The 98,024-nt window shown below is 75.3% G+C and carries 79 protein-coding genes and 3 pseudogenes (1 of these 82 running past the window's edge); 35 read left to right on the top strand and 47 right to left on the bottom strand.

Annotated features, from left to right (window positions below):
* On the top strand, positions 1-496 hold the 3' portion of the coding sequence (locus ACIGZJ_RS18040; protein ID WP_396458111.1) for a TetR/AcrR family transcriptional regulator. It extends 83 nt beyond the left edge of the window; only the last 496 of its 579 coding nucleotides appear in the window; the start codon falls outside the window, past its left edge; the stop codon is at positions 494-496.
* 93 nt (positions 497-589) lie between these two features.
* Here the strand turns inward: ACIGZJ_RS18040 and helR are convergent, their stop codons facing one another.
* Positions 590-2,737: an RNA polymerase recycling motor ATPase HelR gene (gene helR, locus ACIGZJ_RS18045; protein ID WP_396458112.1), complete on the bottom strand. Its 2,148-nt coding sequence runs from the start codon at positions 2,735-2,737 to the stop codon at positions 590-592.
* Positions 2,738-3,294: 557 nt separating this feature from the next.
* On the opposite strand from helR, the gene ACIGZJ_RS18050 reads away from it, so the two are divergent.
* Genes ACIGZJ_RS18050 through ACIGZJ_RS18060 form a run of 3 tightly spaced genes read left to right on the top strand, consistent with a single transcriptional unit; the run spans position 3,295 to position 9,540 of the window.
* The gene (locus ACIGZJ_RS18050; RefSeq protein WP_396458113.1) at positions 3,295-6,330 is read left to right on the top strand and encodes a LodA/GoxA family CTQ-dependent oxidase; all 3,036 of its coding nucleotides are present in this window, start codon (positions 3,295-3,297) and stop codon (positions 6,328-6,330) included.
* Positions 6,327-7,553 carry an NAD(P)/FAD-dependent oxidoreductase gene (locus ACIGZJ_RS18055; RefSeq protein WP_396458114.1) on the top strand — a complete coding sequence of 409 codons (1,227 nt, stop codon included), beginning with the start codon at positions 6,327-6,329 and terminating at the stop codon, positions 7,551-7,553. The genes ACIGZJ_RS18050 and ACIGZJ_RS18055 overlap by 4 nt, the downstream gene beginning before the upstream one ends.
* Positions 7,554-7,590: 37 nt before the next feature.
* Entirely contained in the window at positions 7,591-9,540 is a 1,950-nt protein-coding gene (locus tag ACIGZJ_RS18060; protein ID WP_396458115.1) for a hypothetical protein, read from the top strand.
* A 91-nt stretch (positions 9,541-9,631) separates the two neighbouring features.
* Here ACIGZJ_RS18060 and ACIGZJ_RS18065 read toward each other — a convergent pair whose 3' ends face one another.
* A complete protein-coding gene (locus tag ACIGZJ_RS18065; protein ID WP_396458116.1) occupies positions 9,632-10,507 on the bottom strand; it encodes a hypothetical protein in 876 nt (291 codons plus the stop codon).
* Positions 10,508-10,869: 362 nt separating this feature from the next.
* Here ACIGZJ_RS18065 and ACIGZJ_RS18070 point away from each other — a divergent pair, with 362 nt between their 5' ends.
* Positions 10,870-11,271, top strand: a complete 402-nt coding sequence (locus ACIGZJ_RS18070; protein ID WP_396458117.1) for a recombinase family protein — start codon at positions 10,870-10,872, stop codon at positions 11,269-11,271.
* 81 nt (positions 11,272-11,352) lie between these two features.
* Here the strand turns inward: ACIGZJ_RS18070 and ACIGZJ_RS18075 are convergent, their stop codons facing one another.
* Positions 11,353-11,958 carry an SGNH/GDSL hydrolase family protein gene (locus tag ACIGZJ_RS18075; protein ID WP_396458118.1) on the bottom strand — a complete coding sequence of 202 codons (606 nt, stop codon included), beginning with the start codon at positions 11,956-11,958 and terminating at the stop codon, positions 11,353-11,355.
* Positions 11,959-12,232: 274 nt separating this feature from the next.
* On the opposite strand from ACIGZJ_RS18075, the gene ACIGZJ_RS18080 reads away from it, so the two are divergent.
* Positions 12,233-12,862, top strand: coding sequence for an HAD family acid phosphatase (locus ACIGZJ_RS18080; RefSeq protein WP_396458119.1), 630 nt, complete (start codon positions 12,233-12,235; stop codon positions 12,860-12,862).
* Between the two features lie 195 nt (positions 12,863-13,057).
* On the top strand, positions 13,058-13,939 hold the full coding sequence (locus tag ACIGZJ_RS18085) for an MBL fold metallo-hydrolase (RefSeq protein WP_396458120.1): 882 nt from the start codon (positions 13,058-13,060) through the stop codon (positions 13,937-13,939).
* Between the two features lie 59 nt (positions 13,940-13,998).
* Here the strand turns inward: ACIGZJ_RS18085 and ACIGZJ_RS18090 are convergent, their stop codons facing one another.
* Positions 13,999-15,111, bottom strand: coding sequence for an FAD-dependent monooxygenase (locus tag ACIGZJ_RS18090; protein ID WP_396458121.1), 1,113 nt, complete (start codon positions 15,109-15,111; stop codon positions 13,999-14,001).
* A 191-nt stretch (positions 15,112-15,302) separates the two neighbouring features.
* Here ACIGZJ_RS18090 and ACIGZJ_RS18095 point away from each other — a divergent pair, with 191 nt between their 5' ends.
* Complete coding sequence (locus ACIGZJ_RS18095; protein WP_396458122.1) at positions 15,303-16,274, top strand: TetR/AcrR family transcriptional regulator C-terminal domain-containing protein; 972 nt, start codon at positions 15,303-15,305, stop codon at positions 16,272-16,274.
* A gap of 125 nt (positions 16,275-16,399) precedes the next feature.
* On the opposite strand, the gene ACIGZJ_RS18100 is transcribed toward ACIGZJ_RS18095, so the two are convergent.
* Complete coding sequence (locus tag ACIGZJ_RS18100) at positions 16,400-16,882, bottom strand: peptidylprolyl isomerase (protein WP_392935183.1); 483 nt, start codon at positions 16,880-16,882, stop codon at positions 16,400-16,402.
* A gap of 247 nt (positions 16,883-17,129) precedes the next feature.
* Between ACIGZJ_RS18100 and ACIGZJ_RS18105 the strand changes: the two genes are divergently transcribed.
* A complete protein-coding gene (locus ACIGZJ_RS18105; RefSeq protein WP_396458123.1) occupies positions 17,130-17,873 on the top strand; it encodes a DUF3592 domain-containing protein in 744 nt (247 codons plus the stop codon).
* Positions 17,874-17,922: 49 nt separating this feature from the next.
* Here ACIGZJ_RS18105 and ACIGZJ_RS18110 read toward each other — a convergent pair whose 3' ends face one another.
* From ACIGZJ_RS18110 to ACIGZJ_RS18120, 3 genes are all read right to left on the bottom strand, one after another.
* The gene (locus tag ACIGZJ_RS18110) at positions 17,923-18,651 is read right to left on the bottom strand and encodes an AIM24 family protein (protein WP_396458124.1); all 729 of its coding nucleotides are present in this window, start codon (positions 18,649-18,651) and stop codon (positions 17,923-17,925) included.
* Between the two features lie 32 nt (positions 18,652-18,683).
* On the bottom strand, positions 18,684-19,376 hold the full coding sequence (locus tag ACIGZJ_RS18115) for an AIM24 family protein (protein WP_392935178.1): 693 nt from the start codon (positions 19,374-19,376) through the stop codon (positions 18,684-18,686).
* 92 nt (positions 19,377-19,468) lie between these two features.
* Entirely contained in the window at positions 19,469-20,845 is a 1,377-nt protein-coding gene (locus tag ACIGZJ_RS18120; protein ID WP_396458125.1) for a TerD family protein, read from the bottom strand.
* 213 nt (positions 20,846-21,058) lie between these two features.
* Here ACIGZJ_RS18120 and ACIGZJ_RS18125 point away from each other — a divergent pair, with 213 nt between their 5' ends.
* Together ACIGZJ_RS18125 and ACIGZJ_RS18130 are read left to right on the top strand one after the other, a co-directional pair.
* Positions 21,059-21,505 (top strand): SRPBCC domain-containing protein, encoded by a 447-nt coding sequence (locus ACIGZJ_RS18125; RefSeq protein ID WP_396458126.1) that lies wholly within the window; start codon positions 21,059-21,061, stop codon positions 21,503-21,505.
* Positions 21,502-21,855 (top strand): ArsR/SmtB family transcription factor, encoded by a 354-nt coding sequence (locus ACIGZJ_RS18130; protein WP_396458127.1) that lies wholly within the window; start codon positions 21,502-21,504, stop codon positions 21,853-21,855. Before ACIGZJ_RS18125 ends, ACIGZJ_RS18130 begins: the two co-directional genes overlap by 4 nt.
* A gap of 49 nt (positions 21,856-21,904) precedes the next feature.
* On the opposite strand, the gene ACIGZJ_RS18135 is transcribed toward ACIGZJ_RS18130, so the two are convergent.
* The 3 genes from ACIGZJ_RS18135 to ACIGZJ_RS18145 all read right to left on the bottom strand — a co-directional run bounded on the left by ACIGZJ_RS18135 (position 21,905) and on the right by ACIGZJ_RS18145 (position 24,187).
* On the bottom strand, positions 21,905-22,888 hold the full coding sequence (locus tag ACIGZJ_RS18135; RefSeq protein ID WP_396458128.1) for an aldo/keto reductase: 984 nt from the start codon (positions 22,886-22,888) through the stop codon (positions 21,905-21,907).
* Between the two features lie 266 nt (positions 22,889-23,154).
* A complete protein-coding gene (locus ACIGZJ_RS18140) occupies positions 23,155-23,358 on the bottom strand; it encodes a DUF397 domain-containing protein (RefSeq protein ID WP_392935164.1) in 204 nt (67 codons plus the stop codon).
* Positions 23,351-24,187: a Scr1 family TA system antitoxin-like transcriptional regulator gene (locus ACIGZJ_RS18145; protein ID WP_396458129.1), complete on the bottom strand. Its 837-nt coding sequence runs from the start codon at positions 24,185-24,187 to the stop codon at positions 23,351-23,353. The genes ACIGZJ_RS18140 and ACIGZJ_RS18145 overlap by 8 nt, the downstream gene beginning before the upstream one ends.
* 234 nt (positions 24,188-24,421) lie before the next feature.
* On the opposite strand from ACIGZJ_RS18145, the gene tgmA reads away from it, so the two are divergent.
* From tgmA to ACIGZJ_RS18165, 4 genes are all read left to right on the top strand, one after another.
* Positions 24,422-24,688 (top strand): putative ATP-grasp-modified RiPP, encoded by a 267-nt coding sequence (tgmA, locus tag ACIGZJ_RS18150; RefSeq protein ID WP_396458130.1) that lies wholly within the window; start codon positions 24,422-24,424, stop codon positions 24,686-24,688.
* Positions 24,688-25,653, top strand: a complete 966-nt coding sequence (gene tgmB / locus ACIGZJ_RS18155) for an ATP-grasp ribosomal peptide maturase (RefSeq protein WP_396458131.1) — start codon at positions 24,688-24,690, stop codon at positions 25,651-25,653. The genes tgmA and tgmB overlap by 1 nt, the downstream gene beginning before the upstream one ends.
* A complete protein-coding gene (gene tgmC, locus ACIGZJ_RS18160) occupies positions 25,650-26,792 on the top strand; it encodes an ATP-grasp peptide maturase system methyltransferase (RefSeq protein WP_396458132.1) in 1,143 nt (380 codons plus the stop codon). Before tgmB ends, tgmC begins: the two co-directional genes overlap by 4 nt.
* A 216-nt stretch (positions 26,793-27,008) precedes the next feature.
* A complete protein-coding gene (locus tag ACIGZJ_RS18165) occupies positions 27,009-27,500 on the top strand; it encodes a hypothetical protein (RefSeq protein WP_396458133.1) in 492 nt (163 codons plus the stop codon).
* Between the two features lie 18 nt (positions 27,501-27,518).
* Here the strand turns inward: ACIGZJ_RS18165 and ACIGZJ_RS18170 are convergent, their stop codons facing one another.
* From ACIGZJ_RS18170 to ACIGZJ_RS18185, 4 genes are all read right to left on the bottom strand, one after another.
* On the bottom strand, positions 27,519-28,157 hold the full coding sequence (locus ACIGZJ_RS18170; RefSeq protein WP_396458134.1) for an FMN-dependent NADH-azoreductase: 639 nt from the start codon (positions 28,155-28,157) through the stop codon (positions 27,519-27,521).
* A 149-nt stretch (positions 28,158-28,306) separates the two neighbouring features.
* Complete coding sequence (locus tag ACIGZJ_RS18175) at positions 28,307-29,227, bottom strand: glutaminase (protein ID WP_396458135.1); 921 nt, start codon at positions 29,225-29,227, stop codon at positions 28,307-28,309.
* A 125-nt stretch (positions 29,228-29,352) separates the two neighbouring features.
* Positions 29,353-30,621: an ATP-binding protein gene (locus ACIGZJ_RS18180; protein ID WP_396458136.1), complete on the bottom strand. Its 1,269-nt coding sequence runs from the start codon at positions 30,619-30,621 to the stop codon at positions 29,353-29,355.
* 134 nt (positions 30,622-30,755) lie between these two features.
* Positions 30,756-32,714, bottom strand: a complete 1,959-nt coding sequence (locus ACIGZJ_RS18185; RefSeq protein ID WP_396458137.1) for a glycoside hydrolase family 5 protein — start codon at positions 32,712-32,714, stop codon at positions 30,756-30,758.
* A gap of 385 nt (positions 32,715-33,099) precedes the next feature.
* On the opposite strand from ACIGZJ_RS18185, the gene ACIGZJ_RS18190 reads away from it, so the two are divergent.
* Positions 33,100-36,282 carry a hypothetical protein gene (locus tag ACIGZJ_RS18190; RefSeq protein ID WP_396458138.1) on the top strand — a complete coding sequence of 1,061 codons (3,183 nt, stop codon included), beginning with the start codon at positions 33,100-33,102 and terminating at the stop codon, positions 36,280-36,282.
* 434 nt (positions 36,283-36,716) lie between these two features.
* Here the strand turns inward: ACIGZJ_RS18190 and ACIGZJ_RS18195 are convergent, their stop codons facing one another.
* Together ACIGZJ_RS18195 and ACIGZJ_RS18200 are read right to left on the bottom strand one after the other, a co-directional pair.
* Positions 36,717-37,424, bottom strand: coding sequence for a hypothetical protein (locus ACIGZJ_RS18195; protein ID WP_396458139.1), 708 nt, complete (start codon positions 37,422-37,424; stop codon positions 36,717-36,719).
* Between the two features lie 83 nt (positions 37,425-37,507).
* Positions 37,508-38,443: an NADP-dependent oxidoreductase gene (locus tag ACIGZJ_RS18200; RefSeq protein ID WP_396458184.1), complete on the bottom strand. Its 936-nt coding sequence runs from the start codon at positions 38,441-38,443 to the stop codon at positions 37,508-37,510.
* Between the two features lie 79 nt (positions 38,444-38,522).
* Here ACIGZJ_RS18200 and ACIGZJ_RS18205 point away from each other — a divergent pair, with 79 nt between their 5' ends.
* Entirely contained in the window at positions 38,523-39,479 is a 957-nt protein-coding gene (locus ACIGZJ_RS18205) for a GlxA family transcriptional regulator (RefSeq protein WP_396458140.1), read from the top strand.
* 37 nt (positions 39,480-39,516) lie between these two features.
* On the opposite strand, the gene ACIGZJ_RS18210 is transcribed toward ACIGZJ_RS18205, so the two are convergent.
* The 3 genes from ACIGZJ_RS18210 to ACIGZJ_RS18220 all read right to left on the bottom strand — a co-directional run bounded on the left by ACIGZJ_RS18210 (position 39,517) and on the right by ACIGZJ_RS18220 (position 41,496).
* Entirely contained in the window at positions 39,517-40,020 is a 504-nt protein-coding gene (locus tag ACIGZJ_RS18210) for a hypothetical protein (RefSeq protein ID WP_396458141.1), read from the bottom strand.
* A 135-nt stretch (positions 40,021-40,155) separates the two neighbouring features.
* The gene (locus ACIGZJ_RS18215; protein ID WP_392935134.1) at positions 40,156-40,764 is read right to left on the bottom strand and encodes a GNAT family N-acetyltransferase; all 609 of its coding nucleotides are present in this window, start codon (positions 40,762-40,764) and stop codon (positions 40,156-40,158) included.
* Positions 40,765-40,863: 99 nt separating this feature from the next.
* On the bottom strand, positions 40,864-41,496 hold the full coding sequence (locus ACIGZJ_RS18220; RefSeq protein WP_396458142.1) for a sigma-70 family RNA polymerase sigma factor: 633 nt from the start codon (positions 41,494-41,496) through the stop codon (positions 40,864-40,866).
* Positions 41,497-41,572: 76 nt separating this feature from the next.
* On the opposite strand from ACIGZJ_RS18220, the gene ACIGZJ_RS18225 reads away from it, so the two are divergent.
* The 3 genes from ACIGZJ_RS18225 to ACIGZJ_RS18235 all read left to right on the top strand — a co-directional run bounded on the left by ACIGZJ_RS18225 (position 41,573) and on the right by ACIGZJ_RS18235 (position 43,233).
* Complete coding sequence (locus ACIGZJ_RS18225) at positions 41,573-42,412, top strand: alpha/beta fold hydrolase (protein WP_396458143.1); 840 nt, start codon at positions 41,573-41,575, stop codon at positions 42,410-42,412.
* A 113-nt stretch (positions 42,413-42,525) separates the two neighbouring features.
* Complete coding sequence (locus tag ACIGZJ_RS18230) at positions 42,526-42,762, top strand: hypothetical protein (protein WP_396458144.1); 237 nt, start codon at positions 42,526-42,528, stop codon at positions 42,760-42,762.
* A gap of 210 nt (positions 42,763-42,972) precedes the next feature.
* On the top strand, positions 42,973-43,233 hold the full coding sequence (locus tag ACIGZJ_RS18235; protein WP_396458145.1) for a ribosomal protein L7/L12: 261 nt from the start codon (positions 42,973-42,975) through the stop codon (positions 43,231-43,233).
* Between the two features lie 40 nt (positions 43,234-43,273).
* Here ACIGZJ_RS18235 and ACIGZJ_RS18240 read toward each other — a convergent pair whose 3' ends face one another.
* The 3 genes from ACIGZJ_RS18240 to ACIGZJ_RS18250 all read right to left on the bottom strand — a co-directional run bounded on the left by ACIGZJ_RS18240 (position 43,274) and on the right by ACIGZJ_RS18250 (position 45,758).
* Positions 43,274-44,437 carry an FAD-dependent oxidoreductase gene (locus tag ACIGZJ_RS18240; protein WP_396458146.1) on the bottom strand — a complete coding sequence of 388 codons (1,164 nt, stop codon included), beginning with the start codon at positions 44,435-44,437 and terminating at the stop codon, positions 43,274-43,276.
* 316 nt (positions 44,438-44,753) lie between these two features.
* The gene (locus ACIGZJ_RS18245) at positions 44,754-45,278 is read right to left on the bottom strand and encodes an AAA family ATPase (protein ID WP_396458147.1); all 525 of its coding nucleotides are present in this window, start codon (positions 45,276-45,278) and stop codon (positions 44,754-44,756) included.
* A gap of 12 nt (positions 45,279-45,290) precedes the next feature.
* Positions 45,291-45,758 (bottom strand): hypothetical protein, encoded by a 468-nt coding sequence (locus ACIGZJ_RS18250; RefSeq protein WP_396458190.1) that lies wholly within the window; start codon positions 45,756-45,758, stop codon positions 45,291-45,293.
* Here ACIGZJ_RS18250 and ACIGZJ_RS18255 point away from each other — a divergent pair.
* Positions 45,712-46,215, top strand: coding sequence for a TetR-like C-terminal domain-containing protein (locus ACIGZJ_RS18255; protein ID WP_396458185.1), 504 nt, complete (start codon positions 45,712-45,714; stop codon positions 46,213-46,215). The genes ACIGZJ_RS18250 and ACIGZJ_RS18255 overlap by 47 nt on opposite strands.
* Before the next feature lie 36 nt (positions 46,216-46,251).
* Here ACIGZJ_RS18255 and ACIGZJ_RS18260 read toward each other — a convergent pair whose 3' ends face one another.
* Complete coding sequence (locus ACIGZJ_RS18260) at positions 46,252-47,565, bottom strand: DUF3533 domain-containing protein (protein WP_396458148.1); 1,314 nt, start codon at positions 47,563-47,565, stop codon at positions 46,252-46,254.
* A gap of 335 nt (positions 47,566-47,900) precedes the next feature.
* On the opposite strand from ACIGZJ_RS18260, the gene ACIGZJ_RS18265 reads away from it, so the two are divergent.
* Positions 47,901-48,506: a histone deacetylase gene (locus tag ACIGZJ_RS18265; RefSeq protein ID WP_396458186.1), complete on the top strand. Its 606-nt coding sequence runs from the start codon at positions 47,901-47,903 to the stop codon at positions 48,504-48,506.
* Between the two features lie 88 nt (positions 48,507-48,594).
* On the opposite strand, the gene ACIGZJ_RS18270 is transcribed toward ACIGZJ_RS18265, so the two are convergent.
* A complete protein-coding gene (locus ACIGZJ_RS18270; RefSeq protein WP_396458149.1) occupies positions 48,595-51,648 on the bottom strand; it encodes a protease pro-enzyme activation domain-containing protein in 3,054 nt (1,017 codons plus the stop codon).
* A 337-nt stretch (positions 51,649-51,985) separates the two neighbouring features.
* Entirely contained in the window at positions 51,986-52,615 is a 630-nt protein-coding gene (locus ACIGZJ_RS18275; protein WP_396458150.1) for a dihydrofolate reductase family protein, read from the bottom strand.
* Positions 52,616-52,885: 270 nt separating this feature from the next.
* Between ACIGZJ_RS18275 and ACIGZJ_RS18280 the strand changes: the two genes are divergently transcribed.
* From ACIGZJ_RS18280 to ACIGZJ_RS18290, 3 genes are all read left to right on the top strand, one after another.
* Positions 52,886-53,257, top strand: a complete 372-nt coding sequence (locus ACIGZJ_RS18280; RefSeq protein WP_396458151.1) for a hypothetical protein — start codon at positions 52,886-52,888, stop codon at positions 53,255-53,257.
* Between the two features lie 448 nt (positions 53,258-53,705).
* Entirely contained in the window at positions 53,706-54,131 is a 426-nt protein-coding gene (locus ACIGZJ_RS18285) for an SRPBCC family protein (RefSeq protein ID WP_396458152.1), read from the top strand.
* A gap of 71 nt (positions 54,132-54,202) precedes the next feature.
* Positions 54,203-55,207 carry a YihY/virulence factor BrkB family protein gene (locus tag ACIGZJ_RS18290; RefSeq protein ID WP_396458153.1) on the top strand — a complete coding sequence of 335 codons (1,005 nt, stop codon included), beginning with the start codon at positions 54,203-54,205 and terminating at the stop codon, positions 55,205-55,207.
* Here ACIGZJ_RS18290 and ACIGZJ_RS18295 read toward each other — a convergent pair.
* The gene (locus tag ACIGZJ_RS18295) at positions 55,204-56,361 is read right to left on the bottom strand and encodes a mechanosensitive ion channel family protein (protein ID WP_396458154.1); all 1,158 of its coding nucleotides are present in this window, start codon (positions 56,359-56,361) and stop codon (positions 55,204-55,206) included. The genes ACIGZJ_RS18290 and ACIGZJ_RS18295 overlap by 4 nt on opposite strands.
* Before the next feature lie 297 nt (positions 56,362-56,658).
* On the opposite strand from ACIGZJ_RS18295, the gene ACIGZJ_RS18300 reads away from it, so the two are divergent.
* A complete protein-coding gene (locus ACIGZJ_RS18300) occupies positions 56,659-57,600 on the top strand; it encodes a phosphatidylinositol-specific phospholipase C (protein ID WP_396458155.1) in 942 nt (313 codons plus the stop codon).
* A gap of 19 nt (positions 57,601-57,619) precedes the next feature.
* On the opposite strand, the gene ACIGZJ_RS18305 is transcribed toward ACIGZJ_RS18300, so the two are convergent.
* A complete protein-coding gene (locus ACIGZJ_RS18305) occupies positions 57,620-58,480 on the bottom strand; it encodes an ATP-binding protein (RefSeq protein ID WP_392935098.1) in 861 nt (286 codons plus the stop codon).
* A gap of 551 nt (positions 58,481-59,031) precedes the next feature.
* Here ACIGZJ_RS18305 and ACIGZJ_RS18310 point away from each other — a divergent pair.
* Together ACIGZJ_RS18310 and ACIGZJ_RS18315 are read left to right on the top strand one after the other, a co-directional pair.
* Positions 59,032-60,006 (top strand): hypothetical protein, encoded by a 975-nt coding sequence (locus ACIGZJ_RS18310; protein ID WP_396458156.1) that lies wholly within the window; start codon positions 59,032-59,034, stop codon positions 60,004-60,006.
* Positions 60,003-60,554: a GNAT family N-acetyltransferase gene (locus ACIGZJ_RS18315; protein WP_396458157.1), complete on the top strand. Its 552-nt coding sequence runs from the start codon at positions 60,003-60,005 to the stop codon at positions 60,552-60,554. Before ACIGZJ_RS18310 ends, ACIGZJ_RS18315 begins: the two co-directional genes overlap by 4 nt.
* A 71-nt stretch (positions 60,555-60,625) precedes the next feature.
* Here the strand turns inward: ACIGZJ_RS18315 and ACIGZJ_RS18320 are convergent, their stop codons facing one another.
* The 3 genes from ACIGZJ_RS18320 to ACIGZJ_RS18330 all read right to left on the bottom strand — a co-directional run bounded on the left by ACIGZJ_RS18320 (position 60,626) and on the right by ACIGZJ_RS18330 (position 62,382).
* Positions 60,626-60,889, bottom strand: a complete 264-nt coding sequence (locus ACIGZJ_RS18320) for a hypothetical protein (RefSeq protein WP_396458158.1) — start codon at positions 60,887-60,889, stop codon at positions 60,626-60,628.
* Complete coding sequence (locus ACIGZJ_RS18325) at positions 60,886-61,509, bottom strand: serine/threonine-protein kinase (RefSeq protein WP_396458159.1); 624 nt, start codon at positions 61,507-61,509, stop codon at positions 60,886-60,888. Before ACIGZJ_RS18325 ends, ACIGZJ_RS18320 begins: the two co-directional genes overlap by 4 nt.
* A gap of 132 nt (positions 61,510-61,641) precedes the next feature.
* Positions 61,642-62,382: a hypothetical protein gene (locus ACIGZJ_RS18330; RefSeq protein WP_396458160.1), complete on the bottom strand. Its 741-nt coding sequence runs from the start codon at positions 62,380-62,382 to the stop codon at positions 61,642-61,644.
* Positions 62,383-62,662: 280 nt separating this feature from the next.
* Here ACIGZJ_RS18330 and ACIGZJ_RS18335 point away from each other — a divergent pair, with 280 nt between their 5' ends.
* Positions 62,663-63,073, top strand: a complete 411-nt coding sequence (locus ACIGZJ_RS18335) for a hypothetical protein (protein WP_396458161.1) — start codon at positions 62,663-62,665, stop codon at positions 63,071-63,073.
* Between the two features lie 74 nt (positions 63,074-63,147).
* Positions 63,148-65,628, top strand: a complete 2,481-nt coding sequence (locus tag ACIGZJ_RS18340) for a tetratricopeptide repeat protein (protein ID WP_396458162.1) — start codon at positions 63,148-63,150, stop codon at positions 65,626-65,628.
* Between the two features lie 43 nt (positions 65,629-65,671).
* Here the strand turns inward: ACIGZJ_RS18340 and ACIGZJ_RS18345 are convergent, their stop codons facing one another.
* The 10 genes and pseudogenes from ACIGZJ_RS18345 to ACIGZJ_RS18390 form a co-directional block, all read right to left on the bottom strand.
* The gene (locus ACIGZJ_RS18345; protein WP_396458163.1) at positions 65,672-66,433 is read right to left on the bottom strand and encodes a hypothetical protein; all 762 of its coding nucleotides are present in this window, start codon (positions 66,431-66,433) and stop codon (positions 65,672-65,674) included.
* A 251-nt stretch (positions 66,434-66,684) separates the two neighbouring features.
* A complete protein-coding gene (locus ACIGZJ_RS18350; RefSeq protein ID WP_396458164.1) occupies positions 66,685-66,891 on the bottom strand; it encodes a hypothetical protein in 207 nt (68 codons plus the stop codon).
* Between the two features lie 275 nt (positions 66,892-67,166).
* On the bottom strand, positions 67,167-67,997 hold the full coding sequence (locus ACIGZJ_RS18355) for a hypothetical protein (protein ID WP_396458165.1): 831 nt from the start codon (positions 67,995-67,997) through the stop codon (positions 67,167-67,169).
* Between the two features lie 208 nt (positions 67,998-68,205).
* Entirely contained in the window at positions 68,206-68,400 is a 195-nt protein-coding gene (locus ACIGZJ_RS18360) for a hypothetical protein (RefSeq protein ID WP_396458166.1), read from the bottom strand.
* Positions 68,401-68,521: 121 nt separating this feature from the next.
* A complete protein-coding gene (locus tag ACIGZJ_RS18365; RefSeq protein ID WP_396458167.1) occupies positions 68,522-69,466 on the bottom strand; it encodes a S8 family serine peptidase in 945 nt (314 codons plus the stop codon).
* A 279-nt stretch (positions 69,467-69,745) separates the two neighbouring features.
* A pseudogene (locus ACIGZJ_RS18370) lies at positions 69,746-70,465 on the bottom strand (putative Ig domain-containing protein); the annotation flags it as partial.
* A gap of 210 nt (positions 70,466-70,675) precedes the next feature.
* A pseudogene (locus ACIGZJ_RS18375) lies at positions 70,676-71,368 on the bottom strand (trypsin-like peptidase domain-containing protein); the annotation flags it as partial.
* Positions 71,369-71,650: 282 nt separating this feature from the next.
* Positions 71,651-72,304 (bottom strand): fasciclin domain-containing protein, encoded by a 654-nt coding sequence (locus tag ACIGZJ_RS18380; protein ID WP_396458168.1) that lies wholly within the window; start codon positions 72,302-72,304, stop codon positions 71,651-71,653.
* Between the two features lie 106 nt (positions 72,305-72,410).
* Positions 72,411-74,066 carry a molybdopterin-dependent oxidoreductase gene (locus ACIGZJ_RS18385; protein ID WP_396458169.1) on the bottom strand — a complete coding sequence of 552 codons (1,656 nt, stop codon included), beginning with the start codon at positions 74,064-74,066 and terminating at the stop codon, positions 72,411-72,413.
* 147 nt (positions 74,067-74,213) lie between these two features.
* Positions 74,214-75,197: a hypothetical protein gene (locus ACIGZJ_RS18390; RefSeq protein ID WP_396458170.1), complete on the bottom strand. Its 984-nt coding sequence runs from the start codon at positions 75,195-75,197 to the stop codon at positions 74,214-74,216.
* Positions 75,198-75,414: 217 nt separating this feature from the next.
* Here ACIGZJ_RS18390 and ACIGZJ_RS18395 point away from each other — a divergent pair, with 217 nt between their 5' ends.
* Positions 75,415-76,422, top strand: a complete 1,008-nt coding sequence (locus ACIGZJ_RS18395) for an NADP-dependent oxidoreductase (protein ID WP_396458187.1) — start codon at positions 75,415-75,417, stop codon at positions 76,420-76,422.
* A 37-nt stretch (positions 76,423-76,459) separates the two neighbouring features.
* Here the strand turns inward: ACIGZJ_RS18395 and ACIGZJ_RS18400 are convergent, their stop codons facing one another.
* The 4 genes from ACIGZJ_RS18400 to ACIGZJ_RS18415 all read right to left on the bottom strand — a co-directional run bounded on the left by ACIGZJ_RS18400 (position 76,460) and on the right by ACIGZJ_RS18415 (position 80,301).
* On the bottom strand, positions 76,460-77,977 hold the full coding sequence (locus ACIGZJ_RS18400; RefSeq protein ID WP_396458171.1) for a glutamate synthase subunit beta: 1,518 nt from the start codon (positions 77,975-77,977) through the stop codon (positions 76,460-76,462).
* A gap of 203 nt (positions 77,978-78,180) precedes the next feature.
* A complete protein-coding gene (locus ACIGZJ_RS18405) occupies positions 78,181-78,552 on the bottom strand; it encodes a hypothetical protein (RefSeq protein ID WP_387944012.1) in 372 nt (123 codons plus the stop codon).
* A gap of 398 nt (positions 78,553-78,950) precedes the next feature.
* Positions 78,951-79,154, bottom strand: coding sequence for a cold-shock protein (locus tag ACIGZJ_RS18410; RefSeq protein ID WP_042388274.1), 204 nt, complete (start codon positions 79,152-79,154; stop codon positions 78,951-78,953).
* Between the two features lie 298 nt (positions 79,155-79,452).
* Entirely contained in the window at positions 79,453-80,301 is an 849-nt protein-coding gene (locus tag ACIGZJ_RS18415; RefSeq protein WP_396458172.1) for a hypothetical protein, read from the bottom strand.
* A 237-nt stretch (positions 80,302-80,538) separates the two neighbouring features.
* Here ACIGZJ_RS18415 and ACIGZJ_RS18420 point away from each other — a divergent pair, with 237 nt between their 5' ends.
* The 3 genes from ACIGZJ_RS18420 (at position 80,539) to ACIGZJ_RS18430 (ending at position 96,761) form a co-directional block, all read left to right on the top strand.
* Entirely contained in the window at positions 80,539-81,828 is a 1,290-nt protein-coding gene (locus ACIGZJ_RS18420; protein ID WP_396458173.1) for an MFS transporter, read from the top strand.
* A 207-nt stretch (positions 81,829-82,035) separates the two neighbouring features.
* Complete coding sequence (locus tag ACIGZJ_RS18425) at positions 82,036-95,310, top strand: MupA/Atu3671 family FMN-dependent luciferase-like monooxygenase (protein ID WP_396458174.1); 13,275 nt, start codon at positions 82,036-82,038, stop codon at positions 95,308-95,310.
* On the top strand, positions 95,307-96,761 hold the full coding sequence (locus ACIGZJ_RS18430; protein ID WP_396458175.1) for a condensation domain-containing protein: 1,455 nt from the start codon (positions 95,307-95,309) through the stop codon (positions 96,759-96,761). Before ACIGZJ_RS18425 ends, ACIGZJ_RS18430 begins: the two co-directional genes overlap by 4 nt.
* Before the next feature lie 72 nt (positions 96,762-96,833).
* Here the strand turns inward: ACIGZJ_RS18430 and ACIGZJ_RS18435 are convergent.
* Positions 96,834-96,953, bottom strand: a pseudogene (locus tag ACIGZJ_RS18435) (hydrolase); the annotation flags it as partial.
* A gap of 89 nt (positions 96,954-97,042) precedes the next feature.
* On the opposite strand from ACIGZJ_RS18435, the gene ACIGZJ_RS18440 reads away from it, so the two are divergent.
* The gene (locus tag ACIGZJ_RS18440; protein WP_392935052.1) at positions 97,043-97,366 is read left to right on the top strand and encodes a hypothetical protein; all 324 of its coding nucleotides are present in this window, start codon (positions 97,043-97,045) and stop codon (positions 97,364-97,366) included.
* Between the two features lie 76 nt (positions 97,367-97,442).
* On the opposite strand, the gene ACIGZJ_RS18445 is transcribed toward ACIGZJ_RS18440, so the two are convergent.
* Positions 97,443-98,024 (bottom strand): tyrosine-protein phosphatase (locus ACIGZJ_RS18445; protein ID WP_396458176.1); only part of this gene is annotated, 582 nt, incomplete at its 5' end.

Genomic DNA, 98,024 nt, shown 5'->3' on the forward strand with positions numbered 1-98,024 from the left:
CGACCCCCGTGCCGTCGTCACCGTCGAGGCCATCGCCCGGCAGGCGGAGGTCAGTGCGGCCACCGTGGTCCGCACCTTCGGCGGCAAGGAGGCGCTCATCGACGCGGCCGCCTCCGACCTGCTGGAGCCGCTCGTCCGGCGGGCGCGGGAGCTGCTCGGCGGGCTGCCCCCCGAGGAGGCGCTGCGGACCTTCCTCGGCGAGATGCTGGTGTTCCAGGCCGCGCACCACACCATGAACGCCCAGATCGAGGCGCTGAACCTGCCGGCCACGCAGGCGCAGGAGGCCGCGCTGGAACAGGCCCTCCTGGACCTGGTCGTCCGGGCGCGCGAGGCCGGCGTGATCCGCGCCGACCTCGACCCGGCCGTCGCCACCATCCTGATCGGCGAGTGCACGTACGCGATCGCCAGGTCGCGGGCGCACGGGCCCGGCCTCTCGGCGGACTACCTCACGGTGCTGATGGACGGCCTGCGCCCGCAGCCGCCCGCCGACCGGTAGGCGCCCGCCGACCCGCCGCGCCCGCCGGACGGGCCGGGGGCGGGTCGGCGGGCGCGGCGGGCGCGGCGGGTCGGTGTCAGGGGCCGGCCGGTGTCAGGGGCTGGTGAGGACGACGAGTTGACGGGTCGCCCGGGTCATCGCGACGTAGCGGTCGACCGCCCCCTCGACCCCCGTGCCGAACGCCTGCGGGTCGACGAGGACGACCAGGTCGAACTCCAGACCCTTCGACAGCTCCGGGGTCAGCGACCGCACGCGGGCCGTCGCCCGGAACCCCGGGTCGCCGATCACGCAGGCGATCCCCTCGTCGTTCTCGGCGAGCCAGCCGTCGAGGACCGCGTCCAGGTCCGCGACGGACCCGTGGACGACGGGGATGCCGCTGCTGCGCACGGAGGTCGGCACGTTGGCGTCCGGGAGCGCGGCCCGGATGGCCGGCTCGGCGTGCGCCATGACCTCCTCCGGCGTCCGGTAGTTGATGCTCAGGGAGGCCACGTCGATCCGGTCGAACCCGACCCGCTCCAGCCGCTCCCGCCACGACTCGGTGAACCCGTGCCTGGCCTGGGCGCGGTCCCCGACGATGGTGAAGCTGCGGGACGGGCAGCGCAGCAGCAGCATCTGCCACTCGGCGTCGGTCAGTTCCTGGGCCTCGTCGACCACGATGTGCGCGAACGGTCCGGCCAGGGGCTCCGGGTCGGCGGCGGGCGGTGCGCCGCCGTCGACCAGGGTGTCGCGCAGGTCCTGTCCGCGCAGCATCGTCAGCGCGCCCTCGCCGTCGTCGTCGGCCTCGATCAGGCGGTCGATGACGTTGGACATCTGCGCGCGTTCGGCGGCGACGGAGGCCTCGTGGCGGCGCTTGCGCAGCGACGCCTGCGCGTCGCCGAGCCGCTGGCGGGCCGCGTCCAGCAGCGGCAGGTCGGACACCGTCCAGGCCTGGGCGTCCTTGCGCTGCAGCCTGCGCACGTCCTCGACGGCGAGGCCGGGGGCGCACTTGCGCAGGTAGGCGGGTACCGTCCACAGGTCCCCGACCAGGTCGGTCGCCTCCAGCATCGGCCACGCGCGGTTGAGGGCCCGGTTCAGCTCCCGGTTCTGCAGGAGCGACCTGCGCAGCTGCTCGGGCGGGGCGTCGCCGGGGTGCTTGTCCATCAGGATCGTCAGCAGCTCCTCGCGGATCTGCTCGCGCGCCTCGTTGTGCGGGGTGCCCGGCTCCGGCGCCTCGAACGCGGCGGCCCAGTCGTCGGGGCCCAGCCAGATGTCGGACCAGTGGGTCTCGACCGTCATCCCCTCGGTGGGCGGCTCCTCGTAGATGCCGACGGCCGGCTCGATCGCCCTCACCAGGTCGGCGGACGCCTTCAGGAGCGCCACCTGCGGGTCGGCCTCGACCCCTGCCGCGGCGCCCTCGGCGACGAGGTCGCGCAGGGTGCAGGTCTGCACGCCCTCCTCCCCGAGGCTGGGCAGGACGTCGGCGACGTAGGCCAGGTAGGGCTGGTGCGGGCCGACGAACAGCACGCCGCCGCGCCGGTGGCCCAGGCGGGGGTCGGAGTAGAGGAGGTAGGCGGAGCGGTGCAGGGCGACGACGGTCTTGCCCGTGCCCGGGCCGCCGTCGACGACCAGGGCGCCGCGGGACCCGGCCCGGATGACGGCGTCCTGGTCGGACTGGATGGTGGCGAGGACGTCGCGCATCCGGGCCGAGCGGTTGCCGCCCAGGCTGGCGATGAAGGCGGACTGGTCGTCGAGCGCGGCGTGCCCTTCGAGCGCGTCGGCGGTGAACACCTCGTCCCAGTAGTCGCCGATCCGGCCGCGGGTCCAGCGGTACCTGCGGCGGCTGGCCAGGCCCGCCGGGTTGGCGTGGGTGGCCGCGAAGAACGGCTCGGCGGCGGGGGCGCGCCAGTCGAGCAGCAGCCGGCGGCCCTCGCTGTCGGTGAGGCCGAGCCGCCCGATGTACACGGGCTCGGGGCTGTCCGCGGCGACGATGCGCCCCAGGCACAGGTCCAGGCCGAAGCGGCGCAGGGTGCGCAGGCGGGCGGTCAGCCGGTGGATCTCGATGTCCCGGTCCATCGCCTCCCGCCCGATGCCGCCGGGCGCCCGGCGCTCGGCGTCGAGGCGGTCGGACAGCTCGGCGATCGCCTGCTCGAGGCTCTCCGTGATCGCCGCGAAGTGCCGCTCGTCCTCGGCGATCAGCACCGGGTCGGCCTTGGGGGAAAGACGGTCGGGGAGGTCGAACGCACTGGTGGTCAGGGGGCTCATGTCAGCGGCTCCGATCCTGGGTCGCGCCCGCGAGGTCCGGCCGCGCGCCCGCCCGCCCCCCGGCGACGGGGGTGCGCAACCGCGCCGCGGACCCCGCCACCGGCTCGGTGGCACCGCACGACCTGTGGACCGACAACAGCACACGCACTTGGTGGATCTCCCGTTTCTGCAGGTTACGGCCTTAGTCAGGGATTCTGCGGCATCACCGGGGCCTTGCCGCAAGCCCCCTGGTGCGCTATAGATTCAGAGTGGCAAGGAGTGGGTTTTCCTCCTGCCCTCACCGTCCGCCGCAGCCGGACCACCCCTCCCCAGAGCCGACCCGGGCGTCGTCGGGTGCACCGCCGTGTCAGCGTCCGGTCGGTGGCCATGCGTCAGCCCCGGCAGGGCGGAGGTGGCGTCCGGATGGAGTGCGGAGTGCGCTCGAAAAGACCTGTCGGGTGACTTGCATGGCGGTACCGGGCGCGCTTTTCGGGGGCGGCCTTTGCAGGCTGGAGCCAGAGCGGGCGGGCGCGGCGGTGTCCGCCGTGTGACCGGAGCGCCGCACCTAGGGAGCACACATGATCGGGACCCCTGAACCCGCCGACGGGCCCGCCGGGCCGGCGGGGCTGCCCGGCTGCGCCGACGACGCGGCGGGCGCGCTGCAGCAGATGTTCGTGGACATGACCCAGGGCGCGCGGATGGCCCGCGGGCAGGAGCCCGTGCAGCGGCCGGTGTTCCTCAAGCCGCACGGGGTGGCCCGCGGCGTGCTCACCGTCGCCCCCGACCTCCCGGCCGAGCTGCGGGTCGGCTTCCTGCGGAGCGCCTTCGAGCAGAGCGGGGGGCTGCCCGCCTGGGTGCGCTTCTCCAGCGACACCGTGCCCTCCCGGCCGGACCTGCGCACCACCCTGGGCGTGGGCGTCAAGCTGTTCGGGGTGACCGGCCCGAAGCTGCTGGAGGACGAGCGGGAGGCGGCCACCCAGGACCTGCTGCTGCAGAACCACGACGTCTTCTTCGTCGACACCGCCCAGGACATGTGCGAGTTCACCCGGGCCGGCGTCGTCGACGGCGACTACGAGTCGTACCTGCGCGCGCACCCGCGCACCCGGGAGATCCTGGACGCGATGGCCAAGGCCGAGGACAGCGTCCTGACGACCGTCTACTGGGGCGTCCTGCCCTACGCCTTCGGGCCCGAGCGCTTCGTCAAGTACAAGCTGGTACCGGCCGGCTGCACGGGCGGCGACCCGTCCGCGGTGCCGCCCGACGAGGACCCCGCCTACCTGGGCGCCGACCTGCGCCACCGGCTCGCCGCGGGAACGGCGGCCTTCGACCTGATGCTCCAGTTCCGGACCGACCCGCAGCGCATGCCGCTCGACCAGGCCACCGTGCGCTGGGAGGAGGACGACAGCGCCCCCGTGCGGGTGGCCCGGCTGACCCTCCACCAGCAGGACGTCGACGCCCGGGGCCAGGCCGCCTACGGCGAGAACCTCGCCTACAACCCGTGGCACGGCCTCGCCGAGCACCGCCCGGTGGGCAGCATCGCCGAGGTCCGCCGGAGCGTCTACCAGGCCTCGGCCCGCCGGCGCCGCGACGTGAACGGCATCCCCGCCACCGAACCCGGCCCGGCCCGCCCCCAGCTCACCTCCCCGCCCGGGCGCGACACCCGGATCGTGCGGGCCGCGGTGCACCCCGCGATCGGGGTGGCCCGGGTCGGCGACAGCGCCGACGGGTTCTTCCTCGCCCCCGAGACCGAGGACCAGCCCGCCCTGCCCGCCGGCGGCTACAAGGACGCCACCGGCGCCCTCAAGCGCCAGGCCGTGCGCTTTCGCGTCTACGGCTACAACGCCGCCGGCGAACCGGTCGCCGAACTCACCGCCGACAACGCGGACCTGCGCTGGACCGTGCACGTCGCCAACTCCAAGGCCGCCTGGTACCAGTTCCAACTGGCCCTGGACATCCCGGAGTCCGAGCACACCGACGACAGCCTGCTGCGCAACGCCAAAGTCCCCGCCGCCCAGCGCCACCGCCTGGTCATCGACCCCGGCCCCCGGTCCGTCCGCGGGCGGGACCGCTCCGGCGGGGCCGAGCACCGCTTCGACACCGGCACCTTCCTGGACAAGCCCGTCTACCTCGGCGAGCTGCGCACCGACGACAGCGGCCGGCTGCTCTTCCTCGGCGGGCGGGGCGTCTCCGCCTCCGCCACCGACACCCCCGCCGACACCTTCGCCAACAACGACGGCTGGCACGACGACGTCAGCGACGGCCCGGTCACCGCCGAGGTCCGCATCGACGGGCGGGCGATCCCGGTCGACCCGGGCTGGGTGGTGACCACCCCGCCCAACTACGCGCCCGAACTCACCTCGGTGCGCACCATGTACGACCTGGTGCGCGACGCCTTCGTCACCGCCGGCCTGCTCCCCGCCCCGCCGCAGGTCTCCTTCACCCGCGACGTGCTGCCCGTCCTGCGCCGGCTGTGCGACCTGCAGTGGGTCAACCGCGGCCTGGCCGCCCAGTTCGGGTACGGCGGGCGCGCCTACTTCCTCGACCCGCAGCAGCTCGCCGCGCTGGCCGACCCCGCCCCCGTCCACAAGGAGCTGCGCCGCCAGGTCTGGGCCACCATGCGCAACCACGAGCGCGACGGCATCTCACCCGTCCCGTGGCCGGCGATCTACGGCGACGCGATGAGCCTGCCGCCCGAGTCCCCGCTCCAGCACATGGCGCTCTCCCCGCTCCAGTACCGCCTGCTCGACCGCTGGGCCGACGGCGACTTCACCCCCGACTACGACCCGCAGGCCCCGCCGCCCGCCGCCCTCGACCAGCTCCCGCTCTCCCAGCGGCCCCGCGCCCTGGACCGGGCGGCCCTGTCGTTCTGCCTCGCCGACGCCTTCCACCCCGGCTGCGAGCTCACCTGGCCGATGCGCCACACCACCCTGTACAGCACGCCCTTCCGGATCCGCCACCGCGACCCGCTCGCCCCTCCCCCGCCCTCCTACGGCCCGAAGCTCACCGCGCAGATCGCGCTCTCCTTCGACGGCCCGCTCTACGCCCAGGGGCCGGGCGACCTGACCCGGTGGATGGCCGTGCCCTGGCAGACCGACACCGCGAGCTGCCTGTCCGGCTACGGCTACGGCTCGCCGGGCTTCGGCCCCAAGTACGACCCGTACCTGCCCACCTTCTGGCCGGCCCGGGTGCCCAACCACGTCCTCGCCCAGGAGGACTACGACGTCGCCGTGGACACCTCCCGCCCCGTCGAGGAGCGGCTGGCGGCGTTCGGCAGGCGCCGGCCCTGGCTGCGGTGGCTGCCCTCCGGCTACCTCAACACCATCAACGCGATGGTGAAGGACTTCGGCCGGCTCGGCCTCGTCGAGCGCCGCCCCGGGGCCGTCGACGACCCGCGCCTCCCCTCCGAGATGCTGGTCGAGTCCGAGGTGGGCTTCCCGCCCGAGCCCGCGCCCCCGGCCGGACGCAACCTGGTCACCCTGCACGTGCCGCTGGGCGCCGACCCCGTCCTCGGCGAGGCCGCGATGGCCACCGCGGTGAGCATGGCGGAGCAGCCCGACGAGGAGGTGTCGGCGGGCTACATCGACAAGGTCGTCCGCTTCCGGCACCGCCGGTGAGCGCCCGCACGCGCCCGCCCCGGCCGCTGGACGCCGCCGTGGCGGGCGGGGGCCCGGCGGGCGCCGTGGCGGCGCTGGTCCTGGCGGGCGCGGGCCACCGTGTCCTGCTCGTCGACGACCGCGCCTGGGACGACGGCGCCGGGGAGGACGATGCTCGGGGCGACCGCGGCGGGGGCGACGGTGCCGAGGGCGACCGGGCCGGGGGCGGCCCCGGGGCGGTCAAGATCGGGGAGTTCCTGCCGCCCGCCGCCCGCCCGCTGCTGCGCGACCTCGGGCTGCTGGACGGGTTCCTCGCCGCCGCGCACCCCGCCTCCACCGGCACCTCCAGCGCCTGGGGCTCGGCGGCGCTGCACGAGCGCAGCCACCTGTTCGACCCGTACGGCCACGGCTGGCACCTCGACCGGCGCCGCTTCGACGCCCTCCTGCGGGACGCGGCGCGGGCGGCCGGCGCCGAACCGCTGCGGGCCACCGTGCTGGAGCGGCTCGGCGAGCGCCTGCTGGTACGCGAGCGCGGCGGCGCGGTGCGGGAGCTGCACTGCCGCTGGAGCGTCGACGCCACCGGCCGCCGCTGCACCATCGGCCGCCGGCACGGCCGGCGCCGGCGCCAGGACCGCCTCGTCGCCGCGTACGCCGTGTTCGCCGACCGCCGCCCCGGGGGGCCGCCGGACCGCGAGGCGCGCACCCTCGTCGAGGCGGCCCCGCACGGCTGGTGGTACACCACCCTGATCCCGGCCGGGCGCCTGGTCGCCCACCTGACCGACCCCGACCTCGCGGACCCCCGCCTGCGCACCCCCGAGGGCTTCTGGCACGGCATCACCCGCACCGGCCACCTGCGCCGGCGCCTGGACGGCTACGACCCCGCCGCGACCCCCGCCCCGCGCTGGACGGCCGCCCACGGCCTGCGGCTGACCCCCGCCGCCGGACCGGGCTGGATCGCGGCGGGGGACGCCGCCCTCGCCTTCGACCCGCTCTCCTCGCAGGGCATCCTCACCGCCCTGCACACCGGCGCCCGCGCCGGGCGGGCCGTGGCCGCGTGCCTGGCCGACCCGGACCGCACGGCCGCCGTCCTCGCCGACTACCGCGGGTTCCTGGACGGCATCGAGACCGCCTACCGCGGGAACCACGCCCAGGCCTACCAGCAGGAACGGCGCTGGCCGCAGCACCCCTTCTGGGAGCGCCGCCACCCGGGACAGGGCCTGTCCGGCGGGCATGGGCGGGCATAGTCTGAAAGGACGAACCACTTGTCCTAGGGAGCCGGTCATGGCCTCTCAGACACAGGTCTTACTGGATGCCACCGAGGTCACCCAGTCGGTGCAGGACCTCCACCACAGCGTCACCCTGATCGCCGGCAAGGTCACCGTGGTCCGCCTGTACGTACGCTGCTCCGACGGCCCCGCCGTCAGCGTACGCGGCGCGATCACGCTGCTCCGCTCGCCCGCCGATCCCCCCGTCACCCTCTCCTCGGTCAACACCGTCGCCCTCGACCCGGCCGACCCGCGCGACCTCGCCGCCCGGCGGGCCGACGCGACCCTGAGCCTCAACTTCCTCCTGCCGGCCGCGCTGACCGCCCAAGGGGCGCTCAGTGTGAGCACGGTGACCGTCACCGACCTGCTGACCGGCGCCGCCCTCCCCCTCGGCGGGGCGCCGAACGGCCCGACCGTCTGGTTCCACCCCGGCGCGCCGCTGCGCGTGCGCATCCTCGGGCTGCGCTACCGCCAGGGGATCCCCCCGGTCACCTTCACCCCCCGGGAGCTGGACTTCACCGCCCTGGTCAGCTGGCTCAAGCGCGCCTACCCGGTGGCCGAGGTCATCAGCTCGCACACCGTCATCGACGCGGCCGCCGCCCCGCCCTTCCTGTGCGACGACGCCAACGCCCAGCTCGCCGCCATCCGCGCCCTGGACGTCAGCTCCGGCGGGGACCGGCGCACCCACTACCTCGCCCAGGTGGCCGACGGCGGCTTCTTCCTGCGGGGCTGCGCCGCGGGCATCCCCGCGCTGCCCGACCCCTCCACCGTCGCGGCCGCGCCCGCCGGGGCCGACAGCTGGGGCTGGGACTTCGACGGCGTCTACAGCGACTGGTACGGGGCCCACGAGCTGGGCCACACCTACGGCCGCAAGCACCCCGGGTTCTGCCAGCAGACCGAGGACGACCTGCAGAACTACCCCTTCGACAACGGGCAGCTCGCCGACACCGCGGACACCTTCGTCGGATTCGACGTGGGCGACACCGCGCTGAACCTGCCCATGCGGGCCCTGCCGGGAGTGCAGTGGCACGACGTGATGACCTACTGCCCCCGCCAGTGGCTGAGCAGCTACACCTACGAGGGCATCCGCCGGCGCCTGCTCGCCGAGCAGACGGCCACCGACGGCGCCCCGCCGCCCCCGGGCGTCCCGCGGGCCGCCCCCACCCCCGTCGCCGCTACGCCCGTCGCGATCCACGCGGTGGCCGGCCCGGGCGGCGGGCCCCCCGACCGGCGGACCCCGCAGGTCTCCGTCCAGCGGGTGGCCCCCCAGCCGGCGTCCGCCGCGAACGGGGCCGGCGGCGCGGACCCGTCGGCCGGGCAGCTCGTCAGCGTCGTCGGCACCGTCAACCTCACCCGCCGCGAGGGCGGCATCCGCTTCGTCAACCCGGTGTCCCCGCTGGCCGCCCGGGCCGCACCGCCCGACGCGGAGGGCTCCAACGCCGCCAACGGTGCGAACGGCGCGTACGGCCCGGACGGCGGGACCCCGGTCGTCCTGCGCATCCGGCAGGCGAACGGCGCACCCCCGCGCGAGATCCCGGTCGCGGTCAAGCTGGCCTCCGAGCTGGCCCCGGGGGACGACCGCAGGGGCCTGGTCGACGCCGTCGTCCCGATCGGGCCCGACACGGAGGCCGTCGACCTGGTCGTCGCAGGGCAGGTCGTGGACACCTTCCGGGCCGCGGGCCCGCCCCCGGCGCTGCGCGCCGCCCGCCACGCGGGCGCCGGCGACGGGTCGTTCGGCCTGGCGCTGGAGTTCGACCCCGGCGCGCCGGACTCCGCCTACACCTACTCCGCCCAGGTCAGCACCGACGACGGCAACACCTGGCAGACGATCGGCGTGGGCCTGAAGGACCCCCTGGTCCAGATCGACCACAGCCGGTTCCGCCCCGGGGAGCAGGTCCGGCTGAGGATCACCACCACCAACGGGTTCAGCAGCACCACGGCCGAGACCGCGGCGATCCAGGTCTGACCCCCGCGCACGCCCGGCAGCCCCTCCCGGACTGCCGGGCCGTCGGCTGCCCGGCTGTCCCGGTGGGCCGGGTGCCGGGGTGCCGGTGCGGTCAGTTGGCGAGGACGGTGTCCGGGGTCCGGCCGGACTGGGCCTGCTCGATGCGCTTGGCCAGCATGACGGCGAGGCGCTGGGTCATCGCGGCGTCCACCGGGCCGTCCTCGGTGGTCACGCTGGCGACGACGGTGCCCGCGCGCATGACGATGCCGACGCCGTCGCGGCCGCCGGGCCGGCCCTGCCAGGCGCGGCTCTCGGTGCCGACGACCTGCAGTTCCACCGGGGTGTAGCGGGCGTCGCCGAACGCCGCGTACGCCTCCTTGAGCTTGTCCTGGGCGGCCGCCTTGCCGGGCAGGGTGTCGACGAGGAAGCGCGCGGTGACGTCGCCGGAGGTGAACCGGGCCTCGCCGCTGAGCGGCCTGCCGTTGCAGGACTCGGTGTTCTGGCAGGTCGAGGAGTGGTCGGTGGGGTCGACCCGCCGCTTCTCCTGCTCCCAGCCGGGCATCGCGGACTGGTCGGGCATCAGCTGCAGGACGAGCTTGTAGTCGAGCAGGGGCGTCGGGGCGTCGCTCCAGGTGGGGGCCGGGCCGGCCGCCGGAGCGGAGCCGGCGGGCGCGGCGGTGGCGCCCGGGGGCACGGCGCCGGGCGCGGGGGGCGCGCCGGTGGCCGCGCCCGCCGCGGCGCCGGTGGCGGCCCCGCCTGCCGCGCCCCCGGCCGCCGCGGTGGCGGCGCCCGGGCCGGTGGCCGGGGCGGTCGGGGCCGCGGCGGCGCCGCTCGCGGCCGCCGAGGCGGCGGTGGCCGCCGACGCGCCCTGGCCGGCCGCGGCGCCGTGGCCGCCGGACCCGCTGGACCCGCTGGACCCGCAGGCCGTGAGGGTGCCCAGCAGCAGCCCTGCCACGGCAGCCGTCATCGTGCGACCGACCGACTTCATAGCGCTCTCCTCTTACCCGGGTGTCCGTGAACCGCCAAGAACCACAGCCATGATCGCCCCCCGCCCCGGCCCGCCCTCCCCCGGCCCCCCTCGGCGGCCCGGCGGGAGGGGCCCGCCCGGCTCCGGCCGGCCCACCATGTGGAAGGCCTGGACATTCGCGGATGGTCTAGGCCAAGCTGGGACACTGTACGAAGGGCCGCCTCCAGGCGGCCCGCGCCGTACGGCAGGTCGAGCGCCGGCCCAGCAGCCCCCGCCGGACCCGCACAGCCCGCTCGGGCTCACCGTCGGTCCCCCGGCCTCCGGGAGCGGCGCCAGGCGGATGAACCCAGGTGCCGCGCGCACCACGCTCAACGAGGAGCGCCATGCCCCCCGACCCACGCCCCGCTCCCGCGGTCGCCGTCTACCTGCGCTGTTACCCCTACGACAGCTGGCAGATGGGCCCGCACCTGCGGGCCCTGGAGGAGCACGCCGCCGCGCTCGACCGCACCGTCGCGCACGTGTTCCTGGACAACGGGGTCTCCTCGCGCGCCTTCAGGCCCCAGCTGCAGCGGCTGCTCGCCTGGGCGGCCCGGGGCCGGATCGACACCGTGCTGGTCCCGGGACTGTGGGTGTTCTCGCTCGACACCACCACCGCACACTGCGTGACCGGCTTCCTGCACGCGGCCGGCGCCGACGTCCTGGAGCTGCCCGAGCGCCGCGGCGGCGGGACCCGGCCGGTCCCGGGCCTGGTCCGCCAGCGCGAGCGGGTGCCCGGCGCGGCCTGAGCCCTCCCCGGGCAGGACCGGCAGGCCCGACAGGACCGGCGGGACCGGCAGGGCGACGGGGGCCGGCGGGATCGGCAGGGATCAGAGGCCGGTCAGCTCGCCCAGCCCCAGGGCGCGCAGGGTGTGGTTGGCCATCTGCAGGTGCCCGGCGGCGTTGGGGTGGGCGGGGTCGTCGAGCCAGGGGATCGGGTCGGTGTCGGGGAAGCGGGCCAGCCAGTGGGCCTCGTGGTCCACCAGCAGGGCTCCCGTGTCGCGGGCGATCTCCCGGACGGCCTGGCAGTAGGCGGGCAGCTCGGGGCGGGCCGTGCGGCCGCTGACGCTGGTCAGGACGGGGGTGTGGAGCACGATCTGCGCACCGGCGGCCCGGGCGATGATCGCCCGCAGGTCGGAGTGGAACGCGTCGAGCCCGGCCAGGCCGGCGCGGGCGTCGTTGGTGCCCAGCGAGATCGACAGCACGTCCGGGGAGAACCGGCCGATCAGGTGGTCGTAGGAGCCGAGGACGTCGCCGGCGCGCCAGGCGGAGACGCCGGAGTTGACGACGATGTCGGTCAGCCGGTCCAGCTGCCAGCGGATCCGCTCGTGGACGTGCTCGACCCAGCCCCGCGACCCGTGGGTGTGCAGGACGGCCTGGGTGATGCTGTCCCCGGCCGCCACCCAGGTCATCGGCTCCGCCGACAGTTCGATCATGTGGCTGTTCCCCCTGCTCGTCGTGGTGCGCCCGGACCCCCGCGCGCCGACCCCATTCGATCATGGCACGCCCTGCGCCCTGCGCTCTGTGTCCTGCCCCCTGCCCCCTGCCCCCTGGCGCCCTGCGCCGTCCACGCTCACGGGACGCACAGAAGATCGTTACCCGTTGGTAAGCATTACTCCCGCCGCCCGACTTGACGGTGTGGGAGATTGCTCGGGCCGCGGTGTGAACACATGTGCGGCGAGCTCCCCGACACCGTGACAGGAAGGTCCGATGACAGGTATGAGGTTCGTTGGCAGAGTCGCCGCCCCCGCGGTGCTGACCGGCATGCTCCTCTCGGGCCTGGCCGTGCCCGCGACGGCCGCGCCGGCTCCGGTGGCGGCCGCGGCCCCCGCCGCGGCGGCCGCGCAGGCCGTGACCGAGGGCCAGTGGCTGGCCGACGTGCAGGCGGCGGTGGCCCCCGCGCGCTCGTACATCGAGCAGCGCACCGCCGCGGCCGGGGCGGGTGAGCGGCTCGCGATCGTGTTCGACATCGACAACACGACGCTGCAGACGCACTTCCACCCGTTCACCCAGCCGGCGATCGCGTCCTCGCTGGCGCTGGCGGACTACGCGCGCTCGCGCGGCGTCGCGGTCGTCTTCATCACCGCCCGGCCGGACTTCATCGAGTCGGTGACCCGCTACAGCCTCCAGCACGCCGGGTACCCGGTGGACGGGCTGCACGGGCGCGACCTCGGCGACCTCTTCCGCCCGGTGCAGGCCTTCAAGACCGCCGAGCGCGCCGCCGTCGAGCAGCAGGGCTACACGATCATCGCCAACGTCGGCAACAACACCACCGACCTGGCCGGCGGCCACGCCGAGCGGACCTTCAAGCTGCCCGACTACAACGGGCTGCTGTCCTGAGCCGTCCCCCACGGTAGCCCGGCCTCGGCCCGGTCCGCGCAACGCAGTTCGGGGCCCTCGGGGCCGGGCGCGGCAGCGGGCGGGCCCGTCGCGGGGCACCTGGTAGGTTCGCGGCGGCGGCCCACGGTGGGGCCGCCGCCGGACCGGGGGCGGACGCCGCACCCGGCCGGCGGACACGACGCGGTGGGGAGAGGGATGGCCTCCGGACGGGACCCGATCGACTTCACGCACACGGACGTCGCGGGGCGCTCCCTGGACGTGCGCTGGATCCACGGCTCGGAGTCGGCGCGGCACAACACCGATCCCGAGATCCAGGTCCACCACTACGACGAGCACACCGTCCTGCTGCGGCAGAACATGGCCGTCAACTACGAGGCGCCGTTCCTGTTCCTGCTCTTCGGCGACGAGCGGGCGGTGCTGCTCGACACCGGCGCCACCGCCTCCCCCGACTTCTTCCCGCTGCGCCGCGTCGTGGACGGGCTGGTCGCGCGGTGGCTGGAGCGCCACCCGCGCACCGGCTACCGGCTGCTCGTGCTGCACAGCCACGGGCACGGCGACCACGTCGCCGGGGACGCCCAGTTCGCCGGGCGCCCCGACACGGTGGTGGTGGACGCGGGGCTCGACACCGTGCGGGAGTTCCTCGGCCTGGACGGCGACCTCGACCGGCCGGCCCTGCTGGACCTCGGCGGCCGGGTGCTGAGCTGTCTGGCGGGCCCGGGCCACCACGAGGCCGCGATCACCTACTACGACCCGTTCACCGGGTTCCTGCTGACCGGCGACACCGTCTACCCGGGCCGGCTGTACGTCGCCGACTGGGACGCCTACGTCGCCACGATCGACCGGCTGATCGCCTTCGCGGCCGCCCACCCGGTCAGCCATGTGCTCGGCTGCCACATCGAGATGACCGACCGGCCCGGCGTGGACTACCCGATCCGCTACACCTACCAGCCCGACGAGCCGCCGCTGCAGATGACGGTCGGCCGGCTCCACGACATCCGCCGCGCGCTCGACGAGGTGGCCGCCCGGCCCGGGCGGCACGCCTTCGACGACTTCGTGATCTGCTACGACACGCACTGACCGGTACCGGCCCCCGGGAGCCGGGGTGCGGCGGGGCCCGTCGGCCGGGGTGCGGCGGTTCAGAGGGCGAGCTCGATGGCGTTCTTGGCCCGCTCGACGGACTCCTCGGCGGGCGGGCCGCCGGGGTTCTCGGTGGCCAGCGCCTGGTTGAGGGCGACGAAGGGGCGCAGCCGCTGCTCGTAGCGCTCGAAGGCCGCGCGGTGGCCCTCGGCGCCGTCCCGGGCCCGGCCCAGCTCCTCGGCGAGCACGTGGGCGCCGACCAGCGCGAGGCTGGTGCCCTGGCCGGACAGCGGCGAGGGGCAGTAGCCGGCGTCGCCGAGCAGCACCGCCCGGCCGGCGGACCACTGGTCCAGGTGCACCTGGGCCATCGTGTCGGCGTAGAAGTCGGGGGTGCGGTGCAGTGCCTCCAGCAGCCGGGGCGTCTCCCAGCCCAGCTTCGACATCCGCTCGGCGACCAGCCGCCTGCTCTGCTCGGCGTCCCGGACGGCGGGCTCGGTGCCGGCGTACCCGAAGGTGACCCGCAGTTCGCTGTTGCCGCGCACCGGGTAGATGCCGTAGCCGGCGTCGCCGTCGCGCATCCAGACCTGCCAGTCCTCCAGGCCGAGGAAGTTGTCGGCGCTGAAGATGGCGAGGTGGCTGCCCAGTTGGCGCAGGAACCGCTCCTCCGGGCCGAAGACCAGCTTGCGGACCCGCGAGTGCAGGCCGTCCGCGCCGACCACCAGGTCGAAGGTGCGGGGCCGGCCGTGTGCGAAGGTCGCGTGCACGCCGTCCTCGTCCTCCCGGAGTTCGGTGATGGCGTCCCCGTGGATGAACTCGACGCCGTCGCCTGCGCGTTCGCGCAGCATCGCGACCAGGTCCGAGCGCAGCAGCTCGACGTCCTCGCTGTCGAGGCGGCCGGCGCTGTAGGTCGCCTCGGTGGAGCGGTGGACCTCGTTGCCGTCGCCGTCGAGCACGGACATGCCGAGCATCCGGGTGCGCACGGCCCGGATCCGCTCGGTCAGGCCCATCTGCTCGACCACCGCGAGGGCGGCGCCGCGGATGTCGACGGCCTGGCCGCCGCTGCGGGGGGCGGGGGCGAGTTCGACCACGGTCGGGGCGAAGCCGCGGCGGTGCAGCAGGTGGGCGAGCGCCGGTCCGGCCACGCCGCCGCCGGAGATCAGAACGGTCTTCACGAGGGACTCCCCTGTTCATCGTTGGTACGCTGTAAGCAATGTGAATGTACGACGTAAATCCAGGGCCTTGCAAGCCACTTGAGAGTCGCTCTGACCTAGTACAGAAGGGTTCCGGCAGCGGTCTTCGCTGCTGGGGCCTGAGCTAGTACAGGACCGGATGCGGCGAAAAATTTCTCCAAGGAGTCGACCCCATGGCACCCGGCACGCCCCCGCCCTTCCAGCGCATCGCCGCCGAGCTGCGCCGACGCATCGTCACCGGCGAACTCGCCCCCGGTGAGCGGGTGCCCTCGACCCGCCGCCTCGCCCAGGACTGGGGCGTCGCCCTGGCCACCGCCACCAAGGCCCTGACCGAGCTGCGCCTGGAGGGCCTGGTCGAGGCCCGGGCCCGGGTCGGCACCGTGGTCGCCGCACCCGCCACACCTGCCGGGCCCGCCACCGCGGGTGCCGCCGCACCGGCCGCGCAGCGCCGGCCGGCCCCGCCGGAGGGCGAGTTGAGCCGCGAGCGGATCATCCGGGCGTCCCTGGAGCTGGCCGACGCCGAGGGGCTGGCGGCGCTCTCGATGCGCGCGGTCGCCGCCCGGCTCGGGGTCTCCCCGATGTCCCCCTACCGCTACGTCACCGGCAAGGAGGACCTCGTCCTGCTGACCGCCGACGCGGCCTTCGGCGAGGCGTCCTACCCGGACGTGCCCCCCGTCGGCTGGCGCCCCCGCCTGGAGCTGGGCGCCCGCACGCTCTGGTCGCTGTTCCGCCGCCACCCCTGGCTGGCGCACCTCAGCCCGGTCACCCGGCCCAAGCTGCTGCCCAACCTGATGACGCACGCCGAGTGGGCGCTGGCCGCGCTGGACGGGCACGGCCTGGACGCCCCGGCCATGCTCGACATCCATGTGCTGTTCTACAGCTACATCGAGGGCATCGCCGTCAACCTGGAGCGCGAGACCCAGGCACAGGCCGCCACCGGCGTCACCGAGGACCAGTGGATGGAGCACCAGGCCCCCGCCCTGGGCGCGCTCGCCGACTCGGGCCGCTTCCCGGTGTTCAGCCGACTGGTCGCGGGCCTGGAGAACGGCTACGACCTGGACCTGGACGGCCTGTTCGAGTTCGGCCTCGCCACCCTGCTGGACGGGCTGGCCCCGCGCATCGAGGCGGCCGGGCGCAGCGCGTAGCGCCCGTTCCCGCACCCGCACCCGGGCACCGACACGGATACGGGACGGGCACGGGCACGGGCACGGGCACGGGCGGGGGCCCGGACGGATCTCCGTCCGGGCCCCCGCTCAGCCGCCGGGAGCGGTCACTCCACCACGGTGGCCGACTCGATGGCGACCTGCTCGACCGGCACGTCCTGGCCGCCCGTCTTGACCTTGCCGATCGCGTCGACGACGTCCTGGCCGGCGACCACCTTGCCGAACACCGCGTAGCCCCAGCCGTCCTGGCCGGGGTAGTCGAGGAAGGTGTTGTTCTTGGTGTTGATGAAGAACTGCGCCGAGGCCGAGTGGGGGTCGGAGGTGCGGGCCATGGCCACGCTGTAGTGGACGTTCTTCAGCCCGTTCTTCGCCTCGTTCTGGACCCTGTCGGGGGCCGGCTTCTCCCGCATGTTCCGGTCGATGCCGCCGCCCTGGATCATGAAGCCGTCGATCACCCGGTGGAAGATCGTGCCGTCGTAGTGGCCCCTCCCCACGTATGCCAGGAAGTTCGCCACCGTCTTGGGCGCCTTCTCGGCATCGAGTTCGAGCTCGATGTCGCCCTTGGTGGTCTTCAGCAGGACCTTGGTCATGTCTCTCCAAATCAGCGCAGCACGTCCGGCCCGGCAGGCCGCCCCTGGTGGGGCTCGTGCCCCCACCGGGCCGGACACGGACAGCCGCAGCCTACCGACGCGGCGTCACCCGGCCCCGCAATCGCCGCCGCGCGCCTCCGGGACGGCCCCCGGGCCGGCGCGGGCGCAGCGCGCCACGGAGCAGTTGTTCACCCGGCGGACACGTCGTGGTCCAGACCACTGGGCGGGATGCCGGTAGCATCCGCGGGTGACCATGGAACCCGCCGCGGAAGCCCGCGAAAGACCCCAACGCCCCACCCTGGGAAGGCTGTTGGCGCTGATCGTCTGCGCGGTGCTGCTGGCCGCGGACGGCTGGGCCACCGGGCGGGGCTACGCGGCACTGGGCAGGGCCGGCGACTGCGGCAACACCGGCCAGCGGGTCTGCGGGAGCATCGACCTCTGGCACGGCCTGGCCGCCGTCGGCGGCGTCATCCTGGGGCTGGTCCTGCTGGCGGGCACGGCCGTCGTGCTGGCCGCCGACGGCACGGCCTCCGCCTCCTCCGACCTGCCGATCGGCGCCGGCACCCTGGTCGGCGTGCTCTGCCTGCTGCTCGGCGCCGCCCGCGGCGCCGACACCACCAGCGGCTGGCTGCTCGGCCCGGCCGCCGCGGTCGCGCTGCTCGCCCTGTGGTCGGCGCGTGCGGAGGCGCGCAGGCGCCGGCGCGTCCTCGCCGAGGAGCAGCGCCGGGCCGAGCGCGAGCTGCGCCTGGAACGGCACGGGGTGAGCGTGCCCGCCACCGTCCTGGGCCTCCGGGGCACCGGCGTCCACCTCAACGACCGCCCCGAACTGGTCGTCACCCTCCGCTACACCACCGCCGACGGCCGGGAGCACACCGAGTCGGTCACCGAGACCTTCCCCGCCTACGACGCGCCCCGCCGCGGCGAGGTTCTGACCGTGCGCTACGACCCCCGCGACCCGCACCTGCCGCAGCTGGCCGCCGGCACCGGCTGACGGCGCCGGGCGGGCACAGACGGGCGGGCACAGACGGGCGGGCGTCGGGTCAGCGCAGCGGGACACGCTGGGGTGCGAGGAGTTCGCTGGGCTGGACGATCACGAAGCCGTCGCCGGTGAAGGACAGCTCCCAGCCCTCGGTGGCGGTGCCGCGTCGGCGCCACGCCTCGGTGTTGGTGCTCTGCGCCTGCAGCTGCACGTCCAGGGCCGAGGACCAGCCGACCACCGCGTCGGCGTCCGCGTAGACGTACTCTCCCTGCCGTACCGGCATCACCAGCGGGCGCCCGGAGGTCATCACCACCAGCGTGCCGCTGCCGGACAGTTCCAGGCTGTGGCGCCCGACGCCGGAGATCCGCTCGCCGCCCTCGACGTCGACCGCCTGCCAGTCGATGCCGGTGTCCAGCGCCAGGACGTAGCTGCTGGTGATCGTCAGCCGCTCGCGGCTGAGCTCCAGGATGTGCAGGTGCTGGGCGAGGTTGGCGAGATAGACGGTGCCGGTGCCGGCGCAGCGCATCAGGTCCAGCGCGGGGGCGGGCCGGCGGCCGGGCGGCTGCTGCTGCGGGTTCTGCTGGTGCTGCTGGTTCTGGCGGTTGCGGCGCCGGCCGCCGGGCGGGGTCCAGTCGGTGAACTGGACCCGGCCGGTGTGGGCGACCATCGCGCCGCTGCGGGCCAGGACCTCGGCCCGCCCGTCCAGCGCGACCCGCAGCAGCTGCGGGTTCTGCAGGGCGAAGCGCTCCTCGCCGGTCAGGGCGGTGTGGTCCAGAAGGGGACTGTGCACGGTGCTCGCTACTCCTTGGGGCCGCGGGCTGTTCAGCCGCGGATCTTGAGCCGGTCGGAGGTGTCCTCGCTGGGCTGGACGACGACGAATCCCGAGCCCCTGAAGCCCAGTTGGACCGCCTCGCCGCTGCCCCGGCCGATCAGCGAGCCGACCTTGAGGCTGCGCCGGACCTTGATCTCCAGGCCCGTCGTCCAGGCGACCAGGGCGTCCGGGTCGACGTAGGTCTCGGCCTCGGCGCAGTCCAGCACCACCGGGACCCCGCGGGAGGTGACCGACACCCAGCCGCTGCCGCTGACCGTCACGTTGTACAGCCCGGTGCCGGCCATCAGCACCGGCCCCTTGACCTTCTCGACGGCGCAGCCCAGCGAGGCGTCCAGGGCCAGCAGGTGCGAGCCGTTGACGGACAGCGACTCGTCGTCGAGCTGGAGGTTGAGCACGTCCGCGCCGAAGTCGGCCAGGTAGAGCGTGCCGTCCCCGAACCAGCGCAGCAGCGGGCTGCGCTCGCCCGACGCCCACTCGCCGAGCGTGCGGCGCAGCGACTGCGAGACCGGTTCGTACTGGAGGAAGCCGTCGTAGGCCACCATCGCGCCCGCCTTGGCGAGCACGTCCTGTCCGCCGGTCACGGCGACCTTGCACATCGCGCCGCCGTGATGGCTCATCCGCGCCGTGGCCGGGGAGGCCGTGCAGCCCTCCAGGTACGTGCCCGAGAGCACCCGCCGCTCCATCTCCCGACCTCCTTGACTGGTTGACTGGGTTGCCGGCCCGACCGCCGGCGGGGACTGCCGGCCGGGGCCACCCCGGCCGGGACTTCGCCCGCTCAGACCTCGAACGGCTGGACCACGATGAAGTTGCCCGGTCCGCCCCTGAACTGGAGGCTGTACGACTCCGCGGCGTGTCCCGCGTACGCCGAGCGCCGGATCCGCACCGGGGCGGTGGTGATCACCTGTGCGCCGCGCGACCAGGCGACCAGGGCGTGGATGTCGGCGTACGTCTCCGGCGCCGGGGTGACCGGCAGCACCACGGGGATGCCGTTGGTCTTCACCACCACCGTGCCGTGGCCGCTGAACTGGAGCGTGTAGAAGCCCCCGTTCGGCAGGCCCTCGCCCTCGATGCGGCGGACCTCGTGCTCCAGCCCGGCGTCGAAGGCCAGGATCCGGTCGGAGCTGACGCAGATCGCGTCGCCCTCCAGCCGCACGACGTGGAGGTGGCTGGCCTCGTCGGCGAGGAAGACCTGGCCCTCGCCGGAGACGCGCATCAGTTTCAGCGTCTGGCCGGTGAGGTTGCCGGTCAGGCGGCGCAGCACGCCGGAGCCCTCGTGGGCGAAGTCGGCGCGGCCCTGGTAGGCCACCATGCTGCCGTGCAGGGCGAGGACGTCCTGGCCCTTGGTGAGGGTGTAGCGCACGAGGTGGTCGTTCTGTTGCGCCCAGCCGCTCTGCTCGGGGACCTCGGCGTACTTGACCAGGCTGACCCGGACGCCGGGTGGGGCGGGGGGCGGCGGTTGGCGGTCCCAGGCGGGCGGCTGCGGCTGGGGTGCGGGCTGCTGCTGGGCCGGGGCCTGGAGGGTGGGCGCCGGCGCGGGCGGCCCGCCGCGGGCGTCCGGCGCCTGCCGGGCGTCCTGGGCGTCCTGGGCGTCCGACTCATCCGGCCCGTCCTGGGCGTCGTCCTCGATCGCCTCGCCGCCGAAGTTCTCCAGCAGCGCGCGCAGGCCGCCGTCGAAGCCCTGGCCGACCGGGGTGAAGCGCCACTCCCCGTCGCGCCGGTAGAAGTCCGCCAGCATCACCGCGCGCTCGGTGCTGAACTCGGCGCCGGTGAAGGAGTAGCGGCCGACCTCGGTGCCGTCCGCGACGATCCGCACGTACCCGGAGGCGACCTGCGACATCCGGCCGTCGCCGTCGATGGTCGCGGTCAGGCTCAGCCGGTGGATGGCCTGCGGGACGTCCGGCAGCACGATCCGGAACGCCTCGGTGTCGCCGGACTGCGCGCCCAGCAGGCGTATCGAGCCCTCGGGGCTGGCGGGCTGGTTGAAGAAGACGAAGTAGCGGTCGTCGCTCAGCCGCTCCTCGGCGTCCAGGCCGAAGCAGCTGATGTCGAACGACAGGTCCGGCGCGGTCAGCCGTACCCCGAGGTAGAGCTCGGGACCCGGCGTCAGATCGGCTATCCGCACGCGCGATGCCTTGACGATTTCCCTGGTCATGGCGCTGAGCCGACCCTCCCCCTGGGCGTGACGGGCATGGTCCCGCGACCCTACCCCACCCCGTTCGGACGAGGCATCAGCCCGTGCGGTTGCCGCCGCGCCGAGATGGTGCAACTCTCCGGTTGCACCTGGAGGCCCGACGTGCAACCCTGGAGTTGCAGTCAGTGGGTCGCAACGGCCGCAACGGCCGTCCTGGAGACGAAGGAGCCCCTCATGAGCGAGGACCGGATCGAGCGCGAGACCCTGATCGAGGCGTCCCTGGAGCGGGTGTGGTCGCTGGTGGCCGAACCCGGTTTCTGGGTGGGCGACCCGGAGAGCCTGGCCGGCACGGTGGCCAGGGAGGGCGAGTCGATGGTGGCCAGGAACGCCGAGTACGGCGACTTCCCGGTGCGCGTGGAGAAGGTCGAGCCGCCGACGTACCTGGCGTACCGGTGGGCCAGCGCCTTCCCCGGGCAGGAGCTGGGCGAGGACAACAGCACCCTGGTGGAGTTCACCCTGACCCCGGAGGACGGCGGGATCCGGCTGCGCGTCGTCGAGAGCGGGTTCGCGGCGCTGGCCGGCTCCCCCGAGCTGCGCGGCAAGGCGCTGAAGGACAACACCGACGGCTGGCCGCAGGTGCTCGAGGCGTTCAGGAAGCGCGTCGAGCAGCAGGGCGCGTGACGCAGGAGGGCCGCGGCGCGGGCGGGGCCGTCGACGACGTCCTGGCCGCGCTGGCCGACCCGACGCGGCGCCGGCTGCTCGACCTGCTCGCCGCGCAGGGCGAGGCCACCGCGACCACGCTCGCCGGGCGGCTGCCCGTCTCGCGGCAGGCGGTGGTCAAGCACCTCGCGGTGCTGGACGCCGCCGGGCTGGTCGCCGGCAGCCGGGTCGGGCGCGAGGTGCGGTACGCGGTGCGGCCCGCGGCACTGGACGCGACGGCGCGCTGGATGGCCGCGCTCGCCGCCGACTGGGACCGGCGGCTGGCGGGCATCAAGCGCGCCGCCGAGGCGGCGGAGCGGGACTCCCGCTAGGGTCCGTGTCCGGACCCCGGCCCCGCTCCGCGCCCTGCGCGCGGCGGTGTCACCAGCGGTCGTGCACCTGCGGGCGGATCCGGCGGTCGTAGAGTTCGCGCACCGCGGCGAGGGTGTCCCCGGGCAGCGGCGCGAGGGCGGCGGCGGCCGCGTTGGCGCGGGCCTGCTCGGGGTTGCGGGCGCCGGGGATCACCGTCGTGACGCCCGGCTGCTGGACGATCCAGCGCAACGCGGTCTGGGCCGGGCTCGCTCCCTCGGGGGCGAGCCCGGCGAACTCCGCCGCCGCCTCGACCCCGGTCGCGAAGTCGACGCCGGAGAACGTCTCGCCCTGGTCGAAGGCCTCGCCGTGCCGGTTGAAGGTGCGGTGGTCGTCCGCCGCGAACGAGGTGCTCGCGGTGTAGCGGCCGGAGAGCAGCCCGGAGGCGAGCGGGACCCTGGCCAGGACGCCCACTCCGGCCGCCGCCGCGGCGGGCAGGACCTGCTCCAGCGGCTTGAGGCGGAACGCGTTCAGGATGATCTGCACGCTGGCCACGCCCGGGCGGGCGATCGCGGTCAGCGCCTCGGCGCAGGTCTCGACGCTGACGCCGTACGCGGCGATCCGCTCCTCGGCCACCAGGGTGTCCAGGGCGTCGAACACCTCGTCGCTGCCGTACACCGGGGTCGGCGGGCAGTGCAGCTGCACCAGGTCGAGGCGCTCCACGCCCAGGTTGGCCCGCGAACGGTCCGACCAGGCCCGGAAGTTCGCCAGGGTGTAGTGCTCCGGGCGCTGCTCGACCCGGCGGCCGAACTTGGTGGCGACGAGGACGTCCGCGTCCGGACGGCCCTTCAGGTAGCGGCCGATCAACTGCTCGCTGCGGCCGTCGCCGTAGACGTCGGCGGTGTCGAAGAGGGTCACGCCGGCCTCGACGGAGGCGTCCAGGACGCCGAGGGCGTCCTCCTCGCGGACGTCGCCCCAGCCCGCGCCGAGCTGCCAGGTGCCCAGTCCCACGACGGAGACGGGCCGGCCGGTACGGCCGAGTACACGCTGTTCCATCCCTCGACCCTCTCACGGCCGCCGGCGCACGGGCGGCAGGGCGGACCGGACGCCTCGACGGGGTCAGGCGGTTCACCTGCCGCACGGAGCCCGTCCGGCCGAACGGCGAGGCACCACGCCGCGGTCGTTCCGGTCCGGATCCGCGGGAGCGGGCACCCGGAGCCCTGTATCGGGAGTTCCTCAGAACTCCCGATACAGGGGATGCCGGAACCGGCGCCAGGGGGGCGCCGCGCGTCGGCGACGAGAGGGCAGCCCGCGCGGGGGCTCTACACGTCGCCGAACTCGCCGGCTCGGACCGCGGTGACGAACGCTGCGAATGCGACGGCGGGGAAGAACAGCGCAGGCCCCCCGGGGTCCTTGCTGTCCCGTACGGGGACCAGGTCGGACAGTCCCTCCGCCACCTCCACGCACTGCCCTTCCTGGGCGCTGTGCGAACTCCTGCGCCAGCGCGCACCGGACAGATCAACCATGGTCTTCGAACCCCTTTCGTGCCTCTCGGATGAAGCTCAGAGACGCCGCTCGGGGCAGCGCTTCGACCTGTAGTTGATCGTACTCACCTGCCCACTCGGCCAGCGTCTCCGGATCTCGCTCGAGGAACCCCCGCCGCTGCGTCTCGCTGTAGCCCACCATGGCCCGGTCAGGCATGGTCAGCAGCGTGACCGGGTGGGCGAAGGGCCTGTCCTCGCCGAGCGCGAAGGGTGCGACCTGGAGGATGACCCCCGGCCTCTGTGCCAGTGCCTCCAGGTGCCGCAGCTGCTCGATCATGACCACCCGCTGTCCTATCGACCGGCGGAGGCATCCTTCATCCATCACCGCATGGATCCGGGGCGCCGGCTGCCGGTCGAGGCGTTGCTGGCGACTCAGCAGCATCGACAGGCGTTCGTCGGCCTGTTGTTGACTCGTGCGACCCCGGCGGACTCGCGCCCCCTGGTACGCCTCCGCATAGGCAGGGACCTGAAAGAGGCTGGGGACGATGTTGATCTCGAACAGCCGTATTGCCACGGCGTCAGCCTCGCTGCGCAGATACTCGGCGAAGCCCTCGAACAGGACGCCGCGCCCCGCCTTGCGCCACTCGCGTTCGAGGTGGCCCGAGATCTCGAACGCACGATCAAGTCTTCTGGCAAATCGCTGAGTCGGAGGCTTTCGACCTGTTTCGACGGCAGACACATGGACGGCCGAGTACTCGGTGGCCGCCGCCAGGTGGTCCTGAGTCCAGCCCCGCGCCTCTCGCAACGTGCGAACCTGCGCACCAAACGCGGCAGCGGGCGAGGAGTTCGGGTCAAGTTCCTTGCGGTTCATGATCGTTAGCTTCTCTTCCTTCCTGGTTGAAAGGTTGAAGACATCGGGGACTCTAGGCCACAGTGAACCGCCTCGGTAGCGGCTCGACTACGCAAGGGAGCGATGGTGACTGCCCGGACGGCTTGGCCGGCGAAAAGGATCTACCGCTCCGAGGCGGGCGAACCGGCCCGAGGACGGTGGCGTCGAATGGTCGACGCCGCCGCGTGGGATCGGACCATGGGAGGCGCAGAACAGATGACGCAGACACCCGCACCTTGGGGTACGACCCGGATGGGGCCGTTCGCGGCCACCGTCCCGGTCCCGCAGTACACGCCCGTGATCGACCCGGACACCCAGATGGCCGTCCTCATCGACGACCGGGGCCGAACGGTCGAGCTGGCCGGGCACGGCACCAGCACCAGCGGTGTCACCCAGACGCAGACGACCCCTGACGGAAACTCGACGGGGGCGTCCGACACCGACGTCACCGAGTCCTACGACCAGGACCAGAGCGGCGGCTGATGTCCGACCAGCGCAGGTCGGTGCTGGTGCTGACCAGTCCCTACGATGCGACCGCGGATCTGGTCCTGCGGGTGCTCGCCGAGCACCGGGTGCCCGTGGTCCGCCTCGACCCCGGCGCCGACCTGCCCGCGGGTGCCTCGCTGACCGCCACGTTTCGTACGGGCGTTCAGCGGGGCACCCTCCGCACGTCAAGCAGGGAACTCGACATCACCCGGGTACGGTCGGTCTGGGTACGTCGGCCCTCGCCCTACACGGGACCGCCGGACCAGGACGACCAGAACCGCCGCTTCGCCGCGGAACAGTCGTTCTGGGGTGCCGGTGGCATCCTCGCGACGCTCCCCGGAGCGCACTATGTCAATCACCCGTGGAACAACCGCGCCGCCGAGTACAAGCCTGCACAGCTCGCCACCGCCCAGCGCTGCGGATTCCTGCTGCCGAACACGCTGATCACCAACGATCCGGTAGAGGCTCGGGAGTTCGCCACCTCCCAACACGGCAGGGTGGTCTACAAGCCGCTGTGGAACTCGCCCTACCGGGTGGACGGCCGGCCGCACAGTGTGTGGGTTCGGGAGGTGAGCGGGTCCGAGATCACCGACGCCGTGTCCCTGTGTCCCCATCTGTTCCAGGCCAAGGTGGACAAGGCGTACGACGTGCGGGTGACCGCCGTCGGTGAGCGCCTGTTCGGAGTTCGGATCGACAGCCCCGACATCGACTGGCGCGTACGGCAGGACCTGATGACGTGTACCCCGATCGAGGTGCCCGAGCGGGTCGCCCGTGTGGTCGCTGCCTATCTCGGCGAACTCCGGTTGACCTTCGGCGCGTTCGACTTCGCCGTGACGCCGTCCGGTGACTGGTGCTTCCTTGAGTGCAACCCCAATGGCCAATGGGCGTGGAAGCCGGCGGACATCGCCGAAGCAATCGCCTGTGCCCTTGCCGACCAGCTACGGAAAGGCCTCGACAGATGAGCACATCGGCCCAGCTCCGCGCCGCCCTGGTGGACAGACTCACCGAGGACGGCACACTCACCGGGCCCGAGTGGCGCAGCGCTGCCGCCGCGGTTCCCCGGGAGCTCTTCGCCGGGTCCTACTTCGCGCCGGTCGCCGGGAGCGTCCCGACCGGTTTCCGCGCCGTGCGTGAGGGTGAACCCGGATGGCTGGAGGGCATCTACACGGACCGGACACTCGTCACCCAACTCGACGGGGCCACCAGGCCCGACGACGTGGCGGACGGGAGCGTGAGCGGTTCCCCTTCGTCGTCGTCCACGCTTCCGTCACTGGTGCTCGGCATGTGGCAGCGGCTCGACACCGGCGCCGGGCAGCGGGTGTTGGAAATCGGCACCGGAACCGGCTACTCGACCGCTCTCGGCGCGCACCGCCTCGGGGACGCCAATCTCACCAGCATCGAGTACGACCCGGTGGTGGGCGGAGCGGCTGCCGCGGCACTCAAGGCGGCCGGGTTCGCCCCCCGGCTGATCATCGGCGACGGGCTGCGCGGCGACCCCGGCGGGGGCTGGTACGACCGGCTCATTGCCACATGCGCGGTCCGGTACGTCCCGCCCCCGTGGCTTCACCAGGTCAAGCCCGGCGGTCGGATCCTGGTCACCCTGTCCGGGTGGAGCTATGCGAACGCCCTCGTCCTGCTCGACGTGACCGGTCCGGGGGAGGCCACCGGCCGGTTCCTGCCCGGCTTCACCAGCTTCATGATCGCCCGTCCGCACGACCGCCCCCCGCTCCCGGCGCTGGACCTGCTGCCGGGTGAGGAGCGCCCGAGCCGGGTCGACCCGGCAGCGCTCGACAACTGGACGGGCGGATGGGTGGCCCAGCTCGCCGCGCCCTCGGCCGTTCGCATGGGGGTGGGCACACAACAGGTCCTCTGGGATGTGTCCACCGGATCGCAGGCCCGAACGGCACCCGCCCCTGACGGCGGGTGGACCGTCGTACAGCGCGGTCCCGTACGCCTGTGGGACCAGGTCGAACGCTCGGTACAGCGCTGGCAGGCCGCCGGCGAGCCGCACCAGGAGGGCTTCGGCATCACGGTCACGGGGGCCGGCCAGCGAGTGTGGCTCGGCACCGAGGACGGTCCGGGCTGGGACCTGCCGATCTGAGGCGGACAACCATCACAGACACCCGGAGGCGCCGGGTTCCGTCGGCGCGCGGCCGGCGGACCGGGGGCGCGGTTCGCCGGGTCGGGGCAGTCGGCGGTCCCCGTACGGGTGGCCCCGGCCGTGTCCCGGCCCGGCGGGAGGGGCCGCGCCTCGATCCTGGGCACGGCAGGGCCGACCGGACCTGCCGGCGCAGCGAGGACGAGGTGGGTGAGGGCGATGTCCCGGCAGGTGTTCCAGAAGTCGTTCCGGAAGTCGGTCCGCAGGGCCGTGCAGGTGGCGGGCGCGGTGGTGGTGCTCGCGGCCGGGCCGGCCACGGCGGCGGCGCCCTGCGGCGCCGATCTCGCGGTGACGGCCGCGAACCCGGCCCCGGCGCCCGGGGGCGGCACGACGACGGTGCACCCGGTGGTGATCAACACCGGCGACTCGGCCACCACCGCGCCGTTCACCCTGGTGGTCCAGCTGCCGCCGGGGGTCGTCGGTGTCGGGCAGGCCCCGAGCGTGTGCTCCACCGGCCCGTTCGGCCACACGGTGACCTGTACGTTCCCGGCGGGCCTGGCGCCCGGCGGCACGGTCGCCGCCGACGTCCTGCTCTCCATCGCCTCCGGGATGGACCCCGGGGTGCTCGACGGGTCCGTGACGGTCGACCTGCCCGGGGACCCGACCCCGGCGGACGACAGCGCCCGCTTCGACATCGTCGTGGTGCCGTAGGGGAGGGCGGCGGGCCCCTCAGCGGGCCAGCCGGTCCACGGCCTCGTACGCCACCGCCAGGGACTTCTCGGCCAGCGGCCTGAGGGCGGCCATCGCGGGCACCGTCCGTGCCGTCGTCAGCTCGGCGTGGACGAAGGCCAGGTCGCCCGCGAGGCCGATCGAGCCGAGGACCGCCCGCAGGTACGGCTCCTGGTGGTCCCAGCCCTCGCGGGGGGTGCCGGGGGCGTACGAGCCGCCCCGGGCGGTGACCACCACGACGGACGCGCCGCCGAGCGGGCCGGGGCCGGCGCCGGGCGCCACCATGTGGGCCGGGGTGACCAGGCGGTCCAGCCACGCCTTGAGCGTCGAGGGGATCGCGTAGTTGTACATCGGGGCGCCGATGACCACCGTGGTCGCCGCGCGCACCTCGGCGGTCAGCGCCTCGGTCAGCGCCCGCTCCTGCGGGGGCTCGCCGTGGTCGCCGTCCGGGTCGAGCATGGCCTCGCGCACGGCGTGCGTGAGGTGCGGGACGGGGTCGGCCGCCAGGTCGCGGTAGGTGTGGCCGGCGCCCGGGTGGTGGCGGCGCCACTGGGCGGCGAAGCGGGCGGACAGCTCCCGGGACACCGATCCGCTCGCTCGGATGCTCGCGTCGATGTGCAGGAGGGCAGGCGAAGGCATGGGAGGACCTCGGAGGGTGTCGGGGGCGGAGGACGGCCCCGCCGCCGACGGTGGAGGCCGCCGGCGCGGCCCGTCGGCGGCGGGCGATGACGACCGTAGACATTGACGCCACCGTCAAGGCAAGCCGCGCCGCCCCACCTCCCCGGGGGTCAGAACACCGACCAGCCGGTCGCCGTCGTCAGCGCGTCCAGGGCGGCGACGCCGAGCACCGAGTTCCCGGCGCCGTCCAGGCCCGGGCTCCAGACGCAGACCGTACCGCGCCCCGGCAGCACCGCCAGCACGCCCCCGCCGACGCCGCTCTTGCCCGGCAGGCCCACCCGGTAGGCGAACTCCCCCGCCGCGTCGTACGTCCCGCAGGTGAGCAGCACGGCGTTGATCCGCTTGGCCTCGCTGCGCGACAGCAGCCGGCTGCCGTCGGCCCGTATCCCGTGCCGGGCGAGGAAGAGGCCGGCCAGGGCGAGGTCGTGGCAGCTGGCCTCGATCGCACAGTGCGCGTAGTAGTGCGCGAGGACGCTGTCCACCGGGTTGCGCAGGTTGCCGTAGCTGGCCATGAAGTGCGCCATCGCGGCGTTGCGGTGCCCGTGCTGGGCCTCGGAGGAGGCGACCGAGTCGTCGACCGCGACGGCCGGGTTGCCGGACTCCGCGCGCAGGAACTCCCGCACCGCCCCGACCGCGTCGCCGGTGAGCTTCAGCAGCCGGTCGGTGACGACCAGGGCGCCGGCGTTGATGAAGGGGTTGCGCGGGATGCCGTGCTCCGACTCCAGCTGCACCAGCGAGTTGAAGGGGTTGCCGGAGGGTTCGCGGCCCACGCCCCGCCAGAGGCCGTCGCCGCCCTGGGCCAGGGCCAGGGCCAGGGTGAACAGCTTGGACACCGACTGGATCGAGAACGGGTGGCGCCAGTCCCCCGCCCCGAACACCCGGCCGTCCACGGTGGCGATCGCCATGCCGAAGGCGGCCGGGTCGGCCTGGGCGAGGGCGGGGATGTAGTCGGCGACCCGCCCCCGCTCGGGCGCGCGCCGGGCCGCCTCCATCGCCTCCTGCAAGAGCACCTGGTAGTCCGCATCGTTCACGCGGACATTCTGGTCCACCCCCGGCGACCAGCGGCGACCCGGGTCGCCGGACGCTCCCGGGTGTCGGCGGGACGGCCGGACCGGGGCCGGGGCCGGGGGCCCGGGGAGGCGGGCGGCCGTCCCCCTCAGGTGCGTCCGTAGCGGACCGCCTGGTCGGCGAACTCCCGGGCCATCTCCTCGGTCACGGTCGCCCGCGTGCGGTGGATGGCGTCCAGGTAGTCCCCGGTGACGGGCTCGGTCCGCTCCCCCGTGTCGAGGGTGCGTTCGAAGGCGGCCTGGGCGACCGCCATGGCGACCTGTCGGATGTCCGCGGGGGTGAAGCCGCTGCTGGCGTCGGCCAGCACCGCCGTGTCGGCCGCCGTGCCCGTCTTGGCGGTGTAGCGCGCCCACAGGGCGTTGCGGGCCTCGTGGTCCGGCGGCCCCACCGGCAGGACGTAGTCGAACCGGCCGTGGCGCAGGAACGCCGGGTCCAGGGCGGCCACCGAGTTGGTGGCGCAGACGAGCAACCGGCCCTCCCGGTCGCGGAACCGCACGATCGACTTGAGGAGTTCGTTGACCACGCCGACCGACCCGGGGTCGGCGAGGCTGCGGGTGCCGGCGACCTCCTCGACCTCGTCGATGAAGACCAGCACGTGCTCCAGCTGCGCCATCTCCTCGAAGCGGCGGCCGAGCCCCGTGGCGAGCCCGTCCTCCAGCGCGAGCCGGGAGGGGAAGAGCTCGACGAACGGCCAGCCGAGCCGGCCGGCCACGGCCTTGGCGAAGGTGCTCTTGCCGGTGCCCGGCGGACCGAACAGCACGACCGCGCGGGGCGGCTCCACCCCGTGGGCGTCCGCGAGTTCGGGGTTGGCCAGGGGCAGCACCAGCCGCCGTTCGATGAGCCGCTTCTCGTCGGCCATGCCGGTGAGCTGCGCCCAGAGTCGGGCCTCGGGCACCACCGCGCCCAGCGACGCCAGGACCGCCGCGCCCTGGGCGCCCACGGACTCCGGCTTCTCGAAGTAGGTGAGCCCCCGGCGGGGGCGGAACCCGGAGTTGCCCAGTGCCGTCGCCCCGGACTCCTCCTCGGGCAGCAGGGCCGCGACGATCCTGGCCCCGGCGCCCTGCAGGCGGTGCTCCAGGGCGGACAGCAGCGCGGTGCCCAGGCCCAGGTTGCGCCAGGCGGGGTGCAGGGCGATCCGCAGTACCCAGGCCCGTTCCCCGTCCACCCGGCCCACCGCGGCGCCCACCAGGTGGCCGTCGGCCACCGCGACGACGCTCGGGTTGCGCGCCTGCAGCGCGGCGACGAGCTCCGAGAGCCGGAAGACGGCGGGCCGGTCCGTGGTGGCGCTCTCGCCGTCGAGGCGCACCACCGCCTCAAGGTCGTCCGGGGTGAAGTCCCGAACGTGCCACACCGCCATGCCGGGCCTCGAAGGTCGCGATTCCGGGGCTTCCATCATCACCCGCCCCCTGCCGTGTCGCCTGCGCTGCCGCCTGCCCGGGGAGCGGCCGCGGCCGGTCCCCGGGCAGGGGTGTCGCGAGCGGGCGGGGGGTGTCAGGCGAGCGGGCGGCAGAGCAGCGCGTCGGGGGTGCCGCGGGAGCCGACGCGGGTGGTGAAGGCGATCCCGGCGGCGTACTCGGTGGAGGCGCACTGGCCCTTGTAGTCGCCGTCGGCGAAGTCGCCTCCGGGGCCGCCGGCCGGCCGGTTGTCGCCCCGGTCGAACCAGACGGTGCGCCCGGCGGCGGGCAGCGGGCCCCGGGCCGGCGCGCACAGGGCCGCCGACACGGTGGCGCCGCGCCGGCTGTAGCCGATGAGGAACCGGCCCTGGGGGCACTGCAGTTTGGTGTACCCGCCGGCCCAGTCGCCGCCGGGCGGCACGTAGCGCTCGTCGCGCACCACCGTGGCGTCGTCGCCGACGGCGCGCAGGTCGCCCGCGGTGGCGGTGTCGGTGCACAGGCCGCGGCCGGTGCCGCGGCCCAGGCCCAGGAGCCGCTGGCCGTCCGGGCAGGCGGCCTTGCGGGCGCCGGCGTCCCAGTCGCCCAGGCGGCGGGTGCGCAGGGACTCGACGGCGTCGCGGTGGTCGACGGCCAGCATGTCCCAGGTGTCGGCGGCGGCCACCGGTCCGGTGCGCTGCGGGGCGCCCAGCAGGCGGCTCCAGACGGGGGCGCGCCAGTCGGGGCCGTCCAGCAGGCCCGAGCGCCGGCCGGCGGCGTCGAAGCGCAGCAGGGCCCAGTCGTCGCCGCCCGCCCGGCCCTGGGCGTCGGTGCTCCAGCCCACCAGGGGCCAGTAGGCGAAGTCCGCGTCCATGGCGGCGAGGCGGTCGGTGAAGGCGGCGAACCAGGCCTTGGGGGCGGTGCCCGTCTCGCCGGCCCCGATGCCGAACTCGCTGATCCACACCGGGGCGGTGAAGTGCTGCCCGGTCTCGGTGGAGACGTAGAACGCCTCCTCGTCCAGGGCCTGTTCGAGCTGTTCGCGGGTGAGGTCCTGGTAGCGGGCGTCGTGGGTCTCGCCGAGTCCGGTGGCGCCGCTGTGGCGGGGGCCGGTGTAGCCGTAGAAGTGCGCCGAGTAGACGAGCTTGTCGGAGGCCACGAGGGTGTGGGAGAGGGTGCGCACGGGGGTGAGGGCGGGGCGGCCGTGCGGCAGGAAGTCCACCGGTACGCCGGTCCAGTTGATGCCCTCGACGATGATCAGCAGGTCGGGGTCGGCCTCGGTGAGGATGCGGTCGCCCGCCTCCTGGGCGGCGGCGTACCAGTCGTGGGCGTCGCCCAGGCCCCAGTTGGGGTCGTCGAGGACGTCGCGGCGGACCTCGTTGTAGAGGTCCGCGCCGACCACGCGCTTGTTGTCCTTGTAGCGGCGGGCCATGGCCACCCAGTCGTCCTCCCACTGGCGGGTGGACTGGGCGCTGTTCCAGCGCTCGTTGCCGTCCACGCCGCAGCACCAACGGCTGGTGTTGGTGTGGTTGTTGAGGATGACGGCGAAGCCGTCGGCGGTCAGGGCCTCGACGACCGCGTCGAGGACCTGCAGGGGGGTGCGGCCGCGCAGCTGCGGGTTGGCCGCGACGGCGCGGTCGGGGACCGGGGCCGTGGCGTGGACGAGTTCGTTGGAGAAGGGCAGCCGGATGCTGTTCAGGCTCAGTTGGCGAAAGCCCGCGAGGATGGCGGACACCGGGGCGCGGTCCAGGCCCAGGGGCACGCCGAAGGACTGCTGGCCGCTGTGGTGGGTGGCGGGGTCGGCGCTGTCGCCCGAGCCGTTCCACGATCCCTGGGCGCCGTCCCAGTTGCCCGACTTGAGCCGGAAGCGGTTTCCGGTGGCGTCGACGATGTAGCGGCCGCGGGTGGACAGCGGCGCCGTCCAGGAGGGCGCCGGGTCCGCGGCGGCGGCGGGGTGCTGCAGGCCGGGGTTCTGCGGGCCGGGTGGCGGCGCGGCGTCCGCGGGGGCCGGGAGCCAGGCGCAGAGCGCGGCGAGGACGCAGGCGAGGACGGCCCTGCGCGGGGTGCGGGTGGTGGTCAACATGTCCTGCCTGAGGGAAGCGGGAGCCGGGAGGGGGGCGGCGGGTGCCGGGGCGCCGGGTGGGGCGGGGGTGGGACGGGCGGGTGCCGGACCGCGTTACCCGACGGTAGGGACGTCGCGTGTTCCTGACAAGGCCCCGCGGTGGCCGGCCTGCGTCGGGCCGGTGTCCGGCCGGCGTCCGGGCGAGGGGTGTGAACCGGGCCTACCGGTACGCGGGGTGACGGTTGATCACTATCATGTCGGCGGTGTCGGTACGCACGCGGCCGGGCGCTGCCCGGGGGCGTAGGGTGTGCCGACCGGTGGGCGGCCCCGGCCGCGACCGGGCCCCGGCAGGGGCGGCGGGTCGGGGGCCGTAGGGGCTCGGGGGGACGGGGAGGGGAGCTGCACCATGGCCGACGGCATTCCGGTGGAACCGGGCCCGGTGGACGGGGACCAGGGGCCCCGGCCCGGTCCGCGCACGCGGGTGGACTGGCGGCTGCGCGGCCGCCGCGAGCGCGGCCCGCAGGACGCCGTCCCCCCGCCGTCCTCGCGGCTGGGAGCGGCGGCGCTCCCGCGGCCGCGGACCAGGGTCGACCCGGACGCCCCGACCCGGGTCAAGCCGCAGCACCCCCCGCAGACCGTCACCCGCGGCCCCGCGCCCGGGCGCGGCGGGCACTTCGGGGGCGCCTTCCCGGCGGCCCTGCTGGACCGCTACGAGCCGTACGGGGTCGCCGGATCGGGCACCGAGGGCACCGTGTGGCACGTGCGGCGCACCGACGGCGGCGGCGAGGCCGCGGTGAAGGTCGCGGCGCCCGGCCAGGGCATGGACGCCGAGCTGCTGGAGCACCTGCGCAACGACGACTACCGGCGCCACGTGCCGCAGATCCTCGGCCACGGCCGCATCGAGCACGCCGGGGCGGGCTGCGACTGGGTGGCGATGGAGTACCTGCCCACCACCCTCGCCGACCACATCGCCGACCTGCGCCGGGAGGGCCGGCACACCGAGGAGCAGCGGATCGCGCGGATCGTCGGCGAGCTCGTCGCGCTGCTGGACTTCTGGCAGCAGCGGATCCGGCGCACCCCGGTGGACTTCAAGCCGGCCAACATCCTGGTGCGGCCGGACGGCGGCCCCGGGGAGTTCGTGATCGCGGACTTCGGCGGCGTGGCCCGGCTCAGCCGGAACTTCTCCACCGAGATGCAGGTGACGATCCCGTACATGGCGCCCGAGCAGCTGGCCGGCACCAACCACCCGGCCGGGCCGTGGTGGGCGCTGGGCAACGTGCTGTACGAGCTGTTCACCGGCCGGCCCCGCTACCTGGGGGCGGACGGCCTGCTGGTCAGCGACGAGGTGCTGCAGTACGACCTGGTGATGGGCGAGGAGGTCGACCTGCGGGCCGTCACCGACCCGCGGCAACTGCTGCTGCTCCAGGGGCTGTTCACCAGGAACCCGGCGCAGCGGTGGACCGCCGGGCAGGTGCGGGCCTGGCTGGGCGGCGGCTCCCCCGAGGTGGCGCGCCCGGCGGGCGGGTACGCGGGCGGCGGCTACGCGGGTGCTGCGGCGCACCGCCCGATCACCTTCCTCGGCGACCCGTACCACGACCCGTCCGTGCTGGCCCGGGCGATGCTCGGGCGCTCCGCCGACGCGGCGCACTGGCTGGCCGGGGGCGGCGGTGCGGTGCGGCTGCTGGCCTGGCTGCGCGACGAGGTGCAGGACACCGTCTTCGACCTGCACTACCTGCGGGACGTCGACCTCACCAGGGGCGCCAAGCGGGCCGGCGCGGCGTCGCTGGCGGTGCTGGCCCTGGGCGCCGCGTTCGCCCCGGGCGCCACCCCGTACTACGGCGACCGGCCGGTCGACGCGGCCGGGATCGTGCGGATCACCTCCGCGCCGGACGCCCTCGCGTTCATCGACGAGCTGGTCGCCGCCTCTGCGCCGGCCATCGCCGCCCGCTACGACTGCGACCACCCGGAGTGCTCCGGGGAGCACTGCGGACGGCTGCTCGCCCTCGCCCAGCTGCCCGAGGTGCTGGCCGAGGTGGAGCGTGCCGCCCAGGCCCTGGGCGGCGGGCGGCGCACCGGTCGGGGCTCCGGCACCGGGCGGGGTGCCGAGGGGGCGGGCGGCGCGCTGAGCGCGGACGAGCGGGCCGACGCGCACCGCCGCGCGGTCCGGCTGGCGGTCGACCCCCGGGAGCACGCCCCGCTGGTGGCCGAGCTCTCCCCGCTGCCCGCCGCCCTGCACCGGCTGCCGGTGCCCGCGGCCGTGTCCGCCTACCTGCCCGCGCGCCTGTCCGCCACGGTGGCGGCGGTGGCGGCGGCCGTGGTGGAGGCGGCCCTGGCCGTGCGGGCCGCGGTGCGCCGCACCGATCCGGACACCGTGCGGCGGCGCTGGTCGGCCCTGCGCCGGCGCGCGGTGCGCTGCGCCCCGGACACCGCGGCCGGGCGCGCGGCGCTGGTCGCCGCCGCGGTGCTGCGCACCAGGGCCGTGCGCGCGGCGGACCCGGCGGGCCCCGGGGGCGGCGGCGAGGCGCCCGCCTGGCGGCCCTGGGCGCACGCCTGGTGGGTGAACGCCCGCACCGGGCTGCCGCGCCGGGCGGCGGCGGCCCTGCTGATGGTGATCGCCCTGTCGCTGATGCTCTGGTCGGGCGCGGTGTGGCGGCTGGCCATCGACGCGGGGACCAAGCTGGAGGTCCTGCCGAACGGCGCCTTCGGCGGTCCGCTGCGCACGGTCGGCGAGCGCGCGGCCCACCAGGTGGTCTGGCAGTTGGGCGCGGCCCTGGCCGCGGCGCTCACCGCGGCGCTGTTCCCGGCCCGGGTCGGGCGCGGGACGCTGGCGCTGACCGCCGCCGCGGCCTTCGCGATCGGCTACCTGCGGCTGGGGCCGCCGATGACGGTGCTGCGCCCGCCGCAGGCGCTGGCCGACCGGGTGGTGGTGTTCGAGGGCGGCATGGGCAGCTGGGCCGGGGTGGCGGCGACGCTGGCGGTGGTGCTGGCCCTGGTCCTGGTCGAGCGCTCCGCCACCAACCTGCTCAAGCCCGCCCACGACGCCCGCGAGCGCACCGTCCGCACCTGGGGCCGCCTCGCCACCCGGCGCAGGCCCCCCGTCGCGGGGCGGACCGTACCGTCCCGGGACCCGAGGCAGTGGCGGCCGGGGCCCCGGGGCCTGCGCGACCGGGCCCTGTTCGCGCTCGGCGCCACCCTCGTCCTGGTCGTCCTGCTGTGGGGGTCGGTGGAGGTGCGGCTGGCCGCCACCGGCCACCACCCCACCGCGGCGTCCTGGGGCACGGGCCGGACCGGGGCCGCCTACCAGGCCGGGTTCGTGGTGCTGCTGGCCACCGTGTCGGTGCTGAGCGCGCTCGCCACCCCGCGGACCGCCCGCCGGCTCTTCGTCGCCTGGCTGCCCGCCACCCTGCTGCTCGGCGCCTGGCCCCCGCCGCTGGGGCCCCTGGAGGCGGTGCGGATCCCGGTGGCCGGGCCCTGGTTCGAGGCCGTCGCCGAGCTGTGGGGGCACAGCGCGTTCTGGGCCGCCCTGCTGGTCGCCCTGCCCGTCGCCGCCTACGGCATCCTGCGCACCCTGCGGCGCACCCGCCGCTGACGGACCGGGGCCATTAATCAGGGTGCTGACACCTGGGGCACAGCTCGTGGCGGCCCTCGGGTGTGATCACGGTGCCCCAGCTGCGGCATTCTTCGCAGCCGCGGGCCCGGTCGATGTTCGCGCGGACGGTAGGAGCGTGGGGGTGGGCTCCATGAGTCATGGGTGATCTTCCTCTGTAGAGCACTATCACTTACGCCCAGTTTGCCATGGTTCGTATAGATATGCGGCGGGGCGGCATTCGCACCCTCCACCACGGAGCCGGCCTCGCCCGCGCCGGCCTCTGCCTTCGACTCAGTCGAACTCCGGTGCCCCACAGGCGACTTGTCTGATTTCTCGCCGGTCAAGCCGACGGGCCGGCCGGGCGTGGAGCCGCGCCCCGGGCGGGCTGCCGCAATCGAACCCGCGCTTGCCGAGGCCGGTGCGGCAACGGCTTCTCACGGGGTCTCGGGGACGACCTCGACGCCGGCGGCGAGCATGGCGGCGGCGATCCTGCGGGCGAGGGCGTCGTCGCACACCAGCAGGGTGGTGCCCGGTTCGTCGCGGAGGCGGGGCAGGTGGCCGCCGCCGGCCTCCTGCAGCTGCCACCGGTCGCGCTCGGTGGTCCACAGCGGGGCGTAGCCGGCGAGGGCGCGCTCGACCCCGGCCGCCTCGGCCGCGGCCGAGGTGCGGCGGCCCGCGGGCGGGGGCGCGGGCTCGCCGCCCAGGGCGACGGCGGTCAGGTAGCCGCGCCCGTGCGGGGGTTCGGTCCACAGGCCGGGGGGCGGGACGGGTCCGAGCGCGTGGAGGACCTCGGCGGCCGGGTAGCCGAACAGGTCGATGTCGTCGAGGACGACGGGCGTGCCACCGGGCCCGTCCGAGGCGGAGCGGGCGCGTCTCAGCACGACGGTGTGCAGCAGCGGCTCGCGGGGCGCCCCGGCCGCCCGGCCGGGTCCGCCGGCCCGGACGGCCACGGTGAGGTCGCCCCAGCGCGCGCTGTACCCCCACGCCGCGTCGGGCGCCGCCGGCGACACCGGCACCGGCGCCGGCCGCGCGTCGGCGAGGGCGGCCAGGGCCCGGCCGGCGGCGTGCTCGTCCATGCCGAAGCGCAGCAGGCCGCCCGTACCGGGCAGTGCGACCCCCGTTCCCGCCAGCAGCTCGAACACCGCCCGATCCTCCCGTGCGGGCGGGTACCGCGACAAGCACGGGAGGATCGGGCCGGGGCCGCGGGGGCGCGGGCGGGGGGGGCCTATTCGGCGACGGTGAGCACGACCTTGCCGGTGACCCGGCCGGTGTCGCCCAGGTCGTGGCCCTTGGCGGCCTCGGCGAGCGGGAAGGCCGCCTCGACGACGACCCGCAGGCGCCCGTCGGCGACCAGGTCGGCGACGGCCTGCATGCCGGCCTGGTCGGCCTCGACGAGCAGCGGGTAGGCCCGCACGCCGAGGGCCTCGGCCCGGGCGGCGAGGTCGGCGGGCAGCGAGCCGAGGGCGATGGTGACCAGCTCGCCGCCGGGCTTGAGGGTCTCCAGGGAGCGGATCGCCGTCTCGCCGCCCAGGGTGTCGAAGACCAGGTCGACCGGGTCGATCGCGGTGAAGTCCTCGCTGCGGTAGTCGATCAGTTCGTCGGCGCCCAGCTCGCGCAGCAGCGCGTGCTTGGGGGCGCTGGCCGTGCCGATCACGTGGGCGCCGCGCGCCTTGGCGATCTGCACGGCGAGGTGGCCGACGCCGCCCGCCGCGGCGTGGATCAGGACCCGCTGGCCGGGCCGCACGTCGGCGGCGTCCACCAGGACCTGCCAGGCGGTCAGGGCGGCCAGCGGGATCGCCCCGGCCTGGACGTGGTCGATGCCGGCGGGCTTGCGCACCAGCGCGCGGGCCGGGGCCACCACGTACTCGGCGAACGAGCCGACGCCGTGCGGGTAGGGCAGCATCCCGAACACCTCGTCGCCCGCCCGGTGGATCGTGACGCCGGGGCCGACGGCCTCGACGACGCCGGAGACGTCCCAGCCGAGCACCAGGGGCAGCCGGCCGAGGAACCCGGCGAACTGGCGGTGCTTCCAGTCGGTGGGGTTCATGCCCGCCGCGTGGACGCGCACCAGCACCTCGGAGGGGCCGGGTACCGGGCGCTCGATCTCGGTCTGCCGCAGGACGTCGCTGCCGCCGTAGGTGTGCTGGGTGATTGCCTTCATCATGGTCATGGATCCAGGATGTCCCGGCCCGACCTGCCCGGATAGCGGCCCGAAGGTCATGGTGTGCAAGGATTGGGCCATGCACCGCGTCGTCGTTCTGGCCCTGGACGGGGTCATCCCGTTCGAGTTGAGCCTCCCCTCCCGGCTCTTCGGCGCCGCCACGGACCCCGACGGGCGGCCGCTGTACGAGGTGGTCACCTGCTCGCCGGACGGGCGGCCGGTCCGTACCGCCGCGGACTTCTCGATCGCCGTCGAGCACGACCGCGCCGTGATCGCCCGGGCCGACACCCTGGTCATCCCGGCGGCCGAGGAGTTCGCCTCGATCGTCGACCGGGACACCCTGCCGCGCCGCACCGCCGAGGCGCTCGCCCTGGTGCGCCCCGACACCCGGATCGCGGGGATCTGCGTGGCCACCTTCCTGCTCGCCGCGGCGGGCCTGCTCGACGGCCGCCGGGCCGCCACCCACTGGTGCCACTCCGAGCGCTTCCGGCGGCTGTACCCGCAGGTCGAGCTCGCCCCCGACGTCCTGTTCGTCGACACCGGGCGCGTCCTGACCTCGGCCGGCGCGGCGGCCGGGATCGACCTGATCCTGCACCTGATCCGCTCCGACCACGGCAGCGCCGTCGCCAACCAGGTCGCCCGGCGCTGTGTCGTCCCCCCGCAGCGCGAGGGCGGGCAGGCGCAGTACGTGGAGCGGCCGGTGCCGGCGAGCCCGGACGCCGGGACGTCCACCACCCGCGCCTGGGCGCTGGACCGGCTGCACGAGCCGCTCCAGCTGGCCGACCTCGCCGGCCACGCGGGCATGAGCCGGCGCACCTTCACCCGGCGCTTCCGGGCCGAGGTGGGGCTGAGCCCGGGCCAGTGGCTCACCCAGCAGCGGGTCGACCTGGCCCGGAACCTGCTGGAGAGCAGCGACCTGCCGGTCAACCGGATCGCCGAACGGGTCGGCTTCGGCACCGGCGCCTCCCTGCGCCAGCACCTGCACACCGCGATCGGCGTGCCGCCGGGCGTCTACCGCCGCACGTTCCGGGCCTGAGCCCCGGGTCCGCGGCGGCTCAGCACTCCGCGGCGGCTCAGTACTCCCCCGGGCCGTACTCCGGGTCCGCGGAGCCGGTCTCGACCGCGGTCATGCCGTGGAAGACCCGGCCCGCCGCCCGTGCCAGCTCCAGGCTCCGGGTGAACACGTCGATCCGCGCCTGCGGCTCCAGCTCCATCAGGCCCGGCGGCCACGTCCCCGGCGGCACCACGATCACGATCACCCCGCCGCGGTCCCCGGCCGCCGCCAGCCAGCCCTCCGACGCCTCGACCGGCGAGGCCGGCTCCCACACCTGCCGGCCGCCCACCAGTACCAGCCGCGCCAGGCGGCTGCCGCTCGTCTCCACCACCCCGGTGGTGTCCGGCGGCTCCCCCGCCGCGATCGTGAAGCCGCTGTCCACCAGGTCCGACAGCAGGTCGCCGTGCAGCCGGGGGCCGACCTCCACGATCACCTCCGCGTACGGCGGCCCCGACTCCGTACTGCGCACCGCCAGCGCCCACACCATCGGGGCCCGCGCCGCGCCGCCCGCCTCATCAGCCATGCCAGGCCCAACGAGCCACCGGCCCGGACCGCACGCGGTCACCGGCACCGGCCTCGGGCCGGGCCGCCGGCCGGGTCCGCTGCCGGGTCCTCCGCCGGGTCCTCCGCCGGACCGACAAGACGTTCAGCGGGCCGTTCAACGGGCCGGGCGCCACATCGTGGTGACGGTCTGGCCGCCGGCGATGGCGACCTCGTCGCGGGGGGTGAAGCCGACGCTCTCGTAGCGGCGGATGTTCGCGGGGTTGGAGGACTCCAGGTACGCGGGGGCGCCGAGCGCGTCGATCCGTGCCAGGCCCTCGGCCAGCAGGCCCATCCCCAGCCCCCGGCCGCGGTGGTCGCCGTGGGTGGCCAGCAGGGTGAGGTAGAAGCACGGCACGCCGGGGTGCGCCGCCTCGAGCCGGTCGCCGATCTCCACGATCGCCCCGGACACCTCGGGCCCCGCGATCCGCGTCAGGAACTCCCCCAGGCCGTCGCCCTCCTCGGCGGTCAGCTCCGTCCCGCCCGGGGGGATCCACACCGAGACGGCCTCGACGCCGGGGGTCACCAGCGTCCACGGGTAGCGCAGCGCCGAGGCGGCGTAGTACCGCCACATCGCGGCCGCCTGCACCGCGCGCCGCTCCACGTCGGGGAACGCCGGGCCCCACAGCGGGTCCTCGAAGAACGCCGAGGTCAGCGTGGCGACGATGGCGTCGACGTCTGCGGGCGTGGCCGTCCGCGCGGACACCGGGGGGCGAGGGGAGCTCATCCGTCCACCCTAGGCTCCGCCTTCAGGGCGTGCGCGCTCCGGTCCGCCCGGCGGCGGGTGCTCGGGCGCGGGTGCTCAGGCGCGCGGGCCGGCGAGGTCTCAGGAGGCGTCCCGCAGCCGGTCGCGCTGGACGCGCTGGGCGAGGGCGCGGCGCACGGAGGCCGGTTCCACGGGGGCGGGTTCCACGGGGGCGGGGGCGCCGTGCGCGGGCAGGTCGAGGCCGCGGGCGACCGCGTCGTAGGTGTCGCGGTAGGCCGCGGGCAGGTCCGCCCGGTGCACCCTGAGGTCCTCCTCGACCAGGCGGCGCAGCTCGTCGACGCTGCGGGGGGTGAAGCGCACCCGTCCGCGGGCGACGGCGCGCACGTGGCGGGTGCAGCGGGCGGCGGCGCCGAGGGTCTGCGCGATCTCCTCGGCCAGGCCCCACAGGCGCCCTTCGAGCCAGGGGGTGTCGCGCTGGTCGAGGGCGAGCGCCATCGGGGCCGGCGGGTCGTCGCGGTACTTGGCCACCTGCTTGGACACGGCGGGCTGGCTCATCCCGGTGAGCCGGGCGATCTTGTCCTGGGTCCAGCCGAGGCCGGCCAGCACCTTGATCATCTCGGTGCGCAGCGCCCGCATCTCCTCGCCTGCGCGGATGACCTCGTTCATGTCGGCGAGCATCCGCCCGACCTGGTCCTCGGTCAGCGCCTCGGTCGGTGCCTCGGGGTTTCGGTACGCGCTCTCGTCAGCTGCCACAACCCGGTTATACACCACCGCACCAGTCGCCATAACCAGGTTGTATAACCGGGTTATGGCTGGCATGATCCCGGCCATGCCCACTTTCACCGCCCCCGACGGCACCCTGCTCGCCTACCGCACCACCGGAACCGGCGCCCCGCTCCTGTGCCTGCCCGGAGGCCCCGCGGACTCCTCCTACCTCGGCGACCTCGGCGGCCTGTCCACCCACCGCCGGCTGATCGTCCTGGACCTGCGCGGCACCGGGCGCTCCGCGCGCCCCGAGGACCCCTCCTCCTACCGCTGCGACCGTCTCGTGGCGGACGTCGAGGCGCTGCGCACCCACCTCGGGCTGCCCCGGATCGACCTGCTCGGGCACTCCGCCGGCGCCAACCTCGCCACGCAGTACGCGGCCCGCCACCCGGACAGCGTCCGCAGACTCGCCCTCGTCACCCCCGGCACCCGCGCCGTCGACATCCCGATCACCGGGCGGACCCGGCGCGAGGTCGCCCGGCTGCGCGCGGGCGAGCCGTGGTTCCCGGCGGCGTTCGCCGCGCTGGAGGAGATCACCGAGGGCAGGGGCGGCGACTGGGAGGCCGTCGCCCCCTTCTTCTACGGCCGCTGGGACGCCGCCGCGCAGCGCCACCACGCGGCCGGCCGGCCGGACAACGAGGAGGCCGTCGCCGGCTTCGGGGCCGAGGGCGCCTTCACCCCGCAGGCCACCCGCGCGGCGCTCGGCGCTCTGGAGGCCCCCGCCCTGCTGCTCGCCGGGGAGTTCGACCTGAACAGCCCGCCCGAGGCGGTGGCGCGGTTCGCGGAGCTGTTCCCCGACGCCGCACTCACCGTGCAGCCGGGGGCGGGCCACTACCCCTGGCTCGACGACGCCGACCGGTTCACGGCCGCCGTCGCGGCGTTCCTCGCCCAGGGCAGGGCCTAGCCGGGACCTTGGTCCCGGCCGCGGGGGCCGTTGGCACCGGTTCCCTAAAGGGGTTCGTTACGCACCCTGGGAGGCGGTACACCCCCGAACCACGTGAGGAACGACGCCTTTCCATGTCCGACGACGTGATCGTGCACCGGCTGGTGGACGCCTTCTTCACCCACTGCCACCACTGCGACGAGCCGGGCGACCCCGAATGCCACCCCCGGTCCCACTGGCGGCTCTACCTGGACCTCGACCGCGACACCCTGCAGCGCATCCGGCAGTGGGCACTGGACCCCGACAGCCACCCCGCCACCCCCGCCGAACGGGCCCTCCTCCTCCACTGGCTCGACACCCAGGGCGCCTGAGCGCCGCACCCATCCCCCTCGCCAGCTGTCCAGCGAAGCGTCTCGGGCTCGCCGCTGCGGGTCGCGACGGCCTCGTCGGCGCGGGTTCGGGCAGCGAGGCGGACCCGGCCGGACGGGCCTGGGTAAGGACCCCGCAACTTGCTCCGCGTGCGGCCCTCCTCCTGCCATAGGGTGAGGCTGACCTCCCCAAGGGCAACGGATGGAGGGGACATGGACGACGACGGGTACGTCACGCTGGTCTGTGACTTCGTGCCGTACAGCGTCGTGCTGGGCGATCCCGGCACCCGCACCATAGACGTGCTCAAGGAGATCCGCCGGCTCACCGGGCTCAGCCTGTGGCACGGCAAACTCCTCATCGGGCAGCTTCCGGCGACGGTTCTTGAAGACCAGTCCAAAGACACGGCTCAGGCAGCCGCCGGCGCTCTTCGCGCCGTTGGTGCCGTCGCCCATGCCGTTGGACAGAACGGCTGAGGAACCCGGCGTCGAGGTCACGTCCCTCGACGGCCGACCGTCAGGGCAGCGGGGTGTGCCAGGTGAGGAGGTGCAGGAGTTCCTCGTCGGGGCGGGAGTCGGGGGGCCGGGGGGCCGGGGGCGGGGTGGGGGCGGCGGTGGTGGGGGCGGCGGTGAGGCGGGCGCTGGTGGCCGTGTTCCGGTCGGTGCGGGGCCTGCGGTGGTGTTCGTAGCGGGCCAGCGCGTCGGCGGGGGCGGGCGTGTCGCGCAGGGCCTTGGCGAGGACGACCGCGTCCTCCAGCGCCATCGAGGCGCCCTGGCCGGTGGCCGGCGAGGCGGCGTGGGCGGCGTCGCCGACCAGGACGGCGCGGTCGGTGCGCCAGCGGGTGCCCTGCTCCAGGTGGAGGGCGTTGGTGACCATCAGCCGGTCGCCGGTCGTGGCGACGATCTGCGCGGTGGGCGTGCGGTCCGGGTCGAGCAGCGGATGCAGCCGGCCGCGCCACTGGGCGGGGGTGGTGGCGGCGGCCTCCTCCGCGGTGACGGGCGGGCCGGGCACCCGGGCGAACCAGTAGGTCTCACCGGCCGGGGAGAGCAGGTAGCCGAAGGCGGTGGCGCTGCCGCGGACCATGGTGATCCGGCCGGTCCCACCGGGCGGCGGCGGGGTGGCGGTGCTGTACCCGTAGAAGACGCGCTGGCCGGCGTAGGCGGGAGCGGGGGCGGCGGGGTCGAGCCAGGCGCGGACGGCGGAGCGCAGCCCGTCCGCGCCGACCAGCAGGTCGCCGGTGGCGGTGGTGCCGTCGGCGAAGTGGGCGCTGATGTCGGCGGCGGTCTCGGTGACGCCGGTGAGCCGGGCGCCGTGCCGGATCGTGATGCCGCGCCGGCGGACCTCGCCCTGGAGGGCGGCGCCGAGTTCGGCGCGCCGCAGGCAGCGGTAGCGCAGCAGCGGGTCGTCGGGCTCGCCGAGCGGGGTGGTGGCCAGCTCGGCGCCGTGCTGGTCGACCACGTTCATGGTGGTGATCGGGAAGCCGAGGGCGGCGACGGGTTCGGCCGCGTCGAGCTGGGCGAGCGCGCGCATGCCGTTGCCGGCCAGGGTGAGGAAGGCGCCGATGTCCTCCCCGGTGGCGGGGTGCGCCTCATGGACGGCGACGTCGAAGCCGGCCTTGTGGAGCGCCAAGGCGGCCGCCGCCCCGGCGATGCCGCCGCCGATGACCAGAATCCGCGTCAACTCGCGCCCCTCTCGGACGTGTTGTCCCCGCCGTCGGCCGGAGCCGGCTCGCGGCGGGTCGAACTCCCCACTCGGATCGCCATTCTAGGTCGGCGGCGCAGCGCGGAGCCGGCGGAAGGCGGTCACCCCCGCCGCCGCGCGCGCCCGCCTCAACGGGTGACCGGCTTGCGTGCCGCGCCGCCGGCCTCGGGCAGCTCGCCGGGCAGCGCCCACTGGTGGGCGTCGTGTTCGGCGACGGGAGCGGTGTCGAGGACATGGGCTGCGCCATGACCGAGGACCCTGCTCCCAGCGCCGAGTCACACCGTGTCGGGCCGGGTCACACGAACGACGGCCACCGGTCGGCGGCCCACTCCCGCCAGTCCGCCCAGCCCGGGGGCGGGCCGGTGACGGCGCGGCCTCCCAGCTCCGCCGCGTCGGGCTCCTCGAAGTGGGCCCGCCCGTGCAGGATGTCGGCCTCGGTCATCGGGAACGTCTCCGCTGGGGCGTTCGCCCAGCGGTGGGCGATCCGCCTGCGCTGGGTCTCGTCGTTCACCGGCAGATAGACCATGCGGAAGCACACGCCCTCGCCTTCGACCAGCCACCGGATCGCGGTCCGCTCGTCCCGGGACCAACAGCCGTAGTCCACCACCACGTTCGTGCCCAGCTTGACCGCCTCCAAGGCGAGCCAGAGCATGCGCCCTTCCAGCACGTCGCGCTTCCCGTCCGCCTCCGCCATACCGAACAGGGGGATCATCCAGTCGTCGGGCGTCAGGCGAAGCGCGCCGTGCTCCTCGGCGAGCTGCCGGGCCTTGGTGGTCTTCCCGGCCCCCGGGAGGCCGACCATCAGGAACAATGTGGTCACACCCCGATCGTGTCAGGGAGGCCGGGCGGACGGCCAGCGCTTTGTCCGCCTGATCGCGGCCCGCCAGAGGCCGCCCAGGCCGGCGGCCATGACGGCGGCCATGACGGCGAGTCCGGCGGCGACGGTGGCCCGGGTGCCGAACCGGGCTGCGCTGCGGTCGCTGGTGCCGGCGGTGGCGGCCATCGACAGCGCGAACGGCAGGGCGCCGAGCCCGGCCTCGAACGGGCTGAATCCGTGGACGAGTTGCAGGTACTGGGTGTAGCCGAACAGCAGGCCGAACAGGGCGAAGAAGGTGATCCCGAGGATGGCGCTCGCGGCACTGAACGTCCGGTCGGCGAACAGCCGCACGTCGACCATCGGGTGGGCGGTGCGCAGTTCCCAGTGGGCGAACACCGTGAGCAGCGCGAGCGCCGCGCCGGCCTCGGCCGCGGTGGTGGGGGTCAGCCAGCCGCGTTCGGGGCCCTGGACGCATCGCCGCACCCTCGATCTACGCGCACTTCCCCGACCGGGACGCCATCGTCGAGGCGGTCGTCGTCGAGGCGATCACGCAGCTCCAGCAGACCGTCACCTCCGCCGTCACGGCGCACGAGGCCCCGTCGAGGCGCTGCTCGCGGGCTGCGCCGCCTACGTCGGCTTCGGCGTGCGCGAACCCGCCCGCTACCGCATCCTCTTCGGCTGGGCCCGGCCCAAGCCCGAGGCCCCCGCCGCCGACGTCCCCGGCCGCCAGGGGCTCGACGCCTTCCAGATCCTCGTCGACAACCTCGACGCCTGCGTGCGCGCCGGCCGCTCGTCCAGCACCGACCCCTTCGCCGACGCGGTGACCATCTGGGCGGCCCTGCACGGCCAGGTCACCCTGCGGGCCGACCCCGGCTTCCCCTGGCCCCCCGCCGACACCGTCGAGCAGATGGCCCGCCGCCTGGGGCGCATCGACCCCTGAGCAGGGCGGCGGGCAGCGGCGGGCCGGCGGGGCCCGTCAGTCCAGCTCGGGGTGGAAGCGGTGCAGGCCCTTGCGGTCGTAGTAGGAGGTCATGGCGAAGCCGAAGGCCAGGGCCGCGACCGTCCCGATCGCGATCATGGTCCAGGCCCGGGCGAGCCCGGCGTCGGCGCGGGCCCCGAAGTACAGGATCGACCGGACGCCGTCGCTGAGCTGGCGCATCGGTTCGAACACCGCCAGCCCCCGGTAGAACGTCGGCAGCGCCTGCAGCGGGACGGTCGCCCCGGAGGACGGGAGCGACAGGGCGATGAAGACGAACATGCTGATCAGCTGCCCGATCCCGCCGAACGCGGCGACCAGCGCCTGCACCCCGAGCCCCACCGCCGCGCTCGCGCAGACCGAGAAGACCCACAGCAGCGGCAGGTGCGAGGCGTCCACCCCCAGGATCCCCACGGTCGCCAGCATCACCAGACTGGACGTCAGCACCGAGAGGACGACGGACATCACGCTGGTGACGACCAGCGTCCCGGTGCGGGTGATGGGCACCAGCGGCCGCTGGGTGCGCATCGGCCCCAGCTCGCTGGCGGCGTAGCCGAGTGCGACGTCGACGCCGTTGCTGATGATGTTCGCGCCCAGGAACCCGCAGAGCACCAGCAGCAGCGTGTAGTAGAACGCCGTCAGGCCGAGCCCGCTGTGCGGGCCGATGGGGTGGCCGACCTGGACGTCGACGGTCACCGGGTCGGCCAGCTGCAGCTGCGCCGCGTTGCTCGACGTGCCGCCCTGCGCCGGGGGCTGCGCCTGCGCCTGGGCCTGGGACTGGGCGGTGAGGGCGGCGCCGAGGCGCGCGGAGGCCTGCTGTGCGGCGCTCTGGGAGATCGAGGAGGCCAGCGAGGACTCCAGGCTGCCCACCCCGGGGTTGGTCAGCACGGTGATCGTCGGGCGCGGCGGCGGCTGCTGGGCCGGGGCGCCCAGCGCGGCCACCGCGGCGGTGAAGCCCGCCGGGACCTCCAGGGCGCCGGCGAGCTTTCCGGAGGCCATCTGGTCGTCGGCCTCGGCCCGGTCGAGCACCCGCCAGGAGACCTGCTCCCTGGGGTCGGGCGCGGCGGCGATGCCGGCGGTGATCTGGGCGCCGAGGTTCTGCTGCTGCCCGGCGAGGGGGGCGCCCCGGTCGGAGTTGACCAGGCCGATCGGCAGCCGGTGCAGGTCCGCGCGCGGGTTGACGATGCCGCCCATGTAGAGCAGGGACAGCAGCAGGGACAGCAGTCCGACGATGACCGTCGGGACCGCCCAGACCTTGGGGTTGCGCAGCACCTGGCGGGCCCGCACGCCGCCCTCGGGCCGGTTCGGGGTCATGGTTCTCCTGCGCGTCGTCGTCCGGATCGGCCCCCGCCCGAAGGTAGTCGCCGTGCCCCGCGCGGCGGGTGCGCCTCGCCCGCCGCGTCCGCCGGGGCGACCCGGTCGGCGGCAGGAGGTACGGCCGCGGGCGGTGCGGCCGCGGGCGGGTAGCGTCGTGGGGCATGGAGGAGATCCGACGCACCGCCGGGCACGGGGCGCAGGAGGCGGGGGCCGGGCCGGTGGCGCCGCCGATGGGGCCGCCGCCGGCGGTAGGGCGGGTGCGGCCGTGGACCGGGCCGCTGGCGGCGGTGGGGCCGCAGGGGCCGCTCTGGTACGCGGCCTACGGGTCGAACATGCGGGCCGACCGGCTGGCCTGCTACCTGCGCGGCGGGCGTCCGGAGGGCGGGGCCCGCAGCTATCCGGGCTGCCGGGACGCCCGGCCGCCGGCGCGGGCCCTGCCGGTGCTGCTGCCCGGGGTGCTGTACTTCGCGCTGGAGTCGCCGGTGTGGGGCGGCGGTATGGGCTTCTACGACCCGGCGCGGGCGGGGCGGGTGCCCGCGCGGGCCTATCTGCTGACCGCCGGGCAGTTCGGCGACATCGCCGCGCAGGAGATGCACCGCGGGCCGGGGGCCGACCTCGACCTGGCCGGGGTGCTCGGCGGCGGCCGCGACCGGCTCGGGCCCGGCCGGTACGAGACGCTGGTGTGCCCGGGCACCCTGGACGGGGTCCCGGTGCTGACCTTCACCGCCCCCTGGGGGCTCGGCGGCGCCGAGCTGAACGCGCCCTCCGCCGGGTATCTGCGGGTCCTCGCCGCCGGGCTGGGCGAGGCCCACGGCTGGGGCCGGCGGCGGGTCGCCGGGTACCTCGCCACCCGGCCCGGGGCGGCCGGGCACTGGAGCGCCGCCGCCGTCCTGGAGGCCCTCGGGGAGGCCCGCCGCGGGCAGGTGCCGGACCCCTGAGACGGTGGCGCAGCGGGGAGGGCGGGGACGGCGCAGGGCCCGCCGCCGGATCGCTCCGGTGGCGGGCCCTGCGGCCGGGCGGGCCCGGTCAGCTGTAGTAGCCGAGGACGTCGACGATGACGTCCGCGTTGTTCCAGGAGCCGTTGAGGATGTCCAGGGCGCCGTCGGCGCCGACCGGGACGGTCACCATGTTGGCGACGGTCTGCCCGGCCCTCCAGTTGAGGTTGGAGGTGCTGCCGGAGTCCCGGCCCGCGGGCGAGACGGCCAGGTGGCCGTCCTCCAGCGGGTTGGTGACGGTCACGTTGAGGACCACGGCCCCGGCGCCGGACAGCAGTCCGCCCCCGTCCAGGCCGAGCCGGCGGACCTGGCGGCCGGTGAAGGCGCCCTGCGGGGTGCCGAGGCCGAGCCGGCTGTCCATCAGGCGGTGCGGGGCGGTGGTGTGGAAGGCCGCGCCGCCGTCGGCGGTGAGGAAGCCGAACACGTCGGCGACCATCTGGGTGGAGCCCCAGGAGCCGTTGTACAGGCGGATGCCGCCGTCGGCGCCGAGCGGGACGATCACCTGGTTCGGGACGGTCTGCCCGCGGGTCCAGTTGAGGTTGGACGTGACCGGGAGGGTGTCGCCCGAGGGGTAGACGGTCAGGTGGCCCTCCTCCTGGGAGCCGGTGGAGGTCACGTTGAGGACCACGGCCCTGGCGCCGGCGGGGGCGCCGAGCTGCTGGGAGCTCAGCGCCACCTCGCCGTAGGCGCCGACCGGTCCGCCCGAGGTGCGGGTGTCCAGGACGCGGGCCGGGCCGGAGGGCCGGTACGTGGCGCCGTCGGTGGCCGAGGTGTAGTAGCCCTGCACGTCGGCGATCAGGTGCACCCCGCCCCAGGCGCCGTTGTAGAAGGTGACCCTGCCGTCCCTGCCCACGGGGACGGTGACCAGGTTGGGCACGGTCGCGCCGGCGGTCCAGTTGAGGTTGGAGGTGGCCGGGCGGGCGCCGTCCGAGGGGTAGACGGTCAGGTGGCCGTCGGTGGCGGGCGCGGTGGCGGTGACGTTGAGGATCACCGCGGTGACGCCCGTGGCGGGGATGCCCGCGCTGCCGGAGATCAGCAGGGACCGCTCGCCGTAGGCGGCCACCGGGCCGCCGTCGGAGCGGGTGTCCAGCAGGCGGGTGGGACCGGTGGAGCGGTAGGTGCCGGCCGGGCTCTGCGGCAGGGCCGCGCACAGCTCCCGGGTCAGCGCGTCGACCCTCGGGGTGCCGAGGCCGGTGGCCATGTCGTAGCCCGGGGCGGCGGTGTACAGGCCGCCGCTGTAGCCCGAGGCGGTGACGTTGGTGTGGCCGGTGGTGACGTCCTTCAGCGCGTCGGCGCCGAGCCGGTAGAGCAGCGGGTTGAGGTAGCCGACCGGGCCCGAGGCGGCGCAGCGGGCGTCGGCGTTGGCGTGGGCGATGATCGCGGCCCACAGCGGCGCGGCGCCGCTGGTGCCGCCGACGGTGCCCCAGTACTCGGTGCGGTCCTGCGCGTAGATGGAGATCAGGTAGCCGCGGGCGGAGTCGGCGAGCGCGGAGACGTCGGGTACCTGGCGGCAGGTGGAGAGGCCCTGCACCGCGGGGCAGCCGGTGGGGTTGAAGCCCGGCGCGGTGCGCCCGGCCTGGAAGTTGGCCGCGTTGTCGAGCGCCCAGCGGGAGGAGGTGCCGCCGCCGCCGGCGCCGCCGCCGCTGTTCCAGGCCGTCTCCTGCGGGGCGGCGGGGGTGCCGTTGATGGTGGTGCCGCCGATGCCGGTGACGTAGGGCTGGCCGGCCGGGTCGTCGGCGGACAGCCGGGTGTCGGGCCGGGTGGGGTCGCCGCTGAAGCAGCCGGTGGAGCCGTGGTCGCCGGAGGCGGCGACCACGCTCTGGCCCTGGGCGGCGGCCTGCTGGTAGACCAGGTTCGCGGCCTGCTGGTAGGCGTGGTCGGTGCGGTCCTCGCAGGAGCCCCAGCTGACCGACACCACCTGGGCGCGGTTGTCGGCGACGATCTTCTGGTAGACCGCCAGGATGTCGGCCCAGCTGGCCCTGGTGTAGTCCGGGCCCTGGTAGACCAGCACCGAGGCGTTGGGGACGAGGCCGATGATCGTCTCGACGTCGAGTGCGGTCTCCACGCCGACGCTCTGGTAGTTGGCGGGGGTCACCGGGGTGGTGGGGCCGCCGTTGACCTTCACCCGGGAGACGGGGGCGGCGGTGGCGAAGCAGCGCTGGTAGGCGGCGACGGCCGCGTCGCTGTAGTCCTCCAGGGCGAACACCGCGACGGTGGAGCCGGCGCCGCCGCCCGCGAAGGACTTCTGGTAGACGCCCGCCAGGGTGTCGGGGGTGAAGTAGTCCTGGAACTTGTGCCTGCCCTGGGCGGCCTGCCAGTTCTCGATGTCCGCGCACAGTGCGGGCTGGCCGCCGTTGAAGGCCGGGGCCACCGCGGTGGCCGGCTGCTCGGGCGTGACGGCGCCGTGGTCGGTCAGGATGTGGCTGGTGTGCGGGCGCGCCAGGTTGTTCAGGCCGACGACGCCGGCCACCGCGTTCGCGGCCGCGCCGGACAGCCGGGGGGCCTCGGTGTTGGCGTAGGCGGTGGAGCCGTCCGCCAGGCGGTAGCCGCTGAAGCCGGTCGCGAAGGCGCGCTTGGCCTCGCCGACCGTGGTGGCGACCGGGATGGTCAGGCCGTTGGCGTCCGGTGCGCCGGGGTGCAGGCCGGCGTCGGCCAGGGCCCTGGTGACGGAGGCGATGGCGGCCGGGTCCGCGCCGAAGGTCCTGGCGAACTCGCCGGTCTTCAGGTAGTGGCGGTACTGCGGCGAGCCCGGGGTCGAGACCGCGGTGACGAAGCTCTGCAGCGCGCCGGGGTCGCGCGGGTCCAGCGTGATGCTCAGGCTGAGCGGGGTCGAGTCGGCCGGCCCGTCCGCGGGCAGCGCGTCGGCGGGCGCGGTGGGCGCCGCGCCGATCCGGCGCTCCTGCAGGGGCGGGGCGGGCTGTGCGGCGGAGGCGGCGGCGGCCGGGACCGCCAGGCCGAGCAGGACCGCGGTGGCGGCCGCGCCGGCCAGGGCGCCGCGTATGGACCGCCGCGCGGCCCGCCGTCCGGTCCGCCGGGGGTCGGCGGGCGCCGGGGCTCCGCCGGCCCGGCCGGGGGGAATGGCCATCCAGATTCTCCTGATGCGCGTCAAGGACGTGCTGCGGGGGCAGCACACGGGCGCGGTGCGCGCGTCCGCCGGCTGAGAGGGCATCAGCGGGGACGGCCATCAGGAACGAGAACTCGGACATTTCGCCGAAATGCCTTTCGGCGCAGCGCGATTGCCCCCCGTGGCGCCCCGCCGGTCGGCACACCGACGACCGTTTATATCACCGGTGATCGCCGGTTCGACACCGCGTTCCCGTGAACGCCGCGGGGCGGTGGCGGGGTGGTGGCGCGGGACGGCGGGCGGGGGCGGGGCGGGGCGCAGCGGGTCGGCGGCCGGGCGGCGGTTGGTCGGCGGCCGGTCAGCGGCGCACCAGGCGGGCGTGGACGGCGGCCGGGGAGGCGGTCAGCTCGGCGACCCGGTAGCCCTCGACGCCCTCCCCCAGGTTGTCGAGCAGGCGCTCGCCGCGCCCGGCGAGCAGCGGGAGGACGGCCAGGTGCAGCTCGTCCACCAGCCCGGCGCGCAGGTAGCGCTGGATGGTGGCCACCCCGCCGCCCAGGCGCACGTCCCGGCCCTTGGCCGCCTCGAAGGCCCGGTCCAGCACGGTCTCGATCGGCTCGTCGGTGAAGTGGAAGGTCGTCCCGCCCGCCATCGGCAGGTCGGGGCGCAGGTGGTGGGTGTGGACGAACACGTCGTGGTGGAACGGCGGGTCCTCCCCCCACCAGCCCTGCCACGACTCGTCGGGCCAGGGCCCGCGCTGGGGCCCGAACATGTTGCGGCCCATGATCGTGGCGCCGATGTTGTGCTGGGAGCGATCGATCTGGTCGACGTCGATGCCGCTGCGGCCCTCGTCGCGGTCGCGCATCGCGGCGAACATCCAGTCGTGCAGTCCGTCGACGCCGTCGCCGAAGGGGGCGCCCAGGCGCTGGTCGGTGCCGGCGGCGAAGCCGTCCAGGGTCACGGTGAGGTTGTGGACCCTCAGTTCGGGCATGGCCTGCTCCCTTGTGCGTCCCGGGGCCGGGCGGCGGGCCCGGCCGGGGCGGGGTGGTGCCCGCTCCTACCCTTACGTCGGTCGGGGAGCGGCCGGATCGACATCGGCCGTCCGGGGGATCCCGGCGGACGGGCGGTCGGACTGCGCCAGGGTCCGCCAGGGCTGCGCCACGGGGGTGGGGCGCGGACGGGGGGCGCGCAGCGCGCTTCGGGCCACCTCTGGTTGGTTCACGTACCGTGACCCGTCGGAAAGCGACGGGGTTGCACCCCCGTGATCCGAATCCGCCACCTCACCCGGTACGTTCCGAGCCCCCTGTACTCCCTGCGCCTGCTGCGCCCGCCGCGTCTGCTGCGGGTGTCGCGCGGGTGCGCCGCCGCCGTGTCGCGCGCCGTCCGCTCCCTGGCCGCCGGGGTGGAACGCCTCGACGCCCGGGCCGACTGCGCCCTGCGGGTGTGGGCCCGCCCGCACGCCGCCCGGCTGCGCGCCCTGGTGCAGCGCGTCACCGCGGCCAACCGCGACGACGCCCTCACCCGCCACCTGCCCTGCCGCGCCGCCGAACACCCCGGCGCCGACGACCGGTTCGACGGCGGCGACCGGTTCGGCGGCGGCGACCGGTTCGGCGGCGGCGGGGGCGCGGGCTGACCTGCCGCCGCGCAGCCCGGTCCGGACCGCGGCGGCCCGGACCGCGGCGGCTCAGGCCCCGGCGGGCCCGGGCTGCGCCGGGCTGGGGGTGCGCCGGGCTGGGGGTGCGCCGGGCTGGGGGTGGGCCAGGGCTGCAACAGGCTCAGGGCTGCACCGGGCTGAGGGCGGGTTGGATGGGCCAGGCGATCTCCAGGCTGTTCTCGGGGTGGCCCGGCGAGCCGCACCAGCGCCGGTAGATCTCCCGCACCGGCCCGGCGAAGGTGTCGTAGTGCCGCAGAGCGGTGATCGGCAGGCCGCCGGCCTGTGCGGACTGCCCGATCGGCAGCAGATTCGTCCTGTCCGCGCAGGGAACCGTGCCGTCTCGGGTAGCCCGGGAGTCAAGCGGCCCGGGGCGGGCAGACGAGCGGCGACGCGTCCGACCCGGGACGCACCCGGCGAAGGAGGATCCATGTCGCGCACGCAGGAGTCGATCGAGGTGGCGGTGGCCGTGGAGGCCGCGTACGAGCAGTGGTGCCGGGTGTCGGCGTTCCCGCGTTTCATGAGCGGCGTCGAGGAGGTGGTGCCGGGGCCGGCGGGCACGGTGCACTGGGTGGCCCGGGTGGACGGGGTCCAGCGCGAGTTCGTCACCGAGGTCACCGAGCGGATCCCGGGCGAGCGGATCGCCTGGCGCTCGGTGGACGGCGCGGACCAGTGCGGGGTGGCGACCTTCCACGCGCTGGACGGGGGGCGCACCCGGATCATGCTCCAGCTCGACCACACCCCGCACGGCGTGGTCGACCTGATCGGCGACCGGCTGGGGTTCGTCGCCCACCAGGTGCACCGCTGCCTGCAGGACTTCAAGCAGCACGTCGAGCAGCACGACCGGGCCGCCTGAGCGGGGCGCTGAACGGGGCGCGGACGCTGAACGGGGCAGGACCGATGAGAGCCGCCGTCAGAGGAGGGACCATGCCGGCCTTCACCCACCGACACCGCGGCGAGCGGAGCCCGTTGCGCCGGCCCCGGCACCACCCGGGGCCCGGTTCCCCGCGGGCCCACCGACGCGGGTCCGCCCTGCGGCCCCGGTCGTCCGGGCGCGCGGCGCTGCGGCGCGCCGCCCGGGTGCTGCTCGGCGACGAGCTGTTCGACCGGGCGGCCGCCCTCACCTACTACGGGGTGCTGGCGCTCTTCCCCGGCCTGCTGCTGCTGACCGGTCTGCTCGGCCTCGCCGGGCCGTCGCCCGGCGGGCAGGTGGTGGACGGCCTGCGCCGGCTGGCGCCCGGTCCGGCCGGCGAGGTGCTGCGGGAGGGCGTCGGGCAGCTGCAGCAGAACAGCGGCGCGGGCGGGGTGTTCGCGGTGCTGGGCGCGGTCGGGGCGCTCTGGTCGGCCTCCGGCTACGTCGGCGCGTTCATCCGCTTCGCCAACGCCGTCCACGGCGTCCGCGACCGCCGCCCGCTGTGGCGGCTGGCACCGGTACGGCTGGCGCTGACCGCGGTGCTGGTGGTGCTGCTGGCGGCGGGGGTGACGGTCGTGGTCTTCACCGGTCCGATCGCCGAACAAGCCGGCCGGGCGCTCGGTGTGGGGGACTTCGGCCTGACGCTCTGGTCGGTCGCGAAGTGGCCGGGGCTGGTGCTGCTGGCCGCCCTGACGGTCGCGGTGCTCTACCGGGCGGCCGGCGACCCGGCCTCCCGCGGCCGGGGCTGGATCTCCCCGGGCAGCGCGCTGGCGGTCGCCCTCTGGCTGGCCGCCTCGGGCGGCTTCGCGCTCTACGCCGCGTACGTGGACGGCTACGGGCGGATGTACGGCGCCCTGGCCGGGGTGATGGTGTTCCTGGTCTGGCTCTGGCTGACCAACCTGGCGGTGCTGCTGGGCCTGGAGCTCGACACCGAACTCGCCCGCGGGCGGGGCGGCTCCGGGGCTGCCGGCGCCGGGGCTGCCGGCAGCGAGCGGGGTCCTGGAGCGGGTGCGCCCTAGCCTCGCGTCGGCCCGCCCCGGTCCTGCTCCGCCGCCTCCGCCCGGACCGACTCCGCCAGGCCCGCCGCCTCCGCCTGGGCCGCCGCCTCCGCCTGGGCCGCCGCCTCCGCCTGGGCCGCCGCCTCGGCCTGGGCGACGGTGACCCGCGGCAGCGCGTACGGGTGCCGGTCGCGCAGGAAGGCGACCAGGTGCTCGCGGACCGCGCAGCGCAGCTCGAAGGCGAGCTCGGCGTCGGGCGCGGTCATCAGGGCCCGGACCACGATGGTGCTGGGGGTGGTGTCGACCACCTGGAGCGCCCGGCCGGTGCCGTCCCACCGCTCGTCGCCCGCCAGCAGCTTCTCGAACTCGGCCCGCAGCTCCTCGACGGGCGCGCGGTGGTCGAGGTGCAGCAGCACGGTGCCGGTGATCCCCGGGTCCCGCCGGGACCAGTTCTCGAACGGCTTGCCCGCGAAGTACGAGACCGGCATCACGATCCGCCGCTGGTCCCAGGTGGCGATCACCACGGCGGTGAGGGTGATCTCCTCCACTGTGCCCCACTCCCCGGCCACCACCACGACGTCGCCGATCCGCACCATGTCGCCGAAGGCCAGCTGGATCCCGGCGAACAGGTTGGCCAGCGAGGACTGCGCCGCGACGCCCGCCACCAGGCCGAGCAGGCCCGCCGAGGCCAGCAGGCTGGCGCCGACCGCGCGGACCGCCGGAAAGGTCATCAGCGCGGCGGCCAGCGTGAGCACCGCGATCGCCACGTCCGAGATCCGGGCGACCAGGTCGGCCTGGGTCCTGGCCCGGCGCACCCGCCCCGGGTCCCGCCGCCCGGCGGCGTACCTGGTCAGCGCGGACTCGATGAACAGCGAGACCGTCCGCGCGGCCAGCCAGCCCGCGCTGACCAGGACCGCCAGCAGCAGCGCGTGCCGGACCGGCGGCCGGATCCCCGCACCCAGCCCGGCGGCCGGCTCGCAGCCGAGCAGCAGCGCCGCAACGGCCGTCACCAGCGCGGGTATCCGGCAGCGGTGCAGCAGCTGCCACCGGCGGGCGGCGGGCCGGGCGGCCGACAGCCGGCCGACGGCCAGCAGCAGCACCCGGTCCACGGCGAGGACGGCGGCCGGCACGGCGGCCGCCACCAGCAGCGGGCGAAGGACGGTCCAGATCGGCATGGGGGGTTCTCCTCCGGTCACGGGTCGGGATCCGGGTACGCGTCGAGGCCCCGGGAGGGGAGAGCCCGGGGCCCCGACGCCGGGCGCCGGTGGACGGGACGGCGCTGTCCGTCGCCTGCCCGCTGAGGGCTCTTCAAACATCCGCGCGCGTCCCGTACCCGTCCGCTCCCCTTCCCCGGCGCCGCCCGCGGCCGCAACCTCTCGTGTCAGCCGTCTAGGCAGGGCGGGTCCACCTCCCGACAATGGGCATGCCATCCACCACTGTTGACCCATCAGACCCGACAGGGGTACCGATCCGTGTCCGTGACACCGCACTCCCCGACACCCCACGCCCCCCTGAGCAGAAGGGCGTTCACCCGCGCCGCACTGCTCGGCGCCCTCACCGCCGCCGGCCTCGGCGCGGGCGCGCCGCACTCCTTCGCCCGGTCCGCGGCGCCCGCCGTCCCGGCCGGGACGGACTGGCTGGGCGCCGTCGACCCCCAGGCCTACCTGTCACGCCTCACCCTGCCCGGCACCCACGACAGCTGCGCCCTGTACGGCGGCCCGCTGACGCAGACCCAGACCCTCTCCCTGCCCGACCAGTTCGCCGCCGGGGTGCGGTTCCTGGACATCCGCTGCCGCGCCGTCGACGGGGTGCTCGCGATCCACCACGGACCGGTGTTCCAGCAGATCTTCTTCGGCGACGTGCTCAACCACTGCCTGGCCTTCCTCGCGGCCCACCCGGGCGAGAGCGTGGTGATGCGGGTCAAGCAGGAGTACTCGACCGTCTCCGACACCGACTTCGGCTCGCTCTTCGCCGGCTACCAGCAGCGCTGGCCGGGCCTGTTCTGGACCGAGGACCGGATCCCGCGCCTGGGCGAGGTGCGCGGACGGGTGGTGCTGCTGGCCGACAACGGCGGCCTGCCCGGCCTGCGTTGGGGCGGTCCGCACACCGACATCGAGGACGACTACGACATCGGCACCATCTTCGACCTCAACTCCCGCAAGTGGCCCGAGGTCTCCGCCCACCTGGACGCCGCCCGCGCCGCCGGCGACCCGCAGCGGCTGTTCCTCACCTTCACCTCCAGCTCCGGCTGGGGCCTGTGGCCGCGCCAGGCCGCGGACGCGATCACCCCCAAGCTGCGCTCCTACCTCGCCGCCCTCCCCCACCCCACCCGCCCGGTCCTGGGCACCGTCCCCCTCGACTTCGCCACCCCCGACCTCGCCCGCTCCCTCTACTCGCTCAACTTCGGCTCCTGACAGCCCCTTTCACCGGGCGCTAGGAGATCCCCAGCCGCGGCACCGCCCGCATCCGCGATACGCCCACCACATCGGTGAGGACGAGGGCCCGGCGAGCGGCGCGGGACAGTTCGGGGACGGAAACGGGCTCGGACAGCCCGACCTCGGCCCAGACCCGCTTTCCGTCCTCGGTGGCGTCCGCGCCCCAGTGCGCGGCGAGGGCGTCCACCATGAGCAGGCCCCGGCCGCTCTCGCCGCGGTCGTCGCCGAACGCGCCCTCGGGCATGCGGGGCATGCGGCGGGTCAGGTCGTGGACCTCGATCCCCACCCGGGCGCCGTCCGGGGCGAGTCGGAGAACGGCCTCGATCCGGCCGGGCGCACTGTGCCGCACGGCGTTGACGACCAGCTCGTATGCGACGGTCAGCACGTCGTCCAACCCCTCGCCGGTGATCCCCCAGCCCTTGACCGCGCCCCGGAGCACGTCCTTGGCGGGGCCGAGGCACTCCAGCCGGGCCTCCGGGTCGGGGCCGGTCGCGTTGATCGCAACGCGGTGGACCAGCGCGCGCCGCTCCCCGACGGCGGACCGACGGAGGGTGAGCAGCGCGACGCCCTGGCCGTCGAGGTCGGCGGCGAGCCGCCGCCAGGCCTTCGGGCCGTCCGCGACCATGCGGCGGTTCAGGGTGACGACCACGGAGACGGATCCGGCGGCGATCAGCTCGGTGACGCGCCGCCAGCCGGGGCGCTCGGCCCGCGGCAGCAGGACGTCCGCGTCGGTGACGACCTCGGCGACCGCCAGGCCCTCGGCGACGGCACGGGCCTCGCACCACTCGGCACAGAGCCGCAGACCCGTGGGGTCGTCGTCGGTGCAGAGGTAGACGACGGCTGTGGAGGTCTGGCACACGGAAACTCCTGCAGACGGCACGGTCAGGGACACCACCCCGGTCCCCGCGAGCGGGGGTGCCGGGGTCGGATGGCGGCAGCCGCACGGATCCTCCCCGACGGCCGGGCGGCCTTCCGGGCGGCCGCGTTCCAGTCAACGGCAGCGCAAGGCAATGGAGTCAGGAAAAGTCCGGCGATCCGAACCTGCGACGGACCGGAAAACTTGACCTTCCCATTACCCGGGCCCTGCACGCAAGGTGACGGTCACGCTACGTTGAGCACATGCGGGAGAACGTTGCGCTCAGGCGCCTCCTGGACGATCTCGGCCTCACCCAGGCCGAGTTGTCCCGTCGGGTGAATATCGAGATCGGCCGCCTGACAGGAAAGCCGGGCACGGTATCAGAGCGGACCGTCTACAACTGGTTGACAGGCGCGACCCGTTGGCCCCCCGCGAAGCACATGGCCGCCCTCACGGCAGTATTCGGGTGTACTGGTCCAGACCTCGGGTTCACCAGAACCGGCAGGGGCCACCACGCAGCACCCCCGGAGGACGACGTGAGGCGACGAAGGTTCATGACCGCAGTGGTCGGCGCCACCGTGGCAGCCGGCTCATCCGCCGCGGCGCCGCCGCGCGGGATCGGCACCGCCGACATCGAGCGCCTGAACGCCCGCTTCGCCGAGGTGATCGCCAGAGACCATCGGCACGGCGGTCGGCTCAGCATCGAGACGCAGGCCGCCGCACTCGCGGACGAGGCCCTCGCCCTCCAGCAGGCGGGCTCCGCCAGCCAGCGCATCCGTGCCGCCCTGTTCGGCTGTGCAGCCTCCTTCACGTCCTCCGCAATGTGGGCGGCCATCGACGGCCGCCGCTTCGACGCCGCCCGATGCCACCACGAACGCGCGGCGAACCTGGCGGCCATGTCCGGTGACGGAGCCATCCAGTTCCGCATCTGGTCCCACGCGGGAAGCCTGTACCGGCACATGGGGCGCCCCGGCGACGCCCTCGCCGCCAACGACGTCGCCCGCAGCCTGCCGATCGCCCGCCGCGACCCGATGTTCGCCTCCCTCGGCCATGCCCGGCACGCCGCGATCCACGGACTCACCGGCGACACCAACGCGGTACGGCGCTGCATCGGAAGGGCCCAGGAGGCACTCGGCCGCGCCGACCCCGACGCCAATCGTCCCTTCTGGCTCGCCGCCCACTACGACCAGGCCGAACTCGAATCCCTCGCGCTCGCCGCCTACCTCTCCCTGGGCCGCCACGAGGACGCCGAAGCGCACGCCCACCGGAGCCTCGCCCTCCTGCGCCCGCACATGCAGCGGAGCCGGGCGATCACGCAGGCCCGCCTCGCCCGCGCCCAACTCGGCCAGGGGGATGTCGAACCGGCCGTCGCCACCGCCACCGCCGTTCCCATCGGCCTGTCAGCACACCCCCGGGTGGCCGGAATGCTCGACCGCTTCGGCGCCGCCCTGCACGCCCTGGCGCCCGGTAGCGGTCATGCGCAAGCGTGGGACCAGTACACCCGCGACACCCGGAGGACGGCCGTATGACCGGCATGGAGCTACGCCACCACCTGCAGCTGACGGCACCGGTGCGCCAGGCGCTGATCGACCTGTACCGCGACGTCCGGGCGCCGCTGCTCCATCTGCCCAACTACCGCCCGGCCGTGTTCGCGGAACGCCTGGAGCGGCACGGCTGCGAGCCCGGCTTCGAGGCCGTCATCGGCCGCAACCGGGGGCAGGCCGTCGGCTACGCCTACGGCAACACCATCGGTCCCGGGGACCGCTGGTGGAGCCGCATGGACAAGCCCGTGCCCGAGGAGCTGGCCGCGCGGCCCACGCTCGCGCTGAAGGAGATCGGCGTGCGCACCCCCTGGCGCGGCACGGGCACCGCCCGGCGCATCCACGACGAACTGCTGGCCGGGCGCGGCGAGGAGCAGGTGACGCTCATGGTCAACCCGGCCGCCGGCGACGGCAAGGTCCTCGCGCTCTACGAGGCGTGGGGGTACGAGGCCGTCAACGAGGTCCGGCCGAACCCCGAGGCCCCGCCGCTGATCGCGATGCTCCGGCCGATCCGCCCCGAAGGGAGCCGACCGTGACCGACGACCTCTCCGCGGTGGCGAGGTTCCTCTTCGAAGCCGGGACGCTCAAGCAGACCGAGGGCGACACCTCACGCGCCGACGGCAGCCTGCAGCTCTTCCACGAATTCCCGGCAGGAGCCGTAGCGGTCGCCGGGGTCCTCGGCCAGAGCAGTCCGCATCACGTCATCGGCATGCGGCGTGATCCCGGGAACCCTCCGGGACAGGGGAGGCCGCTCATCGTACTGGTGCGCCCGCATGAGTGCCGCGTCCTCGTCGCAGGGGAAGACCGGATCGCCAGCGACGGCTTCGTAGACAACGCAGGCGAGGGCGTAGAGGTCGGTGGCCCCGGTCACCGGACGGCCGGACAGCTGCTCCGGCGCCGTACAGCCGAGCGCGCCCGCGAACGGACCGCGCGAGTGAAGTCCTCCGTCAGTGTCCGTATGTCGATTCCGAAGTCCGTGAGGTAGGCGTACTGCGGACGCTCCTCGTCGGTGGTTCTGATGACGAGGATGCTGCCGGGATTGACGCCACCGTGGACCACGCCGTGCGCATGCGCGGAGTCCAGAGCCGACGCGACCTGCCCGGCGATACGCACCGCACCGTCCACCGAAAGCGTTCCGTCCTGGGCCAGTAATTCCCTCAGGCTGGGCCCGGCGACGTAGCGCATGGCTATGTACAGAAATCCATCGGCTTCTCCCGCTTCCATGACCGGCACGATATGCGGGTGGTCGATCTCGGCGGCGATTCGACTATCGCGCACAAAGCGCCGGCGAAACGCCTCGTCACGCCCCAATTCCGGCGCCAGAAGTTTCACCGCCAGAGTACGGCCCAGCCTCAGGTCCGTCGCCCGATATACCGTCCCCGTCCTTCCACGGCCGATCTCGTTCTCCAGCTCATAGCCTGCAATACGCGTTCGACTCGGAATGGAAGGGCGGCCTTCGTGCGGTTCGTTGTGTTCCGGAGTTCGCTCCATCGGTCACCACCTCACCGGGCCACGGATTGCGCGGTCCCCATTTTATCCGGCAGGCGACCGGCACGCCTGCCGCCACCCGCCTCGCCAACGTGAGGCCGTCGACCGGCCGGGAGTGCGGGCGCGAGTCTGCTATCACGGGCGGTTCAACCGGAATCGGCGCTTCTGCGGGAAGCGCTCCTGCTCGGGGTCCAGGAAGTCGATCAAGTCCATCAGGGCCACCTGCAGCTCCACCAGGCGCGGGTGCCGCCCCTCGAGCGAAGCCACTGCCGCGATGCTGCCGGACAGGCGCGCGAACCAGGCGGCGAACCCCGGGTCGGATTCCAGTCGTGTGCAGAACTCCGCGTACCCGATGCAGCTGTCGGCGCCTTCCCCCTCCTTGATGACGAGTTCCCCGACGGCCCTCTGATCGCTGCGGAACAACTGGAAGTGCCGATCCGGATAGGCGTCATCATTCAGAATGGTACCGATGCGCGCAAGCAGCGCCACAATTCGCCGGTTCGCCTCTTTGTTGCCGAGGTCGAGGAAGCTGATGCGGCGCCTGAGGATCTCAACCCATCCCAGGTACTCGGCGAGCACGTGCAGAGTGCTGCGCACCGCGTACAGCCGGTCTTCAGGATGCACGAAGTACACCCTCAGAAACCCCTGGCCGGCGATGCTGTAGAGGCGGGACTGGAAATCGAAGGCGGCCCAGAGCAGGGGGTCGCGAAAACTGCTCATCGTGTCCTGCCGCTCCAGCATGCGATCGCGTTCAGCGGCCTGTCGATCCAGATCCTCCTTGAGGAACGAATTCCTCCTGTTCGCCCGGGAGCTGTAGGCCACGCTCACCAGGGCCACCGCACCGGAAAGGGAGGCGACAACCAGCTCCGTGTTCATGGCATCGCGCCGGACGAAGTCGAGGTGGAGGACCAGCCAGAGATTCTGCGCATCGGAACCTCTGGCTACCCGGGACTGCCGCCGGTGCAAACAAGCCTTGGGCCGAACGAAGGAGGTCGATCGGCCCGGCCGCGGCCGCCTCGGTACCGGCTCCCCGCCTGCCCGACCGCCGTCGGAGACCAACGGCGGCGGTGCGTTGTGCTCTACCGTGGTGGCCTCGTAGAGGCGGGCCGGGGTCTGAAGTCGCCCCGGTGGCAGGGCTGGTGGAGAGGTGGCGGCGGTGCGGCGCAGGCGTGTGGTGGCGTGGGTGGGCGCGGGGGTGAGCTGCGCGGTGGCGCTGGGGCTCGGCGCGGTGGCGCTCTGGGTGGATCTGGACACCGCCGACCGCACCGCCAGCGTGATCGGGGCGGTCATCGGTGTCGTCGGGCTCGCCGTCGCCGCGTACGCACTGGTCCGCCCGGCGGACGGGGCCCCGGCGGTGAAGGCCTCCGGGAGGAACTCCGTCGCCGCCGGCGGCAGCATCCAGCGCGTCGTCACCGGCAGCAACAACCGCCTCACCTCGCCGGTGGCCCCCGCTCCCGCGGCCCCCGCCGGGCCCGGCGCCGGGTCGGTCGAGGCGAGCGGCGAGGGGGCCGTCGCGGCCGGCGGCGGCATCACCGAGGCGGTCACCGGCGACGGGAACACCCTGTGATCCGGGGGCTGCGGCCCCGGCCCCAGCCCCGGCCCCCGTCGCCCCCGGGACAAGGACCCGCCGCCGCCCCGCAGGTGCGTGCCTCGGGCGAGCGGGCGGTGGCGGCCGGGGGCGCCATCGAGACGGCGCTGACCGGCGACGGGAACACCTACGTCCGCAGCCAGTTCGTGCTGAACACACCGGGCCCGCCCGGTCCCGGATGGCCGCGCGAGCGCGGGGAGCCGCTGCAGATCGGGCTGGTGCCCGCGGTCGCGGACGCCTTCCAGGAGCGCGACCTCCGACGCTTCCCCGGAGCCGGAACCGGAGCCGGAGCCGCTACCGGAGCGGGAGACGGCGCGACCGGAGGGTCCTGCCACGTGCTCGCGGGCATGGGCGGCGTCGGCAAGAGCCAGCTCGCCGCCCGCCACGCCCACCGGATGCTGCAGGAGGGCGCCCTGGACCTGGTGGTGTGGGTGAACGCCACCAGCCGCCCGGAGGTCCTCAACGCCTACCGGGCGGCGGCACGGGCCACCGTGGACCCCGACCGCGCCGACCCCGAGCTGTTCCTGGCCTGGCTGGGCACGACCGGCCGGCGCTGGCTGGTCGTCCTGGACGACCTCCGCGACCCGGCCGACCTGGTCCGCCTGTGGCCGCCGCGGCGCGACAACGGGCAGGTCGTCGTCACGACCCGCAGCCGCGTCCCCGCCCTGCGCACCTCCACCCGCCGACTGATCGAGGTGGGCCCGTTCGACGCGGACCAGTCCGCGGCGTACCTCGCCCGCCGGTTCGAGACGCACGGCATACCGCAGCCGCCCGCGGAACTCGCCGCCCTGGCCGACGAGCTCGGGCACCTCCCGCTCGCCCTGGCGCAGGCCGCGTCCTACGTCACCGACCTCTCCGACACCGGCCTGACGGCCGCCCGCTACCGGGAACTCCTCAGCAGGGGGCGCCCGCTGGCCGAACTCGCCCCCGACCCCGGCGCCCTGCCCGACGACCAGGAGGCGACCCTCGCCGCGGTCCTCGCGCTGTCCCTGAAGCACGCGGACCGGCACACCGGCGGCCTGGCCACACCGCTCCTGCAGTTCACCAGCCTCCTGGACCCGGCCGGCGTGCCCGACACCGTCCTCACGTCCTGGCCCGCGCAGTTCTACCTCACCGTGGCCCGCGGCGACCCGGACGCCTCGGGGCGGATGGTCGGCGATGGCGACGTCCAGGCCGCCCTGCGCACCCTGAGCCGGCTCAGCCTCGTGAACCGCTCCCCCCGACGGCTCCCCACCGGTACGCCCGGTGAGGGCGGCGGTGGACTGATCGCCGTACACGCGCTCACCCAGCGCGCCGCCTACGACACCGTCCCCCCACGACGGCGCGGCGCACTGGCGCGCGCGGCCGGCGGCGCCCTCCTCGACGCGTGGCCGGAGCAGGGATGCGACCCCGACCTCGCCGCGGTCCTGCTGTCGAGTGCGCTCCTGTTGCAGGACGCCGCCCCGGACGACCTCTGGGATCCCGACCACGAGCCCCGCTTCCTGCTCCTGGCGGGCCAGAGCCTCGGCGAGCTCGGGCAGGCCGCCGCGGCCGTCCGCCACTTCGACGGCCTCCGGTCGACGGCCGAGCGGCACTGGGGCGCGGACGACCCCTTCACCCTGAGCGCACGCGCCGCCCGGGCCTTCTGGCGCGGCGAGGCCGGGGACCACGCCGGTGCGGCGCGCGAGCTCGCCGCGCTGCTGCCGGACCGGATCCGGGCACTCGGAGCGGACCACCCCAACACCCTGGTCACCCGCCAGAACCACGCCCGCTGCCTGGGCGAGTCCGGAGACGTGTGGGAGGCCGTCCGGCTGCTGGAGGAGCTCCTCCCCGACCAACTGGCCGCCGTGGGCCCCGACGACCCCCAGGTGTTCACCACCCGCAACCTCCTTGCCAGTTGGGCGGACGACGAGGGCGAGGCACTCGACCTCAACCTGGAACTCCTCGTGGACGAGATCCGCGTGTTCGGCCGCGACCACCCCCACGTCCTGACCACCCGGGAGAACATCGCCCACTACACGAGCCGCCTGGGCACCCCCGAGGAGGCCGTCGCGGCGTTCGAGGAGCTGTACGGGCACCAGGCCCGCGTCCTGGGCCCCGGCCACCCCGACCTCGCCGGCACCCGCACCGAACTCGCCCTGCTCGCCGGCGACCTCCAGGCCGCGGCCACCGCGTTCGGCGAACTCCTGGCCCACCGCACGGACACCCTCGGCCACGACCACCCGCTCACCCTGGCCGCCCGCCACAAGGCCATCGGCCTGCGGGCGCAGCTCCCGACGACACCGTCGGACTCGACCCTCGCCGCCTACCGGGCCCTGCTGCCCGACATGCACCGCGTGCTCGGAGCGGACCACCCGAACACCCTGATCACCCGGCACGACCTCGCCCACACCCGCCACGAGGCCGGCGACACCCCGGGGGCCGTCGCCGAGCTGCGCGAACTCCTCGACCACATCAGGGGGATCTCCACCCCCGACCACCTGCTCGTCGGCGTCCTGTGCACGCTGAAGGACCTGAAAGACCTGGAGGACAAGGCCTCCGTCGGCGCCTCCTGACGCCCTCGCGCCGGATCGGGCGCGAGGGCGTCAGGAGGCCCGGTCAGCCCGCGGGGGCCGGGCGCAGGGGGCCCGGCCAGGCGTCGGCCGCGGTGTGGTAGCACAGGGCCTCATGGTCGCCGCCCAGCCACCAGCCGACGGCCTGCGGGTAGTTGTAGCCGCTCACGGCGGGGCGAGACGGAGCCGGGCCGCTCGGGGACGCCTCGGTGTCCCGGGCCGCGCACAGGCGCTCGGCGGCCTCGTCGACGGCGGCCTCGCCGGGATAGGCGATGCCTCCCGGGATGCGGACCACCGCGTAGATCTCCGTGTGGTGCGGCTGCCCGCAGGGGACGACGTCGTAGTGGCCCGGCTCCTCCTCCAGGAAGCGGAGGTCGTCGGTGAGGCAGTCTCCCTGGCGCAGGTACCAGGGGCCGGCCCGGCCGGCCTGCGCGGGACGGCCGTCGGCGCCGCGCTCCGGGCCGGACTCGAGTTCATGGACGACGAGCAGGGCGATCCCGGCCACCACGGCGGTCGCCACGAGCCACAGGAAGGAGAGCAGGAGTCCGGCGATCGCCAGGCCGACCCCGCGCTGGCGCAGGCGCGAGATGCGGCGCAGCGCGACGAGGGCAAGGGTGCCGGAGACCAGCCACAGGGGGGCGAGGAAGCCGAGCAGGCCGAGGACGAACGCGGTGATGCCCAGGCGGCTCCAGTGCTGGGGCAGGCGCTGGGCCGCGGGGCGCTGCGGGTGCGTGCCGGGGGCGGGGGGTGCGAAGGGGTCGGCGGGGGGTGCGGTGCTGGTGGCTGCGTCGTCGGCACGGTGGGGCACGGGTGGTTCCTCAGGGGCACGGCGTGGGGGCGCGACCGCCTTGGACGGGCCGCCGGGCGAATATAGCGGATCATGTGACCGCCGATGATCACCGATCCTGCGCACCTTTCCCGACGGTTCGACACACCCCGCTTCGGCCCGTCACGGTGCGGCCTACCCCGGCACGGTGGGCGCAGGTGCGGCGGGCGCGGGCGGACGGGCCGGTGCCGCCGCGGGGCGGCGCCGGCCCGTCCACGGGAGCCGGGTGGCGGTCACCAGTACGTGATGCAGATGCAGCTGGCGCCGAACCAGTCGTCGGCCAGGCAGCCGCAGTGGCCGGTGGTCACCTCGACGCCGTGGGCGGCGGGGGTCACCTTCTGGCTCGTGGGGCGGTCGGCGGCCTGCGCGGGGGTGCCGTAGGGGGTGGACGGCCGCGGCAGTGCGGCCTCGGCAGTGAACTTCGGGGCGTTCATGATCATCGCCTGACCGTGGACTTGACGATCTCGGGCGGCAGCGAGCCGCAGCACGGACAGCCTTCGGCCGTGATGCACACGCAGTTCGGGATGCACTTTCCGTTTCCGTCGCCGAACGGGGCCAGTTGCGGCAGGACGCTCAGGGGCACCGCGCACCCGATCGGCTGGCGGCCGAGGCCGTAGCGGCCCCGGGCGGGCGCGAGTGATTTCTCTCCGGTGAAGCCCGGCAGTACGGGTTGCCGTGACATGTTGTCGTCACCGATCCTTCCTGATTCGGTGCGTCATCTCGTGACGTAGGGTGCGAGCTTGCTGACCAGGAACGGGAACTTCTCGGTCACGTCGACCCGGACGTAGTACTTGTCGACCACGTCGGTGGCCCGGTCGCGGTAGGCGAGGACGACGTCCACCAGACGGCGGCCGGCACCCAGCCGGGAGGCGTCGACCTCCACCGCGCTCAGCGGGGCGTTCTCGGCCAGCCGGCGGGCGGTGACGTGGTAGATCGCCGGGTAGCGCACCGACAGGTAGTTGAGCGCCCGGTGCTCGTCCGTCGCACCGGCGTTGTCGGCCAGCTGCACGACGTGCAGGAACAGGTCCTTGGCCACCGGCTCGAACTGGTCGGCGTCGAAGCCCTCGGCCGGGGGGATCGACCTGATGAGGGAGTCCGCGTCGAAGCAGTAGAGCTGGTCGAAGAGGCAGATCGGCAGCGTCAGGCCGTTGCACATCTCCGGTGGTGCGACCGGGCCGAGGGTGCCGATGACGACGTCGACATCGGCGTCGGTGAGGTGTTCGGCCGCTCTGAGGGACTTGATGAGCAGTTTGAAGTCGGCGGGGTCGCGGGGGCGCAGGAGGTAGGTCTCCAGCCCCTCCACCGTGAGGACCCAGCACATCTCCCGGGCCAGGTAGCGGTTCTCGCGGCGGGCGAGGAGGCTGCGGACGGCCTCGCGGTCCGTCAGGCCGGCGGCCTTGGAGCGTCCGGCCAGCTGGGCCCACTCCTTCTCGACGCCCAGGGTCGGGAAGCGGGGTTCGATCCGCCCGAGGGCGTAGACGTGGTTGGCCGCGGCCTGCGGGCCCGGCATGGCCTGGGCGGGGGCCGGGTCCTGAGCCGGGGCCACCTGGGCCCGGTCCTGCACCGGGTCCTGGGGCGGGGGCGCCGGGGGCGGGTAGGGGTCCGGCGCCCGGGTCTGGGCTTGGACTTGGGCCGGGGCCTGGGTGGCGGTCGGATCGCCGCTCGGCGGAACCTGCAGGCTTTCCCGGTCTTCTCTCGGCTCTTCCATGGTCACCCTCCGCGTTCCCGCTGTGGTGCGTGCTCGTGGGATCCGGTCAATCGCGGCGGCCGGAGACGACCATGCGGCGATTGAGCGCCTCGGCCCGCCGCAGGCATCCTCCGCAGGGCCTGATGCCCAGGGTGGAGGTCGCGCGCCTGACGACGTCGCCCAGGCCGATGTCCTCGTCGGAGACGAATCCGGGCAGGCGGACCCGGACCGGCGGGCGCTGCGCCCGCTTCTGCTTGGCCATCGCTGTCACCTCACCTCTCTCGCTGTCGGTCGGCTTTCGCTTCGGTCGCCTCCTGCTTCCTGCTGTCGGTGGTCTCGGTCGTCTCGGTCGTCTCCCGCTGTCGATCGCCTCCCGCTGCCGGTCACCCTTCGCGGCTGAGCAGGGTGTAGGCGTGCCAGGCGTCCAGCAGCGGCGGGACCACGCCGCGGCGCGGCCAGGCGACCGCGTGCAGCAGCGCGGAGCGGACGGCCGCGCCGCGCGCGTGCGGGACCAGCGACCACAGGAGGGCGGCGGCGCCGGTGACGAAGGGGCTCGCCGCGCTGGTGCCGCTCGCCCGTGCGCAGCCTCCTCCGGGGGCGAGGCCGGTGATGTCCCGGCCGGGGGCGCCCAGTCCGCGCCGTCCGGTGGAGGCCGCCAGGTCGGATCCGGGCATGAGGACGGCGTCGCCGCCGTAGGCGACCACCGGGATCGCCCAGGGGTGCCTGGTCAGCGCGGATCCGCCGACCAGGCCGCGGTTGCCGGCCGCGGCGAGGACGACCACCTCGCGGTCGCGGGCGTAGTCCAGCGCCTCGCCGAGGCGGCGCTCGCCGGCCGGTGCCAGTCCGACCAGGGCGGCGCTGATGTTGAGCAGCAGTGCGCCGCCGCGCACACACTCGATGATCGCGTCGGCCAGTTCCTGTGCCGTGGTGGAGGGTCCTGCCTCCTGTGCCGTGGCGAAGGGTCCTGCGGGCAGGGCGGCGCCCTCGGCCACCGGGGCGGCGGTGTCGGTGAAGATCGGGCGTACCAGCAGGGTGCAGCCGGGGCAGATGCCGGGGGCGGGTGTGCCGCGGCGCGCGTGCAGCAGTCCGGCGACGAAGGTGCCGTGGGAGGCGGCCGCGCCGGGGGCCGGGGCGGGGGTGGGGACGGCGGGGCCGATCGCGCGGATCCGGTCCGCGGCGAGGGCGGGGTGTGCGGAGGCCACCGGGCCGTCGATCAGTCCGATGACGACCTCGGGGCGGCCTTCGGTCGCGGCGGCTAACCGGCCCAGCCGGACCAGGTCCCCCTCGGTGCTTCTCGCCCCGGTCAGTTGTTCCGTCACGGTGCTCACCGGCTCAGCGCAGTGGTACGTCCACAGGGGGGTTCGCGGGTGGTACCTCCACGCTAGCACCGTTCCAACTACCGGCCCCCGCCGTGGAATACCGGTCCGGTTCGGCTTCGCACCGGCCGGTGGGGACGCTGTGTCACCGGCGGCCGTGTCACCGGCGGGGCGGGCCTTGGCCGTGCGGGGCGGCCGGGTGTGCGCGGCTACGGTGCGTTCGCGCGAAGGGGCCCGGCGGCGGGTGCCGCCGGGCCCCTCGGATGCGGTTCTACCGGGCCTGGACCAGGGTCAGCTGGTGGCGATCGAGGTGTCGTCGATCACGAAGCTCGTCTGCAGCGAGGAGTCCTCGGTGCCGGTGAACTTCACGGTGACGCTCTGGCCCGCGTAGGCCGAGAGGTCGAAGGTGCGCAGCTGGTAGCCGGTCGCCTTGTCGACGTTGGAGTAGGTCTTCACCGCGGTGCCGTTGACCGTGACGGCCAGCTTGTCGTACACCGTGGTGCCGGTCTCGGCGGTGTCGATGTGCAGGTAGAAGCTCAGCGAGGCCTTGCAGCCGGCCGGGATGGTCACCGTCTGGGCGAGGGTGTCCGTGTGGGTGGAGCCGTAGCCGTTCATCCAGGCCTTCCAGGTGCCGCCGTGCGCGGCCTGCGAGGAGCTGGAGTCGACGACGCCGCTGGAGGTGGTCCAGGGGGCGGCGGTGCCGGTCTCGAAGCCGGCGTTGCCGAGCAGCTGCGCCGGGGTGCAGGTGCCGCCGGTGGTGGTGACCGTCCAGGCGAAGGAGGTGGAGCCGGTCTTGTTGGCGGCGTCCTTGGCGGTGACGGTGACGTTGTAGCTGCCGGCGGTGGTCGGGGTGCCGGTGATCAGGCCGGTGGAGGCGTTGATCGACAGGCCGGCGGGCAGGCCGGTGGCCGAGTAGGTGAGGGGGGCGGTGCCGCCGGCGGCGGTGATCTGGAGGTTGGCGGCGGCGCCCACGGCGGTGGACTGGCCGCCCGGGTTGGTCACCGAGACGGTGCCGCTGCCGGCGGGCTTGGTGAGCAGGCAGCCGGCGACGTTGAGGTCGATGACGCGGCCGTTGCCGAGGCAGGTGGTGAACCAGTAGGTCTCCTCACCGTAGCTCTGGCCCTTGGTGGCGGTGGTGGTGCCGTCGGCGGCCACCTCGCAGGGGTTGTTGAGGGTGCACATCTGGCCGTCGTCGTTGCCGGTGTTGTTGATGCCGACGATCTTCTTGCTGGCGGCGTCGACGATCGGCGAGCCGGAGGTGCCGTGGGTGGTGTTGCAGCCGGCGCTGTAGCGCAGCGAGTCGTGCCAGCTCCACTCGTCCTCGCGCAGGGTGGGGACGAAGCCGTTGATCGAGCAGTTCCACACCTGCTTCCAGTACGAGGAGGGTATGTACATCGAGGAGCCGTCGACCGGGTGGGTGTCACTGATCGTCAGGGCGGTGGCGCCGTACTTGGAGGTGATCGACGCGAAGGTGTCGGTCAGCTGGTAGAGCGCGACGTCGGTGCCGGTCATGGTGCCGTAGAGGACCTTGTCGGCCTGCACGGTGCCCAGCGAGGCGCCGGAGGAGCTGAGCAGGGTGCCGCTGCGGCTGGCGGAGGCGTTCTGGATGACCTGGCCGGCGGAGGGCATGGTGGGCAGGCAGTGCCCGTTGGTGAGCATCATCGCCCGGTCGGCGTCGACGGAGGAGGGGTAGCGCACGAGCGCGGCGGAGCAGTTGCTCAGCGCGATGGTGGAGGTGAGGTCGCCGGCCTGGAGGGCGGGGGCGGCCTGGACGGCGGGGGCTGCGCCGAGGGTGCCCGCGACGACCGCGGCGGTGCCGACGGCGGCGGCAAGTGCCTTGAACATGCGTCTCCTTGTGGGGGATCGCCGGGCGCGCGAACGGTTGCGAACGCCCGAACCGCACGAAACTGCCATGGGCACTTCAATACCGTCAACCGTTCCGTCGAAATTCGCGGCCGGGATCCCCGGCAGGGCGCGTCCCGTCGCGGGCGCAGCGGGGCGCCGGTGCCACCGGGGCGTGGGCGCGCCCGGGTTGACGCCGCGTCCGCGCCCCCGCCGCCGCTGGGACGCACGCCCCCGGGCCCCGCACGCGCGAGGCCCCGCCGGACGGGTCCGGCGGGGCCTCGGGTGAGCCTGTGCAGTCGTGGGCCGTGGTCTTGCTGCTTGGAAGGGGGCCGACGCTTGGCCGGCGGGGTGTCAGGAGGTGGGCATCAGGACGGTGTCGACGATGTAGACGGTGGCGTTGGCGGTGCGGACGTCGCCGCACAGGACCTTGGCCGCGGCGTTGACGGTGAAGTCGGGGGCGGCGCCGGCGACGGTGGCGTCGTGGCCCTCCAGGGTGCGGTGGGCGCCGGCGAGGGCGGCGGGGGCCAGGCGGCGGGGGACGACGTGGTAGGTGAGGATCCTGGTGAGCAGGTCCTTGTCGGCGAGGACGGCGTCCAGGTCCTTCTTCGGGAGCTTGGCGAAGGCGTCGTTGGTGGGGGCGAACACGGTGATGTCCTGGGCGGAGTTGAGGGTGTCCACCAGGCCGGCCTGCTTGACGGCGGCGACCAGGGTGGAGAGCAGCGGGTTGTGGGAGGCGGCGGTGGCGACCGGGTCCGCGGCCATGCCCGCGAAGCTGCCCGCGCCGTCCTTGGGCACGGCCGCGCAGGCGGCGCCGAACGGCGGGGAGGCGACGGAGGCGGAGGAGGAGACGGAGGAGGCCGAGGAGGAGGCGGGGGCCGCGGAGGGGGCCTTGTCGGCCGCCGCGGTGGAGGCGCCGCCGCTGCTGCAGGCGCTCAGCGCGGCGGTGAGCAGGCCCGCGGCCAGCAGCGCGGTGAGGGACTTGCGGCGCAGGGTGGACGTGGTCATGGGGTTCTCCTGTGGTGGGCGTGCGCTGGTCGCGGACGCGGTCGGGCGACCGGTCGGCCCGGTGGGCCGCCGGTGGGCGGGAGGGGTTGCCGAGCGGGCGCCGGCGTCAGGTGACGGTGACGACGGTGCTGTGCCAGCCGGTGGCGCCCGAGGGGCTCGGGGGTCTGCGGGTCTCGGGCTGCACGGCGCCGGCGGCGTCGGTGGCGCGGACCTCGATGCGGTGGGTGCCGGGGTCGGCGGCGCTCCAGGTGTGGCTCCACTGGCGCCACACGTCGGGGCCGGCGTCGTCGGCGAGCCGGGCCTGGCGCCAGGGCCCGGCGTCGACGCGGACCTCGACCGCGGCGATCCCGCGGTGGGTGGCCCAGGCGGTGCCGGCCAGCACCACCTCGCCGGCCGGCACCCGGGCGAAGGGCGCCGGCACCTCGATCCGCGAGGCGGTGCGCACCTCGCCGGTGCGGTCCCAGCCGCGCTGCACCCAGTACGGGTCGAACGCGGCGAAGGTGGTCGCCTCCAGGTCCACCAGCCACTTGGTGGCCGAGGTGTAGCCGTAGAGGCCGGGCACCACCGTGCGGCAGGGGAAGCCGTGCTCCACGGGCAGCGCCTGGCCGCCCATCGCCACCGCGAGCAGCGCCCGGCGCCCGTCGAGGAGCGCGTCCAGCGGGGTGCCGATGGTCATGCCGTCCCGGGAGCGGCCCACCAACTGCTGGGCCCCGGCGCGGATCCCGGCGCGGCGCAGTAGGGCGGGCAGGGAGGCGCCGAGCCAGCGGGTGGTGCCGGCGTAGGGGCCGCCGACCTCGTTGGAGACGCAGGTGAGGGTGTGGTCGAGTTCCTCCAGGGGCAGGGCGAGGAGTTCGTCGAAGCCGATCAGCAGCGGGCGGTCGACCATGCCGTGCAGGCGCAGGGACCACTGGCGGGGGTCGATGCGCGGCAGGGTGAGGGCGGTGTCGACGCGGTAGAAGTCGGCGGTGGGGGTGGTGGCGGGGGCCAGGCCGGGGATCCGCAGGGCGGGCGGGGGCGGTGGTGCGGGCAGGGCCGGGGGCGGCAGGCGGACGGCGGCGCGGGCGGCGGTGATGTCGGTGCGGCGGTCGGAGAGGATCCGTCCGCCCGTGCCGAGGGCGGCGGCGCCGGCGATGGTGGCGCCGGCGGCCGCGAGGACGGTGCGCCGGCGGGGGTGTGCCCCGTGGTCGTCAAAGCCGTCGGGGTCTTCGGGCTCTTCGGGGTGTTCGGCGGGCGCCGGTGGCGCGGTGGTGCGCCGCAGCAGGACGGTGAGCCGGTCGAGGGCGACCGCGCCGGCGAGGGCGGCGGCCAGGGCGGGCAGGGCGTCGGCGGGGCCGGCGCCGGGGCGGGACAGTGCCGCCCAGGCGCCGAGCGCGCCGAAGAGGGCGAACACGGCGGCACCGGCGGGCCGGTGCCGGATGGTCAGCAGGCCGGTGGCGGCGGCGAGCAGGGCCGTCGTGAGGTGGATCCCGGCCAGCAGGACCGGTTTGTCGCCGGTGCCGAAGGTGCGGACCGCGTACTCCTTGAGCGCGGTCGGGGCGAGGTCGATGGCGGCCGAGCCGACCGCCGTCACCGGGGCCGCCGGGGGCCGGACGAAGGCGGCCACCGCCTCGCCGGCCCCCACGGCGGCGGCCGCGGCGGCCAGCCCGCACAGCACCGCCGCCGCCCGGGCCGGACGGGGCGGAACCGGGCGGGGCCGGCGGGTGGCGGCCGGCTCGCCGGGCCGGTCCGCGGCGGTGCCCGGGGTGCTCTGGTGGTTGCTCACGCCCGTCATTCGGCGCGGCCCGGCCCGCGGATGGGCGCGATCGCGGCGTTCACGCGATCGGGTGGCGGGGGCGGCCCCGGCTGACGCCTCCGGACGCCTTCGAAGGAACCGGCAGCCGGGCCCAACGGGCGGGCCCGGGCGGCGGGTTCAGATGGAGCGGGCGAACGCGCGCAGCGTCAGGCCGAGGTACAGGAGCAGCAGCACGATCGCGAACCCGCCGTAAGCGGCGCTCTCCAGTACCCCGTCGGTCATCCCAGCCCCGGTCAGGGCGGGTCTGATCCACAGCAGCAGGAGGGTGGCCACGACCGGCAGGACGGTCTGCGCGAGCGGTCTCCAGGCGAGGTCGTGCAGTCCCTCGGCGCCCGTGACCAGTGCGGCGACCACCACGAAGGCCGCGCAGAACACCGCGAAGAAGCAGAGCAGGAAGATCCGCTGGCCGCCCACCGTCCAGCCCTTCTCGACGTGGCGCTCCAGGTGCAGGGTCTCCTTGACCAGGGCCCCGAGCTGCGGGGCCGAGGGCGCCCACAGGGCCTGGACCCGGTCGTCGGGCTTCGGCTCCTCGCGGGTGTCCGCGCCCCAGGCGGTGATCCGGCGGCCGTCGGGCAGCACCAGCACCAGGTCGCCGTGGTAGTGGGTGACGTTGCCGTCGGCGTCCTCGGCCTCCTCGAAGTCCGCCGTCTCGACCACCGTCGCGGTGACGATGGCCGCGCCGGCCGACTTCAGCTCGCGGACGGCCTCTCCCCCGTCCATCTCGTCCAGTGCGCCGGGGACGGCCATCACGAGCGGGAGCAGGGTCCAGACGGCGGCCTGGCGCACGAACACCCAGGGGGCGGCGCTGAAGTCCTCCGGCACCCGGTCGGCGGGCTGCCGGGGGCGGGCGTCCTCCTTGGCCAGCGACACCCGCCGCTTCCACGCCCGCGCCCGCTCGCGCACCCGGACGGCCTTGCCCGCCCACAGGGCGAGCGCCCGGACCCAGAGCAGCCCGATCCCGGTCCAGCCGAGGGCGAGCAGGCCGGTCAGCGGCTGGACGGCGCCGCCGCCCAGGGCGAACGCCCGTACGCTCGCGGTGGCCAGCGCCGCCCACGCGCCGACCGCACAGGTCCGCGCCACCCAGATCAGGACCCGCCCCACCGGCCACCCCCAAGATCGAATACGCGGGCGGAGTCTCCCACACCCGGGTGACGGGATCTCCAGGCGGACCCCGGGCGGAACCCCGGCAGGCACCCGACGGCCCCCGGCGGCGCCCGGCGGGCACCCGCCCTGGCGCAGTGACTAAGCGCTTGCTTAGAATCGGGCCCGCAGTGCGGCGCGGGCCGCGCTGGGACCCCAGCCACCGGGAGACGCCATGATGTCCGCCGTGAACCGCCAGATCCGCCTCGCCCGCCGACCGGTGGGCGAGGTCGGGCCCGAGGACTGGGAGCACGTCAGCGAGCCGGCCGCCGCGCCCGGCGAGGGGCAGTTCGCGGGGCGCACCCGGTTCATCTCGCTGGACCCGGCGATGCGCGGCTGGCTCGACGACCGCCCCTCCTACCTGCCGCCGGTCGGCCTCGGCGAGGTGATGCGGGCCGGGTCGGTCGTCGAGGTGACGGAGTCCAACCACCCGGGCTTCGGGATCGGCGACCTGGTCGTCGGCAGCTTCGGCGTCCAGGAGCACGTGGTCTCCGACGGGCGGGGCGCGCTGCGGATCGACCCGTCCGCGGCCCCGGCGTCGACCTTCCTGGGTGCGCTCGGCATGCCGGGCATGACCGCCTACTTCGGCCTGCTGGACGTCGGGGCCCTCCAGGAGGGCGAGACGGTGGTGGTCTCCGGCGCCGCGGGCGCGGTGGGCACCCTGGTCGGCCAGATCGCCAAGGCGAAGGGCTGCCGGGTGGTCGGCATCGCCGGCGGCGCCGAGAAGTGCGCCCTGCTGACCGGCGAGCTCGGCTTCGACGCCGCGATCGACTACCGCTCCGAGGACGTGAAGAAGGCCCTGCGCACCCACGCGCCGGACGGCATCGACGTGTACTTCGACAACGTCGGCGGCGACATCCTGGACGCGGCCCTGGCGCACCTGGCGATGCGCGCCCGGGTGGTGGTCTGCGGCGCCATCAGCCAGTACAACAGCACCACGGGCGTCCAGGGGCCGTCGAACTACCTGTCGCTGCTGGTGCGCCGCGCCCGGATGGAGGGCTTCGTGGTGTTCGACTACGCGCCGCGCTTCGCCGAGGCCGCCCGCGAGCTCGGCGCCTGGATCGCCGCCGGCCGGATCACGGTCCTGGAGCACGTGGTGCGGGGCACCCTGGACGACTTCCCGCAGACCCTGCAGATGCTCTTCCGGGGCGAGAACACCGGCAAGCTCGTCCTCGAACTCGTCTGAGCCCGGGGCCGACGGGGCCGACAGGCGGCGGGGCCGCTCAGGCGGTGAGCGGGCGGTCGGAGGGCGCGACCGGGGCGGGCAGCTCGGTGTCGCCGCGCAGGTAGCGGTCCACGGCCGCGGCCGCCGAGCGGCCCTCGGCGATCGCCCAGACGATCAGCGACTGGCCGCGCCCGGCGTCGCCCGCGACGAACACGCCGTCCGCCGCGGCGGCGAAGTCCTCGTCGCGGGCGAGGTTGCCCTGCGGGTCGAGGGCGAGGCCCAGTTGGGCGGCCAGCCCGCCGCCCCGCCCGGGGCCCTCGGAGTCCTCGGAGCCCCCGGGGCCCTCGGGGCCCGAGAAGCCGAGGGCCAGCAGGGCCAGCTCGGCCTCGACGGTCCGCTCCGTGCCGGGCAGCGGGCCGCGGTCGCCCGGGCGCGCCTCGGCGAAGCGCACCGCCGCCAGCCGCCCGCCGGCGCCCGCCTCGAAGCCCACCGTGGTCGCCGCGAACACCCGGGGCTCGCAGGCCGGTCCGCCGGCCTCCTCGTGCGAGGTCGTCACCCGGTACACCTTGGGGTGGACGGGCCAGGGCTGGCCGGGCGCGCGGCGCCCGGGCGGGCGGGGGTTGATGTCCAGCTGGGTGACGGCCGCCGCCCGCTGGCGCAGGGCGGTGCCCAGGCAGTCGGCCGCGGTGTCGCCGCCGCCGACGATCACCACGGCGCGGCCCTCGGCGGACAGCGGGGACAGCGGGTAGTCGCCCTCGTCGACCCGGTTGGCCAGGGTCAGGTAGGTGATCGCCTGGTGCACCCCGGGCAGGTGGTGGCCGGGCACCGCGAGGTCCCGGCAGACGGTGGCGCCGACCGCGACCACCACCGCGTCGCAGCGGGCGCGCAGCTCGTCCGCGGGCAGGTCGCGCCCGACCGCGACGCCGGTGCGAAAGCGGGTGCCCTCCGCCTGCATCTGCGCGATCCGCCGCTCCAGGCGGTGCTTCTCCAGCCGGAACGGCGGGATGCCGTAGCGCAGCAGCCCGCCGATCCGGTCGGCGCGCTCGTAGACCGTGGTGGTGTGCCCGGCGCGGGTCAGCTGCTGCGCGGCGGCCAGTCCGGCCGGGCCCGAGCCGACGACGGCCACCCGCCGGCCGGTCATCCGCTCGGGCGGCTGCGGCGGGTCGTAGCCGCGCTCCCCCGCCCGCTCGGCGATCTCCAGCTCCACGTTCCTGATCGTCACGGCCTCGGCGTCGATGGCCAGCACGCAGGCGCTCTCGCAGGGGGCGGGGCAGAGCCGGCCGGTGAACTCGGGGAAGTTGTCGGTGGCCAGCAGGCGCGCGGCGGCCGCCCGCCAGTCCTCGCGGGCCACCAGGGCGTTCCAGTCCGGGATGACGTTGCCCAGCGGGCAGGCGTGGTGGCAGAAGGGCAGGCCGCAGTCCATGCAGCGGTCGGCCTGGCCGGCGATGAGCGGCAGCAGCGCCCCCGGCCGGTAGACCTCGCGCTGGTCCCCCAGCCGCTCCTGGGGGGCCCTGCGCTCGCGGGGCCGACGGGGTGTGGTGAGGAAGGCCTTGGGATCGACCTGGTGGTCTGCCATCGCGGTTCTCCGGCAGGGCGTGCCAACGCGGGGGCGGTGGCGCCGCGCGTACCGGGCCGGGGACGGGCGCGCTCCCGGTCTGCGCGCCACCGTGTGGCCACCGTACGCCTGCGCACCGCCCCGCGACAGCGGCCGGGACCGCGGCCGTCCCCGGCTACCGACCCCGGCTACCGGCTACCGGCTACCGGCTACCGGTCAGCCGGTCACTGGTCGGAGTAGCTGAGGTCCCCCAGGGTCCAGCTGCTGACGTCCTCGATGGCGATGCGGTACATGCCGCCGGTGTGCGGCAGGCCGAAGCTGCCCTGCAGGATCTTCGCGACGTGCAGGTGCAGGTGCGTGGCCGACCCGGCGGCGGGGGCCGGGGAGCGCGCGGGGTCGGTGAACAGCGGCGCGAACGGCTTGAGGTGCTCGGAGGCCTCCAGCACCTCGGCGACCCGCTCGCGCCACACCGCCTCCGCGGCGAGCCTTCCCGTGATGACGGCCCCGGGGACGACCACGGTGATGGGCATCTGGTTGCTTCCCGTCGACTCCACCATGGTGGCGACGTCGGTGAGCAGTTGATCCGGTTTCGACATGCCGCCAGGCTAACGCGCCCGGCCCGGCACGGGCAGGGCGCGCCGGGGGCCGTCGGCGTGGTGGCACGCGGCGCGGGGCGTCTGCGGCCCGCCGCGGAGAGCCCTCCGCGCTGCGGGCCGGTCTGCTGCGGGCCGTCCGCTGCGGGGCCGCGGAAATCCCCGGGCGGGCCCGGGCGCGGGGTGCACGGGGTGTTAATTCTGCGGACGCCGGCCCGCCTCCGGGCGGACACCGGCCGCACACCCGGCGGCGGGCGGGAATACCGGCGGCGCCGGCGGGATCCGCCGCCGCACATGCCAAAGGGCCTGTACCGCGCAATTGCGTGGTACAGGCCCCTGGAGCCGTTCGGCGAGGCCGATCAGCTTGTGCTGTCCGGCCTGGGGCCGTTCAGCGGGAAGTACTAGAGGGGGCGAATGTTCTCCGCCTGCGGGCCCTTCTGGCCCTGCGTGACGTCGAACTCGACCTTCTGGCCCTCGAGCAGCTCACGGAAGCCCTGGGCGTTGATGTTCGAGTAGTGGGCGAAGACGTCCGGGCCGCCACCCTCCTGCTCGATGAAGCCGAAGCCCTTCTCCGCGTTGAACCACTTCACAGTGCCATTAGCCATAAAAAATTCTCCTTCAAAGGGCATCCCGAAACCCGCACCTCGCAGGTCCCGCGTCGCCGCGATGAGCACCCACCCGGGTAAACCCGGGAAACAAAAATGCGCCTGCGGTCACAACCGACAGGCGCACACAAAGTTCATGGGAACCAAAACTGCAACTGATAACGACTGTAGCAGGTGTGGCGGCGGAGCGGCGGATTTTCCCCCGGCGGGTTTTCCGGGCCCCGTCACAGCGCCCCGCGGGCGGCCCCGGCGGCGGGTCCCGGGCCGGGGCTGGACCGGGCCCGGGCCGGAGCCGGGGTCAGCCGGCGGGGGCCGGGGCGGGTTGTTCGGCGTCGCCGAAGCGGGCCAGGGTCAGCGCCCCGACGATGGCCGCGGCGAAGCCGGCGACGGCCAGCGGCACCGCGTCGTGGCGGGTGCGGTCGCCCAGCAGGAGCACCCCGACCACGGCCGGGCCCAGGGTCTCCCCCAGCACCATGGCCGCCGTGGCGGAGGTCACCGACCCGCTCTGCATGGCCAGGGTGAGCGCGGCGAAGCCGCCGATCCCGGCGACGGCCACCGCGTACGCGGACGGCTCGGCCAGCAGCTGCGGCAGCCGCGGGGAGGGCAGCACCCGCACGGCGACGCCGAGCACCCCGAACTGCAGGCCCGCCACCAGGCCCAGCAGCGGGGCGCGGCGGGCGCGGGCGAGGCGGGCGACGGCCCAGCCGGCCGCCGTCAGGGCGATCGCCGCCGCCAGGACGCCCAGGCGCAAGGCCTGGTCGCCCTTGCCGTCGCCGTCGCGTCCGGCGGTCAGGGCCAGGACGACCAGCCCGGCGCAGACGGCCGCCACCCCGGCCCACTCGCTGCGGCGCAGCCGCACGTGCAGGGTGCGGGCGGCGCCGACGGCGGTGACGGCGAGGGCGGAGGACAGGGCGGCCTCGACCACGTAGAGGGGCAGGCGCTGCAGGGCGACGAGTTCGGCGACGAAGCCGAGCATGTCGAGGGCGACGCCGGCGAGGAAGGGCCACTGGTGGAGTGCGCCGGTCAGGGCGGCGGTCTGGCCGTGGCCGGGGGCGGGTGCGGCGCGGCGGGCGCCGAGTGCCTGGAGGACGGTGGCGGAGCCGGTGAGGAGGGCGGCCACGAGTGCCGACAGCAGGCCGAGGGACATGGGGTGACGGTACGGGGGCGGGCGGGTGCGCGGTGGGCGGCTCGCGGGCGAAGGAGGCCGGGGCGCGGGTGTTCTGAGGGTGTTTCAGCTGGCCCGGTGGCCGGAAGTGATCGCTCCGCTCCGACTTGACGGCGTACTGTCGTATGGTCGAAGCCGCCGGGGCGGGCGGCACCCTTGATCCCGTCGGCGGCGGCATTCTAGGATCAAAGTGAAATGTCACATGGCAACGGAGCTGTCGTGGGGGATCACACCGTTCCAAGCCGGGGTACCGCCACAAGCGCCCTGCCCAGGCCGTTCTACCGGCTCGCCGTCGGCGACGCCGTCTCCAGCTACGGCAGCCAGCTCAACATGGTCGCGCTCAGCCTCTTCGCGTACCAGGCCGCGGGCAGCGCCATCGGCACGGCCGGGTACCTGGTGCTGCGCCTGCTCGGCGGGTTCGGCGCCGGCCTGCTGGCCGGGCGGGTGGTCGCCCGCGTCGACCGGCGGCTGCTGATGGTGGGCTGCGCGTTCACCCAGGCCACCGGGCTGGTGGCGCTCGCGCTGGTGCCCGAGCACCTGCGGATCCCGGTGCTGTACCCGCTGGCGCTGCTGTTCGGGTCGGCGGGCACCCTCTCGGCCGTCGCGCTGCGCAGCAGCGTGCCCGAGATGGTCGGTCCGCAGTTGCGGGCGCGCGCCAACGGGGTGCTGGTGACGGGGCGTTCGACCGCGATGGTGCTGGGTTTCGCCTCCGCGGGGGTGCTGGTGGCCTGGGCGGGGTTCCACGCCGCGCTGCTGACCGACGCGGCCAGCTTCGCGGTGTTCGGCGCGGTGGTGCTGCGGCTGCCGCTGCGCACCCGGTCCGACGGCGGCGCCGAGGCCGCCGCTCCGGTGCGCCCGGGCGGGCGGTGGGCGGGGCTGGTGCTGCTGCGCGCGCTGCCGGTGGTCGGCGCGATGGTCGCCATCCGGCTGGTCGACGCCTTCGGCTCGGCCGCGCACAACATCGGCCTGCCGGTGTTCGCCACCCAGCACGCGCCGGGCAATCCGGCCGGGGTGCTGGGACTGTTCTGGGCCACCTGGGCGGTCGGCAGCCTGGGCGCCCACCAGCTGGTCTCCCGGCTGATGCTCAAGCGGGGCAGGGAGCCGGGCGAGCGGGCCTTCGCGGTGGGCACCGCCCTGATGTCGGCCTGCTTCATCCTCGCCTTCACCGGGCTGCCGACCCCGCTGTTCCTGGTCGTCGCCCTCGGCGCCGGCCTCGCGGACGGCTTCACCGAGATCTCGTACACCACCCGGGTCCAGGCCGTCGACGACGACCGGCGCGGGCAGGCCTTCGGGCTGGTGGCCAGCGCCGAGAGCCTCGGCATGGGCGTCGGCATGCTGCTCAGCGCCGGGCTGATGGAGCGCTTCAGCCCGCTGACGGTGGTCGGCTTCTCGCACGCCGTGCCGATCGCCCTGGCAGCCGGCTTCCTGCTGCTGGTGGGGGTCGGCGCCGGGCGCCGGCGCGCACCCGCCGCCCCCGCCGACGACCGGGCCCTGTCCGACCCCGCCTAGGACGCCCGCCCAGGACGCCCCGGCCGGGACGCCCCGCCTGAGACGGCACCCGCCCAGGACACCCCGCCCACGACACCCCGCCCGGGACGCCCCGCCAGGATCCGTCCGGCCGGGGCGGGCCCGCCCCGGCGGCGCACCCGCGCCGCGGCGGGGCCGTGCCCGCGGTACCTCGCCCCCGCCCACGAAGCCCAGGAAGGTACGACCCGCATGAGCGCCAACGGCCCCGACCGCCCCCGACTCGACGCGCTGGAGGGCGGGCTGCTGCGCCACGCAGGCCTGGCCGACTGCGCCCTCGTCCCCGGCGGCGGGGACGGCGGCGGTGCGGGCGGCGGTGTGGGCGGCGGCGGGCTGACCGCCTACCTCGTGCCCGCCGACGACCGGGACCCGGCCGCGCTGCGCCGGCTGGCCGCCGCACACCTGCTGGAGGAGGCGCCCGGCGCCGTGATCCGGCTGGTGGACGGCATCCCGCGCACCGCCGACGGCCGGCCCGACGCCGCCGCCCTCGCCGGCGCCCTCGACCCGCGCGAGCGGCCCCGGCCCGCGCGCCGCCACCTGGGCGAACTCTCCCGCCACTGGCGCCCGTTCACCGCCGCGGCGGCGCCCGGGCCGGCACCGCGGCCCGAGCCCGGGAGCGGGAGCGGGGCCGGGCCCGGGGCCGGGGGCGAGCCGGCCGTCGCCGCCGGGCCGCCGCCGGCCGTGCCCGCCGACGGCCCCGCCGACCTGCCCGAGGCCCTGCTGCGCGCCGCCCGCCGGCACCCCGGGCGCGGCCTGCACCTGGTGCGCGCCGACGGCACCACCGCCACCCTGCGCTACCCCGAACTGCTGGACCGGGCGCTGCGCGTGCTGACCACCCTGACCGAGGCGGGCCTGCGCCCGGGCGACCGCGCGATCCTCCAGGTGCCCGACCTGGAGGAGTACTTCCCCGCCCTGTGGGCCTGCCTGCTGGGCGGCCTACTGCCGGTCACGGTGGCCCGCCCGCCCGGCTACGACCACCCCAACCCGGTGCTGGACAAGCTGGTCAGCGCCTGGGAGACGCTGGAGCACCCGCCGGTGCTGGCCGCCGGGGACGCCGTGGCCGGCCTCGCGGGCATCGCCGCCCTCCACCCGCAGGCCGCCGGGCTGCGGGTGGTCCCGGTGGACCGCTGCGCCCGCACACCGCCGGCCGCACCGCACGGGGCGAGCGGGGAGGTGGCGATCCTGCAGCTGTCCTCCGGCTCCACCGGCCGCTCCAAGGCCATCCAGATCAGCCACCGGGGCATCCTGGAGTACGTCGCGGGCGCCCGCGAGCACGGCTACGACCCCGGCGACGCCACCGTCAACTGGCTGCCGCTGGACCATGTCGCGGGCCTGCTGATGTTCCACCTGCGGGACGTGGTCGCGGCCTGCGACCAGACCCACATCCCCACCGAACTCGTCCTGGCCGACCCCCTGCTGTGGCTGGACACGCTGGAGCGCCAGGGCGCCGCGCACTCCTGGTCGCCGAACTTCGGCTACCGGCTGGTCGCCGAGGCGCTGCGCGCCGCCCCCGGGCGGCGCTGGGACCTGTCGCGCGTCAAGTCCCTGATCAACGCGGGCGAGCAGTGCACCGAGGGCGTCGCCGACGAGTTCCTCACCCGGCTGGCGCCCAGCGGGCTGCGGCCCGAACACCTGCTGCTCGGCTGGGGCATGGCCGAGACCTGCACCATCATCACCTACAAGCGCTACGGCGAGGCGGGCGCCGTCCAGCTGCTGGCCACCGACTCGCTCACCGGCGAGCTGCGCCCGGCCGCGCCGGACGCGGCCGGGCCCGTCACCCGCTTCCTGTCCATGGGCCGCCCCGCGGCCGGCGCCCGGCTGAGGGTGGCCGACGACCACGGCACCGTCCTGCCCGAACTGCGCATCGGGCGCCTGCAGGTCTCCTCCGGGCGGGTCACCCCCGGCTACCTCAACAACCCGCAGGCGGACCGGGAGTCCGCGACCGCCGACGGCTGGTTCGACACCGGGGACCTCGCCTACCTGCGCGACGGGGAGGTGATCCTGACCGGCCGCCGCAAGGAGATCATCATCGTCAACGGCGTCCACCACTTCTGCCACGACCTGGAGGACGTGGTGTCCGCCGTCGACGGGGTGCTCTCCGGCCACGTCGCCGCCTGCGGGGTGCCCGACGAGCGCAGCGGCAGCGAGCAGTTGGCGGTGTTCCTGGTGCCCGCGGCGGGGGCGGGCGAGCCGCACGTGCTGGCCGGTGCCGTGCGCGCCGCGCTGGCCGGGCGGTTCGCGCTGTCGGCCGCCCTGGTGCTCCCGGTGCCCGCCGCCGACTTCCCCCGCACCACCAGCGGCAAGATCCAGCGCACCGCCCTGCGCGAGCGGCTGCTCGCCGGGGGGTTCGACGAGTCGATCGCCCGCCTGGACCTCGCCGAGGGCAACGCCCGCACCGTGCCGGACGTGGTGCGCACCGCGGCGTGGGAGCCGCGGCCCGCGCCGGCCGGGCCCGCGCCCGTGCCGCAGGAGGCGGTCCTGCTGGTGGGGCCCACCGGGCCGGGGACCTTGTCGGACGCGCTCGCCGCGGTGCTGCCGCGGGCCGTGCAGGCCGGGCAGGGCGAGGCCTTCGCCCGCGCCGGGTCCGGCTACCTGCTCGACCAGCGGCGCGCCGAGGGCTGGGCCGAGCTGCTGGAGCACCTGGAGGAGTCCGGTCTGCGCCCGCGGCGGGTGCTGCACCTGTGGGCGCAGGACGGCGGGCCGGATCCGGTGCTGTGCGGGGAGGCGCTGCTCGGCCTGGCCCAGGTGCTCGCCCGCCGCTACGGCGCCGGGCCGCAGGGGGTGGAGCTGACCACCGTCAGTGCCGGCCTGCACGCCCTGGCGGACGGCGAAGTCCCGCGGCCGGCGGCCGCGTTGAGTGCCGCGCTGGCCGGGGCCGTGCGGGCCGAGCAGCTGCTGGGCGCGGCCCGCCACCTGGACCTGCCCGCCGGGGCGGCGGCGGACGACCGGGCCGTCGGGGCCGTGCTGGCCTTCCTCGCCGATCCGCGGCGCGAGCCGGAGGCCGCGTGGCGCGAGGGGCGGGCCCATGTGCCGCGGCTCGGCCTGCCGCCGGCGCCGGGCGACGGGCCGTCGTGCACCCTGCTCTCCCCCGGCTCCCGCTGGCTGGTCACCGGCGCCCTGGGCGGCGTCGCCGGCGAGCTGCTGCCCGAACTGCTGCGCCGCCACGGCCTGCGGCTGCTGCTCGTCGGACGCGGCGACCCCTCGGGGGACGGCCCCGGGGCGGCGCGCCGGCGCTCGGCGCTGGAGCGGCTGGCCCGGGCCGGCGGCCGGGTGGACTACCGCACGGCGGACGTGACGGACCGTCAGGCCGTGGCGGCGGTGGTCGCGGAGGCCGAACGGGGCTGGGGCGCGCCGCTGCAGGGCGTGCTGCACCTGGCGGGCGACTACCGGATCGGCCTGCTGGAGGAGCTCGGTGCGCAGCAGTGGCGCGAGGCGGTGCGGGCCAAGACCGAGGGCACCGATGTGCTGGCCGACCTGGTCCGGGTGCGCCCGGGGGCCCAGTTCGTCGGCTTCTCCTCGATGATCGGCTTCCAGGAGGTGGTCGGCTCCGCCGCGTACGCGGCGGCCAACCGGTATCTGGAGGCGGCCGCCGAGCGGTTGCGCCGGGAGTGCGGGGTGCCCGCCTGGACGGTGTCCTGGGGGCTGTGGAGCGGTGTCGGGATGAACCGGGAGACCTCCCACGACGAGGGTGCCGCCGAGCGCGGGATCGCCGTGTTCGACGCGGCGCAGGGGCGGCGGCTGGCCGGTGCGCTGCTGGGCGGCGCTCCGGGGCACTACTTCGCCGGTCCTGACGCGGCCCGGCCCGCCGCGCGGCGCCGACTGCTGGCCGGCGAGCCGCGGCTGATCGACGAGGAGCGGGCGGCGGGCGGGTCGCGGGCGGCCGCGACGCCGGCCCCGGTGCCGGCCGTGGCGGGGCCGGGGGCGGGCGAGTTGCGCCGCGCCGTGCTGGAGGCCTTCGAGGCCGTCCTCGGCGAGAGCGTCGACCCCGGTCGGGCCTTTCACGAACTGGGCCTGGGGTCGGTGCAGCTGATGCGGGTGCACGCCGCGCTGGCGGCCGGTCCCGCGCCGGGGCTGGCGCAGACCGCGCTGTTTCGCCATCCGACCGTGGACGCGCTGGCGGCCCACCTGGCGGGCGGCGGGCCGGAGCCGGTGCGCCCGGCCGGCGCCGTCGACGCCGAGCGCGGGGTGCCGGCCGACCGGCGGGTGGCCGTGATCGGCCTGGCGCTGCGCCTGCCGGGTGCGGACACCCCCGAGCAGTACTGGCGGAACATCGTGGACGGCGTGGTCAGCACCACCCGCTACACCCCCGGGCAGCTGGCCGCGGCCGGCATCCGGGCCGAGGAGTACACCCACCCCGACTTCGTCCCGGTCACGGCGCCGATCGCCGACATCGGCCACTTCGACGCCGAGGCGTTCGGGATCAGCGCCGCCGAAGCCGCGCTGATGGACCCCCAGCAGCGGCTGCTGCTGGAGACCTGCGCCCGGGCCCTGGACGAGGGCGGCTACGGCGACAGCCCGCCCGACACCCGCATCGGGGTGTTCGCCGGCACCGGTATGACGCTGTACTCGCTGCGCACCTACCTGCAGCAGGCCGTCGGCGCGGCGGCCGACCCGGCCCGGCCGGTGGAGGCGCTGCAGGTCGCGATCGGCAACCAGGCCGACTTCGCCGCCACCCGGGTCGCCTACCGGCTCGGCCTGACCGGTCCCGCCGTGGGCGTGCAGACCGCCTGCTCCACCTCGCTGGTCGCCGTCCACCTGGCCGTGCAGTCGCTGCTCACCGGCGACAGCGACCTCGCCCTGGCCGGCGCCGCCGCGCTGCACATCCCGCAGGCCGCCGGCTACCGCTACCAGGAGGGCTCGATCCTGGCGCCCGACGGCGTCTGCCGGGCCTTCGACGAGCGGGCCGGCGGCACGGTGGGCGGCAACGGCGTGGCCGCCGTGCTGCTCAAGCGCCTGGACCGGGCGCTGGCCGACGGCGACACGGTGCACGCGGTGATCCTCGGCTCGGCCGTCAACAACGACGGCGCGGGCAAGGTCGGCTACACCGCGCCCAGTGTGGACGGCCAGGCCGCGGTGGTCGGGCGGGCCCTGGACGTGGCGGGCGTCGCGGCCGACAGCATCGGCTACATCGAGGCGCACGGCACCGGGACCCCGCTCGGCGACCCGATCGAGGTCCAGGCGCTGACCCGCGCCTTCCGGGCCCGCACCGGGGCGGTCGGGTTCTGCGCACTGGGCTCGGTCAAGCCCAACATCGGGCACCTGGACACCTGCGCGGGGCTGGCCGGCCTGATCAAGGCCGTCCTGGCGCTGCGCCACCGGGCCATCCCGCCGCTGGCCAACCTGACCCGGCCCAACCCCGCGCTCGGCCTGGCCGACAGCCCCTTCGTGCTGAGCGCCGCGGGCGCGCCGTGGCCGGACGGCCCCGCCCCGCGCCGGGCCGGGGTCAGCGCGCTGGGCGTCGGCGGCACCAACGCCCACGTGGTCCTGGAGGAGGCGCCCGCACCCCGCGCGCCCGGGGCCGGCGGCCCGCCGGCGCCCGCCCTGCTGCCGCTGTCCGCGCGCAGCCCCCGGGCGCTGGCCGAACTCGCGGGCGCCGTGGCCGAGCGGCTGCGCACCGACCCGGCGCCCGGCCCCGGCGACCTGCTGCTCACCCTCGGCGCCGGACGCCGCGCGCTGCGCCACCGGCTGGCCGCCACCGGCACCGGGGCGGGCGAACTCGCCGAGGCGCTGGAGGCGTTCAGCGCCGGACGGGCCTCGGGCCCCGCGCACAGCGCGCGCGACGCCGGGCGCAGCGTGCAGGCCCCGGTGCTGCTGTTCACCGGGCAGGGCTCGCAGTACCGGGGGATGGCCGGCGGGCTGTACGAGGCGTACCCGGTGTTCCGCGGGGTGCTGGACGCCTGCGAGCGGCTGCACCGCGAGGCGTGGGGCGAGTCGCTGCTGGAGCTGCTGCTGGAGCCGGGCGGCGCCGGGGGCGGGGGCGGGGCCGGGCGGGAGGTGTGGAGTACGGAGGCGGTGCAGCCGGCGCTGTTCGCGGTGCAGGCCGCGTACACCGCGCTGTGGGAGGAGTTCGGGGTGCGGCCGGCCGCGGTGGCGGGGCACAGTGCGGGCGAGTACGCGGCGGCCTATGCGGCCGGGGCGTTCTCGCTGGCCGACGGGCTGTTCCTGGCGGGGGTGCGCGGGCGGCTGATGCATCGTTCGACCGAGCCGGGGGCGATGACGGCGGCCGCGGCGTCCGCCGGGCGGCTGGCCGGGCTGGAGCGGTGGCTGCCCGGGGTGGACCTGGCGGTGGTGAACGGCGCCGGGCAGTGCGTGCTGGCCGGGCGGCCGAAGGACGTGGCCGCGGCGGAGGCGGTGCTGGCGCTGGAGGGGGTGTCCACCGACCGGCTGGCCGCCGACCGGGCGTTCCACTCGCGGCTGATGGAGCCGGTGTTGGAGGCGCTGCGCGGGCGGTTGGAGCAGATCGCCTTCCGGCCGCTGCGGGTGCCGCTGGTGACCAACCTGGGCGGCGCGGTGCTGGCGGCCGGCACGGTGCCCGAGGCGGGGCACTTCGTGCGCCAGACGCGGGAGACGGCGCGTTTCGACCAGGTGCTGGCGACGCTGGACGGGCTGGGCCACGGGCTGTTCCTGGAGGTCGGCCCGCACCACACGCTCAGCGCCCTGGGGCGCCGGGAGCTCGCGCAGGCGGTGTTCGTGCCGAGCGGGCGGCGCGGGCGCTGCCCCGAGCGGCAGCTGCTCGGGGCGCTCGGTGCGCTGTGGACGCACGGCGCGGCCGTCGACTGGGCCGGGGTGGCGGCGGCCCGTACCCGGCCGGAGGGGCCCGCGCGGCGCGTCCCGCTGCCGGGGCGGCCGCTGCACCGCACGTACCACTGGTTCACGGCGCCCCAGGCGCCACCCGAGGCCGGGGCCGGGGCCGAGCCCGTGGCCGTGCCCGTGGAAGGGCCCGGGGCCGTGCCCGGGTCAGGGGCCGTGCCGATGTCCGTCGTGGAAGCCGATCGCACCGTTCTGGAGGAGACCGTCATGACCGACACCCCCGCGCCGGAGCCGGCGCAGCAGGCGGCGGGCCTGGTCCTTCGCCGGGTCGTGGAGCAGACCGCGCGCCAACTGGGCGTGGCCGAGGAGGCGGTGGGTGCGCAGGACCCGTTCTTCGACCTGGGTGCCGACTCGCTGTCGATGATCAACATGATCCGTGACCTGGAGCGGGCGTTCCGGGTGCGGGTCTCGATGCGCGAGCTGTTCGAGGACGCGGACACCCCGGCGCGGCTGGCGGGGCTGATCGTGGAGCGGATGGACCCGCAGGCGCTGGCGGCGCTGGTGCCGGCGCCCGAGCCGGCCGCGGCGGCCGTTCCGGTGGCTGCCGCGGCGGCGGCTGTTCCGGTGGCTGCCGCAGCGGCCGTTCCGGAGCCCGCGGCGGCGACTGCCGCGGCGGCGGCGGCCCCTTCTCAGGCGGTCCCTTCTCCGGCGGTCCCGGCTGCGGCGGTCCCGGTGTCCGTCCCGGTGCTGCCGGCGGCGGGGGCGCCGGCCGGGGCGGCGCTGACCGGTGAGGCCGGGGCGGTGATCGACCGCCAGCTCGCCCTGCTCGGCCAGTTCTCGGAGCTGATGTCCCACCAGCTCGGCCTGCTCGCCGGCGCCGCCCCGGGCGCCGCGGCCCCGGCCCTGACCGCGGCGCCGGCCCTGCCCGCCGCCGTCCAGCCCGCCGCCGCCCCCGTCCAGCCGGCGACCGCCGGGCCCGTCCCCGCCCAGCCCGCCGCCGCACAGGCACCGCAGGCACCGCAGGCACCGCAGGTGCACGGCCCGCGGGTGAGCGTGGCGCGGGACTCCGGGATGGCCGTCGGCGGTCTGAGCGGCGAGCAGCGCCGCCACCTGGACGACCTGGTCGGGCGGTTCACCGCGCGCACCGCCGCGTCCAAGGCCCTCACCCAGCGCCACCGGCGGGTGCTCGCCGACAGCCGGGCCGTGGTGGGCTTCCGTTCGGCGACCAAGGAGATGCTCTACCCGATCGCGGCCCGCGGCGCGCACGGCTCGCGCCTGGAGGACATCGACGGCAACTCCTACGTCGACATCACCATGGGCTTCGGGGTGCTGCTCTTCGGCCACGAGCCCGCCTTCGTCCAGGAGGCCGTGCGCGAGCACCTGGGCGGCGGCCTGCGGCTGGGCCCGCGCGGGCAGGAGACCGGCGAGGCCGCCGAGCTGCTGGCGGAGCTGACCGGTACCGAGCGGGTCGCGTTCGCCAACTCCGGGACGGAGGCCAACGCCGGGGCGATCCGGCTGGCCCGGGCCCACACCGGGCGGGACAAGATCGTCATGTTCGAGGGCTCGTACCACGGGCACTTCGACCACACCCTGGGCCGCCCGGTGGGCCACGGCGCGGACCGCGAGACGGTCCCGGTGTCGATCGGCATCCCCGGCAGCGCGGTCGCCGACCTGATCGTCCTGAAGTACGGGGACCCGCAGAGCCTTCGGGTGATCGACGAGCTGGGCGATCGGATCGCCGCGGTGCTCGTCGAGCCGGTGCAGAGCCGCCACCCCTCCCTGCAGCCGGCCGACTTCGTGCGCGAGCTGCGCGAACTGACCGCCCGCCGGGGCATCGTGCTGGTCTTCGACGAGATGCTCACCGGCTTCCGCCCGCACCTGCGCGGGGCCCGCGGCTTCTGGGGCGTGGAGCCGGACCTGTCGACGTACGGCAAGGTCCTCGGCGGCGGCTTCCCGATCGGCGCCATCGCGGGGCGCGCGGCCGTGATGGACGGCATCGACGGCGGCTTCTGGCAGTACGGGGACGCCAGTTACCCGCCCAACGACACCACCTTCTTCGGCGGCACCTACATCCAGCACCCGCTGTCGATGGCCGCCTGCCGCGCGGTGCTGCGGCACTTCAAGGAGCAGGGGCCCGGCCTGCAGGAGCGGCTGAACGCCCGCACCGGCGAGCTGGCCGCCACCCTCAACGGCTTCTTCGCCGAGGAGGAGTTCCCGCTGTCGCTGGCGCACTTCGGCTCGCTGTTCCGCTTCGAGCCGCGCGCCGACATGGAGCTGCTCTTCCACCACCTGCTGGTCAAGGGCGTCTACGTGTGGGAGTGGCGCAACTTCTTCCTGTCGACCGCGCACTCCGACGCCGACGTGGAGTTCGTGGTCGACGCCGTCCGCGACTCGCTGCGCGAGATGCGCCGCGGCGGGTTCTTCCCCGCCACCCGCGCGATACCCGTCCCCGGCGTGCCCGCGCCGCGCCGCGAACTGCCCCGGCCCGGCACGGCGGTGGGGCCGGCGGGCGCCGCGCAGCCGCGGCCCGCAGCCCCGATGCGGCCCGCTCCCCCGGTGCCGCCCGGCGATCCGGACCGCAAGGTCGACTTCAGCCTCTACTTCTTCGGCGACTACCCGCTGGAGACCGCCCCCGAGGACCGCTACCGGATCGTCCTGGAGAGCGCCCGCTTCGCCGACCGCAACGGCTTCCACTCCCTGTGGCTGCCCGAGCGCCACTTCCACTCCTTCGGCGGCATCTTCCCCAACCCCTCGGTGCTGGCCGCCGCCCTCGCCCGCGAGACGACGCGCATCCGCCTCAACGCCGGCTGCGCGGTCCTGCCGCTGCACCACCCCGTGCGGGTCGCCGAGGAGTGGTCGGTGGTGGACAACCTGTCCGGCGGGCGGGTGGGCCTGGGCTGCGCCAGCGGCTGGCACCCCAACGACTTCCTGTTCTTCCCCGACCGCTACGGCACCCACAAGCAGCTGATGCACCAGCAGGTCGACACCATCCGGGCGCTGTGGCGCGGCGAGCCCTACCGGGGGCGCAGCGGCAGCGGCGAGCCGATCGAGGTGCACCTGCACCCGCGGCCGCTGCAGGAGGTGCCGCCGATGTTCACCGCGATCGTCGGCAATCCGGACAGCTTCCGCGAGGCCGCCCGCCACGACCTCGGGGTGATCACCAATCTGATGACCCAGAGCGTCGAGGAGCTGGCCGCCAACATCGCCCTGTACCGGCGCACCCGGGCCGAGCACGGCCTGGATCCGGAGGCGGGGCGGGTGGTGGTGCTCGTGCACACCTACCTCGGGGCCGACCTCGCCGCCGCCCGCGCCCAGGCCTACCGGCCGTTCTGCTCCTACCTGCGCTCCTCGCTGTCGCTGTTCGGGCAGGTCGCCAACAGCCTGGGCCTGACCCTGGACTACGAGAACACCCCCGAGGAGGACCTGGAGTTCGTGCTGGAGCGCGCCTACGGGCGCTACTGCGCGTCGCGGGCACTGATCGGCACCCCCGACAGCGTCCGGGAGGTGCTGGACTCGCTGCGCGCCGCCGGCGCCGACGAGATCGCCGCGTTCGTCGACTTCGGCCTGGCCCCCGACCTGGTCGCGGCCGGGCTGCCGCACCTGGACGAGGTGCGGCGGGCCGGTGCGCAGCCGCGCGAGCGGCGCGCGCCGCTGTCCTACGCGCAGCAGCGGATGTGGTTCCTGCACCGGATGCTGCCCGACAGCTCCCGCTACAACGAGGTCAAGGCGATCGCCCTGGACGGCCCGCTGGACGCGGTCGCGCTGGGCGGCGCGCTGCAGGCCCTGGCCGAGCGGCACCCGGTGCTGCGCACGGTCTTCCGCGAGCAGGACGGCGAGCCGTACCAGGTGGTGCTGCCCGCCGCCGCGGTCCTGCCGGGCGTGGAGGACGCCCCGGCGGGGCTGGACGGGCCGGAGGCCGTGCGGGCGCTGGTCGCCGAGGAGGGCGCACACCGCTTCGACCTGGCGGCCGGTCCGCTGCTGCGCGCCCGGCTGCTGCGCCTGGGCGAGGAGCGGCACGTCCTGGTGCTGTCCATGCACCACATCGTGATCGACACGCTGTCCGCGGTGGTCGTCACGCGGGAGCTGGGCGGGCTGTACCGGGCGGCCCTGGCCGGGGGCCGGGCCGACCTCGCGCCGCCGGCGACGACGTTCGCGCGGTTCGCGGCGCGCGAGCGGGCACTGGTGGCCGAGGGCGCGCTCGACCAGGACCTGGAGCACTGGCGCAAGGTCCTCGGCGGGCGGCTGCCGGTGCTGGCGCTGCCCACCGACCGACCCCGCCCGGCCCTGCCGGACGGGCGCGGGCGCGCCTTCGTGCGGCTGCTGGACGGGGAGTTGTCCGCGGGGGTGCGCGAACTGGCCCGCTCGCGGCGCTCGACCCTGTTCATGGTGCTGCTCACCGCCTTCGCCGGGGTGCTACAGCGCTTCAGCGGCCAGGACGAGATCGTCCTGGGCACGCCGGTGGCCAACCGCGACGAGGACTGCGAGGACCTGGTCGGGTTCTTCGTCAACACGCTCGCCCTGCGTCTGGACCTGTCCGGGGAGCCCGACTTCGAGCGGCTGCTGGCCCGGGTGCGGGCCACCGCCCTGGACGCCTTCGAGCACCAGCGGCTGCCCTTCGAGGTCCTCGTGCAGGAGCTGAACCCGCCGCGCGACACCAGCCGCAACCCGCTGTTCCAGGTGATGGTGGAGTTCGAGAACCACGCGCTGTTCGAGCTCGACCTGCCGGGCGTGCAGGCCCGTCCGCTGGACGACGTCGTCGACAAGGCCGGCTTCGACCTCACCCTGTTCCTCACCAACCTGCCCGAGGGCATCCGCTGCCACGTCGAGTACGCCACCGCCCTGTTCGACCAGGAGAGCGTGGAGCGGCTGCTGGGCGCGTTCGAGCGGCTGCTGGCCGCCGCGGTCGCCGACCCCGCCCGCCCGGTGGCCGAACTGCTGCCCGGCGCGGGCGAGATCACCGCCGGGGCGCGGGCCGACACCCCCACGACGCGCGAGCGCCTGGCGCGCACCGCGGCCGAGCACCCCGAGCGCACCGCCGTCCTCACCCCCGACGGCGTCGCCGTCTCCTACGGTGAACTGGCCGAGCGGGCGCAGCGGTTGGCCGCCCGGCTGGCCGGTGCCGGGGTCCGCGCCGCCACCCCCGTCGCGACCCTGCTGCCGCGCGGCGCCGACCAGGTCGCCGCGCTGCTGGCCGTCCTGCACCTGGGCGCGGTCCATGTGCCGATCGACCCGGTGCACGGCGCCGAGCGCTGCCGGCTGATCGCCGCGGACAGCGGTGCGCCCGTCCTGCTCACCAGCGCCGCCACCGACCGGCTGGGCATCGCGCTGCCCGCCGTCCTGGCCGACGACGACGGCCCCCTGGCGCCCGCGCCGCCCGCGGTCGACCCCGACCCCGAGTCGCCCGCCTACTGCCTCTACACCTCCGGCACCACCGGCCGGCCCAAGGGCGTCCTGATGCCCTACCGCGGCCTGCACGCGCTGATCGACTGGAACACCGACCGGCACCCGCCGCTGCGCACCCTGCAGTACGCCTCCTGCGGGTTCGACGTCTGCGTCCAGGAGGTGCTGACCACCCTCGCCGGCGGCGGCACCCTCGTCCTGGTCGACGAGGAGACCCGCTACGACGCCCACGCCCTGGCCGGGTACATCCGGCGCACCCGCACCGAGCGCCTCCACCTGCCGCACACCACCCTGACCGGCCTGCTCGACGCGCTCGCCCAGGCCCCCGTGCCCGACCTGCGCGAGATCGTCTCCGGCGGCGAGCAGCTGCTGCTCACCCCCGCCCTGCGCGACTTCCTGCGCCGCCACCCGCGGTGCCGGCTGTTCAACCACTACGGGCCCACCGAGACCCACGCGGTGACCGCCGCCGAGCTGTCCGCCGACGGCCCCGACCACGCCCCGATCGGGCGCCCGGTGCCCGGCAGCCGCATCCAGCTGCTCGACGGCGCCGGGCGGCCCGTCCCGGACGGCGCGGCGGGCGAGATCCACATCCTCGGCGCGCAGGTCGCCCTCGGCTACCTGGGCCGCCCCGAGGAGAGCGCCGCCGTGTTCGCCCCCACCCCGCACGGCCTGCGCTACCGCACCGGCGACCTCGGGCGGCTGCGGCCCGACGGCTCCCTGGACTACCTCGGCCGCATCGACGAGCAGGTGAAGATCCGCGGCTACCGGATCGAGCCCGGCGAGGTGGAGAGCGTGCTGCGCACCGTCCCCGGGGTGCGGGGCGCGGCCGTCGCCGCGCAGAGCGGCCCGCAGGGCACCGCGCTCGCCGCCTACGCCGTCCTGGCCGAGGGCACCGGGCTGGCGCAGGTGCGCGACGCGCTCGCCGACCGGTTGCCCGAGCACATGGTGCCCCGGCTGTGGGCGCGGGTGGAGCACGTGCCGCTGACCCGCAACGGCAAGCTGGACCGCGGCGCGCTGCCGCCCGCCGAGCCGCTCGGCGCCGGCGCCGACACCGCGCCCGCAACCGGGCTGGAGGAGCTGCTCCAGCGGCTGTGGGCGCAGGAACTGGCCGTCCCCGCACCGGGGGTGGAGAGCTCCTTCTTCGATCTGGGCGGGCACTCGCTGGCCGCCACCCGCCTGCTCAACCGGGTCCGCGAGGAGGCCGGGCTGGAGATCGGCGTCCTCGACTTCTTCCGCCGCCCCACCATCCGGGGCATGGCCGAGCGCGCCACCGCCGCCGCACCGGCGGCCGAGGCCTACGAGCGGGGCGAGCTGTGAGCGCGCCGCAGGAGCACTGGCAGCGGCTGCTGCGGCTGCTCGACGAGCGGGAGGTCGTGCTGTCCACCCGCGGCGAGCGCCTGGAGTACCTCGCCCCGCCCGGGGCGATGGACGCCGAACTCCTCGCCCTGGTCAAGGGGTCGCGGGGCCGGCTGCTCGCCGCCCTCACCGGTGCGGGGGCCGCCGAGGCGTCCGCGCCGGCCGGGATCGCCCAGGCCCGGATGCACCGCGGGCACGGGCGCGCCGCCGACCCGAGCCTGTGGAACATCACCCAGCGCCTCACCCTGCGCGGCCCGCTCGAAGCCGAGCGCCTCCAGCAGGCCCTCACCGCCCTCACCGTCCGCCACGCCAGCCTGCGCACCCGCTTCACCGCCACCGAACTCGGCCTGCTCCAACAGGTCCTGGCCGCCCCCGCCGCGCTGGCGCTGCCCCTGACCGAGGCGTCCGGCGACCCGGGCGCCGTGGAGGCCGCCACCCGCGAGGAGGCCGGCACCCCCTTCGACCTCGCCGCGCCCCCGCTGCTGCGCGCCCGGCTGCTGCGCCAGGGCCCCGAGCACCACACCCTGCTGCTGACGGTCCATCACATCGCCCTGGACGGCTGGTCGCTGGCGACCCTGCTGGACGACCTCGGCGCGCTCTACCGGGACCGGCATGCCCCGCTCGGCGATCCCGGCTCGATGACCGAACACGCCTGCTGGGAGCGGACGGTGGTGACCAGGCAGGCGGTGCGCCAGGCCACCGCCCGCTACGCCGAGCGCCTCGCCGGGCTGCCCCTGACCGTGCACCTGCCCACCGACCGGCCCCGCCCCGAGCAGCGCTCCGGGCGGGGCGCCATCGCCCACTTCACCCTGGCGCCCGACCTCACCGCGGCCCTGTACCGCTGTGCGGCCCGCCGCTCCACCACCCCGGCCGCCGTGGTGCTGGCCGCCCTGGGCGACCTGCTGAACGACCTCACCGGCGCCGAGGAGAGCCTGGTGATGCTCTCCACCGCCAACCGCCGCCGGCGCGAGCACGAGCGGGTGGTGGGCCTGCTCAGCACCAACCTCCCCGTCCGCCTGCCGCACCGCGCCGACGGCGGCTTCCCCGCCCTCGTCGACCGCGCCGCCCGGGCCCTGGCCACCACCCTCGACGACGCCGACGTCCCGTTCGGCCTGGTCACCGAGGACCTGCGGGAGCTGGGACTTGCCCTGCCCCCGTCCTTCCCGCAGCTGATGCTCGTCGTGCAGAGCACCCCCGCCACCGCCCTGGACCTGCCCGGCCTGGACGTACGGATCGAGGACATCGAGGGCAACGGCGCCCGCGCCGACCTGATGCTGATGCTCACCCCCCACGAGGGCGCCCTCGCGGGCCTCGCCGAGTACGACACCGACCTCTTCGACGAGCCCACCGTCCGGGGCTGGCTCGACTCCCTCGTCGCCCGCCTGGCAAAGGAGCTCCCCGCCCTGGCCTGACCACCCCCGGCCCGCCCGGCCCCCGCCGCCCGCACGGCGGGGGCCGGGAGAACGGCCCGCACGTCAGCGGGCAGCGGCGCCGACCAGCGCCGACATGGTGTGCGGCGGCACGCCCAACCACCGTGCCCAGTCGGCCCAGTAGCGGGTTTCACCGACCAGGGTCTCTCCGATGTCGAACACCACGGACCGCACGCGCACACCGCGAGCCTGGCGCCCGGGCCGCAGGGGCCGCCGGGTCAATTCGGTCGAGGCGGGTCCGGCGGTCCCAGTAGCCTCGTCCTGTGGTGGATCAGGAGCAGTACGCCAGGTATCGGGAAGACTCGAAGCTGCTGGCAGCGATCGGGAGGCATGTCGACGCCCAGGTCGGCCGTGTCACGGTGCGACTGCCCAGGGCCGTGGCCGAGGCCGCGGTGGACGCCTGGGAGCGCGACGAGTCGGGTGACCTCGACGAGGAGACCCATGAGCAGTACGAGCTGCGGGACCAGGCCGGCGATCTGGCACTGATCGGCCTCGTGATCTCGGAGCGCGGCCGCCGGGAGGGCGAGGAGGTCGTGATCGACCTGGATGTCGTCTCCGCGGGGGCAGCCGTGCGGGCGTCGCAGTAGCCGGGCCGCAGCCGGACTCCGCCGGCATCTCCCGCCGGGGCCCTTCCCCGGGTCGCGCCGGGCCGCGCCGGGCCGGTCAGGAGTCGGTGAGCAGGAGGGTGCGCAGGGCCGCACAATGCTGGTCCGTCAGGCCGAGTGCCTCGCGCAGGTAGCGGTGCGGGGTCGACCAGTGGGTGCGGACGGTGTCCAGGGCGGCGGCCAGGTACTGGGGGCGGGCCTCGAAGACCGGGCGCAGCAGGGTCCAGAGTTCGCTGCCGGGTTCGGGGACGGTGCCGTCGGCGCGGGTGAAGCGGTGGAGCTGGGCGGGGTCGTTGCTGCGCAGGTAGTCGGTCATGACGGCGTCCTCGGGGACGTCGAGGGCGAGCAGGACCAGGGCCACCGCCCAGCCGGCGCGGTCCTTGCCGGCGGAGCAGTGGACGAGGGCGGGCAGGGCGGCGGGGGTGGCGAGGGTGCGCAGGATGCGGGCGTGTTCCTCGGTGCGGTCCAGGACGCGGTGGCGGTAGGCGGCGATCATGCGGGCCTCGGCGCGGCCGTCGCCGAGTTCGGTGCGCAGGGCGGGGAGGTCGCCGCGGCGCAGGAGGTGGTAGGAGCGGGCGCCCTGGGCGGGGTCGGTGAGGGCGAGTTGGAGGCGGTCGGCGCCGGGGACGGGGACGTCGGC

Origin of the sequence: Kitasatospora sp. NPDC052868, from assembly GCF_044547105.1 — a bacterium.
Classification (GTDB): Bacteria; Actinomycetota; Actinomycetes; order Streptomycetales; family Streptomycetaceae; genus Kitasatospora.

Coding starts and splice junctions, on each gene's coding strand:
- helR (WP_396458112.1), bottom strand. CDS start 2,737: ATGAGCCCCCTGACCACCAGTGCGTTCGACCTCCCCGACCGTCTTTCC.
- ACIGZJ_RS18050 (WP_396458113.1), top strand. CDS start 3,295: ATGATCGGGACCCCTGAACCCGCCGACGGGCCCGCCGGGCCGGCGGGG.
- ACIGZJ_RS18060 (WP_396458115.1), top strand. CDS start 7,591: ATGGCCTCTCAGACACAGGTCTTACTGGATGCCACCGAGGTCACCCAG.
- ACIGZJ_RS18065 (WP_396458116.1), bottom strand. CDS start 10,507: ATGAAGTCGGTCGGTCGCACGATGACGGCTGCCGTGGCAGGGCTGCTG.
- ACIGZJ_RS18070 (WP_396458117.1), top strand. CDS start 10,870: ATGCCCCCCGACCCACGCCCCGCTCCCGCGGTCGCCGTCTACCTGCGC.
- ACIGZJ_RS18075 (WP_396458118.1), bottom strand. CDS start 11,958: ATGATCGAACTGTCGGCGGAGCCGATGACCTGGGTGGCGGCCGGGGAC.
- ACIGZJ_RS18080 (WP_396458119.1), top strand. CDS start 12,233: ATGACAGGTATGAGGTTCGTTGGCAGAGTCGCCGCCCCCGCGGTGCTG.
- ACIGZJ_RS18085 (WP_396458120.1), top strand. CDS start 13,058: ATGGCCTCCGGACGGGACCCGATCGACTTCACGCACACGGACGTCGCG.
- ACIGZJ_RS18095 (WP_396458122.1), top strand. CDS start 15,303: ATGGCACCCGGCACGCCCCCGCCCTTCCAGCGCATCGCCGCCGAGCTG.
- ACIGZJ_RS18100 (WP_392935183.1), bottom strand. CDS start 16,882: ATGACCAAGGTCCTGCTGAAGACCACCAAGGGCGACATCGAGCTCGAA.
- ACIGZJ_RS18115 (WP_392935178.1), bottom strand. CDS start 19,376: ATGGAGCGGCGGGTGCTCTCGGGCACGTACCTGGAGGGCTGCACGGCC.
- ACIGZJ_RS18120 (WP_396458125.1), bottom strand. CDS start 20,845: ATGACCAGGGAAATCGTCAAGGCATCGCGCGTGCGGATAGCCGATCTG.
- ACIGZJ_RS18125 (WP_396458126.1), top strand. CDS start 21,059: ATGAGCGAGGACCGGATCGAGCGCGAGACCCTGATCGAGGCGTCCCTG.
- ACIGZJ_RS18135 (WP_396458128.1), bottom strand. CDS start 22,888: ATGGAACAGCGTGTACTCGGCCGTACCGGCCGGCCCGTCTCCGTCGTG.
- ACIGZJ_RS18140 (WP_392935164.1), bottom strand. CDS start 23,358: ATGGTTGATCTGTCCGGTGCGCGCTGGCGCAGGAGTTCGCACAGCGCC.
- ACIGZJ_RS18145 (WP_396458129.1), bottom strand. CDS start 24,187: ATGAACCGCAAGGAACTTGACCCGAACTCCTCGCCCGCTGCCGCGTTT.
- tgmA (WP_396458130.1), top strand. CDS start 24,422: ATGACGCAGACACCCGCACCTTGGGGTACGACCCGGATGGGGCCGTTC.
- tgmB (WP_396458131.1), top strand. CDS start 24,688: ATGTCCGACCAGCGCAGGTCGGTGCTGGTGCTGACCAGTCCCTACGAT.
- tgmC (WP_396458132.1), top strand. CDS start 25,650: ATGAGCACATCGGCCCAGCTCCGCGCCGCCCTGGTGGACAGACTCACC.
- ACIGZJ_RS18165 (WP_396458133.1), top strand. CDS start 27,009: ATGTCCCGGCAGGTGTTCCAGAAGTCGTTCCGGAAGTCGGTCCGCAGG.
- ACIGZJ_RS18170 (WP_396458134.1), bottom strand. CDS start 28,157: ATGCCTTCGCCTGCCCTCCTGCACATCGACGCGAGCATCCGAGCGAGC.
- ACIGZJ_RS18180 (WP_396458136.1), bottom strand. CDS start 30,621: ATGGCGGTGTGGCACGTTCGGGACTTCACCCCGGACGACCTTGAGGCG.
- ACIGZJ_RS18185 (WP_396458137.1), bottom strand. CDS start 32,714: ATGTTGACCACCACCCGCACCCCGCGCAGGGCCGTCCTCGCCTGCGTC.
- ACIGZJ_RS18190 (WP_396458138.1), top strand. CDS start 33,100: ATGGCCGACGGCATTCCGGTGGAACCGGGCCCGGTGGACGGGGACCAG.
- ACIGZJ_RS18200 (WP_396458184.1), bottom strand. CDS start 38,443: ATGAAGGCAATCACCCAGCACACCTACGGCGGCAGCGACGTCCTGCGG.
- ACIGZJ_RS18205 (WP_396458140.1), top strand. CDS start 38,523: ATGCACCGCGTCGTCGTTCTGGCCCTGGACGGGGTCATCCCGTTCGAG.
- ACIGZJ_RS18210 (WP_396458141.1), bottom strand. CDS start 40,020: ATGGCTGATGAGGCGGGCGGCGCGGCGCGGGCCCCGATGGTGTGGGCG.
- ACIGZJ_RS18215 (WP_392935134.1), bottom strand. CDS start 40,764: ATGAGCTCCCCTCGCCCCCCGGTGTCCGCGCGGACGGCCACGCCCGCA.
- ACIGZJ_RS18225 (WP_396458143.1), top strand. CDS start 41,573: ATGCCCACTTTCACCGCCCCCGACGGCACCCTGCTCGCCTACCGCACC.
- ACIGZJ_RS18230 (WP_396458144.1), top strand. CDS start 42,526: ATGTCCGACGACGTGATCGTGCACCGGCTGGTGGACGCCTTCTTCACC.
- ACIGZJ_RS18235 (WP_396458145.1), top strand. CDS start 42,973: ATGGACGACGACGGGTACGTCACGCTGGTCTGTGACTTCGTGCCGTAC.
- ACIGZJ_RS18260 (WP_396458148.1), bottom strand. CDS start 47,565: ATGACCCCGAACCGGCCCGAGGGCGGCGTGCGGGCCCGCCAGGTGCTG.
- ACIGZJ_RS18265 (WP_396458186.1), top strand. CDS start 47,901: ATGCGGGCCGACCGGCTGGCCTGCTACCTGCGCGGCGGGCGTCCGGAG.
- ACIGZJ_RS18270 (WP_396458149.1), bottom strand. CDS start 51,648: ATGGCCATTCCCCCCGGCCGGGCCGGCGGAGCCCCGGCGCCCGCCGAC.
- ACIGZJ_RS18275 (WP_396458150.1), bottom strand. CDS start 52,615: ATGCCCGAACTGAGGGTCCACAACCTCACCGTGACCCTGGACGGCTTC.
- ACIGZJ_RS18285 (WP_396458152.1), top strand. CDS start 53,706: ATGTCGCGCACGCAGGAGTCGATCGAGGTGGCGGTGGCCGTGGAGGCC.
- ACIGZJ_RS18290 (WP_396458153.1), top strand. CDS start 54,203: ATGCCGGCCTTCACCCACCGACACCGCGGCGAGCGGAGCCCGTTGCGC.
- ACIGZJ_RS18295 (WP_396458154.1), bottom strand. CDS start 56,361: ATGCCGATCTGGACCGTCCTTCGCCCGCTGCTGGTGGCGGCCGCCGTG.
- ACIGZJ_RS18310 (WP_396458156.1), top strand. CDS start 59,032: ATGACCGCAGTGGTCGGCGCCACCGTGGCAGCCGGCTCATCCGCCGCG.
- ACIGZJ_RS18315 (WP_396458157.1), top strand. CDS start 60,003: ATGACCGGCATGGAGCTACGCCACCACCTGCAGCTGACGGCACCGGTG.
- ACIGZJ_RS18325 (WP_396458159.1), bottom strand. CDS start 61,509: ATGGAGCGAACTCCGGAACACAACGAACCGCACGAAGGCCGCCCTTCC.
- ACIGZJ_RS18330 (WP_396458160.1), bottom strand. CDS start 62,382: ATGAACACGGAGCTGGTTGTCGCCTCCCTTTCCGGTGCGGTGGCCCTG.
- ACIGZJ_RS18350 (WP_396458164.1), bottom strand. CDS start 66,891: ATGATCATGAACGCCCCGAAGTTCACTGCCGAGGCCGCACTGCCGCGG.
- ACIGZJ_RS18360 (WP_396458166.1), bottom strand. CDS start 68,400: ATGGCCAAGCAGAAGCGGGCGCAGCGCCCGCCGGTCCGGGTCCGCCTG.
- ACIGZJ_RS18380 (WP_396458168.1), bottom strand. CDS start 72,304: ATGACCACGTCCACCCTGCGCCGCAAGTCCCTCACCGCGCTGCTGGCC.
- ACIGZJ_RS18395 (WP_396458187.1), top strand. CDS start 75,415: ATGTCCGCCGTGAACCGCCAGATCCGCCTCGCCCGCCGACCGGTGGGC.
- ACIGZJ_RS18400 (WP_396458171.1), bottom strand. CDS start 77,977: ATGGCAGACCACCAGGTCGATCCCAAGGCCTTCCTCACCACACCCCGT.
- ACIGZJ_RS18405 (WP_387944012.1), bottom strand. CDS start 78,552: ATGTCGAAACCGGATCAACTGCTCACCGACGTCGCCACCATGGTGGAG.
- ACIGZJ_RS18410 (WP_042388274.1), bottom strand. CDS start 79,154: ATGGCTAATGGCACTGTGAAGTGGTTCAACGCGGAGAAGGGCTTCGGC.
- ACIGZJ_RS18415 (WP_396458172.1), bottom strand. CDS start 80,301: ATGTCCCTCGGCCTGCTGTCGGCACTCGTGGCCGCCCTCCTCACCGGC.
- ACIGZJ_RS18425 (WP_396458174.1), top strand. CDS start 82,036: ATGAGCGCCAACGGCCCCGACCGCCCCCGACTCGACGCGCTGGAGGGC.